117 protein-coding genes, 17 tRNA genes, 2 rRNA genes, 4 pseudogenes and 1 riboswitch (1 of these 141 running past the window's edge) are annotated in these 115343 nt (G+C 44.0%); of the genes and pseudogenes, 43 read left to right on the top strand and 97 right to left on the bottom strand.

Features of this window, described 5'->3' with window-relative positions:
• From sbcE to FB592_RS06095, 4 genes are all read right to left on the bottom strand, one after another.
• On the bottom strand, positions 1-147 hold the 5' portion of the coding sequence (sbcE, locus tag FB592_RS06110) for a DNA repair/recombination ATPase SbcE (RefSeq protein WP_129110487.1). The gene continues 2745 nt to the left of window position 1, outside the view; the window shows 147 of its 2892 coding nt (coding positions 1-147); the start codon lies at positions 145-147; the stop codon falls past the left edge of the window.
• 4 nt (positions 148-151) lie between these two features.
• Complete coding sequence (locus FB592_RS06105; RefSeq protein WP_014479332.1) at positions 152-1378, bottom strand: metallophosphoesterase family protein; 1227 nt, start codon at positions 1376-1378, stop codon at positions 152-154.
• A 106-nt stretch (positions 1379-1484) separates the two neighbouring features.
• Complete coding sequence (locus FB592_RS06100; RefSeq protein ID WP_003244912.1) at positions 1485-2744, bottom strand: ABC transporter permease; 1260 nt, start codon at positions 2742-2744, stop codon at positions 1485-1487.
• Entirely contained in the window at positions 2737-3633 is an 897-nt protein-coding gene (locus FB592_RS06095) for an ABC transporter ATP-binding protein (protein WP_032725309.1), read from the bottom strand. Before FB592_RS06095 ends, FB592_RS06100 begins: the two co-directional genes overlap by 8 nt.
• Positions 3634-3759: 126 nt before the next feature.
• Here FB592_RS06095 and FB592_RS06090 point away from each other — a divergent pair, with 126 nt between their 5' ends.
• Positions 3760-3945, top strand: a complete 186-nt coding sequence (locus FB592_RS06090; protein ID WP_015715596.1) for a YhzD family protein — start codon at positions 3760-3762, stop codon at positions 3943-3945.
• Between the two features lie 19 nt (positions 3946-3964).
• Here the strand turns inward: FB592_RS06090 and FB592_RS06085 are convergent, their stop codons facing one another.
• Complete coding sequence (locus FB592_RS06085; RefSeq protein WP_015715595.1) at positions 3965-4732, bottom strand: enoyl-CoA hydratase; 768 nt, start codon at positions 4730-4732, stop codon at positions 3965-3967.
• A gap of 165 nt (positions 4733-4897) precedes the next feature.
• Between FB592_RS06085 and khtS the strand changes: the two genes are divergently transcribed.
• The 3 genes from khtS to khtU all read left to right on the top strand — a co-directional run bounded on the left by khtS (position 4898) and on the right by khtU (position 7021).
• The gene (gene khtS / locus FB592_RS06080; protein WP_080286178.1) at positions 4898-5236 is read left to right on the top strand and encodes a K(+)/H(+) antiporter modulator KhtS; all 339 of its coding nucleotides are present in this window, start codon (positions 4898-4900) and stop codon (positions 5234-5236) included.
• A 63-nt stretch (positions 5237-5299) separates the two neighbouring features.
• Positions 5300-5797: a K(+)/H(+) antiporter subunit KhtT gene (gene khtT, locus FB592_RS06075; protein ID WP_003233269.1), complete on the top strand. Its 498-nt coding sequence runs from the start codon at positions 5300-5302 to the stop codon at positions 5795-5797.
• Positions 5798-5803: 6 nt separating this feature from the next.
• On the top strand, positions 5804-7021 hold the full coding sequence (gene khtU / locus FB592_RS06070; RefSeq protein ID WP_003233272.1) for a K(+)/H(+) antiporter subunit KhtU: 1218 nt from the start codon (positions 5804-5806) through the stop codon (positions 7019-7021).
• A 17-nt stretch (positions 7022-7038) separates the two neighbouring features.
• On the opposite strand, the gene FB592_RS06065 is transcribed toward khtU, so the two are convergent.
• Both FB592_RS06065 and FB592_RS06060 read right to left on the bottom strand, forming a co-directional pair.
• Positions 7039-8544, bottom strand: coding sequence for a coproporphyrinogen III oxidase (locus tag FB592_RS06065; protein WP_014479327.1), 1506 nt, complete (start codon positions 8542-8544; stop codon positions 7039-7041).
• A gap of 111 nt (positions 8545-8655) precedes the next feature.
• Positions 8656-9522: a Cof-type HAD-IIB family hydrolase gene (locus FB592_RS06060; RefSeq protein ID WP_003233277.1), complete on the bottom strand. Its 867-nt coding sequence runs from the start codon at positions 9520-9522 to the stop codon at positions 8656-8658.
• A 485-nt stretch (positions 9523-10007) separates the two neighbouring features.
• Here FB592_RS06060 and FB592_RS06055 point away from each other — a divergent pair, with 485 nt between their 5' ends.
• Complete coding sequence (locus FB592_RS06055; RefSeq protein WP_003233279.1) at positions 10008-11081, top strand: DNA alkylation repair protein; 1074 nt, start codon at positions 10008-10010, stop codon at positions 11079-11081.
• A 43-nt stretch (positions 11082-11124) separates the two neighbouring features.
• Here FB592_RS06055 and FB592_RS06050 read toward each other — a convergent pair whose 3' ends face one another.
• Positions 11125-11478 carry a YlbF/YmcA family competence regulator gene (locus FB592_RS06050; protein ID WP_003224239.1) on the bottom strand — a complete coding sequence of 118 codons (354 nt, stop codon included), beginning with the start codon at positions 11476-11478 and terminating at the stop codon, positions 11125-11127.
• Positions 11479-11570: 92 nt separating this feature from the next.
• Complete coding sequence (locus tag FB592_RS06045; protein ID WP_021479649.1) at positions 11571-12704, bottom strand: DUF445 domain-containing protein; 1134 nt, start codon at positions 12702-12704, stop codon at positions 11571-11573.
• Between the two features lie 266 nt (positions 12705-12970).
• Here FB592_RS06045 and spaC point away from each other — a divergent pair, with 266 nt between their 5' ends.
• The 6 genes from spaC to FB592_RS06015 all read left to right on the top strand — a co-directional run bounded on the left by spaC (position 12971) and on the right by FB592_RS06015 (position 17083).
• Positions 12971-14062 carry a spore coat associated protein SpaC gene (gene spaC, locus FB592_RS06040; RefSeq protein WP_032725304.1) on the top strand — a complete coding sequence of 364 codons (1092 nt, stop codon included), beginning with the start codon at positions 12971-12973 and terminating at the stop codon, positions 14060-14062.
• Complete coding sequence (gene yheD, locus FB592_RS06035) at positions 14052-15413, top strand: spore coat associated protein YheD (protein ID WP_038829273.1); 1362 nt, start codon at positions 14052-14054, stop codon at positions 15411-15413. Before spaC ends, yheD begins: the two co-directional genes overlap by 11 nt.
• A 149-nt stretch (positions 15414-15562) precedes the next feature.
• Complete coding sequence (locus tag FB592_RS06030) at positions 15563-15781, top strand: YheE family protein (RefSeq protein ID WP_010886462.1); 219 nt, start codon at positions 15563-15565, stop codon at positions 15779-15781.
• Between the two features lie 209 nt (positions 15782-15990).
• The gene (gene sspB, locus FB592_RS06025; protein WP_003233287.1) at positions 15991-16194 is read left to right on the top strand and encodes a beta type acid-soluble spore protein SspB; all 204 of its coding nucleotides are present in this window, start codon (positions 15991-15993) and stop codon (positions 16192-16194) included.
• A 104-nt stretch (positions 16195-16298) separates the two neighbouring features.
• Positions 16299-16424: a hypothetical protein gene (locus FB592_RS06020; RefSeq protein ID WP_003245136.1), complete on the top strand. Its 126-nt coding sequence runs from the start codon at positions 16299-16301 to the stop codon at positions 16422-16424.
• A gap of 38 nt (positions 16425-16462) precedes the next feature.
• Positions 16463-17083: an SDR family oxidoreductase gene (locus FB592_RS06015; RefSeq protein WP_014479319.1), complete on the top strand. Its 621-nt coding sequence runs from the start codon at positions 16463-16465 to the stop codon at positions 17081-17083.
• Between the two features lie 48 nt (positions 17084-17131).
• Here FB592_RS06015 and bmrD read toward each other — a convergent pair whose 3' ends face one another.
• From bmrD to FB592_RS06000, 3 genes are all read right to left on the bottom strand, one after another.
• Complete coding sequence (gene bmrD, locus FB592_RS06010) at positions 17132-19153, bottom strand: multidrug resistance ABC transporter ATP-binding protein/permease BmrD (protein ID WP_103804001.1); 2022 nt, start codon at positions 19151-19153, stop codon at positions 17132-17134.
• The gene (gene bmrC, locus FB592_RS06005; RefSeq protein WP_003245157.1) at positions 19150-20907 is read right to left on the bottom strand and encodes a multidrug ABC transporter ATP-binding protein BmrC; all 1758 of its coding nucleotides are present in this window, start codon (positions 20905-20907) and stop codon (positions 19150-19152) included. Before bmrC ends, bmrD begins: the two co-directional genes overlap by 4 nt.
• Before the next feature lie 119 nt (positions 20908-21026).
• The gene (locus tag FB592_RS06000) at positions 21027-21188 is read right to left on the bottom strand and encodes a hypothetical protein (RefSeq protein ID WP_010886461.1); all 162 of its coding nucleotides are present in this window, start codon (positions 21186-21188) and stop codon (positions 21027-21029) included.
• A 163-nt stretch (positions 21189-21351) separates the two neighbouring features.
• Here FB592_RS06000 and FB592_RS05995 point away from each other — a divergent pair, with 163 nt between their 5' ends.
• The gene (locus FB592_RS05995) at positions 21352-21852 is read left to right on the top strand and encodes a universal stress protein (RefSeq protein WP_015252456.1); all 501 of its coding nucleotides are present in this window, start codon (positions 21352-21354) and stop codon (positions 21850-21852) included.
• Positions 21853-21978: 126 nt separating this feature from the next.
• Positions 21979-23340 carry a Na+/H+ antiporter NhaC gene (gene nhaC / locus FB592_RS05990; protein WP_049140665.1) on the top strand — a complete coding sequence of 454 codons (1362 nt, stop codon included), beginning with the start codon at positions 21979-21981 and terminating at the stop codon, positions 23338-23340.
• Positions 23341-23378: 38 nt separating this feature from the next.
• Here the strand turns inward: nhaC and dat are convergent, their stop codons facing one another.
• A complete protein-coding gene (gene dat, locus FB592_RS05985; protein ID WP_103803999.1) occupies positions 23379-24230 on the bottom strand; it encodes a D-amino-acid transaminase in 852 nt (283 codons plus the stop codon).
• A 284-nt stretch (positions 24231-24514) separates the two neighbouring features.
• Here dat and FB592_RS05980 point away from each other — a divergent pair, with 284 nt between their 5' ends.
• Positions 24515-25363 carry a polysaccharide deacetylase family protein gene (locus FB592_RS05980; protein WP_032725295.1) on the top strand — a complete coding sequence of 283 codons (849 nt, stop codon included), beginning with the start codon at positions 24515-24517 and terminating at the stop codon, positions 25361-25363.
• A gap of 23 nt (positions 25364-25386) precedes the next feature.
• Here FB592_RS05980 and srtN read toward each other — a convergent pair whose 3' ends face one another.
• The 3 genes from srtN to FB592_RS05965 all read right to left on the bottom strand — a co-directional run bounded on the left by srtN (position 25387) and on the right by FB592_RS05965 (position 27571).
• Positions 25387-26130, bottom strand: coding sequence for a sirtuin NAD-dependent deacetylase (srtN, locus tag FB592_RS05975; RefSeq protein ID WP_032725294.1), 744 nt, complete (start codon positions 26128-26130; stop codon positions 25387-25389).
• Positions 26131-26199: 69 nt separating this feature from the next.
• Positions 26200-27315, bottom strand: a complete 1116-nt coding sequence (mscY, locus tag FB592_RS05970; RefSeq protein WP_015383218.1) for a small-conductance mechanosensitive channel protein MscY — start codon at positions 27313-27315, stop codon at positions 26200-26202.
• A gap of 148 nt (positions 27316-27463) precedes the next feature.
• Positions 27464-27571, bottom strand: a complete 108-nt coding sequence (locus FB592_RS05965; protein WP_009966908.1) for a YhdX family protein — start codon at positions 27569-27571, stop codon at positions 27464-27466.
• A 233-nt stretch (positions 27572-27804) separates the two neighbouring features.
• On the opposite strand from FB592_RS05965, the gene FB592_RS05960 reads away from it, so the two are divergent.
• Genes FB592_RS05960 through crcB form a run of 3 tightly spaced genes read left to right on the top strand, consistent with a single transcriptional unit; the run spans position 27805 to position 29271 of the window.
• Positions 27805-28536, top strand: a complete 732-nt coding sequence (locus FB592_RS05960) for a glycerophosphodiester phosphodiesterase (RefSeq protein WP_041851029.1) — start codon at positions 27805-27807, stop codon at positions 28534-28536.
• The gene (locus tag FB592_RS05955; protein WP_041851030.1) at positions 28523-28918 is read left to right on the top strand and encodes a fluoride efflux transporter FluC; all 396 of its coding nucleotides are present in this window, start codon (positions 28523-28525) and stop codon (positions 28916-28918) included. The genes FB592_RS05960 and FB592_RS05955 overlap by 14 nt, the downstream gene beginning before the upstream one ends.
• Positions 28915-29271, top strand: coding sequence for a fluoride efflux transporter CrcB (crcB, locus tag FB592_RS05950; protein ID WP_032725293.1), 357 nt, complete (start codon positions 28915-28917; stop codon positions 29269-29271). Before FB592_RS05955 ends, crcB begins: the two co-directional genes overlap by 4 nt.
• A 13-nt stretch (positions 29272-29284) precedes the next feature.
• Here crcB and FB592_RS05945 read toward each other — a convergent pair whose 3' ends face one another.
• Positions 29285-30670, bottom strand: a complete 1386-nt coding sequence (locus tag FB592_RS05945) for a hemolysin family protein (RefSeq protein WP_003233322.1) — start codon at positions 30668-30670, stop codon at positions 29285-29287.
• A 321-nt stretch (positions 30671-30991) separates the two neighbouring features.
• Positions 30992-32173 carry a pyridoxal phosphate-dependent aminotransferase gene (locus tag FB592_RS05940; RefSeq protein ID WP_038829258.1) on the bottom strand — a complete coding sequence of 394 codons (1182 nt, stop codon included), beginning with the start codon at positions 32171-32173 and terminating at the stop codon, positions 30992-30994.
• A 156-nt stretch (positions 32174-32329) separates the two neighbouring features.
• Here FB592_RS05940 and cueR point away from each other — a divergent pair, with 156 nt between their 5' ends.
• Together cueR and FB592_RS05930 are read left to right on the top strand one after the other, a co-directional pair.
• Positions 32330-32761 carry a Cu(I)-responsive transcriptional regulator gene (cueR, locus tag FB592_RS05935; protein WP_010886460.1) on the top strand — a complete coding sequence of 144 codons (432 nt, stop codon included), beginning with the start codon at positions 32330-32332 and terminating at the stop codon, positions 32759-32761.
• Between the two features lie 60 nt (positions 32762-32821).
• On the top strand, positions 32822-34156 hold the full coding sequence (locus FB592_RS05930; RefSeq protein ID WP_009966903.1) for a hemolysin family protein: 1335 nt from the start codon (positions 32822-32824) through the stop codon (positions 34154-34156).
• 67 nt (positions 34157-34223) lie between these two features.
• Here FB592_RS05930 and FB592_RS05925 read toward each other — a convergent pair whose 3' ends face one another.
• Positions 34224-34823 carry a 1-acylglycerol-3-phosphate O-acyltransferase gene (locus FB592_RS05925; RefSeq protein ID WP_003233335.1) on the bottom strand — a complete coding sequence of 200 codons (600 nt, stop codon included), beginning with the start codon at positions 34821-34823 and terminating at the stop codon, positions 34224-34226.
• Between the two features lie 134 nt (positions 34824-34957).
• Entirely contained in the window at positions 34958-35953 is a 996-nt protein-coding gene (akrN, locus tag FB592_RS05920) for an aldo/keto reductase AkrN (protein ID WP_003245422.1), read from the bottom strand.
• 196 nt (positions 35954-36149) lie between these two features.
• On the opposite strand from akrN, the gene sigM reads away from it, so the two are divergent.
• From sigM to FB592_RS05905, 3 genes are read left to right on the top strand one after another with little or no spacing between them, the layout of a single operon-like run.
• A complete protein-coding gene (gene sigM / locus FB592_RS05915) occupies positions 36150-36641 on the top strand; it encodes an RNA polymerase sigma factor SigM (RefSeq protein ID WP_003224177.1) in 492 nt (163 codons plus the stop codon).
• Complete coding sequence (locus FB592_RS05910) at positions 36631-37707, top strand: anti-sigma factor (protein WP_010886459.1); 1077 nt, start codon at positions 36631-36633, stop codon at positions 37705-37707. Before sigM ends, FB592_RS05910 begins: the two co-directional genes overlap by 11 nt.
• Positions 37695-37985 carry an anti-sigma-M factor gene (locus tag FB592_RS05905; protein ID WP_003233341.1) on the top strand — a complete coding sequence of 97 codons (291 nt, stop codon included), beginning with the start codon at positions 37695-37697 and terminating at the stop codon, positions 37983-37985. The genes FB592_RS05910 and FB592_RS05905 overlap by 13 nt, the downstream gene beginning before the upstream one ends.
• A gap of 30 nt (positions 37986-38015) precedes the next feature.
• Here FB592_RS05905 and FB592_RS05900 read toward each other — a convergent pair whose 3' ends face one another.
• Positions 38016-38444 carry a GNAT family N-acetyltransferase gene (locus tag FB592_RS05900; RefSeq protein WP_009966899.1) on the bottom strand — a complete coding sequence of 143 codons (429 nt, stop codon included), beginning with the start codon at positions 38442-38444 and terminating at the stop codon, positions 38016-38018.
• A 109-nt stretch (positions 38445-38553) separates the two neighbouring features.
• On the opposite strand from FB592_RS05900, the gene pdxR reads away from it, so the two are divergent.
• The gene (gene pdxR, locus FB592_RS05895; protein ID WP_014479301.1) at positions 38554-39963 is read left to right on the top strand and encodes a MocR-like pyridoxine biosynthesis transcription factor PdxR; all 1410 of its coding nucleotides are present in this window, start codon (positions 38554-38556) and stop codon (positions 39961-39963) included.
• Between the two features lie 35 nt (positions 39964-39998).
• On the opposite strand, the gene FB592_RS05890 is transcribed toward pdxR, so the two are convergent.
• The 4 genes from FB592_RS05890 to citA all read right to left on the bottom strand — a co-directional run bounded on the left by FB592_RS05890 (position 39999) and on the right by citA (position 45162).
• Positions 39999-41354, bottom strand: coding sequence for a sodium-dependent transporter (locus FB592_RS05890; protein ID WP_038829254.1), 1356 nt, complete (start codon positions 41352-41354; stop codon positions 39999-40001).
• A 118-nt stretch (positions 41355-41472) separates the two neighbouring features.
• Positions 41473-42870, bottom strand: a complete 1398-nt coding sequence (gene bcaP, locus FB592_RS05885) for a branched-chain amino acid transporter BcaP (RefSeq protein WP_041851031.1) — start codon at positions 42868-42870, stop codon at positions 41473-41475.
• Between the two features lie 248 nt (positions 42871-43118).
• A complete protein-coding gene (locus tag FB592_RS05880; RefSeq protein ID WP_032721235.1) occupies positions 43119-43988 on the bottom strand; it encodes an SDR family oxidoreductase in 870 nt (289 codons plus the stop codon).
• Between the two features lie 73 nt (positions 43989-44061).
• The gene (citA, locus tag FB592_RS05875) at positions 44062-45162 is read right to left on the bottom strand and encodes a citrate synthase CitA (protein WP_141949377.1); all 1101 of its coding nucleotides are present in this window, start codon (positions 45160-45162) and stop codon (positions 44062-44064) included.
• Between the two features lie 108 nt (positions 45163-45270).
• Here citA and citR point away from each other — a divergent pair, with 108 nt between their 5' ends.
• On the top strand, positions 45271-46146 hold the full coding sequence (citR, locus tag FB592_RS05870) for a transcriptional regulator CitR (protein WP_003233357.1): 876 nt from the start codon (positions 45271-45273) through the stop codon (positions 46144-46146).
• A gap of 70 nt (positions 46147-46216) precedes the next feature.
• On the opposite strand, the gene lytE is transcribed toward citR, so the two are convergent.
• Entirely contained in the window at positions 46217-47221 is a 1005-nt protein-coding gene (lytE, locus tag FB592_RS05865) for a peptidoglycan endopeptidase LytE (protein WP_021479670.1), read from the bottom strand.
• 531 nt (positions 47222-47752) lie between these two features.
• Between lytE and phoA the strand changes: the two genes are divergently transcribed.
• Positions 47753-49138, top strand: a complete 1386-nt coding sequence (gene phoA, locus FB592_RS05860) for an alkaline phosphatase PhoA (protein ID WP_141949376.1) — start codon at positions 47753-47755, stop codon at positions 49136-49138.
• Positions 49139-49167: 29 nt separating this feature from the next.
• On the opposite strand, the gene spoVR is transcribed toward phoA, so the two are convergent.
• Positions 49168-50574 carry a stage V sporulation protein SpoVR gene (spoVR, locus tag FB592_RS05855; RefSeq protein WP_014479295.1) on the bottom strand — a complete coding sequence of 469 codons (1407 nt, stop codon included), beginning with the start codon at positions 50572-50574 and terminating at the stop codon, positions 49168-49170.
• 162 nt (positions 50575-50736) lie between these two features.
• On the opposite strand from spoVR, the gene FB592_RS05850 reads away from it, so the two are divergent.
• The 3 genes from FB592_RS05850 to lytF all read left to right on the top strand — a co-directional run bounded on the left by FB592_RS05850 (position 50737) and on the right by lytF (position 54431).
• Positions 50737-52263, top strand: coding sequence for a mechanosensitive ion channel (locus FB592_RS05850; protein WP_041851033.1), 1527 nt, complete (start codon positions 50737-50739; stop codon positions 52261-52263).
• 106 nt (positions 52264-52369) lie between these two features.
• Positions 52370-52810, top strand: a complete 441-nt coding sequence (gene nsrR / locus FB592_RS05845; RefSeq protein WP_014476271.1) for a nitric oxide-sensing transcriptional repressor NsrR — start codon at positions 52370-52372, stop codon at positions 52808-52810.
• 154 nt (positions 52811-52964) lie between these two features.
• Complete coding sequence (lytF, locus tag FB592_RS05840) at positions 52965-54431, top strand: peptidoglycan endopeptidase LytF (protein WP_041851034.1); 1467 nt, start codon at positions 52965-52967, stop codon at positions 54429-54431.
• Positions 54432-54472: 41 nt separating this feature from the next.
• Here the strand turns inward: lytF and FB592_RS05835 are convergent, their stop codons facing one another.
• Entirely contained in the window at positions 54473-54796 is a 324-nt protein-coding gene (locus tag FB592_RS05835; protein ID WP_014476269.1) for a YqzG/YhdC family protein, read from the bottom strand.
• Positions 54797-54996: 200 nt separating this feature from the next.
• Here FB592_RS05835 and FB592_RS05830 point away from each other — a divergent pair, with 200 nt between their 5' ends.
• Complete coding sequence (locus tag FB592_RS05830) at positions 54997-55239, top strand: YhdB family protein (protein ID WP_003233373.1); 243 nt, start codon at positions 54997-54999, stop codon at positions 55237-55239.
• Between the two features lie 14 nt (positions 55240-55253).
• Here the strand turns inward: FB592_RS05830 and yhdA are convergent, their stop codons facing one another.
• The 14 genes and pseudogenes from yhdA to FB592_RS05765 form a co-directional block, all read right to left on the bottom strand.
• Complete coding sequence (gene yhdA / locus FB592_RS05825; protein WP_032677419.1) at positions 55254-55778, bottom strand: FMN-dependent NADPH-azoreductase; 525 nt, start codon at positions 55776-55778, stop codon at positions 55254-55256.
• Positions 55775-56422, bottom strand: coding sequence for a two-component system response regulator YhcZ (yhcZ, locus tag FB592_RS05820; protein ID WP_021479675.1), 648 nt, complete (start codon positions 56420-56422; stop codon positions 55775-55777). The genes yhdA and yhcZ overlap by 4 nt, the downstream gene beginning before the upstream one ends.
• Positions 56419-57558: a two-component system sensor histidine kinase YhcY gene (yhcY, locus tag FB592_RS05815; RefSeq protein WP_032721229.1), complete on the bottom strand. Its 1140-nt coding sequence runs from the start codon at positions 57556-57558 to the stop codon at positions 56419-56421. Before yhcY ends, yhcZ begins: the two co-directional genes overlap by 4 nt.
• Before the next feature lie 148 nt (positions 57559-57706).
• The gene (locus FB592_RS05810) at positions 57707-59452 is read right to left on the bottom strand and encodes a phospho-sugar mutase (RefSeq protein WP_141949375.1); all 1746 of its coding nucleotides are present in this window, start codon (positions 59450-59452) and stop codon (positions 57707-57709) included.
• Between the two features lie 131 nt (positions 59453-59583).
• Positions 59584-61251: a glycerol-3-phosphate dehydrogenase gene (gene glpD / locus FB592_RS05805; RefSeq protein ID WP_021479678.1), complete on the bottom strand. Its 1668-nt coding sequence runs from the start codon at positions 61249-61251 to the stop codon at positions 59584-59586.
• Positions 61252-61391: 140 nt separating this feature from the next.
• Complete coding sequence (gene glpK, locus FB592_RS05800) at positions 61392-62882, bottom strand: glycerol kinase GlpK (RefSeq protein ID WP_038829241.1); 1491 nt, start codon at positions 62880-62882, stop codon at positions 61392-61394.
• Positions 62883-62900: 18 nt separating this feature from the next.
• Positions 62901-63725 (bottom strand): glycerol uptake facilitator protein GlpF, encoded by an 825-nt coding sequence (gene glpF, locus FB592_RS05795; protein ID WP_003233386.1) that lies wholly within the window; start codon positions 63723-63725, stop codon positions 62901-62903.
• Between the two features lie 178 nt (positions 63726-63903).
• A complete protein-coding gene (glpP, locus tag FB592_RS05790; RefSeq protein WP_003233388.1) occupies positions 63904-64482 on the bottom strand; it encodes a glycerol uptake operon antiterminator GlpP in 579 nt (192 codons plus the stop codon).
• A gap of 27 nt (positions 64483-64509) precedes the next feature.
• Positions 64510-65862, bottom strand: a complete 1353-nt coding sequence (locus tag FB592_RS05785) for an aspartate aminotransferase family protein (protein ID WP_003233390.1) — start codon at positions 65860-65862, stop codon at positions 64510-64512.
• Positions 65863-66007: 145 nt separating this feature from the next.
• Positions 66008-66109, bottom strand: a pseudogene (locus tag FB592_RS21275) (AEC family transporter); the annotation flags it as partial.
• Between the two features lie 170 nt (positions 66110-66279).
• Complete coding sequence (locus tag FB592_RS05780; RefSeq protein WP_032725279.1) at positions 66280-67821, bottom strand: bifunctional GNAT family N-acetyltransferase/carbon-nitrogen hydrolase family protein; 1542 nt, start codon at positions 67819-67821, stop codon at positions 66280-66282.
• A 15-nt stretch (positions 67822-67836) separates the two neighbouring features.
• A complete protein-coding gene (locus FB592_RS05775; protein WP_003233396.1) occupies positions 67837-68499 on the bottom strand; it encodes an HAD family hydrolase in 663 nt (220 codons plus the stop codon).
• Positions 68500-68626: 127 nt separating this feature from the next.
• Positions 68627-69049: a CBS domain-containing protein gene (locus FB592_RS05770; protein WP_003245462.1), complete on the bottom strand. Its 423-nt coding sequence runs from the start codon at positions 69047-69049 to the stop codon at positions 68627-68629.
• Positions 69050-69185: 136 nt separating this feature from the next.
• Positions 69186-69581 (bottom strand): YhcU family protein, encoded by a 396-nt coding sequence (locus FB592_RS05765; RefSeq protein ID WP_003233401.1) that lies wholly within the window; start codon positions 69579-69581, stop codon positions 69186-69188.
• Positions 69582-69691: 110 nt separating this feature from the next.
• Between FB592_RS05765 and FB592_RS05760 the strand changes: the two genes are divergently transcribed.
• A complete protein-coding gene (locus tag FB592_RS05760; RefSeq protein ID WP_124048251.1) occupies positions 69692-70600 on the top strand; it encodes an RluA family pseudouridine synthase in 909 nt (302 codons plus the stop codon).
• 29 nt (positions 70601-70629) lie between these two features.
• Here FB592_RS05760 and srtA read toward each other — a convergent pair whose 3' ends face one another.
• Positions 70630-71226 (bottom strand): sortase SrtA, encoded by a 597-nt coding sequence (gene srtA, locus FB592_RS05755; RefSeq protein ID WP_141949374.1) that lies wholly within the window; start codon positions 71224-71226, stop codon positions 70630-70632.
• Positions 71223-74798 carry a sortase-dependent nonspecific endonuclease YhcR gene (yhcR, locus tag FB592_RS05750; RefSeq protein ID WP_483861882.1) on the bottom strand — a complete coding sequence of 1192 codons (3576 nt, stop codon included), beginning with the start codon at positions 74796-74798 and terminating at the stop codon, positions 71223-71225. The genes srtA and yhcR overlap by 4 nt, the downstream gene beginning before the upstream one ends.
• 151 nt (positions 74799-74949) lie before the next feature.
• On the opposite strand from yhcR, the gene FB592_RS05745 reads away from it, so the two are divergent.
• Positions 74950-75603, top strand: a complete 654-nt coding sequence (locus FB592_RS05745; protein ID WP_120027925.1) for a spore coat protein — start codon at positions 74950-74952, stop codon at positions 75601-75603.
• On the opposite strand, the gene FB592_RS05740 is transcribed toward FB592_RS05745, so the two are convergent.
• Positions 75535-76503, bottom strand: a complete 969-nt coding sequence (locus tag FB592_RS05740) for a hypothetical protein (protein ID WP_141949372.1) — start codon at positions 76501-76503, stop codon at positions 75535-75537. The two genes, FB592_RS05745 and FB592_RS05740, sit on opposite strands and share 69 nt — an antisense overlap.
• A gap of 120 nt (positions 76504-76623) precedes the next feature.
• A complete protein-coding gene (locus FB592_RS05735; protein WP_038829230.1) occupies positions 76624-77199 on the bottom strand; it encodes a YhcN/YlaJ family sporulation lipoprotein in 576 nt (191 codons plus the stop codon).
• 149 nt (positions 77200-77348) lie between these two features.
• On the opposite strand from FB592_RS05735, the gene FB592_RS05730 reads away from it, so the two are divergent.
• From FB592_RS05730 to FB592_RS05720, 3 genes are all read left to right on the top strand, one after another.
• Entirely contained in the window at positions 77349-77795 is a 447-nt protein-coding gene (locus FB592_RS05730; RefSeq protein ID WP_021479685.1) for a hypothetical protein, read from the top strand.
• 382 nt (positions 77796-78177) lie between these two features.
• The gene (locus FB592_RS05725) at positions 78178-78495 is read left to right on the top strand and encodes a PadR family transcriptional regulator (RefSeq protein WP_021479686.1); all 318 of its coding nucleotides are present in this window, start codon (positions 78178-78180) and stop codon (positions 78493-78495) included.
• Positions 78482-79051, top strand: coding sequence for a DUF2812 domain-containing protein (locus FB592_RS05720; protein WP_041851042.1), 570 nt, complete (start codon positions 78482-78484; stop codon positions 79049-79051). The genes FB592_RS05725 and FB592_RS05720 overlap by 14 nt, the downstream gene beginning before the upstream one ends.
• Positions 79052-79155: 104 nt before the next feature.
• Here the strand turns inward: FB592_RS05720 and FB592_RS21050 are convergent.
• A pseudogene (locus FB592_RS21050) lies at positions 79156-79257 on the bottom strand (hypothetical protein); the annotation flags it as partial.
• A 90-nt stretch (positions 79258-79347) separates the two neighbouring features.
• A complete protein-coding gene (tcyP, locus tag FB592_RS05710) occupies positions 79348-80739 on the bottom strand; it encodes an L-cystine transporter TcyP (RefSeq protein ID WP_141949371.1) in 1392 nt (463 codons plus the stop codon).
• 172 nt (positions 80740-80911) lie between these two features.
• On the opposite strand from tcyP, the gene dgcK reads away from it, so the two are divergent.
• Positions 80912-81991, top strand: a complete 1080-nt coding sequence (dgcK, locus tag FB592_RS05705; RefSeq protein WP_021479688.1) for a diguanylate cyclase DgcK — start codon at positions 80912-80914, stop codon at positions 81989-81991.
• Positions 81992-81993: 2 nt separating this feature from the next.
• On the opposite strand, the gene FB592_RS05700 is transcribed toward dgcK, so the two are convergent.
• Complete coding sequence (locus tag FB592_RS05700) at positions 81994-82824, bottom strand: MetQ/NlpA family ABC transporter substrate-binding protein (RefSeq protein ID WP_085186401.1); 831 nt, start codon at positions 82822-82824, stop codon at positions 81994-81996.
• 435 nt (positions 82825-83259) lie between these two features.
• Here FB592_RS05700 and cspB point away from each other — a divergent pair, with 435 nt between their 5' ends.
• Positions 83260-83463 carry a cold shock-like protein CspB gene (gene cspB / locus FB592_RS05690; protein ID WP_003224086.1) on the top strand — a complete coding sequence of 68 codons (204 nt, stop codon included), beginning with the start codon at positions 83260-83262 and terminating at the stop codon, positions 83461-83463.
• Between the two features lie 91 nt (positions 83464-83554).
• Here cspB and FB592_RS05685 read toward each other — a convergent pair whose 3' ends face one another.
• The 19 genes and pseudogenes from FB592_RS05685 to queG all read right to left on the bottom strand — a co-directional run bounded on the left by FB592_RS05685 (position 83555) and on the right by queG (position 99784).
• Entirely contained in the window at positions 83555-84496 is a 942-nt protein-coding gene (locus FB592_RS05685; protein ID WP_085186403.1) for an ABC transporter permease, read from the bottom strand.
• The gene (locus FB592_RS05680; RefSeq protein WP_038829223.1) at positions 84489-85406 is read right to left on the bottom strand and encodes an ABC transporter ATP-binding protein; all 918 of its coding nucleotides are present in this window, start codon (positions 85404-85406) and stop codon (positions 84489-84491) included. Before FB592_RS05680 ends, FB592_RS05685 begins: the two co-directional genes overlap by 8 nt.
• Before the next feature lie 16 nt (positions 85407-85422).
• Complete coding sequence (locus tag FB592_RS05675; protein WP_141949370.1) at positions 85423-86121, bottom strand: ABC transporter ATP-binding protein; 699 nt, start codon at positions 86119-86121, stop codon at positions 85423-85425.
• 1 nt (position 86122) lies between these two features.
• On the bottom strand, positions 86123-86488 hold the full coding sequence (locus tag FB592_RS05670; RefSeq protein WP_003233424.1) for a GntR family transcriptional regulator: 366 nt from the start codon (positions 86486-86488) through the stop codon (positions 86123-86125).
• A gap of 2 nt (positions 86489-86490) precedes the next feature.
• Positions 86491-87252: a hypothetical protein gene (locus tag FB592_RS05665; protein ID WP_141949369.1), complete on the bottom strand. Its 762-nt coding sequence runs from the start codon at positions 87250-87252 to the stop codon at positions 86491-86493.
• A gap of 4 nt (positions 87253-87256) precedes the next feature.
• Positions 87257-87412 (bottom strand): annotated as a pseudogene (locus tag FB592_RS05660) (hypothetical protein).
• Entirely contained in the window at positions 87412-87780 is a 369-nt protein-coding gene (locus FB592_RS05655) for a hypothetical protein (RefSeq protein ID WP_141949368.1), read from the bottom strand. Before FB592_RS05655 ends, FB592_RS05660 begins: the two are co-directional and overlap by 1 nt.
• A gap of 12 nt (positions 87781-87792) precedes the next feature.
• Positions 87793-88323 (bottom strand): NAD(P)H-dependent oxidoreductase, encoded by a 531-nt coding sequence (locus FB592_RS05650; RefSeq protein WP_003233428.1) that lies wholly within the window; start codon positions 88321-88323, stop codon positions 87793-87795.
• A gap of 22 nt (positions 88324-88345) precedes the next feature.
• Positions 88346-89944, bottom strand: coding sequence for an MFS transporter (locus tag FB592_RS05645; protein ID WP_141949367.1), 1599 nt, complete (start codon positions 89942-89944; stop codon positions 88346-88348).
• Between the two features lie 40 nt (positions 89945-89984).
• Complete coding sequence (locus tag FB592_RS05640; protein ID WP_014476241.1) at positions 89985-90650, bottom strand: biotin/lipoyl-containing protein; 666 nt, start codon at positions 90648-90650, stop codon at positions 89985-89987.
• A 35-nt stretch (positions 90651-90685) separates the two neighbouring features.
• Positions 90686-91150, bottom strand: a complete 465-nt coding sequence (locus tag FB592_RS05635; RefSeq protein WP_003233431.1) for a MarR family transcriptional regulator — start codon at positions 91148-91150, stop codon at positions 90686-90688.
• A 159-nt stretch (positions 91151-91309) separates the two neighbouring features.
• Positions 91310-92488: a sporulation protein YhbH gene (gene yhbH, locus FB592_RS05630; RefSeq protein WP_003233432.1), complete on the bottom strand. Its 1179-nt coding sequence runs from the start codon at positions 92486-92488 to the stop codon at positions 91310-91312.
• Positions 92489-92667: 179 nt separating this feature from the next.
• Positions 92668-94563 carry a serine/threonine protein kinase PrkA gene (gene prkA, locus FB592_RS05625; RefSeq protein WP_003239626.1) on the bottom strand — a complete coding sequence of 632 codons (1896 nt, stop codon included), beginning with the start codon at positions 94561-94563 and terminating at the stop codon, positions 92668-92670.
• Between the two features lie 348 nt (positions 94564-94911).
• Complete coding sequence (locus FB592_RS05620; RefSeq protein ID WP_124073070.1) at positions 94912-95619, bottom strand: hypothetical protein; 708 nt, start codon at positions 95617-95619, stop codon at positions 94912-94914.
• A gap of 11 nt (positions 95620-95630) precedes the next feature.
• On the bottom strand, positions 95631-96344 hold the full coding sequence (locus FB592_RS05615; RefSeq protein WP_021479697.1) for a bactofilin family protein: 714 nt from the start codon (positions 96342-96344) through the stop codon (positions 95631-95633).
• Positions 96335-96976: a YhbD family protein gene (locus FB592_RS05610; protein WP_003245603.1), complete on the bottom strand. Its 642-nt coding sequence runs from the start codon at positions 96974-96976 to the stop codon at positions 96335-96337. The genes FB592_RS05615 and FB592_RS05610 overlap by 10 nt, the downstream gene beginning before the upstream one ends.
• A 125-nt stretch (positions 96977-97101) precedes the next feature.
• Positions 97102-97584 (bottom strand): tRNA (uridine(34)/cytosine(34)/5-carboxymethylaminomethyluridine(34)-2'-O)-methyltransferase TrmL, encoded by a 483-nt coding sequence (gene trmL, locus FB592_RS05605; protein ID WP_010886453.1) that lies wholly within the window; start codon positions 97582-97584, stop codon positions 97102-97104.
• A 37-nt stretch (positions 97585-97621) separates the two neighbouring features.
• Positions 97622-98557 (bottom strand): amidase domain-containing protein, encoded by a 936-nt coding sequence (locus FB592_RS05600; protein ID WP_010886452.1) that lies wholly within the window; start codon positions 98555-98557, stop codon positions 97622-97624.
• Positions 98558-98623: 66 nt separating this feature from the next.
• Complete coding sequence (gene queG, locus FB592_RS05595) at positions 98624-99784, bottom strand: tRNA epoxyqueuosine(34) reductase QueG (protein WP_141949366.1); 1161 nt, start codon at positions 99782-99784, stop codon at positions 98624-98626.
• 82 nt (positions 99785-99866) lie between these two features.
• Here queG and FB592_RS05590 point away from each other — a divergent pair, with 82 nt between their 5' ends.
• Positions 99867-100490: a B3/B4 domain-containing protein gene (locus tag FB592_RS05590; protein ID WP_003233449.1), complete on the top strand. Its 624-nt coding sequence runs from the start codon at positions 99867-99869 to the stop codon at positions 100488-100490.
• A gap of 90 nt (positions 100491-100580) precedes the next feature.
• On the opposite strand, the gene FB592_RS05585 is transcribed toward FB592_RS05590, so the two are convergent.
• A tRNA-Gly gene (locus FB592_RS05585) sits at positions 100581-100654 on the bottom strand.
• A 193-nt stretch (positions 100655-100847) separates the two neighbouring features.
• Between FB592_RS05585 and FB592_RS05580 the strand changes: the two genes are divergently transcribed.
• Both FB592_RS05580 and FB592_RS05575 read left to right on the top strand, forming a co-directional pair.
• A complete protein-coding gene (locus FB592_RS05580; protein ID WP_009966860.1) occupies positions 100848-101048 on the top strand; it encodes a helix-turn-helix transcriptional regulator in 201 nt (66 codons plus the stop codon).
• Position 101049: 1 nt separating this feature from the next.
• Complete coding sequence (locus FB592_RS05575) at positions 101050-101523, top strand: hypothetical protein (protein WP_141949365.1); 474 nt, start codon at positions 101050-101052, stop codon at positions 101521-101523.
• A gap of 17 nt (positions 101524-101540) precedes the next feature.
• Here FB592_RS05575 and rpsN read toward each other — a convergent pair whose 3' ends face one another.
• The 6 genes from rpsN to FB592_RS05545 form a co-directional block, all read right to left on the bottom strand.
• The gene (gene rpsN, locus FB592_RS05570) at positions 101541-101810 is read right to left on the bottom strand and encodes a 30S ribosomal protein S14 (protein ID WP_003233455.1); all 270 of its coding nucleotides are present in this window, start codon (positions 101808-101810) and stop codon (positions 101541-101543) included.
• A 111-nt stretch (positions 101811-101921) separates the two neighbouring features.
• Positions 101922-102458, bottom strand: a complete 537-nt coding sequence (locus tag FB592_RS05565) for a hypothetical protein (protein ID WP_032725752.1) — start codon at positions 102456-102458, stop codon at positions 101922-101924.
• Between the two features lie 103 nt (positions 102459-102561).
• Positions 102562-103692, bottom strand: coding sequence for an FMNH2-dependent alkanesulfonate monooxygenase (gene ssuD, locus FB592_RS05560; RefSeq protein WP_141949364.1), 1131 nt, complete (start codon positions 103690-103692; stop codon positions 102562-102564).
• 22 nt (positions 103693-103714) lie between these two features.
• Positions 103715-104545: an ABC transporter permease gene (locus FB592_RS05555; RefSeq protein ID WP_072176038.1), complete on the bottom strand. Its 831-nt coding sequence runs from the start codon at positions 104543-104545 to the stop codon at positions 103715-103717.
• Complete coding sequence (locus FB592_RS05550; protein ID WP_141949363.1) at positions 104542-105540, bottom strand: aliphatic sulfonate ABC transporter substrate-binding protein; 999 nt, start codon at positions 105538-105540, stop codon at positions 104542-104544. Before FB592_RS05550 ends, FB592_RS05555 begins: the two co-directional genes overlap by 4 nt.
• A gap of 17 nt (positions 105541-105557) precedes the next feature.
• Positions 105558-106325, bottom strand: coding sequence for an ABC transporter ATP-binding protein (locus tag FB592_RS05545; protein WP_072176040.1), 768 nt, complete (start codon positions 106323-106325; stop codon positions 105558-105560).
• Between the two features lie 406 nt (positions 106326-106731).
• On the opposite strand from FB592_RS05545, the gene katA reads away from it, so the two are divergent.
• On the top strand, positions 106732-108183 hold the full coding sequence (gene katA / locus FB592_RS05540) for a catalase KatA (protein WP_014476225.1): 1452 nt from the start codon (positions 106732-106734) through the stop codon (positions 108181-108183).
• Between the two features lie 26 nt (positions 108184-108209).
• Here katA and senS read toward each other — a convergent pair whose 3' ends face one another.
• Complete coding sequence (gene senS / locus FB592_RS05535; protein WP_003245192.1) at positions 108210-108407, bottom strand: transcriptional regulator SenS; 198 nt, start codon at positions 108405-108407, stop codon at positions 108210-108212.
• 312 nt (positions 108408-108719) lie between these two features.
• On the opposite strand from senS, the pseudogene FB592_RS05530 reads away from it, so the two are divergent.
• Positions 108720-108890, top strand: a pseudogene (locus FB592_RS05530) (BBE domain-containing protein); the annotation flags it as partial.
• 37 nt (positions 108891-108927) lie between these two features.
• Here the strand turns inward: FB592_RS05530 and thiC are convergent.
• Positions 108928-110700 carry a phosphomethylpyrimidine synthase ThiC gene (gene thiC, locus FB592_RS05525; RefSeq protein ID WP_017697515.1) on the bottom strand — a complete coding sequence of 591 codons (1773 nt, stop codon included), beginning with the start codon at positions 110698-110700 and terminating at the stop codon, positions 108928-108930.
• 132 nt (positions 110701-110832) lie between these two features.
• Positions 110833-110940: riboswitch (TPP riboswitch) on the bottom strand.
• 69 nt (positions 110941-111009) lie between these two features.
• Positions 111010-111702 (bottom strand): Type 1 glutamine amidotransferase-like domain-containing protein, encoded by a 693-nt coding sequence (locus FB592_RS05520; RefSeq protein ID WP_032725255.1) that lies wholly within the window; start codon positions 111700-111702, stop codon positions 111010-111012.
• 41 nt (positions 111703-111743) lie between these two features.
• Here FB592_RS05520 and FB592_RS05515 point away from each other — a divergent pair, with 41 nt between their 5' ends.
• On the top strand, positions 111744-112016 hold the full coding sequence (locus FB592_RS05515) for a spore coat protein (protein WP_014479230.1): 273 nt from the start codon (positions 111744-111746) through the stop codon (positions 112014-112016).
• A gap of 88 nt (positions 112017-112104) precedes the next feature.
• Here the strand turns inward: FB592_RS05515 and FB592_RS05510 are convergent, their stop codons facing one another.
• Complete coding sequence (locus FB592_RS05510) at positions 112105-112308, bottom strand: hypothetical protein (RefSeq protein ID WP_014479229.1); 204 nt, start codon at positions 112306-112308, stop codon at positions 112105-112107.
• A 141-nt stretch (positions 112309-112449) separates the two neighbouring features.
• On the opposite strand from FB592_RS05510, the gene spo0M reads away from it, so the two are divergent.
• Complete coding sequence (gene spo0M, locus FB592_RS05505) at positions 112450-113226, top strand: sporulation control protein Spo0M (RefSeq protein ID WP_017697518.1); 777 nt, start codon at positions 112450-112452, stop codon at positions 113224-113226.
• A 78-nt stretch (positions 113227-113304) separates the two neighbouring features.
• On the opposite strand, the gene FB592_RS05500 is transcribed toward spo0M, so the two are convergent.
• The 18 genes from FB592_RS05500 to FB592_RS05415 all read right to left on the bottom strand — a co-directional run.
• Positions 113305-113386, bottom strand: a tRNA-Leu gene (locus FB592_RS05500).
• A 264-nt stretch (positions 113387-113650) separates the two neighbouring features.
• Positions 113651-113739 (bottom strand) — tRNA-Leu (locus FB592_RS05495).
• A 7-nt stretch (positions 113740-113746) separates the two neighbouring features.
• Positions 113747-113817, bottom strand: a tRNA-Cys gene (locus FB592_RS05490).
• 5 nt (positions 113818-113822) lie between these two features.
• Positions 113823-113897 (bottom strand) — tRNA-Gly (locus FB592_RS05485).
• 49 nt (positions 113898-113946) lie between these two features.
• A tRNA-Gln gene (locus FB592_RS05480) sits at positions 113947-114018 on the bottom strand.
• 9 nt (positions 114019-114027) lie between these two features.
• Positions 114028-114103, bottom strand: a tRNA-His gene (locus FB592_RS05475).
• A 24-nt stretch (positions 114104-114127) separates the two neighbouring features.
• A tRNA-Trp gene (locus FB592_RS05470) sits at positions 114128-114201 on the bottom strand.
• Between the two features lie 5 nt (positions 114202-114206).
• A tRNA-Tyr gene (locus tag FB592_RS05465) sits at positions 114207-114291 on the bottom strand.
• Positions 114292-114313: 22 nt separating this feature from the next.
• A tRNA-Thr gene (locus tag FB592_RS05460) sits at positions 114314-114386 on the bottom strand.
• A 5-nt stretch (positions 114387-114391) separates the two neighbouring features.
• A tRNA-Phe gene (locus FB592_RS05455) sits at positions 114392-114467 on the bottom strand.
• 12 nt (positions 114468-114479) lie between these two features.
• Positions 114480-114556 (bottom strand) — tRNA-Asp (locus FB592_RS05450).
• A gap of 11 nt (positions 114557-114567) precedes the next feature.
• A tRNA-Met gene (locus tag FB592_RS05445) sits at positions 114568-114644 on the bottom strand.
• 9 nt (positions 114645-114653) lie between these two features.
• Positions 114654-114729 (bottom strand) — tRNA-Val (locus FB592_RS05440).
• A gap of 9 nt (positions 114730-114738) precedes the next feature.
• Positions 114739-114810, bottom strand: a tRNA-Glu gene (locus FB592_RS05435).
• Between the two features lie 34 nt (positions 114811-114844).
• Positions 114845-114936 (bottom strand) — tRNA-Ser (locus FB592_RS05430).
• Positions 114937-114941: 5 nt separating this feature from the next.
• Positions 114942-115016: transfer RNA gene (locus FB592_RS05425), tRNA-Asn, on the bottom strand.
• 9 nt (positions 115017-115025) lie between these two features.
• Positions 115026-115141, bottom strand: a 5S ribosomal RNA gene (gene rrf / locus FB592_RS05420).
• 112 nt (positions 115142-115253) lie between these two features.
• Positions 115254-115343, bottom strand: a 23S ribosomal RNA gene (locus FB592_RS05415); the annotation flags it as partial.

Here is a 115343-nt window from a genome sequence, read left to right as displayed (position 1 = left end):
GCTTTCAATGAATGACATCATCGTCGTTTTTCCTGCCTCATTTAATCCGTAGATGACTTGGACAGGAGAGGCGGAAAAGTGAAAGGTCCGATTGGAAAATTTTCCGTATTGGTAGATATGTAAAGATATAATTCGCAAAGCTGTCACCGCCTCATGTATCAAGCACCTTAAGCTGTCTTTTCAATAATATCTGTGCCTGCTCTTTTATTTCCTTTACCTCCTCTTGGCTAAACCGGTCCGCGTGCCTTCTATACACTGGATGCCGCTCAAGCCCTTCCAGCACGTCTGACAGATCGCTGCGATCAATGTCTTCAAATAAACCGCCAAAAAAAGGATCAAGGTTTGTTAGGTTTGCTTCGTTTTCTGTCTCATCGTCCAATCTAAGAGGCCAAACGAAATGTTCCTCTTCCGCTTCTTGTTCCTGAAGAGCTTCAAGAAACTCATCCAAGGTGCCTTTTGGCGCCTCCAGCAGCCATTCCGGCGCCGTCCCTTGTAAAACAAGCCTTACACAAACAGGGCTCCCCTTTTTCCGCAGCTTCGAAAACGTGTCCTCCACCATTTGGAAGAGGGCTGTCATATTCTTTGCCTCCGTCACATCAACCGCCGCTTTTTCCCACAGGACATCATGCGCTCTCTGAAATTCATAAGATATATCTCCGTTTGTCACATGAACGAGATAATAGCCTTTATCTCCCGTCTCCTTTATATGGCGTGCTTGCGTGTTTCCCGGGTAAATGACTGCCGGATGCTCGGCAGATAGAACCTGGCGTTTATGTATATGGCCAAGCGCCCAATAATCCATCCCGCTTTTCACGAGGTCGTCATGTGTAAACGGGCAATACGGATCGTGTCCTTCAGATCCTGACAGCGTGCCGTGGAGCATGCCGATATGAAACGGTGCGTCAGTTGATCTCCGATAGCGGGCGGCTTGGTTTTCCGTCACTGCTCTGGCTTGATAGCTGAAGCCGTAAATGCTTGCTATGCGCCTGCCTTCTTTAAAAAACGATTTTTCTTCTGGAACAGCGGACGAAAAAATATGGACATTCTCAGGCCATTCAATCGGCGTCCACTCCCCGCCAAGATGATCGTGATTCCCAAAGATGACGTATACCGAAATCCCGCACTCTCTGAGTCTTTCAAACTGTTTTTTCAAAAAGAGCTGAGCCTTTAAGCTTCGATTGGCTTCATCAAACAGATCTCCCGCCAGCAAAATGAAATCAACGTGCTCTCTCACTGCGGCGTCTATCATATGTCTCACGCTTGCAAACGTGCTTTCTTTAATCCGGGCAAAAATCGGCTCCGGCAGATGCGATATCCCGTAAAACGGGCTGTCAAGATGAAGATCTGCCGCATGAATAAAGGTTAGATCAGTCAAGATTCTGCTCCTTTCCAGGATGAAGTACCCTTATTTTAGCACCGAATTCTTGCGAATGCACGTTCTGTCAATAAAGAAACAGCCTGAGAATCCCCAGGCTGTTTTCCAATCAGTTTTTCGCTAAACGAAGCGCTTGTTTGATCGCTTTGAACGCGCTTGAATTGCCGTAAATTAATACACCGCCTTTATAAATTCTGGCGCCGATAACGGCCAGTATGACAATGGTGAGCAGTGTGATTCCGATTCCGACAGCCGCCTGCCAGAACGGAATATCAAGCATGCCGACGCGCAGGAACATAATCATTGGCGTAAAGAACGGAATAAACGAAGTTACCGTAATAAATCCTGCGTCAGGCGCATTCAAACCGAACATCGCGATCATAAAACCGGCGACAACCAAAAGCGTCATCGGCGTGATCGTTTGCTGCACGTCCTCTATTCTGCTGACGACACTGCCGAGAAACGCGGCAAGTGTCGCGTACAAAAAGTATCCGAGCAAAAAGAAAATGACAGCATAGATGACAGTGGTTGCAGATACGTCGGTCAGATTAAGGAATCCGCCGACAGATGAAGCCGTTTCGCTCTTTTGGTTCAGCTTAAGCGACAGAGAGCCGGCTCCTATAATAATAGCAAGCTGTGTGATCCCGACAAGCCCGATACCAAGCAGCTTTGCAAACATTTGCTGGATCGGCGGCATACTTGAGATCAGGATTTCCATAACTCGCGAAGATTTTTCTGTAGCGACCTCCATCGCAATCATGCTGGCATACATAATCACCGAAAAATAAATGACGAACAGCATAATGTAAACAAGCCCTACCGTCTGGCCAAGCTCTTCCTCAGACTTTGCCCCTTCTTTCAGCGCCTTCTGCCCCACAGTAACGGGCGCATAAAGGCTGCTAATCGTTTCCTGCGACACGCCGAGCTCCGCTGTTCCGACAGCTGTTTTGGTTTGCGTCAGCGCCTGCTGCAGCGTTTGATACGTGCTTTCATCAGAAATCGTTAACGCTTTATATGTTCCTGAAATGGTCCCTTTTTCATCTCGTTTGATGATGAGCATGCCATCGAGTGATTCATCTTTGACTTGCTTTGTGACCTCATCCTCCGATTGCTTCGACAGCTTCACATCAAGATCGCCGTCAGTATCCACCGCTTTCAGCTGCTTTGAAAAAACCGGATATAATTCGTTTGTTTCATCAACAACGGCGATTTTTTCTTTCGCATCGTCACCTTGAAACAAAGAAATGATCGACTCCAGATTCGTTACAACTAAAACAAGCAGCACCGTGATGACAGTCGAAATAATAAAGGATTTTGCCATAATCTTATTTTTGTATGTATGAGAAAGCATGATCCAAAATTTATTCATAGACGGCCCCCACCTTTTCTATAAAAATATCATGCAGTGACGGCTCTTCAAGCTCAAACTTTCTGATAAACCCTTTTCCCTGTAGCATCGCAAAAATCTCTTGAGAAATGTCTTCATTGGCAATCTGCAGCTTGACGCCGTCGGCCGTCTCCTTCCATTGTAGAATGCCTTCATGAGACTGCAAAAAGCTTAGATCGTCATCGGAGTGAATGGTGACGTTCTTTTTGCCAAAGGAGCGCTTGATCTCCTTCAGCTTGCCTTGCACGACCGGTCTTCCTTTCTGCAATATGCAAAGGTTCTCACAAAGCTCCTCCACATGTTCCATCCGGTGGCTTGAAAATAAAATAGAAACGCCGCTGTTTTTCAGCGAGATCACAGCCTCTTTTAGCAGCTCAACATTGACAGGGTCCAGGCCGCTGAAAGGTTCATCGAGAATAAGCAGCTCCGGCTTATGCAAAACTGCCGAAATGAATTGGATTTTTTGCTGATTCCCCTTTGAAAGCTCTTCCACCTTCTTATTCTCGTAATCTGTAATATTGAAGCGTTCAAGCCATGTCCCGAGCTCTTTTACAGCCTCCCGCTTCTCCATCCCTTTTAATCTGGCGAGATAGACAAGCTGATCCTTTACCTTCATTTTCGGATAAAGGCCCCGCTCTTCCGGCAAATAACCGATTTTGTTGCTGATATGATAATTCACAGGTCGGCCCTTCCAGCTGATTGAGCCCTCCGTAATGCTTAATAATCCTAGGATCATGCGAAACGTCGTCGTTTTTCCCGCTCCATTTGCGCCTAACAGACCGAACATTTGCTGTTCCGGAATATCTAAGTCCAATCCGTCAACGGCTTTATAATCTCCAAATGTCTTCGTTACGTGATCAATTGTAAGCACTGAATCTCCTCCTTCCCTGACCCATTATATACTAATTTTGGATAAAGCATAATAAAGGATTTTGATTTCCTTTTTAGAATATAAATGAAGAAAGACTGATGAACCTTAAAATGGAGGAGAAACCTGATGGCTGATTATTTCCTTACCGTATTTGATCCTTCGGGGAACACGCTGGTAAACGAGCGATTCGAGGCAGAACATGAAGAAGCGGCAAAAACGCATGGTGAAGCCCTCTTAAAAGAAAAAGAGCTTCATAGTCATACTCATCGTTTAGTCAATGCAGCCGGAAAGCTGATTTTGTTTCACAGATGATCAGCTTCCGGCTGATCTGTTACGCTTGAAACTTCGGCTCCCGTTTTTCTAAAAAGGCACGGATTCCTTCTTGGTGATCCTTGGTCCTTCTCATTCTCTCTTGGGCGCTGCGCTCAAGGGATAGCACTTTTTTCAGTTCTTCAATCTGGAGGCTTTGAAAAATAGCTTTCGTTTCGATCATCGCCAAAAGAGGGGAGGCCAACAGGGTTTCGATAATGGGTCTTGCGCCTTCGGCAGGGTCTCCGGCAAATGTCCCATCAAGAAGCCCCATATCGGCAGCTTCTGAGGCAGATAGTTTTTTTCCGCTCCAAATCAGTTTTTTCGCTTTTGCTTCACCGATTCTTTTCTTCAGCAAATAATGTCCTCCGCCGTCCGGAACAAGCCCAATGCCGATAAAATTCATCGCGAGGACGGCGTTTTTTTCAGCGAGCACAATGTCCGCACAAAGCGCCAAACTCAGGCCCAGTCCCGCAGCAGCGCCATGAATGGCTGCAATTGTCACTTTCTTCATCTGATATAAATTCAGGGTGACAGCCTCAATCGTATCCATCAGCCGTTTAAATTGATCAGAGTCATGCTCTGATGTCATCATCTTGATATCACCGCCGGCCGAAAAGCCTTTCCCGCTTCCTCTCAGGAGAACGATGAGCGCCTCGCTTGCAGCCGCCATTTCGACTGCCTCTTTCAATTCAGACAGCATCTGTTCATTCAGGGCGTGATGGGCATCAGGCCGATTCAGGATAATCTCTGCAACAGCCCCATTACATGCATATTGAACAAACTCCATATAAAGCACCTCCATGTATGCGCTTACTTTTTTTCTTTCTCCTATACATTCCCCGCCATCCTCAAATAAACCTTTTTATTTTTCAAGGTCAATAGATACTGAAAAATGCATATTGTTTGAATGGAAACATAAAGTTTTATATAGTGAAAAAGAAGGGATATCTTGATGAGAAGGGAGGAAAGGAACATGGATAAATTGCTGATCAGTTTTCTGTTAAGTTTATTTATGGTGTACTTTCCCCCTTCGGACGTGGTTCTGCCTTCCCAGTTTGAAGCAAGCACTGACAGCTATGTGCCTATGACTTCATATCCGCAGGAAACACAATCGGCAAAAACCCCGTCGCCGGGCAGCATGCACCCGGCTGAGCTGATCAAAGAGTACAGCCCGCTGGCACAGTCTGTCAGGCAGCTCTCTGTCAAACCACTTGACGAACCGCTGATAAACAGGCTGGAAAAGGCTTGGGCCGTCCCTGTCAAATACCAGTCTAATTACCTCCGAATATAATTTGCTCAAGTTTTATTTGTAACTCACCCCATACTGCCAACACTACATTCGGAGGGATTTTCATTGAATATTAAAGAAAACGATCTGCCGGGCATCGGCAAAAAGTTTGAAATCGAAACAAGAAGCCACGAAAAAATGACGATTATCATTCATGATGACGGAAGAAGGGAAATTTACCGGTTTAATGACCGGGACCCGGATGAGCTTCTTTCAAATATTTCATTGGATGATTCTGAAGCAAGGCAAATTGCAGCTATTCTCGGGGGCATGGTCTATAAACCGCAAGCTCTGGAGTCCATCGAAATGGCCTTCAGCGATCTTATTATTGAATGGTTTAAGGTCGAAAAAGGCGCCAAATCGATCGGGCGCACACTCGGAGAGCTTGATGTTCGCCAGAATTACGATGTCACTGTGATTGCCATTATCAAACACAACCAGGAAAAGCTCCTAAATCCCGGAGCCGATTCGATTATTGAAGAAAATGACACCCTTGTCCTCTCAGGTGAGAGAAAGCATCTGAAGAAACTGATTCACGATTTTCTTTCTGGAGAGGGCGTGTGAGCCCCGATGGACCATCTTGTATTTGAAGTCGGAACTGCACTTGTGCTTGTGGCAATCGCCAGTGTGATCGCCAATAAAATTAAATTTTCGATTATTCCGTTTCTGATTGTGCTGGGGATGCTTGTTGGACCGCACGCGCCGAAAATGGGGATTATTGATCTAACATTTATTCAAAGCAGTGAAATCATCGAGTTTTTCGGGCGAATGGGCGTACTGTTCCTCCTCTTCTATCTCGGACTCGAATTCTCTGTCGGGAAGTTAATCAAATCAGGAAAATCAATCGCGGTCGGCGGGACGATTTATATTTTGATTAACTTCAGCCTCGGACTGCTTTACGGGTTTATCACTGGATTTTCCTTTCTGGAAGTCCTCATCCTCGCAGGAGTCATCACAATCTCGTCAAGTGCGATTGTCGCAAAAGTGCTCGTTGATTTAAAAAGAACCGCCAACCCGGAAACCGAATTGATTCTCGGCATCATCATGTTTGAAGATATTTTCCTTGCCGTATATCTGTCCGTTGTTTCCGGCCTTATACTAGGTGATGCGACATCCGTAGGGAGTGCACTCTTGTCCATTTTGATCGCCTTCGGTTATATGCTGCTGTTTTTTATCGCAGCAAGAAAACTCCCGCCGCTGTTGAACAAACTGTTGGACATTCGCTCAAACGAAGTGTTTATTATCGTCATTTTCGCAGCGCTCTTTTTTATCGCCGGGTTTTCCGAGACGATTCATGTAGCAGAAGCAATCGGCGCGCTGCTGCTCGGTTTGGTCTTTTCAGAAACAGAGCATTCCGATAGGATTGAACACCTCGTTGTTCCGTTTCGCGACTTCTTCGGTGCGATGTTCTTTTTCAGCTTCGGCCTCAGTATCGATCCGTTTTCGCTTGGTGAAGCGGTTTGGCTTGCGTTGGGTGCAGTGATTTTGACCATTCTGGGAAATTTTATCGCCGGAATGGTGGCAGGACGACGCGCAGGGCTTTCTCATAAGGCTTCATCGAATATCGGGCTGACGATCGTATCGCGGGGAGAATTTTCGATTATCGTTGCGAATCTCGGAATAGCCGGCGGACTGTCGGCCACATTAAAGCCGTTTGCCGCATTATATGTCCTCATTCTGGCGATTTTGGGACCGCTTGTCACAAAGGAATCAAAACGAATTTACCGCTTGCTGAACAAGGTATTTAAATGGAAGCCTGAGGTTCAGCCCGCAAAAAAACAGGGATAAAAAAAGCAGCACTGTAATCAGTGCTGCTTTGTCGTTTTTTCAAAAATCTGCTCTAAATATTTGATTTTTTCGTCCGTGTAGTGCTCGAAGCGCTCATTGTACGATTTCGGATCTTTCGGATTCGCAAAATGCGTAATTTTCCCTGTATCCCGATCAATAAATTTACTAGCAGCGCCGCAGCCGATGCCAATAATCGTCTGCACCTCTTCCATAATCATAATGTTGTAGATGCTTTCTTGTCCCGGCAAAGAGTATCCGACGTTTTCAAGGTTTCCAAGAATGTTTTTCTGGCGGTATAAATAATAAGGCACGTACCCATGCTCTTTCGTCCAGGCTACCGCGTCTTCCATCATTTGAGAAACCTCTTCCCTGCCGGCAACTTTGTACTTATGTTTGTTTCTCGTCATTTCTGACGCCCGTTTAAATGAAAGAGTATGAACGGTAAGGGATTCCGGCATCAGTTTTTCTGTTTCTGAAAGACTGTGCCTGAACTCCTTCACGCCTTCCCCAGGCAAACCAATAATCAAGTCCATGTTGATATTATTCATGCCATGCTGGCGTGACAGATGATATTTCTCAATGGTTTCTTCAACCGTATGGTGCCGCCCGATCGCCTTTAGCGTTTCGTTTTCATAGGATTGCGGATTGATGCTGATCCGATCAATGTCATATTTGTTTAAAACGGCGAGTTTTTCTTCTGTAATCGTATCAGGACGACCGGCCTCCACCGTAATCTCACGAATGTTTTTCACATCCGGGAAGGAGCGGACCATTTCTTCATACAGCAGATCCATCTCCTCCGCTGTAATGCTTGTCGGCGTCCCGCCGCCAAAGTAAATGGTTGTAACCTTAACATCATGCTCCTTCAGCCATTCACCGATCTTCTGCATTTCGTAATGCAGTCCCCATAGGAATGAGCCGACTCTGCCTGCCTGTCCCTGGATGGCATACGCAGGGAATGTGCAATACGCGCATTTTGTCGGGCAGAACGGAATGCCGATATAAATGCTGACTTCATCCTTTACTCGGTACAAATCCGGCACTGCCGCCAGCTGACGATCAACAATTTCCTGCATTAGCATGATTTTTTCATCATGAATTAAATAGTCTTTTTTCAACTCAGCATGCGCTTGCTCCTTGGACATTCCGCTTTGCAGTTTTTTATGAAGCAGCTTTGTGGGCCGGATTCCTGTGAGGATTCCCCACTTCTGCGTAATGCCCGTATGCGCCTGAAGAAGATTGAGATACACATAAGAAATTGTGTTTTTCACTTGCTTAAAAGCTTCTTTTTCATTCATGCCGGGAGAAAAGAATTTTGTATGCTGTTCCTTTATGCCAGTACCCTTCACTTCTCCCGAAACCGTCACATGCTCATCCGTTTGTGACAACGCTAAAGAAATGACAAAATCTGCGGGCTCCTCTCCGCCATACGCAAGCTCGCACTCTTCATAAAACAAATTTGCAATATTTTGCAGAGGCCGATGCAGGCGGTCATCATGTATGCCTTCTATTTTAATTTGCAACTTCATCACCTAATTTATCAGATTCAAAACTTTCTTTAGTGTACAGAAATAAACTGCTAAAATCAATCCGGCAAAAAAGCCGCCGCACCTGTCAGGGCGCGAGCGGCTTTTTTACACACGTTTCATGTGGAACTTATCAAGAAATCCTTTTCGCTGCTGCATTCGGAAATATTCCTTCATCATATAAGCGACACCTTGCTCGTCATTGGACCTTGTAACCCAATCTGCCTTTCTCTTAATTTCCGGAACGGCATTCCCCATCGCTACCCCAAGACCGGCAAGTTCGATCATCGGCAGATCGTCATACTGATGCCCAATGGCCACGACATCATCCATACTCAGGCCCAGCTCTGAAGCGACGAGGGCCAAACCCGCTTCCTTCGAGACACCTTTCGGGACGATATTCAGCTTCTCATCGTTTACGCGAATCACGTCCACCGCAGGGAAGGCTTTTGTAATCGTTTCTGTAATGTCATGCTGAATGTCGTGCTCCGTGTACACCTCGATGACGGGTGCACTCACCGGCTCATCCATGAGGAGATCGCTTAATGATTCAACGAACTGGACTGGATAAAAGATCGGGTCAGACGGATGAATGAGTGCTTTCCCCAATAAATTCGAATTCACCTTTTTCTTGTTTCCGATGGAATACTTTTCGTGAAGAAGCCGAATATTACATTGATAGCTCTCCAGCACTTGAACAATGTTAAAGGTATGATCATCAGAAATTCTTTTTTCAAAAAACGGGGCGTCAATTTTCTCAGCGATATATGCCCCGCTATGGGTGATCAGCTTGGCATCAAGCTTTAGCGATTTCGCTATTTTCTGTGCTGAGCGAAAATGACGGTTGGTCACAAGTGTGACGTAAATCCCTTTTTTCTTTACATATTCAATCGCGTCTTTCGTTGCCTGATGAATCTTCCCGTTCGACCGAAGCAGCGCTCCATCTATATTTAAGGCAAGCAATTGTTTTGACACAGAGATGTCCCCCTCCTTGATGACTGTACTTGTGTATAGGATATGACCCTGTCTCTGTGTTTAGAACAACCTTTTCTTAAAGCAAAAAAAGCCTGGCTCAGCAGACTTTATGTATGGCTTGTTGATAGGATACGATCGAAGCAGCCATTCTCCCTAATATCGTTATTTCGATTTACGAAAAATCATGTATCAGGAACCCCTTGTTTGACCAATGATGCGCTCCGAACACTTACTCTCTGTTGCTTATCCCCTCTATATAACGGCATGATATGCGACCGTATCCATTTGAAATAGGTAAGTGTAGGCGCTTTCAATGTTATTATCTCAGTTTTCCTTTCCGATGACAAGGGTTTTTTTAACTAAAAAAAGTAACCAACTTTTGTATATCCGTGGTAGGATCAGTTGTTAATTTTTAGGACTATACACTTGATCCAGAACGTACATTCCCATACAATATAAATAATAAACGAAAAAGCGGTGTTTATATGGCTGATTTAAAAGAAATATATAATGAAGAACTGATATCTCAGTTGATCCATCATGTAAGGTCATCCTATCCTGATTTTAACAAAAACAGATTCTTGGGTACATTACGGCTGGAGGACTGGCCTGAACTCACTTTAAAAGAGCGGATGCGCCGCGTGACAGTTTCTTTATACGAAACTTTGCCAAAACAATACGTTGAAGCGCTCACAATTTTACGGGATACAGCCCCTCATTTTAAAGGACTCAGCGGAATTTTATTTCCAGATTATGTGGAACAGTACGGGTTAGCGCATTGGGAAGAATCAATAAAGGCATTGGAATACTTTACGCAATATTCGACCTCAGAATTTGCTGTAAGGCCTTTTTTGCTGTTAGATCAAGAAAAGATGATTGCACAATTGCTTGCATGGTCTGAGCATAAAAATGAACACGTGAGAAGACTTGCGAGCGAAGGCAGCAGGCCCCGCCTGCCATGGGGAAAATCGATACCGGCTTTGAAATCGGACCCTTCCCCCGTATTGCCGATCCTTGAGAAGCTGATGCAGGACGAGTCCTTATATGTAAGGAAAAGCGTGGCCAACAACCTTAATGATATATCAAAAACGCATCCTCATTTACTGAGAAAAGTCGCAGATCAATGGTACGGAACACATCCCCATACAGACTGGATTATCAAACACGCCTATCGGACCTTATTAAAAAAGGGTGATAAACAGGCCTTAGCGCTTTTTGGTTATGAAAATGCTGATTCGATACAACTACATGATTTAACATGCCAGCCCAAACGTATAGTTATTGGCGAAAGCCTTGAATTTTCTTTCTATATTCATTCAGACAGGGATCAAAAAGTAAGAATTGAGTACGCAATTGATTTTGTAAAAGCAAGAGGCCAGCGTCATCAGAAAGTATTTAAAATAACAGAAACAAATATACGAAAAAACGAAACGAAGTCATACACAAGAATCCAATCCTTTAAGGATTTAACCACCAGAAAGCATTACAAAGGAATTCATACATTATCAGTCATCATCAATGGAGAGGTAAAAGATTCATTGGATTTCCAAGTTTGCTGAATGAATAAAAAATCCCTTCTTATCCAAGAAGGGATTTTGCTTATTAGCCTTCAACACTGCCGTAAAGCTCTTCTAAAGGCTTCATAATGATTTTGTTCAATTCACCAATCAGCATGCTCATGCGCTGCTCCGCTTCCATCAGCTGAGAAATTTTTTCGTGCTGCTGTACAAGCGCAACTGTTTTTTGAGCCTGCGTCACTTCTTCTTGTGTAATCTCTTCTCCTGCCATTTGTTTTTGCTGGAGTCTAAGCTGTACATCACGGAAGTTTTCGAACATGCGCTTCGCTGATTCATCTGCGTTAACTTCGTCGTAAAGGTTTTTTAAACGGGTGAACTCTTCGCTCCCGCGTAATGCATTTTCCAGATCATACGCTACATCATAAAAATTAACAGCCATTGTAAATAGCTCCTTTCATCATTGCCGTTTGACATACCACTCCACTATAACAGACTATGGAGATCCTTTCATTAATCAGAACCCATTTCTTCTTAAAAAAGGATGACAAACAGTGCTTGAATCGCGCCTATAATTCCGCCGAGAAGGCCCCCCAAATAGGTAATCATTTTAAATTCTTTTTTTGAAATGGACAGCACCATTTCTTCAAGACGCTCCACCGGGAACTGATCCACCTGCTCCTTGACGATTTCCTCAAGACGCAACCGTTTTAAGACACTTTCAAGGTTGGACGAAATCCCTTCAAGCAATTTGTCTAACAGTGCCGGCAGCATTTGCTGGGTCAGCTCAGATTCATAGCGGACGGTAAGCGTGCCAATCGTATTGTTGAAGAAAGGGGCAGTCGAAAATGCTTGCAGCATTCTTCGTTTCAAACTGAAAATGAGCGCCTTTGCATTCCATTTTTCGTCTGCTTCATTAAACGTATACTCCCTCAGCTTGCCCCATTCGTTTTTTAAGAGATCAGAAAGCAATTTATTTGTTTCCTCATTCCGCAAGAATTTCAGCAGCTCCGGCAGCACGCGATCCGCAAGGCTTGAATTGCCAAGAAACATTTGCACCATGCTTCCAAGCATGCCGCGCTCTTTTAAAAAGTCATCAATCATATTGCCAAGACGGATTTTTCCTTCATCACTTTCAAAATAACGGACACTCCGTGACAATATATATCCTGAAATCATCGGAATTTTTTCCTCAAGCTTTTCCTGCACCTCTATAGGCACCAGCTCTTTTAACGATTGGTCCCCGTATTGGCGGAAAAGCTCATTCAGCTTATCATCGGTCCAGCTGCTGATCCATGCATCAGCAGCTTTTTCGGGGCGCTTCATCCCGGCTTTTTCAAGAGCTTCTTTTACTGTCACTTCAGAAAGTGACAGCTTTTGAATCAGCTGTTCCCCCACTCGAAGAGCCTGCGTTTTGGCTGCATCAGAGACGAGCCGCTTTTTAATGCCTTCAGGGGTTAAGAGATGATTGACTACCATCAGTCCCATTTGTTTTGCAAGTTCATCTCGCCGTCTTGGAATCAGCCCGGGCGTAAAAGGAACTCGCTTCCCAAACAAATAGTACGCTTTATACGGCCTAAACAGCATTTGAATTGCTAAATGATTGGTCACCGCTCCAATGGCAGCGCCGATCACGATCATAAAAATAAAGGTTCCTGCAATACCCATTCCTATTCATCTTCCTCCATCTGTGCTTCAGCTTTTTTCATATAGATTATGTACCTATACGTATTATAGAGGCTCATGCAATCACTTAGCAAACGAGGAGACAAATTCCTGTTCTTAGAAAATCAGCTTGTTCTTTTGGAATAGGGCAAGGTGAAGAATCGTATTCTGTAAAGTAGAATACCGTCAGCTGCGTTCGTCTTACATGTATTTAGTGTAAAGCTGCGGACACCCGCCGGCAGCTTTTGAATAAAAGGGGGAGTCTCACCATGATAACACTCGGTTTTATGTCCTTATCCCGCCAGCATGAAGCGGATTATTCCGCAGAACTGGCCAAAAGAGCACCCGAATTCGGCATACGTTTCATCCGGTTTACACCATTTGATATTTTACCTGACACTTTGCGTGTCAAAGCATCGGTCTATCATTCGGCCAGCAGCACATGGAACGAAACTGAAATGGCGATTCCAGATTATATTTATGATCGCTGTTTTTACGGCAAGGATTCACATTCCCAAAAAGCAAAACCAATCGTTGAGTGGCTCAAAAAATATCCGAAAACGGAATTTATCGGGCGGGGTCTTCCCGATAAGTGGACCGTCCTTCACGATTTGCAGCAGCACTCTGTAATCAATCCCTATATTCCCGAAACGATAAAGGTGAACCGCTACGAACAAATTCAATCCTTTTTATCCAAAGAAAAAGCCTGCATCCTTAAACCGGCATTCGGCGCGGGAGGCAGAGGCGTGATTCTTTTGAAGCTGGGCAAGAAAAACATCACTGCTACTTATCACATCGGAAAGGATAAGCAGACAAAAACGTTTTCCAACCAGACTTCTTTTAAAACATGGTGCAAAAAAGTGCTTCAGCATCAATATTTGCTTCAGCCTTACTTAAACATTCAAGATAAGGAACAATACCCTTGTGATATTCGTCTGTTTATGGAAAAAAACGAAGCAGGTGAATGGAATACAGTCGGAAAGGCAGTAAGACGCGGATACAAACACGGGCTGCTGGCCAATTTGTCAGGCGGATCTGATGCGCTGACATTTGACTCCTGGTTTGAAGATATACCGAAAAAACAGCAAGTGGTTTTACTAGATGATGTGTTTTCGATTACCCAATCGGTTCCGTATTATCTTGACGAGCGCTACGGGCCGTTATTTGAACTCGGTCTTGATATATGTCTTGCTAAGGACGGGAGAATTTGGATTTTAGATATCAATTCCAAACCTGGCAGGAAGTCAATCTTACGTGTCTCTCCCGAGCAAAAAGAACAGCTGTACACTTGTCCCCTAAAGCGCTGCCAATATCTGTTTTCTGAACAAAGCCAGAAAGGAGTTCTTCCGCGTGAATCCTAAACGGTTTTTGATCGGCATAGACAAAACCAGTGAAAATACCCTGTTTCTGCCCTCTTCGCTGAAGCGAGACGGACTTTTGCATGCCGCATTCGGAACGAAGGTTGTCAGATGCCACGTTGCTTACAGACGGCATCTGGAACAAACCGTGCTGCTCTCTGAAAATCTGTTTCATGAGCTTTTGCTCCCCCACCGAAGCAGGGCTGATATACTGATTCATGATCATACAGTGCATATCGGGCCGTTAGTCGGCATCTTTACGGCAGGGTTTACTGTATCTCTTGAACGTCCATTTAAGGAGCGTTCCCTCTTTTTTTCTAAGCTTGTCACGTTACACGAGCAAGCCGGAGGCTACTGCTTCGTTTTTGGCGCGCACCAAATCAATTGGGAGGAAGGCACGATTGAAGGCCTCCTTTACAGGGAAAACGGCTGGGAGAAAAAAATCGTTCCATTGCCGAACGTCGTTTATGACCGTTTGCCGAACCGAAAAATTGAAGATTCACTTCTCTTGCAACATACAAAAAAGAGGCTGATCGATGAATATCAGATCCCATGGTTTAATAAAACGTTTTTCAATAAATGGAACGTTCATCAATTGCTCGAAAAAGATCCGAGAACGGCACCCTTTTTGCCTAGATCCGAGCTGACACCGTCTGTGGAGCTGATAGATGAGCTCTGTGGCGCATACAAAAAAGTCTATATCAAACCGGCAAATGGAGCACTCGGCACCGGCATTTATCAGCTGAAAAGAACAGATGGCGGCCTGACGGTAAAGCATACGAATGACGCCAAAACATTTACTTCGATTGATTATTCCGATGCCGCCTCATTCCTTGCAGAATTTCAAAAACAGCACAACACGTCCGACTTTCTCATTCAGCAAGGTGTTGATCTCATCGAATTTCACGGCAAACCAGCGGATTTCCGTGTCCATACCAATAAAAACAGAAAAGGAAAATGGACAGTGACAGCAATCGCCGTAAAAATTTCCGGAAAGAACAGCATTACAACACATCTTTCTAACGGCGGCACTGTAAAGACACTTGCGGAAGTATACGATGATCCCGCTGAAAGAGTTGAGGTCATAAAAAAGCTTTCTGCAGCGGCACTGACGGCAAGCCATGTCCTTCATGATCATATCGAGGGGTTTATCGGGGAGATTGGTTTCGATTTTGGCATTGATCAGAACGGTAAAGTATGGATGTTTGAAGCGAATTCGCGCCCAGGCCGAAGCATTTTTTCTCATCCAAATTTGCATCATGTTGATTCTCTTACAAAACGAAGAAGCTTTGAATACGCGTCATATTTATCTGAGAAGGCAATCACATCTCCTGAAGCATTGTGGCCTTCGTAACCTGTCCGCTTTTTTAATAAAGCGGGCTTATCTTTATCCAAAGCTGGGACAATCTGCATATTAAGGCCTCTTCAATGATGTTCTGAAACAATGATACAATGAACATAAGCCGTTTTTATTCAGGTCAATTGATACCAAATGTAAGGAGCGTGGCCGTAATGATTTCTCATTTCAGCTGGAAACCTTTGTTCCCAAAAGAAAAGCTGCCCGGATGGAAAATTTCATTTTATTATAAAGGGACCCATTATGAAGGCATCTATCATAAGAGCGGTGAGATTGAATGGGGAGACTTGTTTCCCGCCCGCGCTGACGAGCCTGCTCTTACAAACGAGATACATGAACTGATGCTTTTTCATATTTATGACTAGCTTAGCCTAAACGGCTAAGCTTTTTTTGCTTTCTCAAGATTTACCACACAATTCTCCGCATGAGTTTCCAGCCATTTTAACATAATACGTAGTAACAAGCCGGCAAAGCATTGGGTTACGCCGAGGCGGCAGTGACACCCGAGAAGGGTTCACAGATTGGTGCAACTCCAGTTAACCCAACCATACTAAATAAAAAGGAGATTTTACACATGGCTAACCAAAACTCTTCAAATGACTTACTAGTTCCTGGCGCAGCTCAGGCTATCGATCAAATGAAACTTGAAATCGCTTCTGAATTCGGCGTTAACCTTGGAGCGGACACAACTTCTCGCGCTAACGGTTCTGTCGGAGGAGAAATCACAAAACGTTTAGTATCTTTCGCTCAGCAGCAAATGGGCGGCAGAGTTCAATAACAATTCAATATATGGCTATAGAGGGCGCGGTTTCCGCGCTCTCTTTATTTTGTCACCCTTTTTTCCTGCTCCACATATCCTAGAAAAAAAGGGAGGGAATCGGGGTGTCATTCATCACCATTGTGAATTGGGAGCTGGTTCAGTTCGTAAGTGTATCCATGATTCATGAATATGTTTCCCATCGTTCTGTTTATTTGTACAGGTATTCTTTCCCGCGCTGTTCAAACTGAGAACATCCTTTTATAATGAAAGGCGAGGAGGTTTTTTGATGAAAATCGCTTTATTAGGAGCCAGCGGCCGCGTCGGACAAGCCTTTTTAACACAAGCTGCAGCAGATGAAAGATTTGATATTTTCGCTCTGATCAGATCTCAACATGCTGATTTTCCCCTTTCAAAAGACAGAACCATCATGGGGAACGCCCGCCGCTTAGAAGATGTGAAAAAAATAATGGAGAATGCTGAAATCGTGATCAGCTGTCTAGGCACAGATGGTGATGATACCTTGTCAACTGCTATGGCACACATTCTCTCCGCTATGGAGGAACAGCATATCAAACGGCTTATTACGATCGGCACCGCAGGGATCCTAGATTCCCGATATGAACCGGGAAAATACCGATTTGAAACAAATGAATCGAAACGAAAGCAGACCCGCGCAGCCAAGGAGCATGCAAAAGTATACGAAATGCTTAAAGAATCATCATTAGACTGGACAATCATCTGCCCCACTTACCTCCCGGACGGAACAGCAACCGGCGTATATCGTACGGAGCGTAACGTTTTGCCTGAGGGCGGCACAAGCATTTCGGTCGGCGATACTGCGGACTTTTTATATCGTGAGCTCGTTACAGGTGAGTATGTCGGATACCGTGTCGGACTGGCTTATTGACTACATAAACCAAAAACCCAAAACACGATTGTTTTGGGTTTTTGAGCGTTATGCAATGGAATGTTTCTGTCCCTTTTGCAGTTCATACATTTGATAATATTGGCCTTCTAATGCCATCAGTTCCTCGTGGTTCCCTCTCTCAACAATTTCTCCTTTATCAAGAACCAAAATCTGATCAGCATTTCTGATTGTTGAAAGCCGGTGAGCGATGACGAAGGTGGTGCGTCCTTGTTTGACGACATCAAGCGCCTTCTGGATCACGGCCTCTGTCTCTGTATCAATATGCGCCGTTGCCTCATCTAAAATCAAGATCGCGGGATCAAACGCCAAAGCTCTTGCGAAAGAAATTAACTGCCGCTCTCCAGAGGATAGCGTGCTGCCTTTTTCAATCACGGGCTCATTAATGCCTTTAGGAAGCTTCTTAAGAAGAGGCTCAGCACCGACTTGCCGCAGTGCATTTTTTATTTCTTCTTCAGTCATTCTTTCGTCATCCAGGCTTACGTTAGATCCGATTGTACCCGAGAATAAGTACGGGTCCTGAAGCACAATGCCCATATGGGATCTGAGTTCCTGTCTTGACATGTTGTAAATGCTTTTTCCATCAATTAAGACATCACCTTTTTGCGCATCATAAAAACGAAACAGAAGATTCAAAATCGAGCTTTTTCCTGATCCGGTATGGCCGACGAGCGCTACGGTTTCGCCTTTTTGCGCAGTAAAGGAAATATGCTTTAATACCTCTTCACCTTCTTGATACGCAAATGACACATCACGAAATTCAACCCGCCCCAGCGCGCGCTCCTTCGCCGGTTCACCCGCTTCTTCTGTATTCTTTTCTTCAAGCAGTTCAAAAACACGCCCGGCGGAGACCCTTGCAAGCTCCAGCTTTGAAAACTGATTGACGATGCCTGTGATCGGCTGAAATAACCGGTTCAAATAATCGACAAACGCGTACAGCACACCGATAGAAACAATCCCCGCCGCATTCAGGCTCGCACCGCCAAAATGCCAGATCAGACAGACGAACGCAAGATTGCGGATGACATTGACCAGATTATGGGACATTAAGGAGTTTAAATTCAGCATCCTGTTTTGGAAATAAAAATGTGATTCATTTAATTCCTCAAATTCTCTCATTGTTTCCTTTTGATGGCGGAAAGCCTGAATAATGGTCATGCCTTGAATTGACTCATTCATTTTTGCGTTAATGTCACTGTTGATCGAGCGGATTTTTTGGTTGTAATATGACGCATATCTCCGGTATATGACCGACCACAGCCAGATAATCGGCACAATTGCCAGACATACAAACGCAAGCTTCACATCAAGCAGAAACAAAGCCGTGAATATCCCGAACATATAGATTCCGCTTGTCACAAATGTTGAAAGCACTGTGACATATAAATCCCTAATAGCCTCCGTATCATTGGTAATCCGCGCAACGACTTTTCCGGCCGGAAGGTTGTCAAAATAGCGAATCGGCATTTTCTGTATGTGCGAAAACACGTCCTGCCTCATCTTTTGAATAATCCGATTGGCGCTCATCTGCAGCAGATAATGCTGTCCGTATTGAAAGAATACCGAAAACACAAGCAAGCCCCCATACAGGCAGATCAGTAACACCATTCCCTTTATTTCCGGCTGATAGAACTGGAAAAGTTCCTGCTTAGTCAGCTTTTCGGCAGCATATGCCCGGCTCTTGTCTCCGTTTGTGATCGTCAGCTTCCCGTCAGAAACCGTTCTATTCCCGTCGAAGCTGACAGCCTGATCAACAAAATAGAACGCCATTCCCACTTGATAAATATGCGCTTCTTTTGCTTTTGAAACAGGCTCCTGCAATCGGTCCTCTCTGACATATGAGACGCCGTGAAACTGAATGGCATTTTTATCTTTTTCCGCAGCTTCATACCATGTTTTCTCAATGCCGAGGATATGGTCGTCTATCATTTTTTTGCCAATAAAGGGCCCAGTCAGTTCTGCACCGACGGCAACAGTTAGCAAAAGGACGGCTGTGATCAGCAATTTTCGATAAAGAAGTGCGTATCTCCATAACGTTTTTCCTATTTTCATGCCCCTGCTCCCCCTTCTTCCGCAGTGAACAGCTGCTGTCTTTCATATTGTTCCCGGTACCACCCATTATTGGCCAGCAGTTCTTGATGCGTGCCTCTCTCAGCAATGACGCCGCCGTCCATCACAAGGATCAGGTCAGCGTGCTCTACCGCGGATAATCGGTGTGTCAAAATAAATGTCGTTTTTCCTTTGCGGTTTTCTCTGATGTTCTTGATAATTGCAGCCTCTGTTTTGGCATCTACAGCGGAAAGTGAATCATCCAGAATCAAGATTTCCGGATTCGCCATGAGTGCTCTCGCGATCGAAATTCTTTGTTTCTGCCCGCCTGACAGTGCCACGCCTTTTTCACCGACCATTGTCTCCAGACCGGACGGAAGCATGTGCAAATCTTTTTCAAAATGTGCTTCGGCAATGGCTTGCTGAACCTCTTTATCAGTTGCATCCTGTTTTCCGTATAAAATATTTTCTTTTACAGTCCGTGAAAACAGTAAATGATCCTGAGGCACATATCCGATCCATCCGCGGAGACGGTCAAGAGGGATTTGCTGAATCGGTACACCTGAAAATGTAATGCTCCCTTCACCTGGAGGATACTGGCGCAAAAGCTGCTTAATAATTGTCGTTTTTCCGCTCCCGGTTTTACCTGCAATCCCGACAGTCTGCCCTTTTCGCACCGTAAATGAAATATCCTGAAGATTGTCACTTGTTGAGCTTGGATATGTAAAGCTGACATGACTGAAAACGATATCTCCAGGCTCTTTAAGATCAGCGGGCTGTTTTGGATCTGTCACATCCGTTTCATAAGAAAGAGTTTCATTTACCCGATCTAATGACGCATTGCCGCGCTGCATCACATTAATGAGTTCACCGATTGCAAACATCGGCCAAATCATCATGCCGAGATAAACGTTAAAGGACACTAACTCTCCAAGCGTCAGCTCGTTCCGGAATACAAGAAACGCTCCGTAGCCGAGCCCAATCAGATAGCTTGCGCCGACAAGCAGTTTTACCGTCGGCTCAAACAGTGAATCAATAAAAGCCACTTTCATATTTTTCTGATAAACATCAGCGGTCATTTCATTAAACCGGCGAACATCGTTTGTTTCCTGAACATACGCGCGAATCACCCGCACGCCTGAAACAGATTCCAGCACTCTGTCATTCAGCGCCCCGAACGCGTTTTGGGCCTCAGTAAACCGCTCATGAATTTTACTTCCATATAGACTGATTGCAATCGCCATGACTGGAAGCGGGATAATGGCGGCAAAGGTCAGCTTCCAGCTGATCAAAAACCCCATTGTCAAAAAGATCGTCATCATAAACATCGTAGAATCAACTAACGTCAAGATGCCAAACCCTGTGGTTAAACTGACGGCCTGAAGATCATTTGTCCCTCGTGCCATTAAATCGCCTGTTCGGTTTTTTTCATAAAACGGCGGCGACATAGTCAGCAAATGCCCCATCAGCTTCGTACGAAGAATTTTCTCCATCAGATTCGCTCCGCCAAACAGCTGATGCATCCAAAAATAAGACATGATATACACGGCCGCCGTCAGCACAAAAAAGATACCGATATAAAACAGCAGCCCTTCCGCAGTAAATGCCCCTGCTTTCATATCATCTATGGCGTTCCCCAAGAGCTTAGGCGGAAACATTTCAATGACATTGACTGCTAATAAAAGGACAATCGCAATCGTATAGCGCAGCCAGTACGCCTTAAAAAACCAGCCAAGCTTTTTCAAAACTGAAAACATCTATCCCCATCTCCTCATCAGCCGCCTTCTATTTTTTCCTTGCAGCTTTTTTCATCCAATTTGGCACGAACAGCCCTCGCCTCTGTATTGGTCTTCACATCCCATACACCTGTCTTTCCTTAGATTTTGTATATAAAAAAGGCATGAAGCGTCAGCTCCATGCCTTTTTTAACCGATATGTTACGCACAGCGCTTTTCAGCGCGCGGTCCGACCTAAAAAACCGTTCACGAAAACAGAACAAAAGGTTTGCCGCGCCAATATGAAACTGTTTGATAAACACGCAAATTCCTTGGCATAGCAAACCCTCCTTCCATTCTGATTTCATCTTTTTATCATCATATAAACAAAACCTTTTATTGTCAATCATTACTTGAATAGGAAAAGGTTAATGGTGCTCAAATTCGGGTAGTAGTGTTGTAAGACGCTTTGAAAGGGTGAGAAGGATGTTCCATGCTGACCGTATCATTGTTGCGTTTGACGGAAGTGAAAATAGTAAGAAAGCGCTTCAGACAGCCATTGATCTTGCTAAAACCGTAAATGCCGCTATTACCGTCGCCCATTCACATGATATGAAAGACAATCAGACCGTCATCGACCCGCCCAGACCCGCAGCTGAGGCAAGCTATATCAGCGGAGGCATGACAAGTGTTCCTGATCCGCTGATATCGGATGTAACATCACCTGAGCCAATGATCTATGAAGACCGTACGGAAGAAGTCATCGCCGAAGCAAGAATGATGCTGAATGAACAGCAGGCAGATGGAGATATCGATATATTAGAAGGCGATCCGGCTGAATCAATTATCGAGCATGCAAACCGCATTTCTGCCGATATGATCGTAACCGGAAGCAGAGACCAAAACAGGCTGAAAAAGCTAATATTCGGAAGTGTAAGTGAAAAGCTTTCAGCGAAATCGGATATACCCGTCCTGATTGTAAAGTGAGCACGCCCTGTGCTCACTTCTTTTATATTCATAATTGTGAAAAAACATAGATTTTCGTTTTTTTCTGTTATAATGCTTTCGTGCCCAAAAGCACAAAAGCATTAAAGATAAATATGGGGTGTTATTTTGGATTCTCAAAAAAAGCTGACGTTTCCGTTAGCCGTCGGTTTATTTATATTGATGTTATGCATTATTATTTCTTGCTTATTCTTGCTTCATGTAGAACCTCATATCCCGCTGTTTTTAAGTGTTGTCATGCTTTCAGCAGCAGCTTTATGGTTTGGATTTTCCTGGAAGAGTATTGAAAAAGGGATTGTAGACGGGATCAAAAACGGCGTACAGCCGATTATTGTTCTAGCGCTGATCGGCATCTTAATCGGCGCCTGGATGTACAGCGGCGCAATACCGACTGTGACAGTTTATGCCCTATCCTTTATTGAACCAAGCCACCTTCTGTTGACTGCTTTGTTTTCATGTATGATCATCAGCACACTTGTTGGCTCAAGCCTGACAACTGTAAGCACAATCGGAGTAGCGCTGATCGGCGTGGCGAGCGCGGCTAGCGTTCCGCTTGAATGGACAGCAGGCGCAGTCATATGCGGCGCTTGTTTTGGGGATAAAATGTCGCCGATGTCGGACACAACCAACTTTGCAGCCGGAATAGGCGAAATACCGATCTTTGAACACATTCGCCATATGATGGGCACAACCATTCCAGCTTTGCTCATCACTGTCGTTCTGTTTTACTTTCTCGGTTCATCAGTGTCAGCGGACGCTGCTTCAACCGAGAATATTCAGCAGGTCATAACCGGAATAAAAGATGCCGCAAACGTGACACCGTGGGCCCTTCTTTCTCCGCTCTTAGTCGTTTTGCTGGCAATAAAACGGGTATCAGTAATCCCCGTTCTGACTGCCGGAATTATTTCCTCGGGAATTTTGACTGCTATTTTTGTACCCGACAGCAGCCTGCAGGCGTTTATGACAGCTTTGCAAAATGGCACAACTTTCGAAACTGACAATGAGGCAGCCGCTAAAATTATTAACAGAGGCGGACTGCAATCCATGATGGGCTCTGTCTCTCTCATTATGATTGCTTTTGCACTCGGCGGATTGATGGAGAAAATCGGATTGATTTCTGCACTATTGGAAGGCGTCATGAAAGGCATCCGCTCAAAAGGCCGTCTTGTTGCAGCAACTGTCTGCTCAAGCATCGGCGTCAACTTGGCCACCGGCGAACAGTATTTATCAATATTAATACCGGGACAATCATTTAAATCTTTATATGACAAACGAAACATCCAGCGAAAATTTCTGACAAGATCATTAGAGGACGGCGGAACATTAATTAACCCATTGATTCCTTGGGGCGTCAGCGGCGCATTTATGGCGAGCGCACTTGGTGTTCCAGTCATAGACTACATCCCGTTTACGTTCTTCCTCTATATATCGCCGATGATCTCCATTTTGATTGGATTTGTTAAAAAATAAAAAGAGCTCCGCTGTAAAAAGCGGGCTCTTTTCTTCGTTCATTTATGAATGCTAGCAGCCTGTTGAATGCTTTCTTGAAAAACAGCCTGAAGCTGTTTGGTCACCGGTCCGGGTTTCCCGCTTCCGACCGATTGTCCATCGAGCGTCACAACCGGAATAATTTCTGCCGTCGTTGACGAAATAAAGATCTCTTCCGCCTGTTTCAACTCTTCTTCACTGACAGGAGTCTCATCCAGTTTAATCCCATTCTTCTCAATCAGTCCTATAATATTCATCCGTGTAATTCCATTGAGAATGAGCCGGTTAGCCGGATGTGTTCGCACTGTGCCGTTGATAACGGCATAAACGTTAGAGGATGTACCCTCCGTAACAACGCCGTCCCTAAGTAAAATGGCTTCAAATGCTCCGGCTTCATAGGCCCTTTGCTTCGTCATGACATTATACAGTAAATTCAGACTTTTGATATCACATCTTAACCAGCGAAGATCCTCATCTGTAATGGCCGCCACTCCGTATGCCTGCTCTTGCTCCGGTTTTTTCACCGTAAACGTATAAGCAGTAGTCTGCGGCTCGAGGCCGGCTTCATACTGGTGTTTTCGCGGGGCCACACCTCTTGTTGTCTGAATGTATACCGCTCCCTCACTGACCGCATTTTCCTGTACAAGCTTTTGCAGGTCCCACTCGAGATCTTCTATACTGAATGGCAGTGAAATTCCGATTTCAGCAGCACTTCTGAAAAAACGCTCTGCATGCTCACGTAAGCCGAACAATACTCCTTTGTACACCCTGATCACTTCATAGATGCCGTCACCAAACTGATAACCGCGATCTTCCAAATCGATTGATGCTTCACTGCGCCCAATCAGCCGGCCATTGACTAAAACCTTCATAAAAGCCCTCCCTTTTCGAGATGTCCCTGATGTCATTCAAGCTGTCATTGTCACTAATTCTACCATATTGGACAAGCTGAAAAACAGAAAGATCAAGAGATCTATAGCGGAAAGGAGTTTATTTTTTCCTTAAAATCTGACATTTCGACAAATTTTCTATGTGCTTTCCAGTTTTATTCCTGTATACTTGACTGGTAATACATAGGTTGTAAACATAAGGCATCTTCATAAGCTGCCTGCTGTACAGCATTATGTAGAGATTTTATGCCAATGGAGAGATTGTTATGCGACAAACGAGAGGAGAGGCTTCTCCTTCTGCAGTTTCGCTTGCTTTTAAATTTGCAAGTTTAGCAGTTTTATGTGTGCTGCTTTTGCTTATGGTGATTTTGGGTTATTCTAACAGTTCAACGAAAGCAAAGGAAGTCACTGTCACAACTAACGGACAGCTTCGAGATGAGAAGGAAAGCCTTAAGCTGAAAAACGACTCCCCCGATCTGCTGATAAAACATCTGCAGACAAAGCAGGACATGGGAGATAAAACGGTTTACTTAACCTTCGATGACGGCCCGTCAGCCTTTACAAACCGCTTGCTCGATGTGCTGAAAAGCGCTGATGTAAAAGCGACGTTTTTTATGCTGTCACCGCGGATGAACGAATTCAAACAAGCTGTGAAAAGAGCAGAAAAGGAAGGCCACGCACTCGGTTTACATGGCGTTACCCACAATAACAGATTGTTCTATCAAACACCGACATCTCCGCTAAAAGAAATGCAGGAGGCGCGTGACACGCTGCAGGACATTACAGGATATAAAACCGCTCTTGTCAGAACGCCCTACGGAAGCAAACCGTCACTAACCCCCTCACAAATCCGCAATCTTGAGAAAGACGGTTTTGTATACTGGGATTGGACGATTGACAGCATGGACTGGAAATACCGAAATTCAAAGTATGTGACGGCCGTGTTAGAGCAGCTTGAAAATATGGAACACAGCTCTTCAGGCCGCCCGAATGTGATTCTCATGCATGATCTTCCCGCTACCGTAAACGCGCTGCCGGTACTAATCAATAAATTAAAAGAAAAAGGCTATTCCTTCGGAGTGTTAGAGGACACAATGGTTCCTGTTCATGAATAAAAAAGTGAGGCGCATAAGGCGGCTCACTTTTTTATGCCCAAACTTCGGGCAAACTCGCCGATTTTTTGATGGATGACCATGTCAAACAAGCTGTCACAATACGTTGGTTCAAGGTTTATGATGACTTTCTTCATGCCGGGAATCAGACTTGCATCCTCAGGCACAAATCTAGCCGGAGCCACTTCGAGAGACGTGCCGATAACCAATAAAAGATCTGCTTGATCCAGCTTTTCATAAAGGGTGTCAAAGTGCATGACGGCGTCGCCAAAGAGAACAACATCGGTTTTTAATACCGTTCCGCAAATGTCCCCATTGTTTCCGGCCGCCGTGCACTCCGGCACCTCCCGCTCCAGCAAATGGGGAAGATCATATCGGGCGCCGCATGCCGGACAAGCTGCTGTCTGGATAGAACCATGCAGTTCGTATACATGCCTGCTCCCCGCTTTTTTATGAAGACCGTCAATGTTTTGCGTGAAAATATCGACCTGCTTCCCTTGCTTCTCCAGCTCAGCTAAAAGCAAGTGTCCTTCATTCGGTTCAAAGCTGCCGCTCATTTTCATCTGGAACAATTCTTTGAATTTGGGCCAAAACAGACGCGGATGACTTGAAAAATAATCAAGGCTCATCGCTTCCATTCTTGAGGCATCTTCCGTCCAAATGCCCCCTGCTGAACGAAAGTCGGGAATCCCTGATTCTGTGCTCATTCCCGCTCCGGTCAGCACAACAATTCGCTGTGCTTCATGTAGAATACTTTTGAATGCTTCCAACTCAACACCGCCTTTTTCTCTTATTTTACCATGAAAAAGACTCCGCCTCTGTCAGACGAAGTCTCTCTTTTAAGCCCGTTCCTTTTCCTCTTTATTTAGATTCACCTGGAATGGGTCGCTTTCGTGCTTTTGCTTGACAACAACCATTTGGCCGGGATATGCAAACTGGACACCTTCTGCACCTAAAATCTCAATAATTTTATAGTTGATATCCTCTCTAATATTAAGGTTTTCAGCCCAAACTGTCGTTTTTGTATAGAAGTTAAAAAATAAATTGTAGTAGCTGTCGGCAAACGTATCGAAGTTGACCATGATTGTTTCATTATCAACGCCCTCATGCTCTAAGAGCATTGTTCTGAGAGAATGAATGGAGCGTTCAAGGTTCTCAATCGGCGTAGCGTAGGACACATGGATGGAAAACGTAATCTGGCGTTTGGTCATTCTTGTCCAGTTCGTGATCGCTTCCATCGACAGCGTAGAGTTCGGCACCGTTACAAGCGCCCCCTGTGCTGTTCTGAATCTCGTGCTCCTAAAGGTAATATCCTCGACTGATCCTGTTACTGTCGACGTCTCCACCCAGTCACCAATTGTAAACGGCTTTTCAGTAATAATAATAATACCGCCGAAGAAGTTGCTGATGGTATCCTTCGCGGCAAGCGCAAAAGCCAGTCCGCCAAGACCAAGGCCCGCTACAAATCCGTTGACATCATAATTGAATTCCTGAGCGATCACACTGACACTGAGCGCAATGATCACAAAACGGAGCAATTTGGATAAAAACGGGGCCAGAATGTCATCCATGTCAAGCTCAAAGCGCTGATTCACCTTATGGAAGATAAACGACGATGTTGCGGTCAAATTGCAAAGACCCCAGCACAAGAGCGCCACAATCAGTGAGCGGTATATTTTGCTGATGACCGGCATTTGCTCATCTAAAAACGGTGAATACCGGATCGCTAAAAACAGCCCAAGGGCAACAAAAAACCATCTGGCCGGCTTATCAAACGCCAGAACCACCTGTTTAAAAATTTCTGTTTTCGGCCGGTTTGTCAAATTAAAAAGCAGGTTAAAGAAATATCTTGTGAATAATTTTCTAAGTATAAGAAACACCAGCAAAATCGCCAAGCTGATGCCGATTTGAATGATGATATCAAGCGTAAAATACTGCTGCAGATAATCCGGCATGACTGTCTCCCCTCTATCCCAATCAATTGTTTATTATACTAAAATATTCGTAAGGATGTTCATTTAAATGTCTTTTGCAGCACAAAACCCCGGCGAAACGCCGGGGTCATTTCTCAATTCATCTATCAGCCAGATTCAATAGGGACAGTCACTTACCTTTTTTCGTTTGTGTCTGATCAAGGAGAGTTGCTTTTTGCATTTCAGCATCCGTTTCGGCTTTAATTCTTTCCTCCACTCTGATTCTCCCTTTTCCCATGATCTCGCCTCCTTTTTTGCTATTATAAAGGATCATATTTTGTTGTGAACATGTCGAAAGACCTAATTTTCTGACGAAATGTGTTCTGATACGCTGAGTGTCTTTTTTTAGTTATACGCATTCCTCAGCCCGGACCATTCCGATATGGCAGAAAAAATTCACCAGTTTGTATCGCGGTGCATATATGGATTTGATACAATAACAGAAATGCCCATACGAGGAGCTGACTTAGCTTGTACATCATTGCCCATCGCGGAGCATCCGGCTACGCTCCGGAAAATACGATTGCCGCATTTGACCTTGCGGTGAAAATGAATGCAGATATGATCGAACTGGATGTCCAGCTTACAAAAGACAGGCAGATTGTTGTGATACACGATGACAGGGTTGACCGAACAACAAACGGATCGGGCTTTGTTAAGGATTTTACCTTGGAGGAATTGCAAAAACTCGATGCAGGAAGCTGGTACGGTCCCGCTTTTCAAGGAGAGCGTATTCCGACCCTGGAAGCGGTGCTCAAGCGCTACCACAAAAAAATCGGCCTTTTAATTGAACTAAAAGGCCATCCGTCTCAAGTCGGAATTGAAGAAGAGGTGGGACAGCTATTAGGGCAATTTTCTTTTTCTATCAATAATATTGTTCAATCCTTTCAGTTCCGCTCCGTCCAAAGGTTCCGCGAGCTTTATCCTTCGATTCCGACAGCGGTCATTACAAGGCCCAACTTTGGCATGCTGTCCAGAAATCAGATGAAGGCCTTCCGCTCTTTTGCAAACTATGTCAATATAAAATACACACGGCTCAACCGTCTGATAATCGGCTCCGTCCATAAAAATGGCTTAAACATATTTGCATGGACTGTCAACAATCAAAAGACAGCGGCAAAATTACAAGCCATGGGCGTGGACGGCATCGTTACAGATTACCCGGATTTCATCATAAAGGATGGCAAACATGAAAATATATAGCGCGGTTTTTATCGGAGGCGCGCTTGGCGCCTGCCTCCGATACGGATTAAACTTATGGATACACACCGGTCAGTTCCCGGCGGCAACCTGGCTGGAAAATGCGGCAGGCAGCCTTCTATTAGGCATTTTGACCGGATTTTTTATGATCGGGGCAAAACGGCCTCTGCTGTCGGCTTTTTTAGGCACCGGCTTTTGCGGAGGCTTCACAACAATGTCCACGTTTTCTAAGGAAACAGTGATGCTTTTGCAAGGACAACCCTCATTGGCTCTTTTATATATGGCAGCCTCATTGATATCAGGGATCATATTTGCACTGATTGGTGTTTTTGCGGGACGGCGCATAGCAGGCATTCAGCAAAGAAAGGGGCTGCAGGAAAGATGACACTAGCGGGTATTTTCATAGGGGGCGGACTTGGCGCAATGCTTCGCTTCTGGCTTGGCAATGTCATAACCGCCAAAACCAAAGGTCTGAGCCTGCCCATTGGCATACTGACAGTCAATATTCTCGGAGCTCTCGGGCTCGGAATATTTACAGGACTTCACGTTGCAAATGCTTCGGTCTCGCTTATCATCGGCACGGGGTTTTTTGGCGCCTTTACGACCTTTTCCACCTTCAGCGTTGAAAGTATTCAACTCCTTATGGCCAAACGTGTAATAGAAAGCATCTTGTACATCGCTCTGACACTTTGCGGATCGCTTTTGACATTTTGGTGCGGCTGGACAATCACAATGTAAAAAAACCTTGAGCTTATTTCTCGCTCAAGGTTGCACTGTTCAGCATCACAGGCTCAGGCAGCGGCAGCTTGTGGTGCGCCGTAATCCCGGTTGTGTTGCCGGCTTCTTCTTTTATATCGATTTGCTTGATTAATCGGCCGTCCATCTTCAGCACCTTTATCGTATATGAACCGATGCGAATGGATTCACCAGCCTCAATATCGATGTTTTCTTTTAATATCAGCCCGCCGATCGTATCGACGTCTTCTTGAATCGATGCGCCAAGAAGGCTGTTCACCTGATCGATCCGAACCTTTCCATCCATCACATAATGGCCGTCGCCAAGCTTTTGGATCAGCGGCTGTTCATCTTCATCAAATTCATCTCTGATCTCTCCGACAATTTCCTCAAGAATATCCTCTGTCGTCACAAGTCCCGAGGTTCCTCCGTATTCATCCGACAATATAGCCATATGAATGCGCTCGCGCTGCATTTTAATCAGCAAGTCATGAACCGGGATCGTTTCAATCACTTCGATGACCGGCCTCACATACGGATGGATCGTCATCTTCATTCGTTCTTCTTCTGTCATAAACAGCAAATCAGAAAACAAATGCTTCGTATTGACCAAACCGATCACACTGTCTTTGTCTCCATCTGTGACTGGCCAGCGCGTGTATTTTTCCTTCAGCATGACTTCGAGCATCTCGGCCATTGTCATCTCAGTTGACACAGCAGCCATTTCCTTCCGCGGTATCATAATCTCTTTGGCGATCCGATTATCAAATTCAAAAATCTTATTCACATATTTATATTCAGACGGATTAATCTCTCCGTTTTTTAAACTCTCAGATAACAGCATCCTGAGTTCTTCCTCAGAATGGGAACCATCATGTTCTGACGCAGGCTTCAAACCGAACATCCCGCATAAAAGCCGCGCCGATCCATTGAGGATCCAAATAAATGGAAACAGTAGCAAATAGAATAAACGCAAAGGGCCCGCTATCAGTAAAGTCAGCTGTTCTGCCTTTTGAATCGCGACCGTTTTCGGGGCCAGTTCACCTACAACAACGTGCAGGAACGTGATCAAGCCGTACGCGACTGCAAAAGAGGCTGCATGTGAAACCGAGTCTGGCAAGCCGAGCGGTTCAAACAGTGGATGCAGCAGCCGTTCAAAGGCCGGTTCACCCAGTACGCCAAGTCCAATTGATGTCAATGTAATGCCCAGCTGGGATGCGGATAAATATTCATCCAAATCTGTAATGACACGCCTTGCGAGTATCGCCCGTTTGTTTCCTTCTGTGATAAGCTGATCTATTCTGGATCTCCTTACTCTAACAATCGCAAACTCGCTTGCAACGAAAAACGCGGTTAAAGCAATGAGCACGCCAATTAAAATCAGACTGTCAATATCGTCCATTTAACCCTATCCTCTCAACAAAGGATAAGGAGTCACCTCCTGATATAATCATTTTTCCTTAACATTGAGGTACGCGGTGTATTGTTGCCTAAGCAGAGGGCCCCATCATACCACCTCCAAAAGTCAAAGTTTGATTATAAATTGTATATTTTATTGTAACACAACTCATTCCAAAAATGATTTTTAATTTTTAGACTTTTATCATGAAGAAAGCCTTAACTGCATGCCTGCTTGTCAATTCTCCGCCTGTCTGGATTGGAAGAGGAAGGATTTTGCGGATATAAAAAGAAAACAGCCTTGAAAACTGTTTTCTTTGCCTTCTTAAGCAAAATCTTTATATAAAGAAATGAAAATGTCCCGTGAGTTTTTAATCTGCTCGATCGGCACACTGAAGGATAATCGGAAATGCCCGCTCATTCCAAAACCGCTGCTCGGCACAATTAATAATTTGTATTTTTGGGCGGCATGCACGCAAAATGCAACTTCATCTTCAATCGGCGATTTCGGAAAAACAAAGAAACCTCCCTTTGGCATTTCAAATTCAAAACCGGCTTCTTTTAAAATGTCTACCATTAAATCCCGGCGCTCTTTATAAGCGCTCGCGTCTACTCTTAAATCATCCATTCGTGCCACAGCCCGCTGCATCATGACAGGGGCATTCACAAATCCAAGCGTTCGATTACAATACACAAAAGCGTTGATCAAAAGGTCCGCATCCGGCATTCGGCTGTCCAATCCGATATACCCGAGCCGCTCTCCGGCTATGCCGAGATCTTTACTGAATGAGCTGGCCAATATCACACGATGGTACGATCGAAACGGATTTGCCAGCTCTTCATCATAGATTAATTGACTGTACGGTTCATCAAACAGCACATAAATCGTCTGGCCGCTCTTCTCTTCTATTTCTTTTAATAAAGCGCCTAAATCGTCTATATTTTTCTGGCTGAGAACAGTGCCTGTGGGGTTATGCGGTGTATTGAGAATCAGCCCTTTCGTCTGTGGAGTGATCGATTGCCTTACCGCTTCAATGTCGATCTCAAACCGGCTTGTCAACGGGCAGCTGACGGCCTTTCCCCCGTAGTTCTCAATATACAACTTATATTCGGCAAAATAAGGTGCGAGAATAATGACCTCTTCCCCAGGGTTTACGATGCTTTTTAACGCAACATTCAAAGCGCCTCCCGCACCCACCGTCATGACGATACGCTCCGCTGAGAAATCAGCTTCAAAACGTGACCCCAGAAATTGCGCGACTTTTTCTCTCGCTGCAGGAAGCCCTTGATTTTGTATGTATCCGTGGCTGCCTTTTTCAGCTTCCTCTATTAACGCTCTCTTAAAAGCTTCAGGCGGTTCAACAATCGGGTTGCCGAGTGAAAAATCAAATACCTGGTCTTCCCCGAACTCCTTCTTCAGCCTTGCACCTTCATCAAACAGCTTGCGAATCCATGATCCTTTATTTAAATTTTCTTCAACTTCCCGGGATAACCCAGCCAATTTCATCTGTCCCTTCCGCATATAAAAATTTGAAAATTCTATCTTCCTATGTTACTTCAATCAGATGATGAATTCCACAACTTCCAATTCCGGTCTGAAAAAAACAATAAACTTGTGCAAGACACCGTTCATATATTAAACTATTCTCATAACTATAACGTGATGGTTGGGAGGGATATAGATGGGGCTGAGACTTATCGCATCAGTGAACTAGCGGCACTCGCCGGAGTAACGAAACGGACAGTTGATTATTATACGAATCTCGGTCTGCTTACGCCGGCCAGATCCTGTTCAAATTACCGTTACTACGACGAAAATGCACTCAAACGACTTATATTTATTGTAGATTGCAAGAAGCAGCGATTGGCCCTGTCCGATATTAAAGATCGACTGGAGAACCAGTTTCCCTCTTCAGCTAAACTTGATGATGAAATTGGAAATCTGGCATTAGAAATTGATCATATGAATCAAAACATCTCCGGAATCTTGCATCGGTTTGAACGGCTGAAGCCCGAGGATCGTGACAAGCTGAAAAGCAAACTCCCGCCTGAAAAGCTCGCCGTGTTCCAATCATTTATGCTGCTGTTAAGTTAAAACCATTTTATCTAACAGGAGGTGTTACCTTCATTCTCATTGCTAGAGTGAAGGTTCTAATTGGACATAGTGAATTTGATTTTAGTTGCTGTTTTAATCGCCCTGACGGCATTTTTCGTGGCATCTGAGTTTGCCATTATCAGAATCAGAGGCTCACGGATCGATCAGCTGATCGCGGAAGGAAATAAAGCAGCAATAGCCGTAAAAAAAGTGACCACGCATCTTGATGAATATTTATCTGCGTGTCAGCTCGGAATTACATTGACTTCCATCGGATTAGGGGTTTTAGGTGAATCAACGATCGAAAGGCTGCTTCACCCGCTTTTCGTCCAAATGAACGTTCCAGGTTCCCTTTCACATGTCATATCGTTTATTTTTGCGTATGCCATTATCACGTTCTTACACGTTGTTGTCGGAGAACTTGCACCTAAGACAGTCGCTATCCAAAAGGCGGAAGCAGTGTCTATGCTGTTTGCGAAACCGCTGATTTGGTTTTACCGCATCGCGTTCCCATTCATTTGGCTTTTGAACAATTCCGCACGGTTATTGACCAAAGCATTTGGCCTGGAGACCGTTTCAGAAAACGAACTGGCTCACTCAGAAGAAGAGCTGCGAATCATTTTGTCTGAAAGCTATAAAAGCGGTGAAATCAACCAATCAGAGTTTAAATATGTGAATAAAATCTTTGAATTTGACGACAGGCTCGCGAAAGAAATTATGATTCCGCGGACCGAAATTGTCAGCCTTCCGCATGATATCAAGATTTCTGAAATGATGGACATCATTCAGATTGAAAAATATACCCGCTACCCTGTGGAAGAGGGCGATAAAGATAACATTATCGGGGTTATTAACATTAAAGAAGTGCTGACCGCCTGCATCAGCGGTGAGGTATCTGTTGATTCCACCATTTCTCAATTCGTCAACCCTATCATTCATGTCATTGAATCTGCGCCGATCCAAGACCTGCTTGTCAAAATGCAAAAAGAGAGGGTCCACATGGCCATTTTGTCTGATGAATACGGCGGTACTGCCGGGCTTGTGACGGTTGAGGACATCATTGAGGAAATTGTCGGTGAAATCCGCGACGAATTTGATATTGATGAAATTAGCGAAATCCGCAAAATCGGCGAAGGCCATTATATTCTTGACGGAAAAGTGTTAATTGACCAAGTAAACGACCTGCTAGGCATTCATTTAGAGAACGAAGAAGTCGATACAATCGGCGGCTGGTTCCTTACTCAAAAATACGATGTTGAAAAAGATGATTCCATCATCGAAGAGGGCTGCGAATTCATTATTAATGAAATTGACGGCCACCACGTCGCATATATTGAAGTGAAAAAGCTTCAAGAAGAAGAACTTCTGGAGACAGCTAACCAGCAGGAAGCATAATAAGAAAAGCACCTTGTATAAGGTGCTTTTCTTATTTTTACAGTTCAGGGTAATCTCTCAGAACGCCTTATAGCTGATCAAGTTTATTCTCTAGTTCTTTAATCCGCTGATTCAAAGCCTCTGTCATTGCTGCAAGTCTTTCCTTTGAAGGCAGGTGGGCAAAATCAGCCTGGTGAAGAGGCTCACCGATAATCAGCTTCATTTTTCCTTTTTTGAATAATTCTTTTCCGCTTGAAGGGCCCTGATATGCAGCGGGGACAAGCGGCGCTTTCCCCATTTGCGCAATCGTCACCGCACCTCTTTTCAAAGGCACATCCTCAGAGGTTCTTGTTCCGCTTGGGAAGATACCGACGATCTCTCCTTCTTTCAGCAGCTTAATCGGCGTTTTAATACTGCTTGGCCCGGGATTTTCCCGATCTACCGGAAAGGCATGAATTTTCTTCAGAAACGAACCGATCCATTTATTTTGAAAAAGCTCTTTTTTCGCCATGTAGTGTATTTGATAAGGAAGAATCCCGACTCCGAGTGTAATCACATCAACCCAGCCGGAATGTGTACACGCGATGACAAAACCTGAATCGGCCGGAAGGTTTTCTTTGTTATACACCTTCACTCCTCCGCGAAGAGAAAGAATAACTTTTAAAGCATTTGCACAAAACTTATACATATCGCACTTCCTTTGTCGTAATCAATGATTCTTTCTGTCATCTATTATAACAACATTTTTTATTACCTGGTACTAATTTTTAAGATTTCTCCCGTTAAAACGCCAAAAAGCTGAGGATTCGCCCTCAGCTTTTGTTATATTTCCTCTCTGGTCGGCGGGGCCATAAACTCCGGTCCGACAGGGTCTGATATCGTATTTTCCAATATAGTATTGATATCTTTCTGATCTTCACTGTTCAGCGTCCAGCCTGTAATCTCAGATAGGGCCTCAAGCTGCCCAGGCTTTCTTGCTCCCCAAAGAGCGATATCCGCTCCCGGCTGATCTAAGATCCATCTGACAGCCAAGTGAATCACTGATTTTCCATAACGTGTCTTCGCCAGCTTATCCAATTGATTCACAGCAGAAAGATACTCTTTAAAGCGGGGCTTCTGGAATTTTGGATCGTGATTACGCAGATCATCGCCCTCAAATGTATATTCTTCAGTCATTTTGCCTGTTAACAGCCCTCTGCATAAACTGCCGTATAATAATGTTGTTATCTTGTTATCTTTCGCATAAGGAAGGACACTCTCTTCCATCTCTCTTTCAAACAGATTATATGGAGGCTGAATCGTATGGAGAGGTGCGACGGCGCGAAATGTATCCATTTGCTCAATTGAAAAATTGCTGACGCCAATCGCCCGGATTTTTCCCGCATCATATAATTCCTTCATGACTTCAGCCGTTTCTTCAATTGGCACAAGCGGATCGGGCCAATGCACCTGATAAAGATCAATATAGTCTGTTTGAAGCCGCTTCAAAGAATTCTCAACTTCCTCTACAATTCTCGCTCTGTTCGCATGGCGGAACAGCTGGTTGTTCTTCCAGTCCAGAGCCGTTTTCGTTGCGAGAATCACCTGGTCTCTTTTGCCGTACTCTTTGATTGCCTTTCCGACGATTTCCTCGGACTGCCCGAAGCCGTAAGCCGGCGCGGTGTCAATCAGTGTAATCCCCTGATCAAGAGCGGCGCGGATTGTTTCAATCGATGTTTTTTCGTCAGTGCCTCCCCACATCGTTCCGCCAATGGCCCATGTGCCGAGGCCGATTCTGGAGGCTTCTATTCCTGTATCTGCTATACTGGTATATTCCATTGTGCCACTCCTTCACTTTTTCACTATCTTTTCCCCTCTGGAAAAAATGTTAAACATTTCTCCGCACTATCTTTTGCGGCCATTTTTGGGTACTATATAGTAATGGTGTTTGATTAGGTATAAAAAAGCCGTTTGCATGTAATGTGCAACTTTAAACCTTTCTTATGCGTGTATAACATAGAGGGGAGAAAAGGCAGTGACGATCGATGAAATTTACCAAATGTACATGAATGATGTTTACAGGTTCCTGCTCTCCATGACAAAAGACAAGCATCTTGCTGAAGACTTGCTGCAGGAAACCTTTATGCGGGCATACATACACATTCACTCCTATGATCACAGCAAAGTAAAGCCCTGGCTTTTTCAAGTGGCGCGAAACGCCTTCATTGATTACGTCAGAAAGCATAAGAAAGAAGTAACCATTTCTGATGACTTAATCGGAAGCCTCTTTCAAAATGCTGTTCAAAGTCCTGCCCATCAGGTAGAGATAAAGGAAGTGCTGACTGGTTATATGTCCGAGCTCCCCGATAATTATCGGGAGGCCTTAACGCTATATTATTTAAAAGAGTTAAACTACAAAGAAGCATCCCATATTATGAATATTTCAGAGGCGAATTTTAAAAGTGTTTTATTTCGTGCCAGACAGCGGCTGAAAGCACTTTATAATAGAGGTGTTAATGATGAATGAAGAATTTAAAAAGCGTTTTGATCAATATAAAAATGGGGAAATGAGCGACCAGGAAATGACTGCATTTGAGGAAGAACTTGAGAAGCTCGAAGTATATCAGGAACTGATTGACAGCGAACTAGAGGACGATAACGATTGGGATCTCAGCATCAGTCCTGAAAAACAAAAAGCGATTTTAGCCTACGGCAAACGCAAGTCTTATTTGCGAATTTCTGTGCTTGCCGTCATTTCGACATTGATGATTTTGCCGCTTTGTACGCTGGGAAGCTACCTCTATTACGGAATGGGTGGGAAACACAGCACCGGCAATGAGTTTATGGAAACTGCCGCAGTCACTGTAGCTCTGACCATGCCGAATGTTCTTGTTGATACTTCCGGACTGAAAAGCCAAGTGAAGCTATTTGGAATGAATACGGAATTCCCGCTGCAAAAGCAGATTGGCACGAAGACGGCTGCCGTAGGGAATGAACGGGTTGAAATGTTTTATAACAAAGTAAAAGCGCCGGCAGTAAACTACTATGACTTAGAAGTGAATAAAACCGGACATTACTTTACACATCCTTCAAACAAGTCTGAACAAACGACCGCAAAAGCAGAAAAAACGTTAAGCACATTGCCTGAAGGAACGGTATCAGAGGTCTACCTTTCATATGACCGTGCATATCCGACAAAAGACGTGTATAACAAATTCAAAGGCTATGATGTGAGCTTTTTGTGGAACGCAATCGAAACAGAGAAAAACACAAATAAGACAGCTTCCACAGAACCTCTTGGCTATCCTGGAAAGGATTCAAAGTTCTTGGCCGCCCTTAATACAAAAGGCAAGTCGAATGGCGATCAGTTTATCAACGCCCTAAAATTCATGTCCAAACACGAAAAATGGGCTCAGGTCATTTCAAAACGGAAAGACCTGAATGTAGATAACCGATTAGATTATGTAGAGAAAAACGGTGTCAATGTATACGGTTCGGTCGTTACAGGGCCAACCAAGGAAATCCAGCGCATGCTGAAAAATAAATCTGTAAAATCAGCGAATGTCGGCGAGGTGGAATTATGGAACTGGTAAGAATTTTTAAAGAACACAATGTATTCGGCTGGATCTCTGTCGGGACAGCGGTTCTGTCCCTGCTGTTGCTGAATTTGGCCATTATCAGCAACGTCACGTTTTATTCCTATCAAATGCTTCCGTTCGCCATGGCTGCCGTTCCGTTCGGCGTTGTTGAACTCTTCATCAAGAGAGGGCGCACAGGTCCAGGCCTGCTCGGCGTCATCCTTAATCTCTTTGTGATTATTTGTGTGTATACCATTGTATCTGTAGATACGAATTTACAGTTTGGCTTTTAAAAAAGACGCCTTTTCAGGCGTCTTTTTTCGTTATACCGGTTTTCGGAACAAATAACTTTCTATAGTAAAACCCATTTTATCTGTATAAAATCGATGTGCGTCTTTACGCTGCAGGCCAGATGAAAGACTGACAAAACCGAGTCCGGCTTTTCTCGCCCAGTCTGAGGCATAATCCAAAAGCATTTTGCCGTATCCCTTTGATCGGCAAGGTGCCGTTGTAACAAGATCCGCAATCCACAAGTGCTCTCCTTTATGAATGGAAACTCTCGGCAGAGCCCCGCACAGCGCTCTGATTGCTGTATTTTCATATAAGGCAAACAGCATATACGATTCTTTCTGCACACAGGCTTCAAGCCTTTGTAAATACGTCTCTATATCCAGTTCTGTTCTCAATTCACTCATAATCGGATACGACTCAGCCCATTCTTCTTTCGAGGTTAATTGTTTCATATGGATCATCTTCTCAATCCCCTTTCCTTTCGTTACAATGATCATAGCTAATAAATGGCATTTGCCAAATAGCCAATATCAGAAAAAATGACCATGCCAGCTACAAAGGAGACATGAGATGGATATTACGCCGTTTCTTGATAAAAAGAGCAAAACACCGCTGTATGAACAGCTTTATACCTTTTTTAAACAAGAAATTTCACATGCGCGAATCACAAAGGGAACAAGACTTCCGTCAAAACGCAGGCTCTCCAGCTTGCTCGATGTCAGCACGGCAACTATAGAACGAGCTTATGAGCAATTAACTGCTGAGGGCTATGTCAAAAGCAAGCCGAAAATCGGCTGGTTCGCGGCGGAAGTAGAACCAGGATTCCCGACAGCTCCTGACCATTTTCAGCAGTCTGTACAGCCGGGATTACATGAAAAGAACGCACCTGCTATTGACTTCCATCAGGGCAGCGTTGATCCGACCCTCTTTCCCTTTAACGCATGGAGAAAAAGCATAGTAAAAAGTCTTGAGCGCTATTCCGGATTGTTTCACACCTCTGGCGACCCTCAAGGAGAATACGAACTCAGACACATGATTGCCCGATTCGTCAGGCTGTCTCGGGGAGTAAATTGCGAGCCCGGCCAGATTATCATCGGCGCAGGAACCACCGTGCTTCTGCAAATTCTTTGCCTTTCGCTAAAGCCAGGTACAAAAATCGGTTTTGAAGAACCAGGCTTTCACCGTTCAAGAAGGATGTTTGAAGCAAATCACATGGATGTCACTCCGATTTGTTCTGATGCAGAAGGCGTCCTGCCGGATGAGCTCTACCGTCAGAATCCTTATCTCATGTATACGACTCCTTCGCATCAGTTTCCGATTGGGACCATTATGACGATTACCCGCAGACAGGAGCTGCTGGCATGGGCGGCAGAAACAAATTCATTCATTATAGAAGATGATTACGATGGAGAATTTCGCTACAGCGGCCATCCCATTCCGTCTTTACAGGGTCTTGATCCGAATGGCAGAGTCATATATCTGGGCACTTTTTCAAAGTCACTTCTGCCTTCCTTGCGGCTCAGCTTCATGATTGTGCCCCCTGAACTCATGGAACCGATCCAAAACAATGCTCAGTTAATGAAGCAGACCGTTTCTGCCCACTCGCAATTGGCACTGGCAGACTTCATCGAAACCGGAGAGTGGCAAAAACACATAAATAGAATGAGAAGCTTATACCGAAAAAAACACGCTATCCTGTTAGAAGCCATTCGCTCTGAACTGGGAAACACCGTTGAGATTCTCGGTAAGAACTCGGGGCTTCACATTCTGCTGCGCCTTTTGTTTCCAGCAAGTGAGGAAGAAGCAATACAAGCAGCCGCAGACCACGGTGTAACCATCTATCCCGTGTCTCCCTCATATAAAGAACAGACGCCTTTTGCTTCTGTCTTAATCGGTTATGGCGGTTTGTCAGAAGAGGACATCAGGCTCGGCATCCAAAAACTGAAAACGGCATGGGCACCGTTGATATCATCTTATTAAATAAAAAACAGGCCCCGGAAACGGAGCCTGTTTTTTTAAAATGATAAAATTCCGATTAAATTTAAGAACACGATAATAATGGCAAGCGGCACGATAAAACGAAGCAAATAAAACCACGAGTAAAAGAATGCTTTACCTGCATTTGATCCATTTCGCATTTCAGCCAAGAGTTCGCTTTTCGAAATTTTCAGCGGGATAAATAGAGAAATTAACAGAGCGCCTGAAGGCATCAAAACATTGCTGACGGTAAAATCGGCAATATCAAAAAATGTTTTGCCAAATAGGTGCACATCACTCAATACGCCATAAGACAAGCAGCATGGGATTCCGACCAAAAAGATCAAAAGCCCGCTCGTCCATGACAGTTTTTTTCTCTTCTTTTCGTCCCCTTTTCCGATTGTGGCAACGATAATTTCAACCATCGAAAATGCTGAGGTTAAGGCTGCAAATAAAAATGCAACGAGAAAACCGATAAAAAACAACGTGCCGAACGGAAGCTGTTCAAAAACGGCCGGAAGCACTGTAAACAGCAGTGTCGGTCCTTCATTTGGCTGAAAACCGAATGAGAAAACCGCCGGAAAAATAGCCAAACCTGCCAAGAGTGTCACAATGATATTCATCAAGACAATGGAGGCTGCCGAACGAGGGATATTTTGTGTTTTCGGCAAATAGGAGCTGTAGGTCACCATCACCGAAACCCCCAGTGTTAACGTAAAGAAGGCCTGTCCCAGCGCGAATAATATGGATTCCGGAGTCAGATCGCCGAAATGAGGCACAAGCAGAAACTTTACGCCTTCCATTGCACCATTAAGCGTAAGAGACCGAAGAACGAGCAGAATAAACAATAAAAACAAAATCGGCATCATCACCGCGCTTACCCGTTCAATCCCTTTTTGAACCCCTCTTGCGACAACGATGACAGTAAGTACCATAAAGACAAGCTGAGCCGCGAGCGTCTGCACCGGATTTTGGATAATAGAAGCAAAAAGAGAGCCATACTGTGCTTGAGAAAGCCCGGACAGTGAGCCTGACGCCGTTTTTACGATATACAGCAAAATCCATCCCCCAATTACACTGTAAAACGACAGCACTAAGAAACACGCGGCTACGCCGATCCACCCTGTAAGAAACCAAGCTGATCGCGGCGCTTCTTTTTTATATGCATCAATGGCATTCGTCTGGTTCCGTCTTCCAAAAATAAATTCCCCCACCAAAAGCGGATAGCCTAAGAGGATGGTAAATAACACGAAGATAAGAAAAAAGGCTCCTCCCCCATTGGTCCCCGCTACGTAAGGGAACTTCCAAATCGCGCCCAAGCCGATAGCCGAGCCGGCCGCTGCCATGACGAAACCGATTTTCGAAGCCCATTGGACTGGTTTTTGCTCAGACAATAAACGTCACTTCCTTTCCAGCCTATATTATCTCTTATTTTTGTCTTCATTTCTATAGATTCATTTGCCAAGAACAGAAAAGAGAGCGGCCTGTATGGCCGCTCTCTTTATCAAAAGGTTATTGATTTAATTTTGAATGCTTTCTTGAATACAGGAAATAGATTACCAAGCCGATTAACAGCCACACTAGGAAGCGAACAATCGTCACCCACCCCAGATTTAAAATCAAGAACAGGCAGAACAGAATCGCCAGGCCTGGGATAAACGGAACTCCCGGGCATTTAAAGGCTCTCGGAAGATCCGGTTGCTTCTTTCTCAAAACGATAACTGCCACAGAAATCAGTACAAATGCCGACAGCGTCCCGATGTTCACCAGCTTTGCAAGTTCATCCAGCGGAACAAGTGAGCCGAGAAGCGCCGACATCGTTCCGAAAAACCAAGTGGCTACATAAGGTGTTTTGTGCTTTGGATGCACTTTAGAAAGTGAGCCCGGCACAAGCCCGTCACGCGACATGGCAAACATGACGCGTGTCTGCCCGTAAAGCATGACGAGCATAACTGTTGTCATTCCCAGCACGGCGCCAATATCAATGATGCCTGCCACCCAATTTTGCCCTGCGCTTTGAAGAACTAGAGAAACCGGATGATCTACACCCGCAAATTGAGCAAACGGGATAACCCCAGTCATGATCGCTGATACGGTGACATATAAAATCGTGCAAACCAATAAAGAGAAAATAATGCCTTTAGGCAGATCCTTCGCGGGATTTTTCGTTTCTTCCGCAGCAGAGGATACAGCGTCAAATCCGATAAAAGCAAAGAATACGAGCGCCGCTGCACTGAACACGCCGCCAAAGCCCATTGGCATAAACGGCTGCCAGTTGTGCGGCTTCACGTAAACGGCTGCCACCGCGATAAACAGCAGAACAACCAGTATCTTCAAGATAACCATGATATTGTTGACTCTTTTTGATTCTTTGATGCCTAAATAAAGCAAATATGTTATCGCCATTACAATGACGAATGCAGGAAGATTAAACAGGGTAAAGGTGCCTTTCACTGCGCCCGGTGCCGCTGTTAAAGCAACCGGAATATGAATGCCGAGCCCTGATAAAAACGATTGGAAATAACCAGACCAGCCGACCGACACTGCACTTACCGCCAGCATGTATTCTAAAATTAAATCCCACCCGATAATAAAGGCCATAAGCTCTCCCAATGTCGCATAAGTGAATGTATACACCGAACCTGAAACAGGCACACTTGACGCAAATTCCGCGTAAGACAGGGCGGCGAATAAACAAGCCAGCGCCGCCACAACAAATGAAATCGTCAGCCCGGGACCGGCCGTGACTGCACCTGTTCCCGTCAGAACAAAAATCCCTGTGCCAATAATGGCGCCGATTCCAAGCAACGTTAAATCAAATGCCCCTAATTCTCTTTTTAAAGACTTTTCACCGCTCGTCGCAGCGATTAAATCCTGAATGCTTTTCTTCCTAAAAACGCTCCCTTTCATTCCCCTTCAACTCCCGATCATCTATTTTTATATATTTTATTTGAATTTTCTGAATTCATGAGCAACAATGGTCATTTTTCTTTTTTTCTACTATATTTGTACTGGTCGCGAATCATTCCTTTCTCCTACTCAATATTATATATAAAATTGCAAAAATGAAAACAAAATTGTTAGAAAAATCGACAAATTTTTTATTTTTAATTTTTTACCGCACAAAAAAACCAGCTCTAGAGCTGGTTTTTCGTTGATTACGTTGAAATAAAACGGCCGCCATTCACATGAATGGTCTGCCCTGTCATATAGGAAGATTCGTCAGACGCCAGCAGAACATAGGCGCCTGCATGCTCAACCGGCTGTCCCGGTCTTCCCATTGGGGTATCCAAGCCGTGCTGTTTCACTTTTTCCTCAGGGAATGTCGCCGGAATAAGCGGTGTCCAAATCGGACCGGGCGCCACCGCATTCACTCTGATGCCTTTATCTGCAAGCGACTTCGCCATGGAACGCGTAAAGGAGACAATCGCACCCTTTGTGCTGGAATAATCAATTAACGCCGTATCCCCTTCATAAGCGGTAATCGATGTCGTATTAATAATGGCACTCCCCTCTTCCAGGTGAGGCAAAGCTTTCTTCGTCATATGAAACATGGAAAAAATATTTGTGCGAAAGGTTTTTTCCAGCTGTTCTGTTGAAATTTTGAGAATGCTGTCCTGCGGATGCTGTTCAGCGGCGTTATTCACTAAGATATCAAGTTTACCAAAATGGTCCACTGTTTGCTGCACAGCTTGTTCACAATGGTTCTCGTCCCCGACATCTCCCGGGATAAGCAGGCAGCGGACATTCTCCTTTTCGATCCGTTTACGTGTTTCCTCTGCGTCCGAATGCTCGTCTAAGTATAGAATGGAGATATCAGCCCCCTCTTTAGCAAAGGCAATAGCTGCTGCTCTCCCTATTCCGCTGTCGCCTCCAGTAATGATCGCGACTTTTCCTTTCAGTTTTCCGCTTCCTCGATAATCCTCGTCCTCTGACAGCGGCAGCGGGTTCATTTTTGATTCAATGCCCGGCTGTCTGTCCTGATGCTGCGGTTCTTGTCCTTCTGTTTGTCTGTCCATTGGGTTCACATTCATCACTCCTAGACATGTGGTTGATACTGAACGTTACCACACGACAGAAATGAATAAACGCCAAAATATGTTATGAAAGAACTTCCTCGGGAATGGCACCAGTATATTTCGCTGACGGGCGGAAAATCATGTTGTTTTCTGCCTGTTCCAGCACATGGGCGCACCACCCTACCATTCGGCTTGCTGAAAAGGTCGGAGTAAACAATTCATCGTCAAAATCGATGGCCTTCATCACTGCAGCTGCGTAAAATTCAACATTTGTGTACAGCTTTCGTCCCGGTTTGTAGATTTCAAGCAAACGAATCGCTTCTGCTTCTACATGCAGCGCAAGATCAAGATCACGGTCATTGCCGGCCACCTCTTCTGCTTTCTGTCTTAAAGCTTCTGCCCGCGGGTCTTTTGTTTTGTACACCCTGTGGCCGAATCCCATCAAGCGCTCTCCTTTTTCGAGTTTTTCTTTCAGATATGCTTCAGCATGTTCTTTTTCTCCAATGTCTTCAAGCATTTTTGTCACCGCAGAAGGAGCGCCTCCGTGCAGCGGACCTTTCATCGTGCCGAGAGCAGACGTGACGGCTGACACTAAATCACTCTCTGTTGATAACGTGACTCGTGCCGAAAAAGTGGATGCGTTCATGCCGTGTTCCATGGCCAGAATCATATAGGTTTCAAGCGCTTTCTTTTTTGCCTCTGAAGGTTGTTCACCTGTGAGCATATAATAGTAGTTTTCGACATGTCCGTACTGGGAAGAAGGTGCAATTGCTTGTTCACCGCGCGTCCATCTTTTTCTGTATGCGATGATGGAAGGCGTGATTGCAATCAGCCGGATTGCTTCCTCTGTTTTCGGATGGAATATGTACGTATTTACCCCCAATGCTGAAACAACCGTTCTCAGCACCGACATATCGTCCATGTTGTTTGGCAGTGATTGAATCAAGCGCTCAATGTGTTCCGGAAGATTCCGTTCCGCAGCCAGCTTATCTTTAAATACCTGCAATTCTTCAGTTGAAGGCAGTTTTCCAAATAAAATCAAATAAGCCGCTTCTTCAAAGCTATGATTCAGTGCGATGTCTTTTGCATGATGTCCTCTGTAAATCAGAAGCCCTTTTTCACCATCAATATGGCTGATGGATGTTTCTACACATGTAATTCCCTTTAATCCGTAATGTACCATTTGTATTCCCCCTATCCTTTTCTGTTATTATAGTAAATATAATATTTAAAAAATAATGAATATTTTAAAGGGAATTAATTAAAAATATTAATCAGAGGGAGAATAGAAATGGATTTCAAATGGCTTCACACCTTTGTGACCGCTGCAAAATATGAGAACTTCCGAAAAACGGCGGAAACGCTTTTCTTATCTCAGCCTACTGTGACCGTACATATCAAGCAATTAGAAAAAGAAATCAGCTGCAAGCTGTTCGAGCGTAAAGGCAGGCAAATCCAGCTGACTGATGAAGGCAGGGCGTATTTGCCGTATGCGCTCAGGCTTCTTGATGATTATGAAAACAGCATGGCAGAGCTTCACAGAGTGAGACAAGGCTACTCTCAAACCTTACAGCTCGCGGTTTCTCCGCTTATTGCAGATACTGTGCTTCCTTCTGTCATGAAACGGTACACAGCAATGAATACGGAAACAGAAATGGCGGTTACAATTTTCGAATCAGCGGAAATCGCGTCACTGATTAAAGCCGGGGAAGCAGATATCGGACTAAGCTGTTTAAAGGTACAGTCTTCATCTTTAAGCTGCCACTGCCTATACAAAGACCCTGTCGTCCTTGTTGCCCCGCCCGATAAGCGTTTCATAGAAGACAACGAAATTGATGCCAAAGAGGTGCTCGAACAATACCTGCTTTTGACCCACAATCACCCTGATTACTGGGACGACTTGCTCCGTCAAGTCAGAATGACTTTTCCATTTGTGAGAACAATGAAGGTCACTCAAACACATATAACGAAACGGTTTATCAAGGAAGGACTCGGAGTTTCATTTCTGCCTTTATCTACAGTAAAGCGTGAGTTAGCAGAGAAACAGATGATCAGAATTCCTTATCAGTCTGTACAGCTGCCCTATGCCGGCGCTTACGCGATTGCCCTTTATGAAAATAAGAAAGAAAAAAAATTCTTGGATTTTTTATCACATTTTCATTTTTAGGAGCAACCAAAACGCCTGTGCTCCGTCTAATGAAAAAAACCCGTTCCAATGAACGGGTTTTCTCTAAAAATTAGAATCTTTTCGCACCGAGGTAACGAGGCTTCCAGTAGCTGTTGTTCAGGCTGCTGATTTGTACGCCGTCAGATCCTGCATGAATGAAACTGTTGTTTCCAATGTAAATCCCCATGTGAGAAGGGCCGGATTTATATGTTGTGAAGAAGACGAAATCACCAACAGACGGGCTGGCAATGCTCTTCATAGAACTCCAGTATCCTGCAGTGCTTGTTCTGCCCACACTTGTTTGTTTATTCAGTACGTACCAAATGAATCCGCTGCAGTCAAAGCCTGAAGTTGTCGTTCCGCCCCATTTATATGGCGTTCCGACTAACGCTTTTGCATCAGAAACCAGCTTGCTCACATTAAGTGATGTAGATGACGTTTTGCTGCTTGAAGATGATGAAGATGAAGCAGGTTTTGAGCTGCTTGTGCTTGTTCCTTTCACCTTCAATACTTGGTTGACATAGATTACATCTGATTTTAAGCCGTTTAAGCTTTTTAATTTGCTAACCGTAGTGCCGTATTTGCTCGCAATTTTAGAAAGGCTGTCTCCGCTCTTCACTTTATAAGTAGAAGTTGAAGACGATGACACTTTTGATGAGCTGGAGCTGCTTGAACTAGTTGAACCTTTCAGTTTCAGGACTTGTCCAACACGAAGCAAATCTGATTTTAAGCCATTCAGCTTCTTCAGTTCATTGATTGTCATGCCGTATTTTTTTGAAATTTTCCAAAGGCTGTCCCCGCTCTTTACTTTGTATGTAGAAGAAGAGGTAGAAGAACTGCTGCTTTTTGAACTTGTAGATTTGCCGTTAATCGATAAAGTTTGTCCCACATAAATAATGTCTGAACGAAGGTGGTTCTCTGATTTAATTTTACTGATCGTTGTGTCGTATTTTCTTGAAAGATCCCATAACGTGTCGCCTTTTTTCACCTTAATGCTTTGTGCAGATGCCGCTCCTGCAAATAACGTCGATCCTAAAACGACTGCTGTCGTAGCTGTAATGATTTGCTTTTTCATATTTTCCTCCCCAAATGTTAACTCTATATATATATGTATCTCTTTTTTTTAATTAATCTTATTGATTTCTATTATAAGGATAGATTCCCATCAGAAATAGTCTTGACTTCATGTGACAAATTTCTTAATTATTCGTTCTAAAAAAAAGTTTTTAAGGGTATTAAATATTTCATTTTCGTTGCAAAGGTGACAAAAAACGAGTGCTTTTGTCATGTTTTATGGGATGTTTTTCAACATAAAGGAAATAAATGAAAAACTTTCGGGGTCGGCTCACATATCGGAAAAATGAGTGATAAAGAATATTCGAGGAGAGCTGTGGTTATCCGCAGTTTTTTTATTTAAACAAACATATCATGCAAAGACAGAGAGGTAAAGATTTTTCTGAAAAATGAATGCTTTACATCAAATAAGGCAAGATAACGAAAAGCGTTTTTTCATTTCCTTACAAGGCTTTACTTATTGTTTACATGATCAACAGCCGCATTTAACAAAATTTCCCTAACATGATAAACGGAATACATTAAAGGAGGCATGAAAATAATGAGTTTGTTTCAAAATATGAAATCAAAACTTCTGCCAATCGCCGCTGTTTCTGTCCTTACAGCTGGAATCTTTGCCGGAGCTGAGCTTCAGCAAACAGAAAAGGCCAGCGCCAAAAAACAAGACAAAGCTGAGATCAGAAATGTCATTGTGATGATAGGCGACGGCATGGGGACGCCTTACATAAGAGCCTACCGTTCCATGAAAAATAACGGTGACACACCGAATAACCCGAAGTTAACAGAATTTGACCGGAACCTGACAGGCATGATGATGACGCATCCGGATGACCCTGACTATAATATTACAGATTCAGCAGCAGCCGGAACAGCATTAGCGACAGGCGTTAAGACATATAACAATGCAATTGGCGTCGATAAAAACGGAAAAAAAGTGAAATCTGTACTTGAAGAGGCCAAACAGCAAGGCAAGTCAACAGGGCTTGTCGCCACGTCTGAAATTAACCACGCCACTCCAGCCGCATATGGCGCCCACAATGAATTACGGAAAAACATGGACCAAATCGCCAACAGCTATATGGATGACAAGATAAAAGGCAAACATAAAATAGACGTGCTGCTCGGCGGCGGAAAATCTTATTTTAACCGCAAGGACAGAAACTTGACAAAGGAATTCAAACAAGCCGGCTACAGCTATGTGACAACTAAACAAGCATTGAAAAAAAATAAAGATCAGCAGGTGCTCGGGCTTTTCGCAGATGGAGGGCTTGCTAAAGCGCTCGACCGTGACAGTAAAACACCGTCTCTCAAAGACATGACGGTTTCAGCAATTGATCGCCTGAACCAAAATAAAAAAGGATTTTTCTTGATGGTCGAAGGGAGCCAGATTGACTGGGCGGCCCATGACAATGATACAGTAGGAGCCATGAGCGAGGTTAAAGATTTTGAACAGGCCTATAAAGCCGCGATTGAATTTGCGAAAAAAGACAAACATACACTTGTGATTGCAACTGCTGACCATACAACCGGCGGCTTTACCATTGGCGCAAACGGGGAAAAGAATTGGCACGCAGAACCGATTCTCTCCGCTAAGAAAACACCTGAATTCATGGCCAAAAAAATCAGTGAAGGCAAGCCGGTTAAAGATGTGCTCGCCCGCTATGGCAATCTGAAAGTCACATCTGAAGAAATCAAAAGCGTTGAAGCAGCTGCACAGGCTGACAAAAGCAAAGGGGCCTACAAAGCCATCATCAAGATTTATAATACTCGCTCCAACAGCGGATGGACGAGTACCGATCATACCGGCGAAGAAGTACCGGTATACGCGTACGGCCCCGGAAAAGAAAAATTCCGCGGATTGATTAACAATACGGACCAGGCAAACATCATATTTAAGATTTTAAAAACTGGAAAATAAAAAGGATGCAGAACGCTGCATCCTCTTTTTTATAAATATCTGCGGTGAACACCTTTTCCGTCGTACGAAAACATGACTTCCTTATCCTCAAGCACAGACTCAATGTGCACGCTTCTTCCCCAAAGCTGGAATAAATAAGGAAGCACCTTCTCCAAATATTTCAAATCTAACTCTATTCCTTCATACCAATGCTTAATATAGAGCTCGTTATTTTTCATATAATCGCCGTCGTTTACTGTCAAATATGGAAAACCGCCATTTACCCGCATGCTTACGAGCTGGTCGCGCACCGACTTCCACTGTTTATCGATGATTTTATAATCTCGGCCCTGTTTTTGAAATAAATAAAGATCCTCGCGCATGACTAATTCTTTGGTTAAATAATTGCGGATGAAAGAGATATCGGATTCAATCTCCCTGACCTCAAACATTTTCTCCCGGCCGGAGTCAGGCTGCACGCCCATTTTCTTCATTTCCTCCGTCGGGTTGTTGTACCTCTCCTCAATGTCTTCAAATATTTTCAGCCCTAAATAATAAGGATTAATGCCTGTTTTGGACGGCTGAACGACACCTGCATTCAGCTTGGCGAACTCGATCGCTTCATCAGAGGTTAAATCAAGCTCACGTATAATTCGCTGGTGCCAATAGGAAGCCCAGCCCTCATTCATAATCTTGGTTTCCAGCTGAGGCCAGAAATAAAGCATTTCCTCTCTCATCATCGTTAATATATCACGCTGCCATGGCTCCAGCTCCCGGGAATGCTCCTCGATAAAAAGCAGGATATCTTTTTCAGGCCGCGGCGGGAACGGTTTTTTCGATTTTTTCACTTGTTTTTTCGGTTTCTTTTCATCCAAAGACCATAGATCATCGTAAGGCGTGGCTGCCTCTTCAATCTCCTCTTCCTCATCATCCACACTCCATTGAAGCTTTGGTCGGACCAACGACGGATCGATATGCTCCTGAATCGAAAGGATCGCATCTAAAAAAGATTCCACTTCTTTTATCCCGTGAACCTGTTCATAGTGTTTTATCCGTTCAGCTGTTGCCGCCATGCTTTCCACCATATCGCGCTTCGTGTTTTGGAAACGGCAGTTGTTTTTGAAGAAATCGCAATGGGCAAGAACGTGTGCGACAATCAATTTATTTTGGATCAGTGAGTTGCTGTCCAGCAAAAAAGCGTAGCATGGATCTGAGTTAATGACCAGCTCATAGATCTTACTTAACCCTAGATCATAGTGCAGCTTCATCTTATGAAACTGCTTGCCGAAGCTCCAGTGGCTGAATCTTGTCGGCATCCCGTACGCGCCAAATGTATAAATAATTTCAGCCGGGCAGATTTCATATCTCATCGGGTAGAAATCAAGGCCGAATCCTTTTGCAATTTCGGTAATTTCCTCAATTGCCCGCTGTAATCCCTTCTTCTCCTCCGCGTTCAACCGAATCCCCCCTACTTGGACTTATCTATAATGTATGAGCCCGCCATACAAAAGATGATAGTCTCACTCGGGCAAGAAAAAATTCCCCCGGCACATTCATCTGTTTGCTTATTGGATCAGTGGGTAAACACACACCATACTACGAAAAAGGAGCGATACCAATTGAATGTAGCAGACGTGCTTTCTTCTTATCTCAGTAAGCTGCCAAACGTAATCATTGCTTTACTCGTCTTATTAATCGGCTGGGCTATTGCTAAAATCATTGAAAAAGCGGTATACAAAGGACTCAGCAAAACAAAAATCGACGACAAGCTCTTTGCTGGGAAAAAGCCTTCACGCTATTCCTCAGAAAAAGTGATAAGCAAGGTCGTTTATTTTATCGCACTGATCATCGTCTTTATTTTATTCTTTAACATTTTGCACCTGACAACAGTGGCATCGCCGTTTGTCAGTATGCTTTCGGCGATTGCAGCTGCGATCCCAAGCGTGCTGAAAGCCGGACTCATTCTGCTGTTAGGATGGGCTGCAGCCTCTGTTTTAAGCTTCCTTGTCAAAAAAATCGGGATGAAGCTGAACACGAGTGACAAACTGCGCAAGTGGAATTTGGTGTCTGAAGGAAAAGATATTCACCAGGCTGTCAATACCGCTTCACAAATTGTCTTTTATCTCGTGCTGCTTGTTTTTCTGCCGGGGGTCTTATCTTCTTTGAAAATCAGCGGCATTTCAGGTCCTTTTACAAATATGATGGAAAGCGTGCTCGCTTTTCTGCCGAAATTATTTGCAGCGGCGCTTATCGTATTAATCGGCTGGCTTGTTGCCCGCCTTGTCCGTGATATCATTACGAATTTCCTTGCAAGCATCGGCACGGAAAGATTCGCGGCACGTATGGGTTTATCAATTTACTTAAAAGACACAAGCCTTTCAGCAGTCATCGGAACAATCGCTTATGTGCTCATTATGATTCCGGTGGTCATTTCAGCGCTTGATCAGCTGGATGTCGCCGGCATTTCAAAACCAGCTGTCTCTATGCTGAATACGATTTTAAACATGCTTCCGAACATCATAATTGCCATCGTGCTTGTATTAGCGGGTATCTGGGCAGGAAAATGGGTGAAATCCATGGTGTCCGGACTGCTCCATCGCGCAGGCTTTGATTCTGTCTTAGGGAAAATGGGCATGGAAGCAGGAACGCCTGCAAAGCTGTCCTTGTCTCAAGTTGTTGGTATGATTGCGCAAATCATTGTCATTCTGCTCTTTACAGCTGAGGCGCTTCAAATTGTTCGGTTGCACTTCCTCGTAGAAATTGCCACTGGCATCATCGCGTATCTGCCGAATGTCCTTGTCGCAGTATTCATTCTCGGACTCGGCCTTTACGCAGGAGAATTGGTGAGAAAAGTGCTCTCAAGCATGATAAAAGGCCAGGAATTCAAGTCTTTAGCGCCTATTGCTAAATATACGATTATCGCACTTGCTTTCTTTATGGCCCTGGATCAGCTTGGTGTCGCTGCGACAATCGTCAATTCCGCGTTCATCATCGTACTTAGCGGCTTCGCACTCGCTTTCGGTTTATCCTTCGGCCTTGGCGGTAAGGATTTTGCATCACGCTATCTGTCTACATTTGAACGCAAAATGCAAAACACAGAAATCGAAAAAAACCGTAAAAACCAAAATCCGCCGAATGACATGTAAGCAAAAAACGTGCACCCAGCTGGGTGCATGTTTTTTAATTCCTTTTTTTTCATTTTTCAATCGATTATGATAAGATATAGAAAATGTCTTATTCTGAGGTCTTATTATGAAGTTAACCAATTATACAGATTATTCATTAAGAGTGTTGATTTTTCTGGCTGCAGAGCGTCCCGGAGAACTTTCAAATATAAAACAGATTGCCGAAACGTATTCTATTTCAAAAAATCATCTCATGAAAGTCATATACAGGCTCGGCCAGCTCGGCTACGTAGAAACGATACGCGGACGGGGCGGCGGCATACGATTAGGCATGGACCCTGAAGACATCAACATCGGTGAGGTTGTCAGAAAAACGGAGGACGATTTTAATATTGTTGAATGTTTTGATGCGAACAAGAATCTCTGCGTTATTTCCCCGGTGTGCGGCTTAAAACATGTGCTGAATGAAGCGCTTTTGGCCTACCTCGCAGTTTTAGACAGATACACACTGCGCGACCTCGTCAAAAACAAAGAAGATATCATGAAGCTTTTAAAAATGAAGGAATGAATCAAGATTCCTTCTTTTTTTTATGCCCTTTTTCCCCCCTTATTGTTAAGATAATATGGCTAATTTTATAAAAAGGCAAAACGATGAGACAAATGTGCCGATATAAAAAAGAAACAGCAAATGCAAAATCATTGGGGGAAAAAGGAGAGCTAAGATGAAAAAGAAATTAGCAGCAGGGCTGACAGCATCTGCGATTGTCGGCACAACTTTAGTAGTGACACCAGCTGAAGCAGCAACGATTAAGGTCAAAAGCGGAGATTCTTTATGGAAACTGGCCCAAACCTATAACACAAGTGTGGCGGCCCTCACATCCGCCAATCATCTTTCGACTACTGTTCTGTCGATCGGCCAGACGCTTACTATTCCAGGCAGCAAATCCAGCACTTCTTCATCTACTTCGAGCTCAACAACCAAGAAGAGCGGAAGTTCTGTTTACACAGTGAAAAGCGGAGATTCACTTTGGCTGATCGCAAATGAGTTTAAAATGACCGTGCAGGAACTGAAAAAATTAAACGGACTAAGCAGCGATTTAATTCGTGCTGGGCAGAAATTAAAGGTGTCCGGTACAGTTTCTTCAAGCTCTAGTTCCAGTAAAAAAAGCAACTCTAATAAGAGTTCAAGCTCCAGTTCAAAAAACAGTTCTAATAAGAGTTCAAGTTCTTCATCTTCTACGGGAACATATAAGGTGCAGCTTGGAGATTCACTTTGGAAAATTGCAAACAAAGTCAATATGTCCATCGCTGAGTTGAAGGTCTTGAACAACTTAAAATCAGACACCATTTACGTGAATCAGGTGTTGAAAACAAAATCAAGCGGCTCTGATACGTCTTCTAAAGACAATTCATCCAAATCGAACCAAACTTCAGCAACAACTAAATATACCGTTAAAAGCGGTGATTCACTTTGGAAAATCGCAAACAACTATAACCTGACTGTACAGCAAATCCGAAATATCAACAATCTGAAATCAGATGTGCTTTACGTTGGACAAGTATTGAAGCTGACAGGTAAAGCATCTTCAGGCTCTTCATCGTCGTCTTCTTCTTCGTCAAATGCAAGCTCCGGCACGACGACTACATACACGGTGAAAAGCGGTGATTCCTTATGGGTGATTGCACAAAAATTTAATGTAACAGCTCAGCAGATTCGTGAGAAAAACAATTTAAAAACGGATGTCTTGCAGGTTGGCCAAAAGCTGGTCATTTCCGGAAAAGCTTCATCATCGTCTTCATCCGGTTCTTCAAACACCACCAGCTCAACGAGTGCGAAGATTAACACAATGATTTCGGCCGCTAAAGCGCAGCTTGGGGTTCCGTATCGCTGGGGAGGCACGACACCGTCCGGGTTTGACTGCAGCGGATTCATTTACTATGTACTGAACAAAGTCACATCCGTATCTAGATTAACGGCAGCGGGATATTGGAACACAATGAAATCAGTTAGCCAGCCTGCTGTCGGAGATTTCGTTTTCTTTACAACATATAAAGCCGGCCCTTCCCACGTCGGAATTTACCTAGGCAACGGGGAATTCATAAATGCCAACGATTCCGGAGTTGTCATTTCCAATATGAATAACTCTTACTGGAAACAGCGCTATCTCGGTGCAAAACGATATTTCTAAAAACAGAAACTGTGCGGCCTTAACGGCTGTACAGTTTTTTATTAGAGCCTAAAGACGTTGATGCTGATCATATGATTTGTCACCGGATGAAAATAGACTTCGGCCCGAACAGAAAAAGTGTCATCTTTTTGTCTGACTGTCACCCGAAAGACATCTTTCGTCTGCTGATCATTCACCTCTGTACGCCCCATATAAGCATAATCAGAAAATGAAGCACCCTTATATTCATCCTGAATTTTGCTCCAGGCAAGCTGTTCCCACTTTTGAACGGACTCGTTTGTGTCCGTTGAATGACCTTTTGCAGCCATTGACACGATAATCAATCCGCAAAAAAGAAGCGCGATGGTATACGGCAGGGATTTCATTTTTTCAGTCTCCTGTACCCAGAATATATTCCCTCATAGGTTTACCAAAAGCGATATCTTCATTCAGGCATTTTGATTTTATGTCTCCCTCATATTGCTACCCCTTTACTGCCGCAGACGCCAAGTTTTGCCCCGTCAATAACAGAGGATGCGGCATAAACTAATCATGAACTTCTCACCCAAGAAAGGAGAAGCGATTCATGGATTATGCCGATTACGATAAAGCGCTTTATTACACCCATCGTTCTCAATGGGATAATTTATTAATTTTAATGGTGCGTACAGAGGACGATTTGTTATCAAAACGAATTGAGCACTTTCTGCATGCGTATCATTTTGAACAGGATTACGCCGTTTTAGAAAAGATGCTGTATTCCCTTCTCCGATATATTGATCATGCCACAGAGCTGACTTATGAAGATCAAATAGCCCTTCTCACATAAACAAATCCCGGCGTTTAGACGCCGGGATTTCCTGCTTTTGCGAACATGCTGAGTTCTTCAACAAGCTCTTTTATGCTTTCCTTAATGTTTTCAGCCACTGTAGCATTTTCAACATCAATATGCACCGGATCAAGCACCAGCTGCTTCGGGATGACATTGGCGTAGACACCCCGCATCACAGTTCTCATATTGTTCAGCGCATTGATGCCGCCTTTTCCGCCTCCCGCTACTGCCAATAATGCAACGGGCTTATATTTGAATTGTTCGCTGCTTAGAAAATCCAAGGCATTTTTTAAAGCACCGCTCATGCCGCTGTGATATTCAGGCGATAATAATACAATCGCATCCGCTTTCGTAACGCGTTGCTTAAGCTCCTGTACCTTCAACAGTTCAGATTGATCCGCTTCACCGTTAAAAACCGGCAATACAAACTCGCTTAGATCAATCAAATCCGTGTGATACAGAGCTGCAATATAGGATGCTGCAATTCTTGTTCTGCCATGTTTTCTTGGCGTGCCATTTATGACTAACATGTTCATTTTGAGATCTCTCCATTCAGGTTATATTTCACTGCGAAAAGCGCTGCTTGCGTGCGATCGGCCACTTCAAGTTTTGCTAAAAGATTCGATACATGGGTTTTTACTGTTTTTTCTGAAATAAACAAGGCTGCTGCGATTTCTTTATTGCTTTTCCCGTTCGCTATTTCAGTCAGAACGTCTTTTTCCCTTCTTGTTAATTGATAGTATTTTTCTTTTTCCGGGTCGTGCTGATTTTTCATATGTGTCAGCACATGGGGCATAATAGCTGTAGAAAGCTTGTATTCGCCAGCATGCACTTGTCTTAGTGTTTTCACCAATTCCTCGGGCTCCGTATCCTTTAATTGATACGCCTTCGCGCCTGCCTGAAGCGCGGGGATGACGTGCTCCTGATCAGAGTAGCTCGTCAGCACAATGATATTCGTCTCCGGAAATTGCTGTATTGCTTTTTTAATGGCTTGAATGCCGTCCATCTCGGGCATAGACAGATCCATTAGCACAAGATCCGGCTTTGTCTCTTCGATGACACGGAGAGCTTCTATTCCAGTTGCAGCTTCTCCGACAACTTCAATATCATCCTGGGTGGCAAAGAAAAAACGCAGACCCTTTCTGACAACATGATGATCATCAGCAATGACAATTTTCATACCGCCCCTCCTTTTCGGCTTGTTAGCGGAAGCCTGATGGACAGCTTTGTTCCAGTTCCAAGCGCTGACTCAATCCAAAACTTAGCTCCGGCTTTTTCCGCTCGTTCTTTCATACCCTTGATGCCAAGTGAAGGCAGATCGGCATGGGCTTCATAGCGAAATCCTGCCCCATGATCGATGATATCCAGCTCCGCATGGCACAAAGAAGCAGTCAGACTAACATACGCCGTATCCGTTCCGGCATGCTTTTTGCAGTTATTTAAAGCTTCCTGTACGACACGCCATAGCATATGCTCCTGCTCATCAGTCAGAACAGGACATCCTTTTTGTGTAAAAATGATCTTCAATCCAATGAGCGCACCATAGCTTTTAATGGCTTCAGCCAGCCCTTTTTCCAATCCTCCGGGGCGAAGCTGCCAAATTAACGCTTTCATTTCTGCGAGCGCGTCCTGTGATAGGTTTTGGATGAAATCAATCATCTGCTGTAAATTTTCATCTTTTGTTAGTGTCTTCGCAGCTTTGGCAGTTAAACTGACGGAAAACAGCATTTGATTGACTGAATCGTGAAGCTCCTGAGCGAGGCGGTTACGCTCCATTAAAAGAGCATTTTTTTGTTGATATTCAGAAAGCCTCATACGCTGGATTGCCGTTCCGATCTGAAAGGCGACAGACTCGAGTAAATGCAGCTCTTCCTCATCAAACATGGTTTTTCCGGCCGCCGCTACATTTAACAATCCGAATCTTCTGTCCCCGTCTTCTAAAGGCACAGTTGCATGATGCGTAATCCCTTCTGTGTCAAAACAATGCAGGTTTTCTGCTGATTCGATGCGTTTGCAGTTCATGATATTTGCAGCCTTTCTAAGCCCTCCGTTATTGAATTTCGTCAGGCAGTAACACTCCCCTTCGCACATCAGCACTTTTTCCTTGCGGCTTAAAGCCGGGGGCAGATAAGCGTCGGCCGCTAACGTATAAGACCCATCTTCTTCGATCAGAAAAATCCATCCGGATTGAAGGTTTGTCAGACTCAGCAACTCTTTTAAAACCTCATCCAGTGTTGCTTTGATATCGTGCCCTTGATTTAAGGTTTCCGCAATCGTTTTCAGCGTTTTTAATTTTTCCATCCTCGTTTTGCTCACGTTTCTCACTCCGGCATTGATCTTGTATTTAAGATTATACCAGTTTTTTGTATTTCATTACTTCACTGATGGGATGATTTTCTTTCAGACTTTTGGATGAGAAAAAGAAAAAGCTGGATCATTTACAATGACCCAGCTCATACTTGAATTATTTTGCCGTCGACTCAACAATTTCATCAACCGTCTTCATTACATCTTCAGAAAGGACGGCAAGTCGCTTTTCACTGTCTTCCAAAGATGACCCTTTTACGGCGAAATAAAATTTAACCTTCGGCTCAGTTCCAGAAGGACGAAGACAGAACCAAGACCCGTCTTCCAGGAAGTATTTCAGGACATTTGATTTTGGCAAGTCGATAGCTTCTTCTTTGTTTTCAGTCAGAAGCGTCCGTTTGCTTACAGCGTAATCTTCTGCTGTGACAACCTGTTTGCCCGCCATTTTCTGCGGCGGATTTTGTCTGAAGGAAGCAAGAATCGCTTCAATTTGCTCTGCTCCTTGTTTGCCTTTCAGCGTCAGGGATTTCAGCCCTTCACGATAAAAACCATATTCGTTAAAGAGATTGATGAGCGCCTCATACAATGACATTCCCTGTTTTTTATAGAACGCGCAAACTTCAACTGCCAAAAGCGCAGCCTGAATGGCGTCCTTATCGCGGGCAAAATCCCCGATTAAATAACCGTAGCTCTCTTCATAACCGAATTGGAAGGTATACTGGCCTGATGCCTCGTATTCCTTAATCTTTTCACCGATAAACTTAAAGCCTGTCAGCGTATCAATCGTATCAAGGCCGAATGAAGAAGCTACAGCACGGCCGATTTCGCTTGTGACGATCGTTTTGAGAACAACACCATTATCAGGAAGGATGCCTTGTTTTTTCTTTTCAGAAAGCAGGTAATGAAGCAGCAGCGCTCCGGTTTGGTTTCCTGTCAGCACTGTATATTTGCCTTGATCGTTTTTCACCGCGATGCCGAGGCGGTCAGCATCAGGATCTGTCGCGATGAGAATATCTGCATTCTGCTCCTCCCCAAGCTTAATGGCATATTCGAATGCCGCATGCTCTTCGGGGTTTGGCGATGTAACAGTGGAGAAGTTTGAATCCGGCAGTTCCTGTTCTTTGACAACCGTTACATTTTTGTAGCCGAGTGCTTCAAGTCCGCGTCTGGCCGGTTTATTTGCAGTTCCATGCAGCGGTGTGAAAACAACCTTTACATCTACTTCTTCCGATAATTCAGGATGTACAGAAATCGACGTCAGTTTTTCTGTATAAACTTTATCAATATCTTCACCGATGATTTTGATTAAGCCTTTTTCTTTTAACTTATTTTCTTCGTCCACTGTGATCGTCAGCTCATTTTCAATCGCGTTTACCTGCTCAATGACGATGTCCGCTTCCTTTGGAGGCAGCTGGCCGCCATCATCCCCGTATACTTTGTAGCCGTTATATTCAGGCGGGTTATGGCTTGCCGTTACCACAATTCCCCCATAAGCGTTCAGCTGTCTGACAGCGAATGACAGCTCTGGCGTCGGGCGAAGCTCATCAAACACGTATGTTTGAATGCCTTGTGTCGCAAGTGTTTTTGCCGCTTCCATCGCGAACTCCGGAGATTTATGGCGGGAATCATAAGCAATGACAACGCCCCGTTTTTCCGCTTCCTCACCTTGCTTCGAGATGTATGCCGCAAACCCGGCCGATGCTTTGCGCACAGTGTAAATATTCATCCGATTTGTCCCGGCGCCGATTTCCCCGCGCATTCCGCCGGTACCGAATTCAAGGTCTTTATAGAAACAGTCCTCAAGGGCCTGTTCATCTCCCTCTAATTCAATAAGGCGCTCTTTTAATTCCGGATCTAAATGTTCTGTCTGTTTCCAGCGTTCATAGCTCTTTCTCCAAGTCATATTCGTCCTCCTATGTATCAGCTTATGCCATTATTTTATATGAAGCGGGTGCCTCTGTCACTTGATAACCTGAGATCTGGCCCTTTCGGCACGTAAAAAGAAATAACGGGCTGCAGACAGCCCGTTATGATTTATTGCTCAAGCGGTACGACCGCATCGTGTAAAAGCTTGTTGAGGTTTTCTGTATGTTTGTTTTTCGCCTGCTCATCCCATTGGAATCGCTCGCTCATAAAATCAATAACGGCATCTTTATATGTTCTTACCCAATTGATATCAAAAAATAAACGTCCCGTTCTGCGGACAAAGAAGTCAGCAGGGGTTGCAGTCATCTCTTCTTCTATACTGTATTCTGCCTCAGCAAGAATATGAACCGGAATGTTGCGTTTCGCGGCCTCATCTTTCAGCGCTTCTACCCGGTCAAAGACACGATCTACGTTAGAGCCGTATCTGATCGCAAGCTGTTTTGCGTCTTTTTCTGATAAACCGGCTGCAATTCCTTCTTTTGTTTTCGCGGTAACGAAGGACATAAGATTTTTTGAACCGCCGACGTGCCCGCCAGAGATTGGCATGTTTTTCGTTTTACATGGTCCAAAATCCTTTTCGCCCTCTTCTTTTAAGCGATCACGGACAAGATCAACGATGTGCTCCGCCATTTTTCTGTATCCAGTCAGTTTTCCGCCGGCAATGGTGATCAGGCCTGAGTCAGATGTCCAAATCTCGTCTTTCCGTGAAATTTCAGAAGGATCTTTGCCTTCTTCATGAATCAGCGGACGCAGCCCCGCCCAGCTGGATTCGATGTCATTCGCAGTAATATTCAGTTCCGGGAACATGTAATTGATTGATTTGATGACATAATCACGATCCTCCGTTGTCATCCGCGGATGCTCCAGCGCCTCTTTGTAAACAGTGTCTGTTGTTCCCACGTATGTTTTGCCTTCACGAGGAATCGCAAATACCATCCGGCCATCAGGTGTATCGAAATATACAGCCTGTTTCAGCGGAAAGACAGACTGGTCAAATACAAGGTGAATGCCTTTTGTATGCTGCAAATGCTTTCCGTTTTTCGAATGGTCTTTTTCTCTGAGCTGATCGACCCAAGGGCCTGTAGCATTGACAATTTTTTTCGCATACACTTTATATTCTTTCTTTGTCAGCACATCTTCAATTAATACGCCGACGGCTTTGCCTTTTTCGTAAAGAAGCTCCTTCACTTTGGAGTAATTCACAGGCTCTGCCCCGAATTTCACCGCTTCCTTCATGACTTCGATGGTCAGTCTCGCATCGTCAGTGCGGTATTCCACATAGTACCCGCCGCCTTTTAAGCCGTCTTTTTTCACCAAAGGCTCTTTTTGCAGCGTTTCTTTTGCTGAAAGCATGCTTCTTCGTTCTGACTTTTTCACACCTGCAAGGAAGTCATAAACCCTTAACCCGATAGATGTTGTAAACGAACCGAATGTGCCGCCTTTATGAAACGGAAGCAGCATCCATTCCGGTGTAGTGACATGCGGGCCGTTTTCATACACAATCGCCCGCTCTTTTCCTACCTCAGCGACCATTTTCACTTCAAATTGTTTTAAATAGCGCAAGCCGCCATGTACCAGCTTCGTTGATCGGCTTGATGTTCCCGCCGCAAAGTCCTGCATTTCGCTTAGTGCGACCTTCATTCCCCTTGATGCCGCGTCAAGAGCTGTTCCGGCTCCTGTAATTCCTCCTCCGATAATAAATAGGTCATATGTTTTTTTCGTCATGTCTGTCAGCATGCGATCTCTTTCAAGACTTGAAAATTGATGTTTCATCATTACGTTTCCTCCTTGTTGTCACGGTAAATAGAAAAAGAGACCACAACAGCCAAAGTGCATGCTTACACTTTGGTGCTGTGGTCTCTCCTCATCTCAGGACCGTTCTTATTAACTTGTAACCATTATACCATAGTATTACTTTATTTAAAAGCCATAGCTGCTTTTACGGCTTTTTGCCAGCCTTTATACAGCTCATTTCGTTTTTCTTCTTCTAATTCAGGTTCAAACCGTTTATCCAGATTCCACTGGTTCGCGATTTCAGAACGGTCCTTCCAGAATCCCACAGCGATACCTGCCAAATAAGCCGCGCCAAGTGCAGTCGTTTCATTAATTTCCGGGCGCTCCACAGGAACATTCAACAGGTCTCCTTGGAACTGCATTAGGAAATTGTTTTTTACAGCTCCTCCGTCTACACGAAGCGTCTTTAATGAAATGTTTGAATCTGCTTCCATTGCGTCAAGCACATCTTTTGTCTGATAAGCCAATGACTCCAGTGTCGCACGGATAAAGTGCTCTTTTGTTGTCCCTCTTGTCAGGCCGAAAACCGAACCGCGCACATCGCTGTCCCAGTAAGGCGTACCCAGTCCGACAAATGCTGGAACAACATACACGCCGTCAGTTGAATCCACTTTTTCTGCATAAGATTCGCTTAGCGATGAATCCTGGAACATTCTCAAACCGTCTCTAAGCCACTGGATGGCAGAGCCTGCGACAAAAATGCTTCCTTCTAACGCATAGTTCACTTTTCCGTCAATGCCCCAAGCGATTGTTGTCAAAAGCCCATGTTCGGACTTAATTGCTTTTTCCCCGGTATTCATCAGCATGAAACATCCTGTGCCGTAAGTGTTTTTCCCCATGCCTTCTTCAAAGCATGCCTGGCCGAACAATGCGGACTGCTGGTCGCCTGCCGCTCCAGCAATCGGGATATTTTTTCCGAAGAAGTGATAATCAACAGTCTCCGCATACACATGAGAGGACGGCTTCACTTCAGGGAGCATGGATTTCGGTACGCCTAGAATGTCGAGCAGTTCATCGTCCCATTTTAAATCGTAAATATTAAACATCAGTGTTCTTGAGGCATTGGAGTAATCGGTCACATGCGCTTTTCCGCCTGACATTTTCCAAATGAGCCACGTATCAATCGTTCCAAACAGCAGCTCGCCTTTTTCCGCTTTTTCTCTTGCGCCTTCCACATTGTCTAAAATCCACTTCACCTTCGTGCCGGAGAAGTATGGATCGATTAAAAGCCCAGTTTTTTCTCTGAATTTATCATTATATCCTTTTTCACGAAGTTCCTCACAAATGCCGGACGTCTGTCTGGACTGCCAAACGATTGCATTATAGACAGGACTTCCTGTATCTTTATCCCACACAACCGTCGTCTCGCGCTGGTTCGTGATGCCGATGCCGGCAATTTGAGAAGCGCTGATTCCTGATTCAGAGATGACTGAGGCGATAACCGCGAGGACAGAGCCCCAAATTTCATTGGCATTATGCTCAACCCAGCCAGGATTCGGGAAGTATTGTGTAAATTCCTTTTGAGCAGAGTGGACAATTTTGCCTTCTTTATTAAACAGAATCGCTCTTGAACTTGTCGTCCCCTGATCTAAGGATAAAATGTACGTTTCCATAAGATGTCTCCCCTTTGATTAAATATATTTAGAATTTGATAATGTTTTAGCAGAATGTGATTTCGTATAAACATAGAGTCCTAACAATACCACAACCAATATAACGCTTACAATCCAGAAGCTGCTTGTGATGTGCCCTTTAAATGCAGCGTTGTAAAATACGCCGCCGAATGATCCGCCTAAAATCGGGCCGACTACCGGAACCCATGCGTATTTCCAGTTTGATGAGCCCTTCCCCGGAATCGGAAGAAAAGCGTGGGCTATCCGCGGACCTAAGTCACGTGCAGGATTGATAGCATAGCCGGTGGTGCCTCCCAGAGAAATACCGATTGCTACAATGAGGAAACCGACGATTAAAGGATTAAGTCCTTCTGTAAATTGATTTGCCCCAATGGCCAAGATTCCAAGTACAAGGACAAATGTCCCAATCACTTCGCTTAAAACGTTTGCAAATGTATGCGGAATGCTGGGCCCTGTTGAGAAAACACCCAGCTTGGCAGCGGGATCATCCGTTGACTTCCAGTGCGGGAGGTAATGCAGGTAAATAATCACCGCACCGATGATCGCTCCGATCATTTGCGCCGCAATATAAACCGGAACCTCTTTCCAAGGAAAATCTCCTACAAATGCAAGCGCTATCGTTAGCGCCGGATTCAAATGGGCACCGCTGATGCCGCCAACCGCGTATGCCGCCATGGCAACACCCAATCCCCATCCAAATACAACAACAATCCAGCCAGACTGGAATGAAAGCGATTTCTTTAAATTGACACCTGCACAAACACCTGCACCAAAAATGATAAGCAGCATCGTACCGATGACTTCTCCCCAAAATGCTGTCATAGCACATTCCTCCTAAAGTCACGATTAAAAAGCATGATAGAGAAAAAGAGAATAAAAAAACCACAACAAACCGCTTTACGGGTGCATAAACATTTGCCGTAAAGAGCTGCTGTGGTCTCCGAGTTCTCCATCACAATGTATTAACCTAGTGCAATTGTATCAGTGCATGAAAGCGGTGTCAATCACTTTCTGTCAAAAAGTTTTCATATTTTTTCCACAATTTAGTATTAGACGTTGTGACAGCTACAGCCCCCGCTTTCAATGCCTGCTCTACATCCTCTTCCGTACGGATGAAACCCCCGGCAAAGATGGGAATCCCTGTTTTCTCTTTTATTTCCTGAATGAGTGACGGAACGATGCCGGGAAGCACTTCGATGAAGTCAGGCTTATGCTTGCCGATAAACTCCATGCTTTTCTCCATCGCGCTTGTATCAAGCAAAAACAGGCGCTGAATGGCATAAATTTTCTTCTGCTTCGCTTTGGCAATCACGTTCGATCTTGTGGAAATAATCCCAGCGGGCTTGATATCCTGGCATATAAATTCCGCACCGTATTCGTCATGCTTAATCCCTTGAATGAGATCGACGTGCACCATCATGTTCTTTCCGTGCTTTTGCGCTTCTTTGATCACGCCCTTCAGCTGGCCGAGATGAATATCAAGAATAACACCGTAAGAGAACGAACTGTTCAAAAACTCATCAAATTGCTTCATATTGCGAATAGCCGGTAAGATCGGCTGGTTGTGAAAACTCATCATGTGCTCCTTTAATAATTCACTTTTATATTATATCGTTTGAAAGCTTTCTTTCACCGTTTTCACGATAAAGGAAAGGTCCTCTTCTGTCAGGCAAAATGGCGGCGCAAGCTGGATGACGTTGTTGTAGCCGGCGACTGTATCGCCGTTTTTGCCGATGATCAGCCCTTTTTCTTTGCACGCCGCAACCACTTGGTTTACTTTGGCGGCATCAGCCGGCTCTTTAGTCAATTTGTCTTTGACGAGTTCGATTCCGATCAGCAGCCCTTTTCCTCTAACATCCCCGACTGCCGGGTGTTCTCTCAGAGCTTGAAGCTCACCTAAAAGCTTTGCTCCAAGATCGCGGGATCGCTGAATCAACTGTTCGTCCTCCATAATTTGCAGGTTTTTCAACGCCAAAGCACAGGCAGCCGGGCTTCCGCCGAACGTGTTTACGTGGCGGAAACGGTCATAAGGAGCTTCCCCCTGATACGCTTCGAAAATGTCCCGTTTCACAGCAGTCGCTGACAATGGCAGATACGCGCTTGTGATTCCCTTTGCCATCGTAATGATATCAGGCTTCACACCGTAGTGCATAAACCCGAACGGCTCGCCTGTCCGTCCAAACCCGCAGATCACTTCATCGCAAATCAAAAGGGCTCCGTGGCGCCGGCAAATGTCCTCCACCTTCTTCATATATCCGTCCGGCGGCATTAGGATGCCTCCGCCTGTAATGATGGGCTCCATAATGACCCCGGCAATCGTTTCGCTTAATTCCCATGTCATGATGCGGTCGATTTCATTTGCGCTTTCAAGCGTGTCTGCATCATCAGGATTCCGGTATATATCTGGCGGAGCTGCATGCAGGAACCCTTGGCTCAAAGGCTCGTATTTATATTTCCGCTGCGCCTGTCCGGTAGCTGAGAGCGCTCCCAATGTATTGCCGTGGTATGCCCGATATCTTGAGATGAATTTATAACGGCTGTGGTCGCCGTTTTGCAGATGGTACTGGCGGGCAATTTTAAAAGCAGTTTCGTTTGCTTCCGATCCGCTGTTGGAAAAAAAGATAACATAATCGCCGCCAAGCCATTCATTCAGCTTTTCCGCCAGTTGAATTGCGGGTGCGTGACTTTGCGTTAACGGGTAGTAAGGCAGCTCCTTTAGTTGCTCATAGGCAGCCTCCGCAAGCTCCTTTCTGCCGTAACCAATGTTGACGCACCACAAACCGGACATCGCATCCAAATAGCGGCGTCCGTCTATGTCGGTTACCCAGGCCCCCTCAGCCTTCTGGGCTATCAGGCTGTCCGCTTGATGCGCTCCCTTCATGGCATGCCACACAAATTGCTCATCTTTTTGCTTTAATCCCTGATTTTGCTGAATGTTTTCCATCCCCATCATCTCCATTTCATTAGCGTTCCCTATAATGCCAATTCAATTGAAACAGACCTTCTCTTTATGTGATGTCTTGGTGATGATTTCCCTGCCTTCAATATAAAGCCAGACCGGGTCAGAGTCAATAAACCGCGTAAATAATAAAACATCCCCTTTCTCAAGAAGAAAGAGGATGCAGCTTCCAAAGCAAAACAGGCAAAGTGACAATGCTTATCATCGTACTGATAAAGGTCGCACTCGAAACAACTTGGACAGCCATTGCAATAGCAATGTGAAGCCTAGCCGTTTTCTGTATGATATAGGAAATGGCGAAAATACAGAAACTCCATAAGGCACCTCCACTATACCTACTTTTATTTTAAAGATAGCACCTAAACAATTACGCTTTTGTTTTAAAAAACCCGCCAATTCAGGCGGGTTTTTTGGGAATTATTTTTTATATTGAATATGATAAATATCACGCCGTCTGTCTTTTAGCTGGCGCACTGTACCGTTTTGGCGCTGTCTTCTGAGAATTTCCAGGTCAACATCGCCGATGACGACCATTTCAATATTCGGGTTTGTTTCGCCGACAATGCCGTCACGAGCGAATTCAAAATCAGACGGGGCAAAGATGCCTGACTGGGCGTATTGGATATCCATGTTTTCCGTTTGCGGAAGGTTTCCGACCGTTCCAGAGATAACCGTATAAATTTGATTTTCAACCGCTCTAGCCTGCGAACAGTATCTGACACGCAGATAGCCTTGACGGTCTTCTGTACAAAATGGCGTAAAGATGATTTTGGCTCCTTTATCAGCCGCAATCCGGGCAAGCTCAGGAAATTCAATGTCATAACAGATCTGGATCGCGATTTTCCCGCAGTCCGTATCAAACACGCGAACTTGGTCTCCTGCGCTGATCCCCCACCATTTGCGTTCATTCGGCGTAATATGGAGTTTGTATTGCTTCTCGATCGTTCCGTCCCGTCTGAACAGGTAAGCGATATTATAGATCTTGCCTTCCTCTTCGACGAAATGAGATCCGCCGATAATGTTGACGTTATACTTCACAGCCAAGTCAGTAAACAGGCTGATGTAATCTTCTGTATACTCGGTAATTCTCTGCACCGCCAAGCTCGGTGACCGTTCCTCAAGGAAGGACATCAGCTGGGTTGTAAAAATTTCCGGGAACACCGCAAAATCAGATCTTGCGTCGGAAGCAACATCGACATAGTATTCTACTTGATTCGCAAATTCCTCAAAGGAATAAATTTTCTTCATTTCGTATTGGATCACACAAATTCTAACAGGGAACGCCGATTTATAATAGCGTTTTGTCTGCTGCGGTAGATAATCCACATTATTCCATTCCATCAGCGTCGCATACTTGATCGAAGCTGTATCATCCGGGAGATAGTTCGGGTTAATTCGCATAAGGGTAAAGCCGTTCATCAGCTGAAAAGAAAGAACCGGATCGTAAATTTGGTGGCGTGTCACCTGTTCAACATACTCTCTCGCTGTCATTTCCTCTGCATATTTGTGATAGTTTGGAATCCGTCCGCCTATGATGATGCTTTTCAGGTTTAAGCGTCTGGCTAAGTCCTTTCTCGCCTCGTACAAACGGTGGCCAATCTTCATTCGTCTGTACTTCGGGTCCACCATGACTTCAATTCCATACATATTCAAGCCGTCAGGATTATGGTTGGTGATATAACCGTCATCTGTAATGTCCTGCCATGTATGACGGTCATCATATTCATCAAAGTTAATCAGGAGACTTGAGCACGAACCGATAATTTCACCTTCGAATTCTGCACAAAACTGCCCTTCTGGAAAATGCTCCAAATGGCTGATTAAATGCTCCCGCTTCCAAGGCTCCATTCCTGGAAAGCAGTCCTTTTGAAGATCGATAATCTTGTCGATGTCTTTCTCTTCGATATTGCGGATAACCATTTTCTTTTCAAACCGGGTCAAATCTAATTTCTCAGACAACCTACTCGCTCCTTTCTAGTTTTGTGAGTTCAGATGATCAAGCAATAGGGCGAGCTCCATCTCCGCCATTGATTCAAGCCTGTGATCATAGTCTTCAAACATCAAGGTACCCGTTACTTTATTCGGGACAATGACACACTTCATGCCTGCACGTTTCGCAGCAATCGAACCATTGACAGAATCCTCAAACGCGAGACATTCCGCTGGCGATACCCCGAGGTTCTTTGCCGCCAATAAATAGAGTTCAGGATTCGGCTTCACCTCTTCCACATCATCAGCCGTTTGAATAACTTCAAAATCATCAAACAGGCCGATTTGCTTCAAATGGCCGGAAACCCATTTATAATCAGAGCTGGAGGCAAGGCCTATTTTTAAGCCTAAATCCTTTGCCGCATTCAAATACGCTTCGACACCAGGTCTCGCTTTTTCTGTTTCCATGCGTTTGGCGAACCGCTCTCTTCTCAATTGTGTGAGCTCTTCATGGTTCAGCTTTTTCCCGATCTGCTCTTCTAAATAGTCAAATGGCCGGAAACCCGCAGCAGTTCCGATGACCTTCCCCCAGACAGATAGCGGCAGCACTGAGCCGTGCTCTTCAAATATTTCCTGAAGAACCTCATATTCGTGTGTTTCTGTATCTAGAATAAGCCCGTCAAAATCAAAAATTAACGCTTTAATCACTGGGTACAACTCCTTTAGTCCGAATTGAGACATATGTATACACTCAACTATACCCCGAAACAAGTCTGCTTTCAAAAAGTAAGGTTTTATGTGAAGAAAGAGCCTGCACACTGCAAGCTCTTTCTTATTAATGAATGTTTTGGTGAGAAATGTTTGTCAGCGCTGATCCCGCAGACTCGTTCGACATCTGATTGACTGCCAGGTCTCCAAGCGCAACGATCCCGACTAGATTGTTTTGATCTACAATAGGAAGGCGGCGGATTTGGTGCTGGGCCATCAGCTGCGACGCGTCTTCCAGACTCATATTAGGGTTTCCTGATACGAGTTCTGTTGACATCACTTCTGAAACGGGTGTCTGGCCATCACGGCCCTGAGCTGTAGTTCTTAATGCAATGTCACGGTCAGTCAGCATTCCTTTTAAAACACCTTGCTCTACAACGGGGATCGCCCCGACGTTATGCTGTTTCATTAGAGAAGCCGCTTCCTGAATCGTTTGATTCGGAGAAACGGTTGCCACCTGCGTTGTCATTGTATCTTTAACTGAACTCATTGTCAGCACCCCTTTCAATCATTAGTATGTTCAGACACGAGCCGTTTAAAAAGGGAGTTAGAGGAAAGGTTTTATGATATGATTTCTCTGATACAAAAAGAGCTTTTCTAAAAATAGAAAAGCTCTTGCCACATGATTATATCAGCCTTCTTTGACCGAAAAAGGCTTTGTTAGTCTTCTTTTGAAAGTCAGAAAAAGCAAACGGAAAATAAATCCCAAAATCATTCAGCATCTTGCTGTTTTTTTCAAAAATCGCCTGATCACTCAAATCAGAGTGCGGCGAAGGCTTGGTCAGGATAATATGTATCATTTGCAGACAAGCCATAATTTGAAATGCTTCTTTTAATGTTCCTTGGTAATAATGGTTATTTAAAGACAGAACGCCTTTCTTTTTAAAGCGCTGAATGTCCAGTTCGGAGAAATAAAGAGGAAATACATCATGGATCAGCTCCATAGACAGCTCCTTGATAAAGCTCTCCTGTTCTGCAGTTGCTGCGTTCACAATTCTCACGTCAATCACCTTTCTTGCCATCGAATATCCTAAGTCTTACTCAAGAATAGCACAGAAAAAAACGCGAAAGCTAAGGTAAGTGTTTCCTATGAGAAACAGCAGCCTTCCGCTTCGAAAAGGAGCCATTTAACATGAACCAAAAAGGCAGAGGGCTTGAGATCCTCATCAATGAAAAACAGGACGGTCAATGGCTGTTTTCCGTACTCAAAACAGCGCTCAAAGCTTCTAAACCAGTGATACAAGACTGGATGTCCCATCAACAGATAAAGGTCAATCACGAATCCGTCTTAAACAATATGATTGTAAAAAAGGGAGACCGTGTGTTCATTGATCTTCAGGAAAGTGAAGCATCTTCGGTCATTCCGGAGTATGGCGAGCTTGATATTTTATATGAGGACAATCATATGCTCATCGTCAATAAACCCGCTGGCATCGCGACGCATCCGAATGAGGATGGGCAAACCGGCACACTGGCTAATTTGATCGCTTATCATTATCAGATAAATGGTGAAACATGTAAGGTGCGCCACGTCCATCGTCTTGATCAGGATACATCTGGCGCTATCGTTTTTGCCAAGCATCGTTTGGCACACGCCATCTTAGACCAGCAGTTAGAGAAAAAGACGCTGAAGCGTACGTATACCGCCATCGCTGAAGGTAAGCTACGGACGAAAAAAGGGACAATTAATTCACCAATCGGCAGAGACCGGTCACACCCGACAAGACGCCGGGTTTCACCAGGCGGGCAAACAGCTGTCACTCATTTCAAGGTAATGGCCAGCAATGCGAAAGAACGGCTGTCACTCGTTGAATTAGAGCTGGAAACAGGCAGAACACACCAAATCCGTGTTCATCTGGCGAGCCTCGGCCATCCGTTGACAGGAGACTCGCTTTACGGAGGCGGGAGCAAGCTGCTAAACAGGCAGGCACTGCACGCCAATAAAGTACAAGCGGTTCATCCGATAACAGACGAGCTCATAGTTGCTGAAGCCCCTTTCCCTGCTGATATGAAAAACCTTTGCCACACATATTTTTCATGAAGAAAAGCCGCAGGCACTGCCTCGGCTTTTTAAGTCACTCGTTTTCCATATATAATATAGCGCTTCGGGGCATTTCCGACGTATGAAAACGGATAACAGGTCGTCAGAATCAGCTCTTCCTTTTCATGCTGGAGCGTGATAATAGATGTGTCATCCTTATCGACAATTTTTGTTTTTACAATTTCATATCTGAATTCTCCATATGACAGGAGAATGCGGAGCCGATCCCCCTTTTTCAGCTCTCCCGTCCGGCGAAACACGGTATCCCGATGCCCCGACAGCACAATTTGTCCGTTTTCATCAGGATAATAGCTGTCCTTGTAATGCCCGACACCTTTTTCTAAATCATCAGCATCGGTGCCCTCCACGATCGGAAGCTCTGCATTGATTTTCGGTATTTCCAAAATGCCGCTCGCTTGGCCGGTCTCAGGCTTAAATGATGCTTTGTTCTTTGCTTGATCTGTGCTATTTTTCGTCCCCAAAAGTTCCTGCGGCTTTTCAGCCGCCAGTTTTGCTTCTTTTAATGTCTGTTCCGTTTTCATATTCGTATCGATCAATTTAAAGCCTCCATAGCCTGCGATCACTAGGCCGGCAGCAATGATGAATAGTGGAATAATTTTTTTCACGTTCTGGAGGCGCTCCTTTTTCTTCTGACATATAGATAAGTTCCTGACAATGTCACCGCCGCACCGATTATCATAAAGTTATAGTAGTTTGCTGATGTATCTGGAAGCGGATGCTCAGACCCGCTTTCCCCGCCCTCGTTTCGTAACGGCAATGTGCTGATGCTATTAGCAGTATCAGCGTTTTTTGTGTTGTTGATTGGTATTTCATTGAATCTCGAAATGGCTGAAGGCGGCAGCTGATGAACCGGTGCTGTTCCCGGAGTTTCTTTTATATCAGGCAAATCTTCACCTGGCCTTGGATCCTCTTTAATCGGATCCTCCTCTCCAGGCTCTTCCGTAATAGGGTCTTCTGTTACAGGGTCTTCAATATCACTGGCTTCAGCAAGCTTAATTCTTCCCTCTTTTGTATACGCAATTGGCTCATCAAAACTTTTCACGTACTCAACTGTCGCTTCCAAATCCTCAGGCCCTGTCACCGGATTTTTTCCCAGCAGTCCGATTGGCTGATATTTGGTCCCTGTCGCCGTCGCCATAAAGTTGTTGACAGTCAATGTATATGTGGCATCGGGCTGGATCTCGGTGCCATCTGCCATTTTTAAATCAACTGCTTTTCCGGTTTCTTTATCCCACGTATACGTAAACCCGCTGATGCTGTAGTCAGGCCCAAAAACCGGCGAGATTTGAGCATTGATAATCTCTCTTAAATCTTTTCCTTTAATCTCAAGCTTCGTTAACACATTTCCAAATGGCTGAATATTGTAAAGATCTCCCCACGTAATTGGGCCCTTCTTCAGAGCTTCACGTATGCCGCCGCCATTCATAAGGGCAAAATCCGTTTTCATGGCAGTTCTCATACCATCCGCAATCAGGTTTCCAAGAGGTGTATCGCCGTCATTTGAATACCCCCCTTCCATATCAACAGCGGCTTCGCCGACTACCTCGCTGATAATCGGTTCCGCAATTGTTTCGTATTTCTTTAAAATGTCTGACGCGCTGACATCCGGTTCGATTTTACTTTGATCAACATATACGATTTCCGCGGACTTTTTGACAATGTCTTTTGTCGTTTTATCGATCTCTACATCAACGACACCTATCGCTTTTCCATATTCAAACGCTTGAACAATCAGTTTTCCATTCACTTCACCGTTAACAACCTGATGATTATGCGCGGCAAAAATCACGTCAATTTCAGAATCTGTTTTGTTTGCAAGATCAGCGGACTCACCGGTAATGGCGTTGCCGTTTTGTTCAGCTGACATATGTGCGAGAACCGCGATGGCCTTCACGCCTTTTTTCTTCAGCTCTTTGGCCGCCTTATTCACCGCTGTTGCTTCATCTGTAAACTTGATATTTTTTATTCCTTCAGGCATAACCATGCCAGCTGCCGACTGTGTGACAACTCCGATAAAAGCAACGGGTACGCCCTCCACATTTATGATGTCATAAGCCGGCAAAAAGGGCTCTCCAGTTGATTTCATTTTACAATTGGCACATACAAGGGGAAAGTTCTGTCCATCATAACCGCTTGTGCCTTTCGGATGATCACCGCCATTTAAGATCCTCAGCAGTTCATCCGTGCCTTCATCAAATTCGTGGTTTCCCACGGTTCCGACATCAAATCCGATGTCCTCCATCAGTTCTACAGTCGGTTCATCCTGAAGAAGAGAGGAAACTGGAGAGCTTCCGCCGATCATATCTCCTGCGTGCACAATCAGCGAGTTTTTCTTTTCAGCCTTTTTTTCTTTTAAATATGCGGCGGCATAATCCATGCGTCCAAACGTGCCGTCTACAGTTCCATTTCCATCAAGATCAAGCTCATATTGCTGATCAATTTTGCCATGCAAATCATTCATGCTGAGAATTCTAAGCGGCACATGTTCTTGAGGTGCCGTTTGCCTTTTTTTATATCCCGCGCTCTCCGCTTCACTTGCTGAAGCGAAGAAAATTCTGTTTTCCACAGCTACCTTCTTCCAGTCAGCTGGCTGCACATATGTTTTATTCGACGAATCCCCTACATATCTTGTCAAGCCTTTCCTTTGCTCTCTGGCTCTGAATTCAAACGGCATTTCCATGAGCGGATCGTTTTCATTCCAGATTCCTTTTTGGTCTTTTTTTGCAGTGGCTACTGCGGCCTGAAACTGCTGGTAATCCTCTTCATTGTCAACCGGCCAAATAAAATACGTCGGAGCATATCCATTTTTCACAAGCTCTAAGTTCACGTTTGATCCTGATTCGGTTATGACTTGTCCGAGAAGTCTGCCATAGCTGTCCTTGGCTTCACTTCCGACCTTGACAGTAATTTTATCACCTGGGGACAGAACCGTTTTTAGATAGTCAGATGCTTTTTTGCCAAATCTTAATTGATTTTCATCTGCGTCATTTTTTGGTGTGTGATATGTTTCGGGTGTATCTACATTTACAAACCGGATTTTTGTCGTGCCAAGCACCGGAGATTTGAGATGAATGGTATCGCCGTCAACGACCCGGTCAACAATCCCTTCATATTCTCCCTCCGCAGACGGAGGTGCAGGCTGCTCTTCAAGCAGCTTCAGGTCAGCCGATTTTCGCGGAAGCAGCTGAAAGGTTTGGTATCTGCTTAACACACCGGTAAAGTCATACCATTTGCCCTCATCAAGCTCGTCTATCACCCCTGTTTCATTCATAACCCGGAGCGTCATTGCATGATGGTCGTCATCAATCATTGTTACATTGTAACCGCCGCCGGCAGGAGAACTTGGAATTGAGGAAACAAAAGCGGTTAGTTTCACAAGGCGTCCTTCATACTGATCACCTAGGCTGCCGTTAATAAGTTCATTGATTGTTAAGTGTTTGGGGGCGGGGAGGGATTGATTTGACTGGTTGATTTTGATGCCTGATGAGCTTGGAACGATTTCTTTCAGCCCCTGGTAAGACGTGATTTTCCCTGTCACCGTGACATCCATACCCTCTTTTAATTCGGGAAATTGTTCAGGGGATGGCGAATAAATGTTAATGCCTCCGGTTTCATCTTGCAAAAAGGTCGACAGCTTCCCGCCTCCGATTGCGTTTTGATCAGCTGTAATGATCCCTTTTATCGTTACTTCTTCATTCAGCCTTCCCCGTGCTTCATTTATGGTCACTGGCTGTTCAGCCGGCGGAGTTTTCGTGTCATCGGTTACGTTCATCGACTGAACGTTTTTAAGTCCTGTCGTGTTAAAGTAATTTTCAAGCTTTCCTTGAACCGTTATCTTTTTCCCAAGAAGAAGCGGATTGGTTTGCAGCCCAAATTGGCTTCTGAAGGCGGAGGGGATTTGCACAGGAAGGATGTGATCAGGCGATGTCTCGTTTTTACGGTCTGCCAGCGCGACATTATAATCATTTGAAAAAGGACTTGTCAACTTATAATGCAGTGGGGAAACAGCCTGGCCGACTGCATATCCTTCGATAAGCGCCTGTCCTTCTTTTTGCTGTATTGCCTTCTCAACTGATATAGGCTGCTGCGGTTCAGCTGCTTTTACAGCTTCGCACGTGTACATTACATTTAAGAACATCAATGCCGTGATCAACACAATATGCAGAATACGCCTCATCATATTTCCTCCCTTAATATACACATAATGACAATGACTTTGTCTGTCTATCATTTCGACAGACAGCATATAATTCCTTTCAGGCTTCTGCATAATAAGCGGCAGACTGACACAAAATACAGCTGATCTGAAAAAAAAGGAGGAATTCGGTTTGGATCAGTTCAATCAGCAGCAGCAATCCCAAATGAACAAAGGTATTCCTGGCAAACCGCATAAAAACCATGGCGGACATGAAATGTTTGATATGCATGAGGTGCTTTCCGGAACACTTACTGTGCTTGATCAGTTTATGATGCTGAGACAATTCTGTAAGGATCAAGAATTATTAAACATCCTTGATCGTCAACATCAATTCATCACATCTCAATACAATATAACTGCAGAATGCTTCAAAACAGGAAGCGAACCTTCACAAAAAACAGCAACTTATATGATGAAGGAAGACAATCAGACTGTTTACGGCATGCAGCCGTCACAGCCTAAAAAACCTGTTCAATCCATGAATGATATTGATGACAGCATCATCAGCCGACAAATGCTTTGCGCGATTAAAGCACAAGCTTCTATGCTGACGATGGCTTCTCTGGAAATGACAAATCCGGCCGTAAGACGCGTACTGTCTGCGCAAATTCAGGAGTATGTTGAAATGGCATTTGAAATTTTCCTATACCAAAACAAACACGGCTATTACCAGGTTCCTCAGCTTGATGCGCAGGATATGGAACAGCTGAGAAATTCATTCGCCCCTGCCCAAGGACAAATACCTCCGACACAAGGCGGAATGGGTCAGCAAGGACTTCACTAATAACAAAGGCATTGGATAGATACTATCCAATGCCGCACTGTTTTTTTCGAATTTTTTCTTAAAATCTTTTTCAAATTGATCAAGACTTTCCTTTGTTGCTGATTTAAACCCTTTTTCAAAGTCCCCTTTTTTTGCTGTTTCCTTAATCATTTCTGAAATAATGTCTTTCCCATATTTGCCGGTCAGCTCATCGATCATATAAAAGCTTTGCAAATAGACATCAGTGTCATATTCGGCTCTGGCTTCCTGCCAGTCTCGATCAGTCTGCAAACGGTCAAAGGGCACGACAGAAAACGTGATCGGATCTATGAGCAATTCATAGTTCGCAATCCACTCGCTTAACCCTTCATGAAACCATAACGGAAACTCATCGGGATCCGTCTCAAGCTCCTTCAATTTCTGATGAAACGCATGGTGCGAGTATTCATGAATCAACAATCTCTGGTACAAATAAACCGCTACCTCGTCCCCTTCTAACAGTTTCTTTTTCTCTTCAGGCAACAGTCCAATCAACTGCTCCCGCTCAGAATAAAAACCGACTACATCCAATAAACCGGAGTAAGCCTCCATCTGTTTTTCATTAGGAAAAAAAATAATGTCAATAGGCTTTTGATTCGAATATCCAATCATAATCTGATTAATACTGACCGCATATTCAAGCGTTTCTTTCGTCAATGGCAGTAAGGACTTTTCCTTAGAAGTGTAATAAATATCGGCCTGTTTGAATGACTCTTTCTTCATGTGCTTCGTCACTTGTTCTTTTGTTATTCCAGATGCCTGACCTGGAAAAGACAGGATATACATCGCGCTTGATACGATGGCTGAGCTTACAGCCAGCATCACAAGGACTCCGCACAGGAATAGAGCGGATGCCGCACGCTTTCCTATGCCATCCCGCAAACGTCTCCCTCCCTGAGCCGGTCCGTCTTGTACCTTTTTATTTTTACTCTATGCAGCCTGAGTTCGCAGTGTGTCATTAACGCAAAGAAAAAGCCGCACAAATTGTGCGGCTTTTTTTATTTATTCAGCGTTAGGGAATACGCGCTGTACAGTTTGTGTAAATTCATCAAATAATCCGGCGATTGGGTCACCATTTTGAATGCGCTTTCCATATCCTTGCATACGCTCTACAAAATCAGGGTTAGCTGAAACGTAAACATTATCAATGTTTTTGTCAGTAGATCTTACCTTTTTGGCTATTTTTTTCTTCAAATTGTCTTCTACTGCACCTTTATTTCCATTAGTTAAAACGACTGCAACGTAAGCTTGATTTCCAGCAACAATGACATCGGCATGTTTTACTTCTTTTAGGTCTGTTACTTTATCAGCTGCTTCATCAGCAACCTCGAGTTTCCGGTCGTTGTTATTATCGTCATTTACACGATTGTTATTGTTATTGACATTATCAGTAACATTGTTGTCAACATTATCCCGGTTGTTTACATTGCGCATATCGTCATTGGCCGGATTTCGATAATTTACATTTCTTACATCATTATTATCACGTCTGCCCTCACCTTGGTCGGCCACACCGCAGCCAGTCATAAGCAAAGGGATAAGAAGCACAGACGCAAGAACTTGTTTTTTTCCAAGCATGTGAATTCCTCCTTTATCACTTTACGTATAGGTTTTTCTAACTGGCTTTAATTATGCATGCAAATCTGGAGGAAATGCTTTCCCGGGAAATATAACGGTTAATTTGTCTAATGAGGGGGAAAATATGAATACATTGCAAAGGAGGGATCATGTTGTTCAACCAGCGAAGAGGAATCAGCCCCACAGCATTGATCATAGGATCAACTATGCTTATTGCTGCATTATCACCTCAGATCCGCCACAGAATCAGCGGGTTTATCACAGGACAAATGAACAGACGAAATTCAGAAAATAACACGTTTGATGCTTCTAATGTAGGAAACATAGTCAAACAAGCATTTGGCGGCGGCAGCGGTGATAACCAGGACCGTTCGCAGCATCAAAGCCAGCGGCAAAATGGCCGTCAGCACCAGCACGCAGAACAGCAGCAACCACAGCATCAGCATACACAGTCTCAAACTAGGCAAACTGAGACAGCCGCGAAAAAAAGACAGCCGCATTATGCTGAACCCATCCATTTTGAACAAAGCGCAATGAATGTCATGGACGACAACACGATGATGGAAATGCTGGAGGACTTAGAACCCGGCCGTTAAAAAAACGTGTAATCCTGTCGGATTGCATAAGGGCTCAAATAGATATTGCCTTTAAGGTGTTTTTTTCTAAACTTCTTGTTTTCTATATTTTTCCGCCTATTTGGAGTACAATTGATGAGCTAAAAAAATCCTTCTTTCGTTCAATGAGAACGTTTGAAGGATTTTTTTGTTTGTGCTGCCACTCTATCCGAAGCAATCTTTATTGATTCATTACTCATCTAAAGCTGAAAAAGGCAGAATACTTTTCATTTTGTTTCTTGCTTCAACACTCAACATTAAGAATTTACTCGAGCGTTGTAAAATGCTATTGACTATTCAGTTGAACTGTATTACATTATTATTAAGTTGAACTATATAGTCGAACTGAATAGAGGGTGCAGATATGAAACACAAATTATTACCATTGTCTGAAACCATGCATTATATTTTATTAGCTCTGCGTGAGCCGCTCCATGGCTATGCCGTAATGCAGAAGATAGAAAAGATAAGTAACGGTACTGTTATTTTAGCAGCGGGTACATTATACGGTGCAATTGAAAACTTGAATAAGCATGGTTGGATTGAACCTGTTGGAGAGTCAGGCCGGAGAAAAGTTTACATGATAACTGAAGAAGGAAGCGCCATTTTAAAAATGGAACAAGATAGGTTATTGCATATTTTATCCTTGTACGAAGGAAGTGAATCGAATGAAGAAATTTAAGATGTTTTTTGATATTGAAAAAGAGGAACAATGGCTGAATGAGCAATTACAAAAAGGCTATCGTTGTACAAATATTAGTGGATTAGGAATATACACTTTCGTAAAAACCGACAAGAGATATGTGATCAGACTGGATTACCAAGATATTTTACCAAAGAAAAAGTTCAAAGATTACAAAGCGATATATGAAGACTTCGGTTGGAATTATATAAATGGCCCTTGGCTTAGTGGGATTCGATATTGGCAAAAAGAAGATGATGGTCAAAATGAAATCTTCTCGGATCGCCAATCAAAGAGTAATTATTATAAAAGATTGATGAATTATTCTTCTGGTTTAGGTTTCATGTGTTTGTTTTTTTCTTATATGATCTATAAGGATTCAGGTTTATATTTAACTGAAGGTCTTTGGAGTATGAAAGGTGAATGGTTTTGGAAAGCATTTTTATTTGAAACTCCATTTGCTCTTTTGAGGTCGCTTCCCGCCCTTATGGTTGTTTTATTTGCGGCCAGTTTCTATAAAGTGTATCGAAAGTATTCAATGTTAATAGAAAAATAATGCGAAGAGGTTCATTATGAACTTTTTTAATTCAATGAAGCACGATTGAATTAGATTTGGATACTCATCGTCTAGCAGGAATCTTTTATGTGTGCCTCAGATTAGTTGGCGTCTTCCAAGATACCATGAATACTCGTTAAAAAAGCAATTTTCATTTCAATTAAATCAATCCATTGATCAGCAATGCCGGCTGATCTTCCCCAAAAATGAGAAAAAGAAACCCATGAAACCTTTATATTACAAGGTTCATGGGTCTTATTAACGTGTAATCCTGTCGGATTACACGTTTTCATATGTTACGCTTCTTCAGCTTCAATCACTCTGGATTGATCATGAAATGCCCCTTGATCAATTTCCTTTGTGACCTTACTTGTAATAAGACCGGATGTCATGCTTCCGCTGACATTCAAAGCAGTACGCCCCATGTCGATTAACGGTTCAATTGAGATTAACAAACCAGCAAGCGCGACAGGCATGTTTAATGATGATAAAACAAGAAGCGCCGCGAATGTCGCTCCGCCGCCGACTCCGGCAACACCGAAGGAGCTGATGGCAACGACTGCGATAACAGTGATAATAAACACCGGGTCAAATGGATTTTGGCCGACAGTCGGAGCAATCATCATCGCCAGCATCGCAGGATAAATGCCGGCACATCCATTTTGGCCGATCGAAAGACCGAACGAACCGGCAAAGTTTGCGATTCCCTCCGGTACACCCATGCTTCTCTGTGTTTTAATATTCAGCGGTAAAGCACCTGCGCTAGACCTTGACGTAAATGCAAATACAAGTACAGGCACCGCTTTTTTCAAATAAATCACCGGATTCAAGCCGCTGAACGTCAGCAGCAGCAAATGAATGATAAACATAGTGATTAACGCGGCATATGAAGCAATCACGAACATGCCCAGTTTTAGAATGCTGTCAAGATCACTCGTGGCAATTGTTTTTGTCATGATGGCCAGCACCCCATAAGGCGTCAGTCTCAAAATGAGTGTGACAACACGCATGATAATGGCATAAACGGCATCAACCAGTTTTTTAAATGTTTCTGCCTGTTCCGGCTGTTTGTGTTTTACTCCGAGGAATGCCACTCCAAGGAAAGCGGCAAAAATAACGACAGCGATTGTTGAAGTCGGTCTAGCTCCCGTGAAATCTAAAAACGGGTTTCCAGGCAGCAGTTCAACAATCTGCTGCGGCAGCGTTTTCGCTGTCATATCCTCTGATTTCTGCTGAAGCTCCTGCCCCCGTGAAAGCTCTGTACTTCCTTGGTCAACCTGAATCGCCTGCAGATCAAATGAAAGCGCGGACGCGATACCGACAGCTGCAGCAACAGCTGTTGTTGCTACTAAAATCCCGATAATCAAACCGCTGATTTTCCCAAGATTTTTTGTCAGCTTCAGCTTTGTAAATGCGCCGAGAATCGAAATAAAGACGAGCGGCATGACAACCATCTGAAGCAATTTGACATATCCGCCCCCGGCAATATTAAACCAGTCGGCTGTTTGAATGACTATATTTGAAGTCGGGCCGTAAATCAGCTGAAGCGCAAATCCGAATACAATCCCCAGCCCCAGCGCAGTAAATACACGTTTAGAGAAGGAAACATGTTTTTTCTGCATAACAAAGAGCCCTAAGATAAGTAAAAATAAAATAAATACATGTAATACAACCAGTAAAGTCTCCAAAGCAGGTAAACTCTCCCTTCAAATTTTCTCATTTACTATATTACACTAATTCCGATGGGTCAAGTGCGAATTATTTTAACTTGTCAATTCAAGTAAAAAAACCTTATATAATGCCTTTTTTGTTCTTTTCTTTCCCTTCCATCTTTAGTACCTTATATAAGGGTGATAATATTTGCTGAAAGAACTGTTTGTAAATTTGACCATTTTAATCACATTTAATTATCTCTTCACCCACCTGTTTAAAGAAAGGCTAGTACATAAAAAAGACAGCATATCCTTTCAAGCTGTTAAAGGACTGGCCTGCGGTTTGCTCGGGGTTATTCTGATGGTTTTTGGATTTACCTATCAGCATTCAATTATTGATCTTCGAAATATCCCTATTATGATTGCCGCTCTTTATGGAGGCTGGGTTTCAACGGCAACGGCCCTGGCCATGATCACTGCAGGCCGCTTGCTGATTACGATGAACACATCTGCACTATACTCGGTTATTATCATTTGTATCGCTGCCATTCCGTCACTCATTGTTTCTAGAAGAAAAAAAGTTCAACTAAAACATGCTTTCTATCTTTTAATAATCACAAATAGCTTGATCTCCTTTTCCTTTTATTTTCTTATAGATTTACATTCATACGAACTTCATTTGTATTTTTGGATCATATCAATAGCGGGCGGCATGCTCAGTTTATATATTATTGATCATGAAACAAATGCACATCTTCTTTTTAAACAATATAAGTTTCAGGCGCACTTTGACTTTTTAACAGGCGTGTATAACCGAAGAAAGTTTGAAGAAACCACAAAAGCTCTGTATCAGCAGGCGGCCGATACCCCGCATTTTCAATTTGCACTGATTTATATGGATATCGATCATTTTAAGACCATCAATGACCAATATGGCCATCATGAAGGAGATCAGGTGCTCAAAGAGCTGGGGTTACGTCTGAAGCAGAGCATCCGAAATACAGATCCTGCCGCTCGGATCGGCGGTGAAGAATTTGCCGTTCTCCTGCCGAACTGTTCTCTTGATAAAGCAGCCCGAATCGCTGAACGGATCAGGAGCGCTGTAAGCGATGCACCGATTGTATTAACAAACGGCGAAGAGCTTTCAGTTACGATATCACTAGGAGCCGCTCATTACCCCAATAATACGGAACAGCCAGGATCCTTGCCCATTCTTGCCGATCAAATGCTTTACAAAGCGAAAGAAACGGGACGGAACAGAGTGTGTTTTTCAGAAAAAAAAGAATGAATTCAATGTTCGAATTCATTCTTCCAATCTGAAAGACGTTTCAAAGGCAGAAAAGCCGGGACAAGATCTCCCTGATATTCTTTTTCTATAAATGCCGCTGTATCATCAGCTTGATAAAGCTCAAGAATGGTTTGCAGCGCTTCCCGGTCTTGATCCTCCGCTCTGACAACAATCAAATTCATCTCTTCCTCAGACATGAGTCCGCCGCTCTTTAGCGTATGCTTTTTCGGGTTCAGGCCCGCTTTTTTTGCTTCTGATGGTTTCATGACAAACACGTCGGCACCGCTCACTGCATCCTGTTGCCGGACAGCTTTTAATTTCAGGTGTCTCGGATTATCTTTAATCATATCAACTGAACCTGTTCCGTTAAATCCGTTTTTCAGCGTTAGCAAACCCGCTTCCTGGAGCACCGTAAGCGCCCTGCCAAAATCGAACGCTCTATCCGGAACAGAAACGACAGCTCCTCGCGGTATATCTCGGATTCGGTCATATCGTTTTGAATAAATGCCCATGGGCGTTATGTATGTCGTTCCGAGCGGTGCCAAATTAAGTTTGTATTTTTGAGTGAACGACTGAAAATATGAAATGGTTTGAAAGGCGTTGGCATCAATTTCTTTGTTAGCAAGTGCGATATCAGACTCCGCATAATCAGAAAAAGGGATCAGCTGAATATCCAGCCCTGCCTCTTCAGCCTTTTGAGCAATATAGTTCCATATTGCCCCGTCAGACTCAGCAATCCCGATTTTTATCGATTCATGTTCTGCAGACGGTGAACATGCAGTAAATGAAACGAGAAGAACAAGGACGAAACTGCATATAAGCCACTTTTTCATTGTGACCATACTCCTATCTATGTATTAGAGCATGCAAGCAATATCAGACATAAAAATCATACGCTCTCTTAGTTGATAAACGTTGTCATTTGTAATATTGATTAACTTTTACCTTACTCATATCCAATAAGGTTGTCAATTCCTATTACTTATCTTCCCAAAATGAAGGAATACTAAGGCAAACGTATGATCACATATCGAGAAAGCAGATGAATTTCCGCAAATAAATATCAAATTGAAAAATAAATATGGTATTTTCCGAAAAAAGTTTCAATAAGCAGTTGTTTTTTCCGAAGATTACTGGTAGAGTAAAGGTAATTATTTTTGTTCGAACTATCTTTAAGAAGAAAGTTTTGTAAGAGTTTTCGTCTTGAAAGTTTGTTAAGAGCAAGAATAGTGAATTTAAGCGTTATGATCGCTTTAGGAGGAAATTTCATGTTAGAAGGTAAAGTAAAATGGTTCAACTCTGAAAAAGGTTTCGGATTCATCGAAGTAGAAGGTCAAGACGATGTATTCGTTCATTTCTCTGCTATTCAAGGCGAAGGCTTCAAAACTTTAGAAGAAGGCCAAGCTGTTTCTTTTGAAATCGTTGAAGGAAACCGCGGACCACAAGCTGCTAACGTTACTAAAGAAGCGTAAGCATAAATTGATATGAAAAACTGCAGGTGCAAACCTGCAGTTTTTATTTTGACAAAAAAGCTGTTTTGCTTATGCAAAACAGCTTTCTTTATTAGTTTGCAATATCCCGCTTCATGAAGATTCCGAAAGCAAGCAACAAGAAGATGATAAAGTAGATCGCCAGCATGACGATAGAAAACGTCATAGTCATCCCTTTTATTAACGGTGTGCCATCCACATACTGAGTCAAGTCGACATTAGCAAACAATATATACTTTGCCCAGTCAAATTTCGCTGCAATAAATGCAGTTGCAGTCGTACCGGCAACCAACAAGAAGATGGAAAAACCAACCGCAAGAGAGCTGTTTCTGAATACCGCAGACAGCATAAATGCCATCGTCGCCACCATTAAAGCCGAGACGGATTCAGAAAGATACGTTGTGGCCAAATGCCCCATCATGTTTTGCTCAATGACATGGCCATCCTTATAGATTAAATGAATATTCGCGGCGGTTTCACCACCCGTCCCGAAGAAGATCAACCCTAATAAAGTAGAACCGATAAATAAAATCAACAGCAACAGGAGCCCAAACAGGAGAACTGTAATATATTTGGACATCAAAATTTGAAAACGGCTGAGCGGCCGAATCATTAATAGCTTAATCGTTCCCCAATTAAATTCGTTCGCGACAATTCCGGCCGCGATGATAATAGTAAACAGACCGGTAAGGATGGTAAAGTTTGCTGAATCCGTTACATAAGACCATACCGTATAGCCCGTGTCACTAGGGATATTATGCTCGATGCGATAGTCGTTGAGTGTGATTGTTTCTTTATACCCATCTTTCAGTGAAGGATCTTCTTTGATTTCTTTCTTTAATTCGGCGTTTTGTGCTTGAAGTTCTTGTTTCCAATGGGAATTTGATTCACCAGCAGAAAAATGATTCGCCAAAAATGAAAATCCAACCATTGTCAGCCCCAGAATTCCGATCATCACCCATGTTCCGGCACGGCTGAAAATTTTGAGCCACTCATTATAAATCAAATTAAGCATGCTGAACCTCCTCTTTTGTTTCACCTGTCATTTCTAAGAAACGGTCCTCTAATGATTTTGTTATGACCTTGACCTCATAAATACGGATTTGCTGCATCACCAGCAATTCAATAACCGCAGGGACTTCGTCTTTAGCCAGTTTGATTTCTACACCATTTGTCTTACTCAGCAAATCGTACTGATTTAAAACAGCAGCGGCTTCATTCGGCTGCTCAACCTGGAAGAAATATGTATCGTTCTCATCAATGTTTTCATCTTTTACATTTTGAATATCGATCAGCTTTCCTTTTTGCAGAATCGCAATTCGATCACACATCAGTTCCATTTCTGACAGCAGGTGGCTTGAAACGATGACAGCCATTCCTCTTTCTCGGGTCAGCTTCTTTAAATGATCTCTGATTTCTCTGATCCCCGCCGGATCAAGGCCGTTTGTCGGTTCATCCAAAATCAGCACTTTCGGATCGTGCAGAAGGCATTGTGCCAAGCCAAGACGCTGTCTCATCCCCAGAGAATATGTTTTCACCTTGTCGTGGATTCTGTCTGTTAAACCGACCAGTTCAACAACTTCATCAATTTTTTCCTTCGTGACACCCTTGACCATCCTTGCGTATTGCTGGAGATTTTTATATCCGCTCAAAAATTTATACAGCTCGGGATTCTCAACGATCGCTCCAATATGCTTAATCGCCTTGCCATATTCTTTCGTAATTGATTGGCCGCAAATGAGGACATCACCTTTCGACAGCTTCATTAACCCCACCATCATCCGGATGGTTGTCGTTTTCCCCGCTCCGTTTGGTCCCAAAAAACCGAATACCTCGCCTTCACGAATCGTAAAACTGAGATCATCAATGATCGTTCGGCCTCTGATGTTTTTAGTCACGTTTTTCAATTCCAACACTGTTTTCATCATATTCCTCCTCTTTCTAGCAAACTTCCATTTTTGATTTAAACCATTGCAACACAGACATGCCTTCCTGTTCACGAATATCTTCTACTTCACGCTGCGCAACTTTTTCCCCATTGGCGAGGATGATTACTTCGTCTAACAAAGTCTCAATTTCATCAATTTCATGTGTCGCGATCACGACAATCTGCTGCTCAAAATCAATGTACGACACAAGGCTGTTTACGATGGAATCCCTGACCATCGGATCAAGCCCGGAAAAAGGTTCATCAAGCACGATGACGTCTGCCCGTCTCGCTAAAGCAAGAACGATTTTCAGCCGGCCCCGATTTCCTTTTGATAGCTTTTTGATCTTTTTTTCCGGATTCAGCTGCATCTCATTCAATAGCTTATAAGCCTGTTCTGATTGAAAATCAGGAAACTGCGACTGATAAAAATTCACCATATCTTTAACAGTGAAATGCGGATAAAACATATCAAGCTCAGTAAGATAAGCCGTTTGACGCACCATTTCTCTCGTAACCTGCTCTTCATCAACTTTCACAAATCCTGAAGTCGGAAACAGAAGGCCAGCCATCATTTTCAGGGTCGTTGACTTGCCGCTGCCGTTCGGTCCGATCAGGCCATAAATCCGTCCGGATGATAGGGTGATTGACACATCATTGACGGCCGTATGGCGGCCGTATTTTTTTGATACATGTTCTAGCTTGATTTCCATTTTAGCCTCCCTCTGTGAATGTTTTAATCCCTTCTAACATTTCCTCTTTCGTTAGCCCCAGCTCTTTCATTTGCTTGACAAAGCCTTCCAGCACCTCTCGTGTCAGCTTGTCTTTCAGCTCGTCTACGATTTCTGCTTTTTCCGCAATAAACGTCCCTTGACCTCTTCTTGTCTCCACAATACCCAGCCTTTCCATCTCACTGTACGTTCTTTGAATTGTATTGGGATTTACCTTAGTTTGAATCGCCATTTCTCTTACTGAAGGAAGCTTGTCTCCTGGGAGCAGCTCCTTCCTGACCAGCCTATAAAAGATCTGATCAGCGATCTGCAGATAAATCGGTTTCGAGGATTGGAATTGATTGTCCATATTTACACCTCTACTTTACGATCAAGCAGTTTTGAAGCCATGATGAGCAGCAAGAACGTGATGACTAAAGTAATAGGAAACCCTAGCACAGACAGATGGATAGGTTTTAGTTCCAATCTCCAAACATTATGGAAGTAGAAATCAAAATTGCAATAGACTGTTACCGGCCAGAAATGCTTTTGAGATTCAACCAAAGGGCTTATGATGTATTCATCGAAGAATAACCACACTGCAACCAACAGAACCATCGCAGCCCACCGCATTCCGCGCCAATTTCTGAGAGAGTGAAAAACAGTCCAAAACACAATGACTGTTACTGACATATCTAACGAAGAAATAAGCCCATACATATTCAGCAAAGCCACTGTACTCGTTATATCAACTTGATGCTCCAGCAGATTTTTTACAGAGAGCATATGATACATCCATATGCCATAGGCTGTTAATGCCAGCTGAATCACAAATTGATAGACCAAAGATGCTGCCAATTTAGAAGAAAACAGCCAGAAGCCGCCATTTGGATTGTACAGCCAAAGCTGTGATTTCCCTTCCTTGCGAAGGTGATAAAACACAAAAACAGGAGATAAGAAAAGCAGAAAAAAAGCAACTGCAACAAAAAAACCAAAAATGACTAGAGGTTCTTTCGTGCGAGAAGCTATAATATGGCCTGTTCCCAATAAGAAAACGATTCCGCATATCCATACTAGCAGCCAAATTCTTGAAAGCTTGATATCTTTCTTTAACAAACCTAAAAAAGAATCCATGTCTTTACCTCCCGGAAAAAATCCTCGGTGTATGAGTAACATAGTACACTAGATCAAAATGAAATACAACATATTCCATGGATTTATTTGATAAAACATAATTGATGGAAACAGCAAAAAAGGCAAACCCGCCATGAGTAAACGGATTTGCCTTTTTCATTACTTTTTCTTATTTTTCATAGAGAGCAGCGCATCACGATAGCTGCGGTCCTGCATTTTGTCACTTTCCTCAGTGACCTCTTCTTCTGCATGAACTTCATCAGAATGCTTAAACTTTTGCAGCGCCTGCCTGTAAATATCATCACCCATTGTGTCACGCTTTGGAGAATCGTTTTTGACAACGGATGGCGTATGCTCGGCAGCCCTTGCCTCAGCAGGGTAATGCGCTTCATTTTTTTCCTCTTCTGGAGGTGCGATTCTATCGGTTGCTTCTTGCTTCTCAGGTCCAGGTGAGGCGTTGCGGACGTTAAATGTAATAAGGGCCGCAATGACAATGACAGCAGCAATTATTGCTATAATAATGGCCATTTCAACCTCTCCTTACTGTCCTGCTGTTAGGTTTCCTGTGACTTGGCTGACACGTCTTCCCAACGCGCGTCCAAGCTGAATACCTTCCTCAGACATTAACTCATCACTGTCTACCGGACAAGTGACACCTGCTCCGTAATAAGAGCCATAAAGTGCGTTTTCGGGCACGTTGCCAGGCAGCCCGACAACGATCATGCCTTGGTGGAACATCGGCGTGATTAAATTGTGCATTGTCATTTCCAAGCCGCCGTGTGTTGTTGCCGTTGTGCAGAAAACAGCACCGACTTTGTTGATCAGCTCGCCTTCAGCCCACAAGTAGCCAAGTCTGTCGATCCAAGTTTTAAGACCGGAGCTGATTGTTCCGAAATGCCCTGGGCATCCCCAAATAATCGCATCCATATCTTTAAGCTTGCGGATATCAGCCTGATCTACATGGTCGATGAACACTTCAGCCGCGTCGTTTTCTCTCGCGCCTTCAGCGATCGCTTCTGCAAGCACTTTAGTATGTTCGCCTTCACTATCATACACTACATAAATTTTCATTCAGGAAACCTCCCTGTACAGATTAAGATTCCTTAGCTTCTTTTGGAGCAGGAAGTAATGAAAGCTCCTCTTTTTTCTTCTTACGCAATTTATCTTTTCTGACGTCACGCAGGAAGATACTTAAAATCAAACCTGCTACACAGAATAAGGTTGCCCACATAAAGGCATCATTTATCCCCATGACATTGGAATCGAGTGACGCGTGTTTATAAATATGTGAGTACACATATGTTTTCGCCGTATCATAAGACACATTCATATTCACCATTAAATTCGAAACTGCATTTTGGAACGCATGGAGGAAGTTCGGGTCCGCCGTGCTTGTTTTATCTGCAATTTGTGAATAATGGAATGTCGTCCGGTTTGTATAAATCGTCGTAATTAAACTTGTTCCGATTGATCCGCTGATTTGGCGAAGCGTGTTACTCATCGCCGTTCCGTGGCTGTTCAGACGGGCAGGAAGCTGGTTCATCCCGGCTGTCATGACTGGCATCATTAAGAGAGACATACCAAATGCACGAATTGAATAGATCAGCATGATGTGTGTATATGGTGTATCAATTGTCAATTGCGTGTATTGATATGTTGTTACCACTGTCACGAGAAGCCCGATAATCGCAAGCGGTCTCGGTCCGAATTTATCGAACAATATACCTGAGATCGGTGACATAATCAGCATAACGATCGCACCCGGAAGCAGAAGCAGACCGGATTGAAGCGCCGTAAAGCCGACCAGGTTTTGCAGATAGATCGGTAAAAGGAACATACCAGTGTAAAGTGCCACTGTTATAATGATATTAATGACACTCGAGAGTGAGAAAATGTCATATTTAAACACTCTGAAATCAAGCATCGGATCATCATGACGCAATTGCTGAACAACAAAAGCAACAATTGCAATGGCTCCGATAATAACTGTAGACAATACAATCGGGTCGGTCCAGCCGTCAGACCCGGCTTCACTGACTCCGTATAATAAGGAGGCGAATCCGACAATCGAGAGGATTGCGCCAAGAGTATCGAGTTTGATTTTTTGCGGCTCCACCATATTTTTAAAGATGAAGAAAGCCACAATGATAACAATTGCGCCGACCGGCACAAGTCCGTAAAACATAATGCGCCATGTATAATGCTCAATAATCCACCCGGAAAGAGTCGGGCCGACCGCTGGAGCAAACATCATCGCTAGCCCGAAAATCCCCATTCCTTTCCCCCTGCTTTCAGGCGGGAAAATTAACAGAATGGTTGTCATAACGAGCGGCTGCAAGATACCTCCGCCCACGGCCTGAATCAAACGGCCGATCAGCATTGTAGAGAAGTTAGGTGCGATACCGCAGACTAACGTACCGAGCGTAAAACAAAACATCGCGACGAGAAAGAGACTCCGCTGGCCAAATCGTGTAATCAGGAAAGCAGATAACGGAATCAATACACCGTTAACAAGCATGTAACCTGTTGTCAGCCACTGAATCGTCGTTGCACTTACGCCAAATTCAGTCATTAAGTGCGGCATTGCAACATTAAGCAGTGTTTGGTTTAGAATTGCCAAAAATAAACCCGCCATTAGCACAATCAGCAATGACATAGGGTTTTTTGCATTTTTTTCTTTGCCTGTAGCCATCTAAGACAACCTCCTTTCATGGTTTGATGACTGATCTGTTTTACTCAGAAATTTTAACAGATGCATTCATTCCAGGAAGCACCTTATCAGATGGGTTTTTGATTGAAATTTTCACAGGAATTTTTTGTGTTACTTTTGTGTAGTTTCCGCTTGAATTTGTAGAAGGAAGCATATCAAAAGTTGAGTTAGTCGCATAGCCAATTTCTTCCACAGTACCGTCAAATGTTGTATCAGGGTCTCCGTCAACTACAACGTCTACACTATTTCCTACTTCAATATCCGCAATATCTGTTTCTTTAATATTTGCTGTGATGTATAGGTTGTCCATGTCAATCGTTTGTGCAATTGTTGTACCAGCTTGTACGGTTTGTCCGTTTTTCACTTCGTTTTTCACAATTGTTCCATCCATAATGGATTTTACGTCAACAGTTTGTTCGCCTTTGATTTTTGCAACTGTGTCGCCTTTTTTCACTGTTTTTCCTTCATCCAGATCCCAGTCAGATACTTTACCTGCTGCTGGAGCAGTAATAGCAGCCATATCGCCCGCTACTTTTGCTTCATCTGTTTTTACGTAGTTTGTGCTTTGATAATAGTAGTAAGCACCTCCAGCTATAATTGCAAGAACAACAATCAAACCGATAATGTTGGTCAGAATTAAACGTCCTCTGTTCATTTTGTTTTCTCCTTTCGTTTCATCCTCTATCATTTTGCGGAAAGCTGGTGAAAATATGTGAGAAGTTTTTAATTACCGCTTTTTTCTGAACAGCCTTCAGCAAGCTTCGTTAAGCTTCCGGCTAGTTTGCGCAAATACTGCAGCTGGGAGGTATCAAGCTTTTGGTACAAGCCAGCACCCATTTTTGCATATTGCACAGCGGCTTTTTCTATCAGTTCTTCCCCCTCTTCGGTTAACTGAATCATGACGATACGGCGGTCATCCGGACTGTCATATCGATTCATCAATTGGCGCTTATACAGAATATCTGTCATCCGCGTCACAGAAGCAGGCTTAAGATCAAGCGACATTGCCAGCTTGCTTAGCGGGGTGCTTCCGCTTTGATGAATTTTAAACATCAGCAAATATTGAAGGACTGTAATATCAAAAGGCTCAAGCACAATCTCCAATATCTTCTTCTGTTTTTTATATATCGCCCGAGACGTATCGAAGAGCTGTTCAAAAGTGAGCAAAGCACGTTCTGATTCAGTCAACTCCTTTTCACCTCATTCCTCAATAATAGTTCACAAGATAAAATATTAATAAATGAAAGAAGATTTGTCAAAGGAAAAATTTCTTTTTCTCCCGTATTTTTTTCGCAAGCGTTTTCTTGCTTTTATTAAATAAAAAAAAGCCCTGAAATGGGCTTTTCATTACGAAAATTGATGGCTTACACCAGACTCTTCATTTCTGAAAAAGTTCTTTAGAGCCTGAAAAACATCAGATTTCTGTTTTAAAATATAGTACTTAAATTTCTCATCTTTTACATTTTTATATGCAGACATTAACGTTGAATGCCTGTTGTACTGATTGACCTCGCCGTAGCAGAATAGATTGGCCTTCTTCATAATATCATTGACCAGTTTCACACAGCGCGCGTTATCAGATGTCAGGTTGTCACCGTCAGAAAAATGAAACGGGTAAATGTTATAGCGGGCGGGATTGTACTTTTCATCAATAAGCTCAAGCGACTTCCGATATACGGAAGAACAAATGGTTCCGCCGCTTTCTCCCTTTGAGAAAAAATCCTCCTCCGAGACCACTCTTGCTTCTGTATGATGGGCAATAAATTCAATTTCCACAGTCTCGTATTTTGTCCGCAAAAAACGGGTCATCCAGAAAAAGAAGCTTCTGGCCATGTATTTTTCCCAAACCCCCATACTGCCGCTTGTATCCATCATGGCTAAAACGACGGCTTTTGATTCGGGCTTTGTGATGTCATTCCACGTCTTATATTTCAGGTCCTCCGGATAAATTGGGTAGAACGACGGTTTTCCTGACATTGCGTTTCGTTTAAAGGCTGACATCATCGTTCTTTTCTTATCAATATTACCGGTTAACCCTGTTTTACGGATATCATTAAACTCGATATCTGTATGAATGATATTGTCCCGCTCTTTTTGTTGGAGATTCGGAAGCTCTAATTCTTTAAAAAGCGCTTCTTCTAAATCCATTAATGAAACTTCCGCTTCATAATAATCCTCGCCTGCCTGATCACCGGCACCCTGCCCTTTTCCAGGCCCTTGTTTTTTGTCTGATCCATCCCGGGCCACAACATCTCCAACCTGGCTCTCGCCGTCTCCTTGCCCTACATGTTTATTTTTATCATAGTTATAACGGATTTTATACTCATCAAGTGAACGGATTGGGATCTTCACTACATCTTTTCCATTAGACATAATAATGCTTTCCTCAGTTACGAGGTCCGGAAGATTGTTTTTGATCGCTTCCTGCACTTTTTTCTGGTGGCGCTGCTGGTCATCGAAGCCTTTGCGATGGAGGGACCAGTTTTCCTCAGAAATCAAAAAATGGCCGCTGTCATTTTGGGACATGAATTCCCCTCCTTAACCATTTGTGGTCGTGATACATACGTATTCCGGCTTGTGCCAGATTATGAAACAAGTCTTTTGAAAAGATTTATATTCATCATATGCACATATGCACGTTTAATTGACAAACTATTTAGAAAATGGGACAAAATAACCCGCCCTATTCGGACGGGTCACGTTGCTTATCGGTTCAGCAGGCTGCCGACATATTTCAGCAGCTCATTGGCGCTCGTCGAGTTGTAGCCGTGCTCATCAATTAAACGGGCCACGACTTCATTTACCTTTTTCAGCTGCTGCTCATCCGGCGTTTTTGTTGAGGTCGTAATTTTAACGACATCCTTCAGATCAGCAAACAGCTTTTTCTGAATAGCTTCACGCAGTCTTTCATGGGAATTGTAATCAAACCGCTTGCCTTTTCTCGCATAGGCCGAGATGCGGATTAAAATTTCTTCGCGGAACGCTTTTTTGGCGTTTTCCGAAATGCCGATCTGCTCTTCGATGGATCTCATCAGCTTTTCGTCAGGGTTCATTTCCTCTCCTGTCAAAGGATCACGAAGCTTATTTTTATTGCAATAAGCCTCTACGTTATCGAGGTAATTGTCCATAAGTGTTTTTGCTGATTCTTCATACGAATACACAAACGCTTTTTGAACTTCCTTTTTCGCAATGTCGTCATATTCCTTGCGGGCGGCAGAAATAAAATTCAAATACCGCTCTCTGTCCTCGCTTGAAATTGATGGGTGCTGATCAAGACCTTCTTTTAAGGAACGAAGGACATCGAGAGAATTAATCGATTCCATATTTTTTCTGATAATCGTTGAAGAAATCCGGTTGATCACGTACCTCGGATCAATGCCGCTCATACCTTCATCATTATATTCTTTTTTCATATCCTCAACGTCGACAGAATTATATCCTTCCACACTTTCTCCATCATACAGTCTCATTTTCTTGACCAGATCAATATCCGACCGTTTTGGCTCTTTTAACCGGGTAAGGATTGAGAACATCGCGGCGACCTTCAACGTATGCGGGGCAATATGAACATCCGCCACATCGCTTTCTGCGATCATTTTTTCATAAATTCTCTCTTCCTCAGACACTTTTAAATTATAAGGAACTGGCATCACGATGATTCTTGAGTGCAGGGCTTCATTCTTTTTATTAGAAATAAATGAGCGATACTCCGTTTCATTCGTGTGAGCCACGATCAGCTCATCAGCAGAAATTAACGCAAACCGCCCAGCTTTAAAATTCCCTTCCTGTGTCAAGGAAAGCAAATGCCAGAGAAATTTCTCATCACATTTCAGCATCTCCTGAAACTCCATCATCCCGCGGTTCGCTTTATTCAGCTCTCCGTCAAACCGGTAAGCACGCGGATCTGATTCTGAACCGTACTCGGCGATTGTTGAGAAATCAATACTCCCCGTCAAATCGGCAATATCCTGAGATTTCGGATCAGAGGGACTGAATGTTCCAATTCCCGTACGCTTATCTTCTGAAAAGAAGATGCGCTCCACCTTCACATCCTCAATTCTTCCTCCGTACTCTTCCTCCAGCCTCATGACATTTAAAGGAGAAAGACTTCCTTCTATTCTAATGCCGTATTCCCTGTAAAAGTCATCGCGTAAATGATGGGGGATTAAATGTAGAGGGTCCTCGTGCATCGGGCAGCCTTTAATAGCATATACAGCGCCATTATCTGTCAGCGTGTACGCTTCGAGACCTTTTTTAAGCATTGTGACCAGCGTGGATTTACCGCCGCTCACAGGCCCCATCAGCAATAGAATCCGCTTTCTGACATCTAGACGTTTGGCAGCCGGATGAAAATACTCTTCCACAAGACGCTCCAGAGATTCTTCAAGCCCGAACAGCTCGCGGTCAAAAAAACTGTACTTCTTGCGCCCGTCAATCTCCTCTATCCCGCTGTCTTTTATCATATTAAAAACTCGAGAATGAGCAGATTGCGCGACCATCGGATTTTCTTTAATAATCTCCAAATAATCGGCAAAAGTTCCTTCCCATTTCAGCCGCTGCTCTTCCTCTCTGTACTGTTCAATTTTCTTTAATATATCCATAAGGACCTCCTCTATCATGTTTGATACACTATGCAAATAAGGTACTTTGATACAATCTATGCCGCCATCCCGTGATACATGCTTTGGTTTCTTAAAAATAAAGATACTTATACATCGTTGACAAGGCAGACCGCGACCGTTCATAATAAAGAAAAATACAGAATCATCCAGACTCGGACAGCACGGAAAAATTGAAGAGGGGGAGAGACGGTGAAAACAATCATCATGATGGGTGTCATTGTCACTTTTTTAGTATCAATTTTTACCGCAGGATACGATAGCAAGCCTGGAAAAGAATAAAAAAGGGTGCTCCTGAAAGAGCACCTTTTTGTATAACAGAACAATGTTTTACAGTTTTGTTTTTTCTTTAATCTGTGAATGCGGATCGCATTCACATTTGTTTTCGTACTCAATCGTTCCGATGCTGCATCCCGGCCCGATGATCACTTCTTTTCCCCTGACAACTGCCGCTTCGGTATTCTCCAAATAAACCCGATCTCCTTCTATGACATCGGCGATCAGCTTCCCTTTCTTCCGGCTAAAAAAACTCGCGCGTCTTTTCACTGTAATTGTTGTTCCGCCGATTTCCTGCACATGGCTTATATCATGGCTCAATCCCAGCTTGATCTCACCCGAATTTAATAACCCCGATACATCAACACAGCCTGTGACATGGAACATTTCTGTTTCACAATCACCTATTACGCTAAGCTTCCCTTTCACATCGCAGGATTCTCCAGTCATATTCCCGCCAATTTCAGTCTGGCCTTTCAGATTGAATCGATCAAATTGAAGTGAGCCGCTGACTTTCATTGTCCCATATATATTGATTTTGCCGGCTGTCAGATCGCCTTTACATTCACTTTCTCCGAGCACACGCAGCCGCTCAGTCTCTGCTTTTCCGAGAAAAAGGCCCGTTCCGTATATGCGGCAGCCTACAGCAGACAGCCCTTCTCCAACTACACCTTCTCCTTTGATGCTGACATTGTGATACGCGCCTCCTGCGGCATGCCCAGCGCCATATAATTTTAAATTTCCCAGTTTTGTTGTCTCCATTACGATCCTCCTTACAACTTTGTGGATGTTTCAACCGACGCGCTTGGATCACAGGTATAGTCCCCGCTGTATTCGACGGTTTCAATCTGGCAATCCGGGCCGATGACCACTTTATTTCCGCGCACGGTTTTCGCCTTTGTATTTGTCAATTCAATCACGTCACCTTCGATCAGCTCTGCTGTTAGAACAGGCTGCGGCATTAATCTGAGCAATGTCAGCATTCCTTTTCTGCAGGTCACTTGAAGATGGCGGCAGCCGATCTCCCGCACATAGCTTTCCCCTGCAGAAAGCTTAATGATCACCTGGTCTGCATTTAAAAGCCCGCTGATTTTGCATTTCCCTTCTGATTGAAAGGTTTCTGTTTCACAATCTGCTTCCATGACAGCTTTTCCGCTAATGTCAATGCCATCAGCCTTGACAGTGCCGCCAAATGTTGATGATCCAGCGATTTTCAATTGTTTTGCAGATACCTCTCCTTGAATAAAACCAGTGCCATTCATCCGGATAGATTCTGCTTCAACGTCTCCATGTATCTTTCCTGAACCGCTGATGGTTACCGCTTTCGCTTTGACGCTGCCGTCGGCTTTTCCGTTTCCATTAAAAGAAAAAGTGTCACACTCCACGTCCCCGGCCACTGTCCCGCTGCCATTAATCTCAACAGATTGAAATGTTCCTCCCTTTGAACTTCCTGATCCGTTTATCACCAGCTTTTCCACTACATCCATTGATGGCCCTCCTGCATAAATGTTGTTTTTAATTCCTCTGAAGCTTTTAATAAATCTACCCGTTCCACAACCTTTACGGATGATTCAAACAAAATGCTGTCCGCCGCAGCCGCTATAAAACAAGTTGTGACACCGAGCTTGCGGAGCACAATCAGCTCCGTCTGTTTTTCAATCTCTTCAGTATCATGCTTCTTTAATACCTCTGCAGCCATTTTTGCTTCTGCAAGGCTGACATTTCCAGACTGCAGCAGGCCCTCAAGCACAAACAGCGAAAGCAAATCGCTGGATGAAAAAACCGGACTTCCTCCGTCTTCTGAATAGGCTTCAAGAGCAGGCCTTGAAACCAAACCTTTATGAAGCAATTCATCAGCGGTCATGCTGACATCCTTCATTTTCGGCGACAGCATTTCCCTCATTTCATCCAAAGACAAATTTTCTTTCATCTTTTGAATCATTGATATACGTTTTAAAATCTCCTCTCTCGGAAAAAACGTCTCTTGCCCTGTAAATGTGGATTTACGAATAAACCATTCCTCAGGTATTAAGTTTTTCCGCTTCCATCGATACAGCTGACCGTATGAAATCGATGTTCTTTCAAGTAATTCTTTTTTAGAGATTAATTGTTCTTCCATAAGTCCAGCTCCTTTGATGGGTACATTGTAACATAACACTGTTACGTTGTTAAGCCCAAAAACGAAACAAAGCATTTCAACATCCGCAAAAAAACCCGCCCATCATCGATGAGCGGGTTTTTTCACTATTTTAAATCACGGTAATTTTGCTGGCGCAGCGCTTCATAAACAAGAATCGCGGCAGTATTGGACAGATTTAACGATCTGACGTGCTCTGTCATCGGAAGACGCAGGCAGCGGTCCATATTATTTTGAATTAAATCCTTTGGCAAACCGCTTGTTTCTCTTCCGAACACGAAGAAATAATCCTCGTCAAGATCAGTGTAATCAAATGATGTATGAGGCTGCTGGCCAAATTTTGTAATAAAGAAAAACTTGCCTTTTTTATATGCCTCAAACAATTCTTCTAACGAATCATGATACACAACGTTAACAAACTCCCAATAATCGAGTCCGGCACGCTTCAGCATTTTATCATCCGTTGAAAAGCCGAGCGGACGAATCAGGTGTAGCGTTGTATTGGTTGCTGCACAAGTACGTGCAATATTCCCTGTGTTAGCGGGAATTTCTGGTTGATATAAAACGACATGTAATGCCACAATGTTCACCTCTGTTTTTCTTATCCGCCCATCATTATAACATTAATTACTCTTTTGTCGTATCATCAACGATATGAAAAAAGGCATATCGTATTGACGGCGTGTATGCCGTAGAATCCTCATATGACCAATACCTCATCCGGCTGTCATAGGTCTGGGCGTTGACAAGCGGCATATTGCCTTTGTCCTTTGCCACGACAATCGTTGTATGATTAAACCGGCCGTCTCCTTCGAAGTCATAGCAAATCACATCGCCCGGCATCAGTTCTTCCGCTGATTTCACCCGCACCGCACGCAGTCCGGCCTTTGAATTCGACAAATACATTTTCATAGAGTGAGCCACCGTCCAGCTGTAGCTCCATGAGCTTTGTTTCATCCACCAGCCTGATCCCCTGTTCGGATGACCGCGCATCGGCGCGCCTCCTGCATGAAGACACTGAGAAATAAAATTTGTACAGTTATCGCTGAAATTTTTATAAGCAGGATTGCGCTTGTTCCAAAATTTCTCGGCATATTGGACAGCGCCGAGACGATCGTATTGAAAAGCCCTGCCAAACGCTTCTCTTTCCTCTTCAGCTTCAGAATAGTCAATAATACTGGTCCCTTCATGAAATCCAGCCGGCTTTTTCGCAATTTCCTGATCACTAATCAAAATGTGATCATACAGGAAAGCCATTCGCTCCTCTATGTGCTCTTCTATATACAAGCTGTCATCTTGTTCCTTACACACGTATTCGTAATGGATGGTATACGAAAGGCAGGTCGTTCCGTCATCCTCAACCCGCACATGATTAATCACGGCCTTTGCTTTCGCTTTTATGATGTCAACTTTACGTTTTTCCAGAAGCTTTTTCTTACGCTCCATGACTTTAAGGTCTCCGACTTGAGACTCCTGTCTCATAGCATGCCCGTTAACCAGAAAGCCCAGCCGCTCCTCCGCTAATTGTTCTAAAATGTACTTCAAGCTCACCCCACCCGCCATACTTTTTTATAGAGAAAAAACACTTGGATGATCTCAAGTGTTTTTTCCTTCTGCTCTATACGTATGTCAGGACAGGCCTTGTTTAGTCATGCCTGAAGCTTTTAGCAACTCAATTCCTTTTTCAATTTCCAGCTTTGCCTCTTCATCCTTCTCTTTTCCCAGCGCTTTTTCAAGCTCTTCCGCGTAGGCGGGGTCTCCGATTTTTCCGATTGCCCATGCGGCTGTCCCCCTGATGACAGGACGCGGATCCTTGTGCATCAGTTCCGTCAATTCAGGCAGTGCGGAAGCATCCTTAAAATGCGCAAGCGCGAGAATGGCGTTTCGCTGAATCGGTTTTTTCCCGCGCCAAGAACCTGAGACATGCCCGAATTTCTCCTTAAATTCCCCATTACTGATGGTCAAAAGCGGCTTCAATAACGGTTTGGCAATCTCAGGATCAGGCTCCATTTCCGGATGAAGATGAAAATCCTTCCCTTTATTGAGAGGGCATACCGTTTGGCACGTATCGCACCCGTACAGGCGGTTTCCGATTTTTGTCCGGAATTCATCAGGTAAAAATCCTTTTGTCTGGGTCAGAAAAGAGATGCAGCGCTGCGCATTAAGCTGCCCGGGATTAACCAGTGCTCCCGTCGGACAGGCGTCCAAGCATTTCGTGCAGGACCCGCACATATCTTCAATCGGCACATCAGGCTCAAAAGGGATATTTGTGATCATTTCCGCCAAATACACATAAGAGCCATACTCGGGTGTTGTGATCATACAGTTTTTCGCACTGAATCCAATTCCGGCACGTTCCGCAACGGCGCGATCAGACAATTCACCTGTATCAACCATTGACTTCGTTCTGATATCCTCATGCTTGCTTTTTAGAAAATCCTCCAGCAGATCAAGCTTTTCCCTCAACACATCATGATAGTCTTTTCCCCAGGAAGCTCTGCAAAAAATGCCCCTGCGCTCAGTTCTCGTGCTTCTCGGCGCATCCTTCATTCTGGAAGGATATGCGAGAGCAATTGCCACTATTGATTTCGCTTTCGGCAAAAGAAGCTTCGGCGTCACCCTTTTTTCGATATCTGGCTCTTCAAAGCCGGAGAGATAGCCGAGTGATTCTTGAAGAATCAAACGGTCTTTTAAACTGTCAAAAGTATCAGCGGTCGTAAAACCAATCTTGTCCACGCCAATGCTTTTCGCGTATTCAATTAATTCTTCTTTGAGCTGATAAACGTTCATGTTTTGCACAGCCTCCTTTCTTTGTGATAAAACGATACAGCGTTTATAATAGGTTGATATCACGTAACTGGAGTGAATGCTAGTGAATATCAAACTTGATTCTGTTATTACTGAACGTGCGGCCGGCTTACATGCAGCTGCTGTCATTTATGAGAATATCGAAGTCGGCTCCTCACCGCAAATGCTGAAAGGCAGACTCCGCCTGTTTCAAGAATCCTTGTTTTTCGACTATGCGGACGGCGGTATATCCGATGAATCCTTCGTCAAGGAATGGCAGGAACTCTTTAAACAGCTTAACCCTTCATTTGAGGGAGAAACAACCCCAATGGAGGACATGCTGGTCCCGATATCCAAGGAACAATTCATGGAAAGTAAAGACTCGGCCCATGACACAATCGATTTTTTCGCATTAAAATATTCTCTGCCTATTATGATTTATGATGCCGGAAAGCTTCATGAGCCGGTCCGGATCTCATTGGGAGAAAAAGAAAACATACTGCTTTTCTCTGATGAAAACGGCATTTTTGGCGATTTCAAAAACAACGTCAACCACTATCCCGTTTCAAACGAGACTAAGAATATGCTGCAAATCATTTTTTTCCCGCCATCGATTGAGAAAAGCAGCGCTGTTAACCTCTTATCATCATTAACGAAAATGTTTGAACAAATTCACGGCGGCACCCATACAGTACATTGGCTTACGTAAAAGAACACGAATACCGTGTTCTTTTTTACATAAAAAAACGCAATACTTCGTTTATCTGAGAAACGAAACACTGCGTTAATAACGTATGTATGGAGCGGGTGATGAGAATCGAACTCACGACATCAGCTTGGAAGGCTGAGGTTTTACCACTAAACTACACCCGCATTTGTGATTGTCAGCAACAGTACCGCTCTGACTTTTTTTATATTACATGTTTATTTATTTTTCGTCAAGGGAATATAAAAATTTTGTCGAAAAAAAGTTATCTTTTTGTAAAGTTGTTAAGTTCCATTTACATAATGTTAAGTATACTATACAATATAATCAATCGAGATTGTGAAGGGGACAGACGTCATGATGAAAAATAAAGTAAAAGAGCTGAGGGCACGCTTCGGCTATTCTCAGGAAAAACTAGGAGAAACAGTCGGCGTCACAAGACAGACTGTGGCTGCTATCGAAAAAGGCGATTATGTTCCCTCACTGCTGTTAGCACTGAAAATCTGCAAAGCCTTCTCCATGAAAATGGAGGATGTCTTTTGGTTAGAGGAGGAAAACTAAGATGAGCATGAAAACAAAAGCAGCTTTTCACCTTGTGTTATTTGGCCTTGCATGCTGGACGCTGATTGCATACTTTGAAGCCTCAGAAGGAATTGCATCTTTTTTCGACACAAAGAGCGGCGGGATGGTGTTTGAATTAAACCTCACCCCCTTTATTCTGTTTGTTGCGGCGTCTGCGGTTTATTTGTACTTACAGAAAAAAAGCCGCCCTGCCAGAAAACAGCTTCTTCTGCCTGATGAGTTTGAAGAGCAGGATGAAAGAGAGCAGATGATGACGGCAAAAGCATGTCGCGCGTCATATATCGCTGTCTACTTCTCGCTGCCTGCCGCAGCGGTTCTTCTCATTTTTTATCCGCTATTTCAATCGCGCATTCCGTTTTTCCCTATTATTATTGTGTTTATCATCATGATCATCCAGCACCTTTCCTACGTCATCTCTTTCAAGAAAAACGAAAAAAACTCCGGCGCGCTGTAATCGGCCGGAGTTTTTTCTTACCAGCTTGCTTTTTTCACACCGGGAATCTGGCCTTTATGGGCCAGCTCCCTGAAAGCGATTCTGGACATTTTAAACTTCCTCATATATGCTCTCGGGCGCCCCGTTACCATGCAGCGGTTGTGAAGCCTTCCCGGTGCTGAATCTCTTGGCAGCTTGCTGAGTGCCTCGTAATCTCCTTTTTCCTTCAACTCGCGTCTAATACCAGCGTATTGCTCAACAAGCTGTTGGCGTTTTAACTCTTTTGCCACTTTTGATTTTTTAGCCAAGTCACATAGCCTCCCTTTAAATCGAAATTGTTACGATTTAAAATGTATCATGCACCATTCAAAAAAGCAAGCATACCGCTTTGTAAAACAGACGGCTTGAAGCCGCCCACTCTAATGATGCAATTCCACATAATACAGTAACGCATCTTGATGCTTAATGAGCTCTTTTTTATGTTCAGAGGTGTGCATTGTCTCGTCAGTCCCTCTAATACTACTGCCGATCAAAGCAGGCTTCTCGAAAGTAATCGGTTCCGGCGATGAAATATTCTGAGTCATTTCCTGTGTTGTGCTATCGTCGCGTTTCACCGATGAATCAGCCGCTATATTTCCCTGTTTATCCACAATGCCAAAATGAATGGTGGTATGTTTATTCTTTCCTTCCCCCTCTTCATTCTCAAAATAAACAAATTGTATGGTATCGGGTTTTTCCTCTGAATAATCTGCACGAACCGGTCCAAACCTCTCAACAAGCTTTCCCTTTTGATAATGTTCGATGTACATGTCAGCTGAAGAAATACCTTCACCGATATTGACGGCTTCGGCAGTGAATGCCTGTGAAGCTGCGACATCCATTCTGTTTTTTTCAAGATCTGATATGTCCGCCGCTTTGATTTCCATCTGTTTTGAATGTCCGCATGCTGACAGCATAGCTATGAGGCAAATGACTGCCGCGCTTCTCAATGTTTTCAGAAAAAAAGCCCCCTTTTTTTGAATATCATACCATGTTCGGGGGGCTGTATTTTAGTTAAACTCATGCATTTTTCTCTTTGACAAAATAAGTGTTTCCTACCGCTTCTCCCCTTTTGTTCTGAAGCTTTCTCGTCCGATCATTTTCAAACGGCAAAAGCGGAAATACAAGCTCTGCAAAATAATACGCTTCTTCTAAATGCGGATAGCCGGAGAATATAAACGATTCTATGCCGAGTGCCTTGTACTCCGCTATCCGGTCGGCAATCGTCTGCGGATCACCGACAAGAGCTGTTCCTGCCCCTCCTCTGACCAGGCCGATCCCCGCCCACAGATTCGGGCTGATTTCAAGCTTCGTCCGATCGCCTTGATGAAGGACGGCCATCCGCTGCTGGCCTGAAGAGTCGTAACGGCTCAAAGCTGCCTGCGCTTTGGCAATGGTGTCATCATCCAAGTGGCTGATCAAGCGCTCTGCCGCTTCCCATGCCTCTTGTTCAGTTTCACGGGCAATGACATGCAGCCTAATGCCAAATCGAACGGATCTCCCTTCTTTTGCCGCTTGCTTTTTGACTCTTTCTATTTTTTCTTTTACTTGTTCAGGCGGCTCACCCCATGTCAAGTACACGTCTGTATGCTTTGCGGCAGCTTCAATCCCAGCCTGTGACGAACCACCGAAATAGATGGGCGGATGCGGCTCTTGCTGCGGCGGGAAAAGCAGATTGCTGTTTTCCACTTTTATATGCTTTCCTTCATAGGAAACCGTTTCTCCCTGCAAAAGTCTCCGCCAAACGGTTAAAAATTCGTCTGTTGCCTCGTAGCGCTCATCATGGCTGATAAACAGGCCATCGCCTGCCAGCTCATACGGATCGCCCCCTGCCACAACGTTGATCAGCAGCCGGCCGTCTGAAATGCGGTCTAGGGTGGATGTCATTCTGGCTGCCAGAGAAGGCTGCATTAAACCAGGTCTTACCGCGACTAAAAACTTTAAGTCCTTTGTTTCTCCTGCCAGTGCCGACGCTGTAAGCCACGGGTCCTCGCACGATCTTCCCGTTGGCAGAAGAACTCCTGTATATCCCAGCCTGTCTGCCGCCTGCGCGACTTGTTTAAAGTAAAGATGATCCGCAGTCCGTCCATCACTTTCAGATCCTAAATATCTCGCGTCTCCATGAGTCGGTATAAACCAAAGAATTTCCATATTCATCTCCCCTTTATATCTTTTATCCTTCGTAGCTGTTTCTCCACTTTAACAGCTTTCGTTCAAGCAGCCTGACGAAGGAATCCGTCAGCTTTCCAACCACTGCAAAAATGATAATCCCTGCAAAGACTTTATTCGTTTGTGAAAACTGTCTCGCATCCATGATCATATAGCCGACTCCCGAGCTTGAGCCCATCAGCTCTGCCACAACGAGCCCGAGCCATGCAATGCCGAGCGATAAGCGAATGCCTAGCAATATGTTGGGCAGGGCTGCCGGCAATATCACTTTGGATATCTGCTGATGCCATTTAAATTCAAGCACCCGGGCGACTTCAAACAGCTTCGCGTCAACCCCGCGGATGCCGTTAAACGTATTGATATAGACAGGAAAGAAGGCACCGAGCGCAATCAGCAAAATTTTAGATACTTCGTCAAATCCGAACCATAAAATAAACAGCGGCGTGACGGCCAGATGAGGTACGGTTCTAAGCATTTGCAACGACGGATCAAGATACAGCTCCGTCCGTTTGGAGAATCCGGCCAAAATCCCGATCATCAATCCAAGCCCTGCGCCAAGCAAAAAACCAAGCGCCGCCCGATAAATGCTGATTTGCAGATGGCCGAACAGTTCGCCGGACAAAATAAGCTCCTTAAAGGTCAGAACAATCGTAACAGGTGTAGGCAGCACTGTAGCGGACACAACTCCCAGCCCGCCGATGATCTGCCAGATGGCAATGATGACAGCGGGCAGTAAAAGCCCCTTCATCCAGCCGTATCTCTTCCTTCCGGGCTTTTTTCGCACCGCTTCCGCATTCGTTTTGGGCAGCGAGCCCGCAGCCTCTGCTTTCATCATTGATCACCTCCTGAGGAATGTTCCTCTAATGCTTTTTTGATAAAAGTGTTATCGACAACATCCTTCACATCAATCTTCTTATCTATCGCCTTTGTTCGAAATTGAAAATCTGCTGTTTCCTGCTGCGCTTTCACAATGTCGTCACTGATGACCTCATTCAGAGGTTCAGTATTTTTCAGCACATTTTCGACGACCTTTTTATCGAGATCTTTAATGTCAGAATACAAGTCCGCTGCTTCATCCAGATGTTCCTTTTGCCATACAACGGCTTTATTAAACACCTTCAGAAAACGGACCACTTCGTCTGGATGCTCTTCTGAAAACTTTGTTCTTACTAAAGTAAAACCCGGTGAATATAAATCTGTGCTTTCTCCGTTCACAAGGATTTTTGCTCCGTGTTTCATTGTTTCTAAAGACAAGTACGGCTCCCAAATGGACCAGGCATCAACAGATCCGTTTTCAAATGCGGAAGCTGCTTCATCAGGCTGAAGCTGAATAATTGTCATATCGTTAGCTGACAACCCCACTTGATCAAGCGCTTTATACAAAAAATCAAACCCGCTGCTGCCTTTGGCGACTGCAATTTTCTTCCCCTTTAAGTCCTTAACGTCTTGAATGCCGCTGTTTTGATTGACAAGGATGCCGTTTGCTTTCAAGCCGTCCTGAGACAAACCGATTTCTTTAAAGTCAATGCCTGCCGCCTGTCCAGCGATCACAGGCGAATTACCGACTTGAGAAAAATCAAGTTTGTCTGCCGCAAGGCCTTCAAATTGGGGCGGACCGCTTTGAAACTCCACCCATTTCACTTTGATGCCTTCTTTTTCAAATGCATCTTCGAACCAGCCTTTTTCTTTTGCGATCAAAAGCGGGCTTAAGCTTTGCTGAATACCAATACGAATTTCCTTCAATTGTTTGTGGTCACCGCTGGCTCCATTTGCTCCACAGCCTGCGAGCAGAAAAATAACGGCAACCAATACAATGAGTCCTTTTTTCATTTCCGCTTCCGCCCTTTCTATATCCCTGATCCTTCTGCGTACTCCAAATCTTCTGTTTTCTCGAATTCCGACAGCACTCTCTGTCTGATCGCTTGGAAATCCGGAGTCGTCCGGTTCCGCGGATACGCCAGGTGAATGGGCATCAGCTTATGGATTTTCCCCGGTTTGGCCTTAAGGATCGCAAGCTCATTTCCTAAATAAACAGATTCATCTATATCATGAGTCACGAGAATCATCGTTGTTTTTTTCCTCCTCCATATATCCAGCAGCACGTCCTGCAGGTGTTTTCTTGTAAAAGCGTCGAGTGCACCAAACGGTTCATCTAAAAGCAGCACCTCAGGCTCCCGCAGCAGGGCCCGGGCGATGGCTACTCTTTGTGACATGCCGCCTGACAGCTCGCGCGGATATGCTTTTTCCGATCCTTTCAATCTGACAATCTCGATCAGTTCATCCACCTTTTGTTTGACTTTTGGGTCCTTCAAATTCAAGTCGGCTGCAATATTCTGCTCAACAGTCAGCCAAGGAAAGAGGCGGTGTTCCTGAAAAATAAATCCTTGCTGAATACCCGGAGCTGTTACGCTGCGGCCGTTAATTTCAACACTCCCGTCATATTCAGAATCAAGTCCTGCAATAATCTTTAACAGGGTGCTTTTTCCGCACCCGCTCGGTCCGATAAGCGTTAGAAATTCGCCTGGTGCGATTGATAATTCTATGTTCTCTAAGACCGTGATTTTGCGGCCCTCTTGAACAAATGCCTTTTCTTTGATGCTGATGGTCACAGCCACTTTTATCCCTCTCTTTCTGCCAACCCCGCCTTCAAAAAAACAAAAAGGCCCCCATCTCTGTTCTTGTAGAGATGAGAGCCTTCGGCGGTCCGATCAGCTGCCCAATTGTTTTTTTGTTTGAATAACATGTTAATTCAAATTATTCCGATATGTCAACTCTTTTTTAAATACGATTTTTGATATCCTTGTTTATCACTTACTCTGCTTGTTTCGCAAATAGAGAAGGAAAAATTATTTCTCCAAAAATTATTAAGTGTCATAAAAAGCTGTTACAACAAGGCTTTTCAACACTTTCGATACTAGATATCGATTAATAGAGATAACTATTTTATAATAATTATAAAATAATATTGACTTTTTACTTAGAGATGATATTATGTTCTTATAAATTCCAAGAGGTGATAACATGAGTTCAAATAAACTGACAACTAGCTGGGGCGCTCCGGTTGGAGATAATCAAAACTCAATGACTGCCGGTTCTCGCGGACCAACTTTAATTCAAGATGTACATTTACTCGAAAAATTGGCCCATTTCAACCGAGAACGTGTTCCTGAACGTGTTGTTCACGCCAAAGGAGCAGGCGCACACGGATATTTTGAAGTGACAAACGACGTAACAAAATACACGAAAGCCGCTTTCCTTTCTGAAGTCGGCAAACGCACACCGTTGTTCATCCGTTTCTCAACAGTTGCCGGTGAACTTGGCTCTGCTGACACAGTTCGCGACCCGCGCGGATTTGCTGTTAAATTTTATACTGAAGAAGGAAACTACGACATCGTCGGCAACAATACGCCTGTATTCTTTATCCGCGATGCGATTAAGTTCCCTGATTTCATCCATACACAAAAAAGAGATCCAAAAACACACCTGAAAAACCCTACGGCTGTATGGGATTTCTGGTCACTTTCACCAGAGTCACTGCACCAAGTGACAATCCTGATGTCTGACCGCGGAATTCCTGCGACACTTCGCCACATGCACGGCTTCGGAAGCCATACATTCAAATGGACAAATGCCGAAGGCGAAGGCGTATGGATTAAATATCACTTTAAAACAGAACAAGGCGTGAAAAACCTTGATGTCAATACGGCAGCAAAAATTGCCGGTGAAAACCCTGATTACCATACAGAAGACCTTTTCAACGCAATCGAAAACGGTGATTATCCTGCATGGAAACTATATGTGCAAATCATGCCTTTAGAAGATGCAAATACGTACCGTTTCGATCCGTTTGATGTCACAAAAGTTTGGTCTCAAAAAGACTACCCGTTAATCGAGGTCGGACGCATGGTTCTAGACAGAAATCCGGAAAACTACTTTGCAGAGGTAGAACAAGCGACATTTTCACCTGGAACCCTCGTGCCTGGTATTGATGTTTCACCGGATAAAATGCTTCAAGGCCGACTTTTTGCTTATCATGATGCACACCGCTACCGTGTCGGTGCAAACCATCAAGCGCTGCCAATCAACCGCGCACGCAACAAAGTAAACAATTATCAGCGTGATGGGCAAATGCGTTTTGATGATAACGGCGGCGGATCTGTGTATTACGAGCCTAACAGCTTCGGCGGTCCGAAAGAGTCACCTGAAGATAAGCAAGCAGCATATCCGGTACAAGGTATCGCTGACAGCGTAAGCTACGATCACAACGATCACTACACTCAAGCCGGTGATCTGTATCGTTTAATGAGTGAAGATGAACGTACCCGCCTTGTTGAAAATATCGTTAATGCTATGAAGCCGGTAGAAAAAGAAGAAATCAAGCTGCGCCAAATCGAGCACTTCTACAAAGCGGATCCTGAATACGGAAAACGCGTGGCAGAAGGCCTTGGATTGCCGATTAAAAAAGATGCTTAATGGAGAAATGCAAAAACCCGCTGTAGTCAGCGGGTTTTTTTATATTTAGTTACACATTGCGTATGCTTCTCATCAATCTTCATATAAATTTCTTCCATGAGTTCCGCGCTGTTTATAATCTCTCGTTTGTTTTTTTCAATCAGCAGCTCAAGCGGCAAAATCTGATTCCCGTAGGTTTTTCGCTTCCTGAATCGTTTTCTCCCCTTTTCTTTTTTGACTCCCATCAATAATCCCTCCTTTTTCATACAAAAAAGGCCCTTATCTAAAAGATAAGAGCCTTCGGTGTCCCGATCAGCGCGATAAATTTGAAAAATTTGTACTGACCATGTTAATTCATACAATACCGACCTGTCAACTATTTTTTGAGGGTATTGATACTATATCAGATTGCATCCCCGCTTTTTCCTTATACACTCTTATCCCCTGACGCATAAGCTAGAGAAACTAGAATACGAGAGAAAGAGATGTGGGTGTGTGGAAAAGACAAAATTGACCGGACGTATCGTGACACGGGATGATCCGGACTTTCGAGTTAAACGATGGGAGACTACGTAAATTGGCCAGATATCAAAATCAGAAACTGGCCAAGAACATATTACGGCGAAAACGTTGAACGACTCCGCCGTGTCAAAACGAAATATGATCCAGAAAATGTTTTCCGCTTTGAACAGAGTATTCCTCCGCTTCGACGCTCTCTGTTTTTCTAAAAAAATGAAGATGGAGCATTCTCCATCTTCATCTTATTTATTGATATAAATTGCTTCCCGTATCGACAAACTCTTTTGCTTTTTCTTTTAATCCTTTATTTATGGCTTCTGCTTCACTGAGATCGTTTTTCTTCGCATAATCCCGAATATCCTGTGAAATTCTCATGCTGCAAAATTTCGGGCCGCACATGGAACAAAAGTGAGCGGTTTTTGCTCCTTCAGCAGGCAGGGTTTCATCATGGTATTCAAGGGCTCTCTCCGGATCAAGAGATAAATTAAACTGATCCCGCCAGCGGAATTCAAAACGGGCTTTCGATAACGCATCATCCCGGATTTGCGCTCCGGGATGCCCTTTTGCAAGGTCCGCAGCGTGCGCAGCGATCTTATATGTAATGACTCCTTCACGAACATCATCACGGTTTGGCAGCCCCAAATGCTCCTTCGGCGTTACATAACAAAGCATTGCTGTCCCATACCAACCGATCATCGCCGCTCCGATCGCTGAAGTAATATGGTCATATCCCGGCGCAATATCCGTTGTCAACGGCCCCAATGTGTAAAAAGGCGCTTCTTTACAAATGTCCATTTGTTTATCGACGTTCTCTTTGATTTTATGCATCGGAACATGTCCAGGACCCTCAATCATCACCTGAACATCATGCTTCCAGGCAATTTGCGTCAGCTCTCCAAGCGTCTCTAATTCAGCAAACTGCGCTTCGTCATTGGCATCAGCAATTGATCCGGGACGCAAACCATCCCCAAGTGAGAAAGCAATATCATACATTTTCATAATCTCACATATTTCTTCAAAATGTGTGTATAAAAAGCTTTCTTGATGATGAGCCAGACACCACTGCGCCATAATCGCTCCCCCGCGTGACACAATACCAGTTGTCCGTTTGGCAGTCAGCGGTACATACCTAAGCAAAACACCCGCGTGAATCGTAAAATAATCCACTCCCTGCTCTGCCTGCTCGATTAGCGTATCACGATAAATCTCCCACGTTAAATCCTCCGCTACGCCGTTTACTTTTTCAAGCGCCTGATAAATCGGAACAGTTCCCACAGGCACGGGGCAATTGCGGATAATCCATTCACGCGTCGTATGAATATCTTTTCCGGTAGAGAGATCCATCATCGTATCCGCTCCCCAGCGGATGGCCCACGTCATTTTTTCCACTTCTTCTTCAATGGATGACGTAACCGCTGAATTCCCGATATTCGCATTAATCTTCACATGAAAATTCCGGCCGATAATCATTGGCTCACTTTCAGGGTGATTAATGTTTGAAGGAATAATCGCCCGGCCGCTGGCTACCTCGTCTCTGACGAATTCAGGAGACACATGCTCACGAATGGCGATAAATTCCATCTCAGGTGTAATGATCCCCTTTTTTGCATAGTGCATTTGTGTGACATTTTGACCTGCCTTCGCCCTCAGCGGTTTCCGCTTTAATCCTGGGTAACTTACGTTTGGATTTGCTTTTTTATAACCGTTATCTTCTGGTTTTATAGCCCGACCTTCATACTCTTCCACGTCACCGCGCTCTGTGATCCATTTTTGGCGGAGCGGCTTTAATCCTTCTTGAATATTAATGGTTACTTCAGGGTCCGTATACGGTCCGCTTGTATCATAGACACGCACAGGCGCGTTTTCCTCTTCGCCGAACGATCCCGTCGTCGGACTCAATAGGATCTCCCTCATCGGCACTTGGATGTCCGAAGAAGAACCCTCCACGTATACCTTCTTGCTGCCTGAAAAACTTGACATAATGGAAATGTTGGCTTGCTGCACTGAATTGTTTTGCATTACTTTTCCTTCCCCTCTCTACGTTTGAAAGGACAAAATCAAGCCCATAACCAGCACAAAAAACCGGATTCATATAAATGAACCCGGTTACAGTCAGAAAGAAACATATTATTGCCCAGCAAGACAATAACAAAAACAATTCCTCTACTTCCCCACGCTGGTACGAACCAGATCAGGTCCAAAGGGTTAAGAAGCTTACCTTCTCTCTCAGCCCGAAAGCGGGCACCCCCAGTAACTATTGATTTCGCACTCATCTTATCATAAAATCAATCTGAAAAAAAGAGGAATATAGATAATATTCAGCCAATTTCACCCTAAATATTTGACCGGCAACGGAATTTCAGCTATTTCATGTTCAGCCATCATCACCCGATATGCCTTTCCTTCCGACCTTGAACTCACAGTCTGAAACAGCTGATCATTTATGAAATGGAGAGCAGCCCCATCATCCGCTGCATAGCCACTGCATAAGAACTTGTTAGATATCAGCTGGTGGTATGCCGGTCTCCGATCCTTTTCCCCGTCATAATGGGGACAAAAGCTCCCTTGCAAAAAACCTAAACTTTTCAAACTTGTCAGCGGTCCGGCTGAATCCGTCACCCCTTCTTCAAACCAGCAGATCGCACCGGCACTTAATCCAGCTAAAACCACACCGTTCTTCCATGCTTCCCTAAGAATCTGGTCAAGCCCCCACTCTTTCCATAACACAAGTAAATTCCGCGTATTTCCCCCGCCAACATAAATCACGTCCATTTCCATAACAAAAGAAGTTAAATCTGTTGATGGCGGCTTAAACAAAGATAAGTGAGACGGCACACAATCCAGTGTTTGAAATGCATGATAAAACCGCTGAATATAGTTTTGGGAATCTCCGCTCGCCGTCGGCAAAAAACAAATACGAGGCTGCTCTCGTTTTGATTGATTGAGGATATATTGATCGAGGGACAAATTATCCGGCTCCATCGAAAAACCCCCGCCCCCCATCGCAATAATCTGCTTCATCATCACACCCCCCAACAAAATTTGTTGCTTATTATAGCATTTTGTATAGAAGCAAGAAACAAAGCCAAATACTTTCTTATCAGGAGCTGCTAAAAAAACAAAGGGGGTGGTTTCCCATTGAACAAAGTCTTTGTCCCAAAGATATTCTTGATTTGTTAACAACAATAAAAACCAGCATTAACAAATACACTGTCGCAATAACAGAAGCCGAAAATCCCCACATCAGAATAGCATTGCATGATCAATTAGATACAACTGTTTATCTCCATGATGAACTGTCAGATCTTCTGTTAGAAAAGGGATGGCTCGGGTGAGCAATTCCAAATCAAATCGATTAGATTTATCTTACAGCAAAGACCACAAAAAGAGACGGGATCTCAAAGATGAGATGCCGTCTCTTTTTTATTGCTCCACTCTTCTTAAAGCCTCATTTACCGTTTCTTTTATAAACGCGTCTTCACCGCTTAATCGGTCTAAACTGAGATCGCCGTTTCTCAGCCTTTCGGAAATATTGTTTATATCCTCCTCTACTGTGATTTGCAGCTCACCAGCCAAAAACATTCTGTGTAATTCATCTGCAACCAAACTTTCTTTATTCACTTCCATCCACTCCTTTATTTTCAATATTATTCTTAGTCTGTCCCTAGGCCGAGACGAATAATAGGAAAAAAGTATGAATCAAACGAATCTTTTTTCCTCCTTCTTGCGTATATCTGTTGAGAAAAAAGAAAAAGGGGAAGATCTAACATGTCATTTTTTAAGAAACTTGCGGCAAGTGCCGGAATTGGAGCTGCAAAAGTAGATACAATTTTAGAAAAAGACGCATATTTTCCAGGAGAAGAAGTACAGGGAACGGTACATGTCAAAGGCGGAAAAATCGCTCAGGACATCCGTTATATCGATTTACAGCTTAGCACACGGTATGTCATTGTAAAAGACGATGAAGAGCACCGGAAATACGCTACAATTCATTCTTTCCGGGTCACTGGTTCATTTACCATACAGCCTGGTGAAGAGCATCAATTTCCGTTTACATTCACTCTGCCTCTAGATACGCCGATGACTGTAGGGAAAGTAGAGGTTGCCGTGGTGACAGACCTTGACATTCAAGGCGGTATCGATAAATCCGATCATGACCGCATTTTCGTTGAAGCGCACCCTTGGATTGAAAATGTGCTGGAAGCAATCGAAAACCTGGGCTTCCGTCTTAACGAAGCAGACTGTGAACAAGCGCCCTACTTCCGACGCCGCCTTCCGTTCGTTCAAGAATTCGAATTCGTTCCGACTTCCGGATATTATCGTCAGATGCTTGATGAATTAGAGCTCATTTTCCTTTTAGACGAAGACGGTTTGGAAATCATTTTCGAAGTCGACCGCAGGGCAAGAGGACTGCGAGGATGGCTGGAAGAGATGTATAATGACGGAGAACAGCTTGTACGCGTCCGTTTCAGCCAATCAGAGCTTGAAGATGCAGAAGAGCTTGAAGAGGTGTTAGAAGAGATCTTAGACCAATACGCTGAGTAAGTATAAAAAGGAGCCTCGGCTCCTTTTCTTTAATAAAAAATAAAAACCCGTGTCTATTAAGAAACGGGTTTTTCAGTATACCGGTGGTCGGGGTCGAACCGACACTCCAGAAGGAACACGATTTTGAGTCGTGCGCGTCTGCCAATTCCGCCACACCGGCAAGTTTTACGTCGTATCTAACCGACGAATATAACTATATCATGGATCTCATAAAGTGTCAACGTATTTCAAAAAAGTTTTTTTGGAAATAAAAATAAAAGTGTTGAAAGACTAGCTATACAGCCGCTTTATAATAGGCCTCGGAACTTAACTTGTTATGATAAATCAAAGCATTAAAAAAATGATCTACTTATGTAGATCATTAATATGATTAGTTATAATGATAAAACACAAACACCAATTCAACTTACCATGTAAGTAAAATTGGTGCCGAGGGCCGGACTTGAACCGGCACGGTAGTCACCTACCGCAGGATTTTAAGTCCTGTGTGTCTGCCAATTCCACCACCCCGGCAATAAGAAGGCGACACCCGGATTCGAACCGGGGATAAAGGTTTTGCAGACCTCTGCCTTACCACTTGGCTATGCCGCCGTAATTGGAGCGGAAGACGGGATTCGAACCCGCGACCCCCACCTTGGCAAGGTGGTGTTCTACCACTGAACTACTTCCGCATTTTAAATGGACTTAATACATTATATGCAGTTGATATAAAAAGTGAGACTGGGCTAGCTGGATTCGAACCAACGCATGACGGAGTCAAAGTCCGTTGCCTTACCGCTTGGCTATAGCCCAATGATAATATGGGGCGATTGATGGGAATCGAACCCACGAGTGCCAGAGCCACAATCTGGTGCGTTAACCACTTCGCCACAACCGCCATAATCTCAAGATGTCATAAATTTGGCAGGGGCAGTAGGAATCGAACCCACACCGGAGGTTTTGGAGACCTCTGTTCTACCGTTAAACTATGCCCCTATAAATGGTGGAGGGGGGCAGATTCGAACTGCCGAACCCTGAGGGAGCGGATTTACAGTCCGCCGCGTTTAGCCACTTCGCTACCCCTCCACATTAAATTTTGAAAAAACAGTGCCGGCAAGAGGACTTGAACCCCCAACCTACTGATTACAAGTCAGTTGCTCTACCAATTGAGCTACACCGGCATAGGTGGTGGCTCGGGACGGAATCGAACCGCCGACACACGGATTTTCAGTCCGTTGCTCTACCAACTGAGCTACCGAGCCTAAGTATTTAAATGGCGGTCCGGACGGGACTCGAACCCGCGACCTCCTGCGTGACAGGCAGGCATTCTAACCAACTGAACTACCGGACCATTTTGAAATTTGGTTGCGGGGGCAGGATTTGAACCTGCGACCTTCGGGTTATGAGCCCGACGAGCTACCGAACTGCTCCACCCCGCGATGATATAATGGTGGAGGATGACGGGCTCGAACCGCCGACCCTCTGCTTGTAAGGCAGATGCTCTCCCAGCTGAGCTAATCCTCCATCATATAATGACCCGTACGGGATTCGAACCCGTGTTACCGCCGTGAAAGGGCGGTGTCTTAACCGCTTGACCAACGGGCCCAGACTTTCAATTGTAATTATGTATAAGTATCAGTGGCGGAGAGCAAGGGATTCGAACCCTTGAGACGGAGTTGACCGCCTACACGATTTCCAATCGTGCTCCTTCGACCACTCGGACAGCTCTCCAATAATGGCTCCGCAGGTAGGATTCGAACCTACGACCGATCGGTTAACAGCCGATAGCTCTACCACTGAGCTACTGCGGAATGAAGTCTGCCTGGCGATGTCCTACTCTCACAGGGGGAAACCCCCGACTACCATCGGCGCTGAAGAGCTTAACTTCCGTGTTCGGCATGGGAACGGGTGTGACCTCTTCGCCATCATCACCAGACAATTTCAGTGACATTTAACATTATACTATGTATTCTTGAGAAAATCAAGTGTTTTTTCGAAAAAACTTATTCTCTCAAAACTAGATAACAGGTGTGCCATCATTCAAAAATATGGTTAAGTCCTCGATCGATTAGTATCTGTCAGCTCCATGTGTCGCCACACTTCCACCTCAGACCTATCAACCTGATCATCTTTCAGGG

The organism is Bacillus sp. SJZ110 (genome assembly GCF_006715455.1).
Taxonomy (GTDB): Bacteria; Bacillota; Bacilli; order Bacillales; family Bacillaceae; genus Bacillus; species Bacillus subtilis.
Note: the sequence above shows the minus strand (reverse complement) of the source record. Positions and strands in the feature narration are given on the sequence as shown.

What these genes read in the sequence shown, in the direction of transcription:
- FB592_RS06100 (WP_003244912.1), bottom strand. Translation starts at nt 2,744, where the DNA reads ATGAATAAATTTTGGATCATGCTTTCTCATACATACAAAAATAAGATT.
- FB592_RS06090 (WP_015715596.1), top strand. Translation starts at nt 3,760, where the DNA reads ATGGCTGATTATTTCCTTACCGTATTTGATCCTTCGGGGAACACGCTG.
- FB592_RS06085 (WP_015715595.1), bottom strand. Translation starts at nt 4,732, where the DNA reads ATGGAGTTTGTTCAATATGCATGTAATGGGGCTGTTGCAGAGATTATC.
- khtS (WP_080286178.1), top strand. Translation starts at nt 4,898, where the DNA reads ATGAGAAGGGAGGAAAGGAACATGGATAAATTGCTGATCAGTTTTCTG.
- khtU (WP_003233272.1), top strand. Translation starts at nt 5,804, where the DNA reads ATGGACCATCTTGTATTTGAAGTCGGAACTGCACTTGTGCTTGTGGCA.
- FB592_RS06055 (WP_003233279.1), top strand. Translation starts at nt 10,008, where the DNA reads ATGGCTGATTTAAAAGAAATATATAATGAAGAACTGATATCTCAGTTG.
- FB592_RS06050 (WP_003224239.1), bottom strand. Translation starts at nt 11,478, where the DNA reads ATGGCTGTTAATTTTTATGATGTAGCGTATGATCTGGAAAATGCATTA.
- FB592_RS06045 (WP_021479649.1), bottom strand. Translation starts at nt 12,704, where the DNA reads ATGGGTATTGCAGGAACCTTTATTTTTATGATCGTGATCGGCGCTGCC.
- spaC (WP_032725304.1), top strand. Translation starts at nt 12,971, where the DNA reads ATGATAACACTCGGTTTTATGTCCTTATCCCGCCAGCATGAAGCGGAT.
- sspB (WP_003233287.1), top strand. Translation starts at nt 15,991, where the DNA reads ATGGCTAACCAAAACTCTTCAAATGACTTACTAGTTCCTGGCGCAGCT.
- FB592_RS06015 (WP_014479319.1), top strand. Translation starts at nt 16,463, where the DNA reads ATGAAAATCGCTTTATTAGGAGCCAGCGGCCGCGTCGGACAAGCCTTT.
- bmrD (WP_103804001.1), bottom strand. Translation starts at nt 19,153, where the DNA reads ATGAAAATAGGAAAAACGTTATGGAGATACGCACTTCTTTATCGAAAA.
- bmrC (WP_003245157.1), bottom strand. Translation starts at nt 20,907, where the DNA reads ATGTTTTCAGTTTTGAAAAAGCTTGGCTGGTTTTTTAAGGCGTACTGG.
- FB592_RS05995 (WP_015252456.1), top strand. Translation starts at nt 21,352, where the DNA reads ATGTTCCATGCTGACCGTATCATTGTTGCGTTTGACGGAAGTGAAAAT.
- dat (WP_103803999.1), bottom strand. Translation starts at nt 24,230, where the DNA reads ATGAAGGTTTTAGTCAATGGCCGGCTGATTGGGCGCAGTGAAGCATCA.
- FB592_RS05980 (WP_032725295.1), top strand. Translation starts at nt 24,515, where the DNA reads ATGCGACAAACGAGAGGAGAGGCTTCTCCTTCTGCAGTTTCGCTTGCT.
- mscY (WP_015383218.1), bottom strand. Translation starts at nt 27,315, where the DNA reads ATGCCGGATTATCTGCAGCAGTATTTTACGCTTGATATCATCATTCAA.
- FB592_RS05965 (WP_009966908.1), bottom strand. Translation starts at nt 27,571, where the DNA reads ATGGGAAAAGGGAGAATCAGAGTGGAGGAAAGAATTAAAGCCGAAACG.
- FB592_RS05955 (WP_041851030.1), top strand. Translation starts at nt 28,523, where the DNA reads ATGAAAATATATAGCGCGGTTTTTATCGGAGGCGCGCTTGGCGCCTGC.
- crcB (WP_032725293.1), top strand. Translation starts at nt 28,915, where the DNA reads ATGACACTAGCGGGTATTTTCATAGGGGGCGGACTTGGCGCAATGCTT.
- FB592_RS05945 (WP_003233322.1), bottom strand. Translation starts at nt 30,670, where the DNA reads ATGGACGATATTGACAGTCTGATTTTAATTGGCGTGCTCATTGCTTTA.
- FB592_RS05940 (WP_038829258.1), bottom strand. Translation starts at nt 32,173, where the DNA reads ATGAAATTGGCTGGGTTATCCCGGGAAGTTGAAGAAAATTTAAATAAA.
- cueR (WP_010886460.1), top strand. Translation starts at nt 32,330, where the DNA reads ATGGTTGGGAGGGATATAGATGGGGCTGAGACTTATCGCATCAGTGAA.
- FB592_RS05925 (WP_003233335.1), bottom strand. Translation starts at nt 34,823, where the DNA reads ATGTATAAGTTTTGTGCAAATGCTTTAAAAGTTATTCTTTCTCTTCGC.
- akrN (WP_003245422.1), bottom strand. Translation starts at nt 35,953, where the DNA reads ATGGAATATACCAGTATAGCAGATACAGGAATAGAAGCCTCCAGAATC.
- FB592_RS05910 (WP_010886459.1), top strand. Translation starts at nt 36,631, where the DNA reads ATGATGAATGAAGAATTTAAAAAGCGTTTTGATCAATATAAAAATGGG.
- FB592_RS05905 (WP_003233341.1), top strand. Translation starts at nt 37,695, where the DNA reads ATGGAACTGGTAAGAATTTTTAAAGAACACAATGTATTCGGCTGGATC.
- FB592_RS05900 (WP_009966899.1), bottom strand. Translation starts at nt 38,444, where the DNA reads ATGATCCATATGAAACAATTAACCTCGAAAGAAGAATGGGCTGAGTCG.
- pdxR (WP_014479301.1), top strand. Translation starts at nt 38,554, where the DNA reads ATGGATATTACGCCGTTTCTTGATAAAAAGAGCAAAACACCGCTGTAT.
- bcaP (WP_041851031.1), bottom strand. Translation starts at nt 42,870, where the DNA reads ATGAAAGGGAGCGTTTTTAGGAAGAAAAGCATTCAGGATTTAATCGCT.
- citA (WP_141949377.1), bottom strand. Translation starts at nt 45,162, where the DNA reads ATGGTACATTACGGATTAAAGGGAATTACATGTGTAGAAACATCCATC.
- citR (WP_003233357.1), top strand. Translation starts at nt 45,271, where the DNA reads ATGGATTTCAAATGGCTTCACACCTTTGTGACCGCTGCAAAATATGAG.
- lytE (WP_021479670.1), bottom strand. Translation starts at nt 47,221, where the DNA reads ATGAAAAAGCAAATCATTACAGCTACGACAGCAGTCGTTTTAGGATCG.
- phoA (WP_141949376.1), top strand. Translation starts at nt 47,753, where the DNA reads ATGAAAATAATGAGTTTGTTTCAAAATATGAAATCAAAACTTCTGCCA.
- nsrR (WP_014476271.1), top strand. Translation starts at nt 52,370, where the DNA reads ATGAAGTTAACCAATTATACAGATTATTCATTAAGAGTGTTGATTTTT.
- lytF (WP_041851034.1), top strand. Translation starts at nt 52,965, where the DNA reads ATGAAAAAGAAATTAGCAGCAGGGCTGACAGCATCTGCGATTGTCGGC.
- FB592_RS05835 (WP_014476269.1), bottom strand. Translation starts at nt 54,796, where the DNA reads ATGAAATCCCTGCCGTATACCATCGCGCTTCTTTTTTGCGGATTGATT.
- FB592_RS05830 (WP_003233373.1), top strand. Translation starts at nt 54,997, where the DNA reads ATGGATTATGCCGATTACGATAAAGCGCTTTATTACACCCATCGTTCT.
- yhdA (WP_032677419.1), bottom strand. Translation starts at nt 55,778, where the DNA reads ATGAACATGTTAGTCATAAATGGCACGCCAAGAAAACATGGCAGAACA.
- yhcZ (WP_021479675.1), bottom strand. Translation starts at nt 56,422, where the DNA reads ATGAAAATTGTCATTGCTGATGATCATCATGTTGTCAGAAAGGGTCTG.
- FB592_RS05810 (WP_141949375.1), bottom strand. Translation starts at nt 59,452, where the DNA reads ATGACTTGGAGAAAGAGCTATGAACGCTGGAAACAGACAGAACATTTA.
- glpD (WP_021479678.1), bottom strand. Translation starts at nt 61,251, where the DNA reads ATGATGAAACATCAATTTTCAAGTCTTGAAAGAGATCGCATGCTGACA.
- glpK (WP_038829241.1), bottom strand. Translation starts at nt 62,882, where the DNA reads ATGGAAACGTACATTTTATCCTTAGATCAGGGGACGACAAGTTCAAGA.
- glpF (WP_003233386.1), bottom strand. Translation starts at nt 63,725, where the DNA reads ATGACAGCATTTTGGGGAGAAGTCATCGGTACGATGCTGCTTATCATT.
- glpP (WP_003233388.1), bottom strand. Translation starts at nt 64,482, where the DNA reads ATGATGAGTTTTCACAACCAGCCGATCTTACCGGCTATTCGCAATATG.
- FB592_RS05785 (WP_003233390.1), bottom strand. Translation starts at nt 65,862, where the DNA reads ATGGAGATGATGGGGATGGAAAACATTCAGCAAAATCAGGGATTAAAG.
- FB592_RS05770 (WP_003245462.1), bottom strand. Translation starts at nt 69,049, where the DNA reads ATGAGTTCAGTTAAAGATACAATGACAACGCAGGTGGCAACCGTTTCT.
- FB592_RS05765 (WP_003233401.1), bottom strand. Translation starts at nt 69,581, where the DNA reads ATGGCAAGAAAGGTGATTGACGTGAGAATTGTGAACGCAGCAACTGCA.
- FB592_RS05760 (WP_124048251.1), top strand. Translation starts at nt 69,692, where the DNA reads ATGAACCAAAAAGGCAGAGGGCTTGAGATCCTCATCAATGAAAAACAG.
- yhcR (WP_483861882.1), bottom strand. Translation starts at nt 74,798, where the DNA reads ATGAGGCGTATTCTGCATATTGTGTTGATCACGGCATTGATGTTCTTA.
- FB592_RS05735 (WP_038829230.1), bottom strand. Translation starts at nt 77,199, where the DNA reads ATGCTTGGAAAAAAACAAGTTCTTGCGTCTGTGCTTCTTATCCCTTTG.
- FB592_RS05730 (WP_021479685.1), top strand. Translation starts at nt 77,349, where the DNA reads ATGTTGTTCAACCAGCGAAGAGGAATCAGCCCCACAGCATTGATCATA.
- FB592_RS05725 (WP_021479686.1), top strand. Translation starts at nt 78,178, where the DNA reads ATGAAACACAAATTATTACCATTGTCTGAAACCATGCATTATATTTTA.
- FB592_RS05720 (WP_041851042.1), top strand. Translation starts at nt 78,482, where the DNA reads ATGAAGAAATTTAAGATGTTTTTTGATATTGAAAAAGAGGAACAATGG.
- FB592_RS05700 (WP_085186401.1), bottom strand. Translation starts at nt 82,824, where the DNA reads ATGAAAAAGTGGCTTATATGCAGTTTCGTCCTTGTTCTTCTCGTTTCA.
- cspB (WP_003224086.1), top strand. Translation starts at nt 83,260, where the DNA reads ATGTTAGAAGGTAAAGTAAAATGGTTCAACTCTGAAAAAGGTTTCGGA.
- FB592_RS05685 (WP_085186403.1), bottom strand. Translation starts at nt 84,496, where the DNA reads ATGCTTAATTTGATTTATAATGAGTGGCTCAAAATTTTCAGCCGTGCC.
- FB592_RS05680 (WP_038829223.1), bottom strand. Translation starts at nt 85,406, where the DNA reads ATGAAAACAGTGTTGGAATTGAAAAACGTGACTAAAAACATCAGAGGC.
- FB592_RS05675 (WP_141949370.1), bottom strand. Translation starts at nt 86,121, where the DNA reads ATGGAAATCAAGCTAGAACATGTATCAAAAAAATACGGCCGCCATACG.
- FB592_RS05670 (WP_003233424.1), bottom strand. Translation starts at nt 86,488, where the DNA reads ATGGACAATCAATTCCAATCCTCGAAACCGATTTATCTGCAGATCGCT.
- FB592_RS05665 (WP_141949369.1), bottom strand. Translation starts at nt 87,252, where the DNA reads ATGGATTCTTTTTTAGGTTTGTTAAAGAAAGATATCAAGCTTTCAAGA.
- FB592_RS05655 (WP_141949368.1), bottom strand. Translation starts at nt 87,780, where the DNA reads ATGGCCATTATTATAGCAATAATTGCTGCTGTCATTGTCATTGCGGCC.
- FB592_RS05650 (WP_003233428.1), bottom strand. Translation starts at nt 88,323, where the DNA reads ATGAAAATTTATGTAGTGTATGATAGTGAAGGCGAACATACTAAAGTG.
- FB592_RS05645 (WP_141949367.1), bottom strand. Translation starts at nt 89,944, where the DNA reads ATGGCTACAGGCAAAGAAAAAAATGCAAAAAACCCTATGTCATTGCTG.
- FB592_RS05640 (WP_014476241.1), bottom strand. Translation starts at nt 90,650, where the DNA reads ATGATAGAGGATGAAACGAAAGGAGAAAACAAAATGAACAGAGGACGT.
- yhbH (WP_003233432.1), bottom strand. Translation starts at nt 92,488, where the DNA reads ATGTCCCAAAATGACAGCGGCCATTTTTTGATTTCTGAGGAAAACTGG.
- prkA (WP_003239626.1), bottom strand. Translation starts at nt 94,563, where the DNA reads ATGGATATATTAAAGAAAATTGAACAGTACAGAGAGGAAGAGCAGCGG.
- FB592_RS05620 (WP_124073070.1), bottom strand. Translation starts at nt 95,619, where the DNA reads ATGGAGACAACAAAACTGGGAAATTTAAAATTATATGGCGCTGGGCAT.
- FB592_RS05615 (WP_021479697.1), bottom strand. Translation starts at nt 96,344, where the DNA reads ATGGATGTAGTGGAAAAGCTGGTGATAAACGGATCAGGAAGTTCAAAG.
- FB592_RS05610 (WP_003245603.1), bottom strand. Translation starts at nt 96,976, where the DNA reads ATGGAAGAACAATTAATCTCTAAAAAAGAATTACTTGAAAGAACATCG.
- FB592_RS05600 (WP_010886452.1), bottom strand. Translation starts at nt 98,557, where the DNA reads ATGGCGGGTGGGGTGAGCTTGAAGTACATTTTAGAACAATTAGCGGAG.
- queG (WP_141949366.1), bottom strand. Translation starts at nt 99,784, where the DNA reads ATGAACGTTTATCAGCTCAAAGAAGAATTAATTGAATACGCGAAAAGC.
- FB592_RS05580 (WP_009966860.1), top strand. Translation starts at nt 100,848, where the DNA reads ATGAAAAATAAAGTAAAAGAGCTGAGGGCACGCTTCGGCTATTCTCAG.
- FB592_RS05575 (WP_141949365.1), top strand. Translation starts at nt 101,050, where the DNA reads ATGAGCATGAAAACAAAAGCAGCTTTTCACCTTGTGTTATTTGGCCTT.
- FB592_RS05565 (WP_032725752.1), bottom strand. Translation starts at nt 102,458, where the DNA reads ATGCTGTCAGCATGCGGACATTCAAAACAGATGGAAATCAAAGCGGCG.
- ssuD (WP_141949364.1), bottom strand. Translation starts at nt 103,692, where the DNA reads ATGGAAATTCTTTGGTTTATACCGACTCATGGAGACGCGAGATATTTA.
- FB592_RS05555 (WP_072176038.1), bottom strand. Translation starts at nt 104,545, where the DNA reads ATGATGAAAGCAGAGGCTGCGGGCTCGCTGCCCAAAACGAATGCGGAA.
- FB592_RS05550 (WP_141949363.1), bottom strand. Translation starts at nt 105,540, where the DNA reads ATGAAAAAAGGACTCATTGTATTGGTTGCCGTTATTTTTCTGCTCGCA.
- katA (WP_014476225.1), top strand. Translation starts at nt 106,732, where the DNA reads ATGAGTTCAAATAAACTGACAACTAGCTGGGGCGCTCCGGTTGGAGAT.
- senS (WP_003245192.1), bottom strand. Translation starts at nt 108,407, where the DNA reads ATGGGAGTCAAAAAAGAAAAGGGGAGAAAACGATTCAGGAAGCGAAAA.
- thiC (WP_017697515.1), bottom strand. Translation starts at nt 110,700, where the DNA reads ATGCAAAACAATTCAGTGCAGCAAGCCAACATTTCCATTATGTCAAGT.
- FB592_RS05520 (WP_032725255.1), bottom strand. Translation starts at nt 111,702, where the DNA reads ATGAAGCAGATTATTGCGATGGGGGGCGGGGGTTTTTCGATGGAGCCG.
- FB592_RS05510 (WP_014479229.1), bottom strand. Translation starts at nt 112,308, where the DNA reads ATGGAAGTGAATAAAGAAAGTTTGGTTGCAGATGAATTACACAGAATG.
- spo0M (WP_017697518.1), top strand. Translation starts at nt 112,450, where the DNA reads ATGTCATTTTTTAAGAAACTTGCGGCAAGTGCCGGAATTGGAGCTGCA.